Here is a 112,967-nt window from a genome sequence, read left to right on the forward strand (position 1 = left end):
AGCCGAATTACTCCGCCAAGCGATGCTCAACCAGATTGATCAAGGCGGTATGAGTGAGGGCGGGAGTATGAAATACGCCTATGCTCACCCCTTGTTCTGGGCTCCCTTCGTGGTTGTAGGGGATTGATTTGGTAGACAGATCTCAATAAATTAATTCAATCGCCAGAAAATCTATAAATATTAAATATAAAAGTTGTTTTCGATTGTTCTAGGACATTCCGCTAATAAGGAATAGCATTGCGGCATGTCAAAAAATTTGTCAGATTACCTGCATTACGCGCAGTCGGTTCACAAGGTAAATGATCGATACAAGATCGTTGACTGCAAGGAACTGCTAGTTCTAGAGGCGGTATTAGGCGCCTACATAAACCAGGAAGAGTTTGCCGTCCTGGATTTAATTTTGCAAAAGAAAATTGCCTCTCAAGCAACCTTGCATTCTGTAATGAAAGGCTTAATTGCTAAAAAGCTGATCAAAACTGAGACCAGCAAAACAGATGGTCGCCGTAAGCATGTACTGCCGACGAAGCTCGGTCTTAATTGGCTTGGTGATCACGCTGATTTATTAACCAATATACGTAAAAAGTAATGCCAAAGCAGTTTTATGTTGGCATGCTGTTGATTTTGGTAGGGTTCTTCACCCAATCCTTTTCCTATGCTCAATCCGCCAAAGGCGAAGGTGTAACTTGCTACAAAGAGGCCATCAAAGAACCCTCTGTGTTTTATGGCAATGCGGGGGATGTCTTTACGCTCTTTGATAACACGACGTGGAAAGTTATTTCAGGCGGTCAGTACGAATACGTACCATCACGCTACAAAGACGTTTTGATTTGCCCAACGGTTGAAAAGTTAATCATCGGCAATCGCGCACTGGCGATTTCTAAATCAAGCACGCATTAATTCTTGTAAGTGCTGTACGGCTGTCTTAGGATCTTTTGCTTGAGTAATGGCCCTAACGACAGCTACAGAACCAACGCCACTTTTTGCTACTGCATGAATGCTATCTTGATCAATGCCACCTATGGCAACCAAGGGGTAGTGACTCATGAGCTTGGCGTATTGATAGAGTCTTCCTAGGCCCTGAGGGGCTGTAGGCATCTTCTTTAAATTGGTTGGAAAAACCGCCCCCATTGCAATATAGCTTGGGCAAAAACGATCGGCGTAGGCTAATTCAGCATAACCATGGGTGCTCAGCCCCAATCTAAGGCCCGCTTCACGGATGCGATCCATATCGGCAGTGGCAATATCTTCTTGGCCCAAATGAACGCCATAGGCCTCTGCATCGATAGCCTCCTCCCAGTAATCATTAATAAAGAGGAGGGTCTTGCTACCTTCCGTTGCTTTGACAGACTCTTTAATTTGTTTACGGATTTTGTAGCGATCTTCCGATTTGAAGCGTAGTTGCACGGTCGGAATTTCTGCTTCGACCATACGCTTTACCCAGTCTGCGTCAGGCATTACGCCATAGAGGCCCAAACGCTTTGGACATTCTTTAAACGCTTTGGGATTCATATTGCGCGTCCACGGCAGTAAATCAAAATGCTCTGGTCGGCTAGGCCATTTAAAAGGATTAAAGCCGCCATCTTGCAAGGCCATCCGTGACCAAGCTTTCCCTAATGTTTTGGCATCCGCTTCAATAAAGCCCATTTCAATCGCAGCCAATGCACCCGCCAATTCATAATGATCAGCAGCTGCCTCGTTATCAATCCGAGGAGGCGGTGAACTCATTGAGAATGTCGGCAAGGGAATGCACAAGTCATCATTGCGGTGGGCTGCAATAATTTGATCGGCAAGGTCGCGAATCAGACTCATTTAATTGGTTTCATATTTTTTGATCTAGACATAGCTTAGTGCAACTTAAGCTTGATGCCAAAAAGGGGTGCCCACTAATGGGGTGCTTGCCTGCGCAGATTCCTGAGGTTTCATGGCGCCAGAGAGATAAGCAGTACGGCCAGCGTCGACCGCCATTGCAAAAGATCGTGCCATGGCAATGGGGTCGTTTGCTAAAGCTACAGCAGTATTAAGTAGGACTCCATCAAAGCCCCATTCCATTACGCTGCAAGCATGAGAAGGTAAACCCAGGCCGGCATCCACAATGAGAGGCACTTTTATGCGATCACGCAATAATTTCATGGCGTAGGGATTGAGCGGACCTTGGCCTGTGCCAATGGGGGCGGCCCAGGGCATGATGGCTTGGCAACCTACATCTACTAGACGCTGACACAAAATCAGATCCTCTGTGCAATATGGGAGAACTTTAAATCCATCTCGAATGAGCGTTTGCGCAGTCTCTACTAGGCGTAGCGTATCTGGTTGTAATGTGTAGTCATCGCCAATGAGTTCTAACTTAATCCAATCGCTTTCAAAAACCTCGCGCGCCATTTGAGCTGTGGTGATGACTTCTTGGGGGCTATGACATCCCGCTGTATTGGGCAGGACGGGTACTGCCATCTTCTTTAAAAGATCCCAAAAACCGCTATGTGCTTCAGTGGTGCTTGTGCCCTGGCGCCGCAAACTTACGGTGATCATGGCGGGTTTAGCCAGTTCCACTGCATTCTCAAGAACTTGTGGCGATGGGTAGCGTGAGGTACCCAAAAGTAAGCGGCTCGGAAAGCTCTCGCCATACAAGATTAATGGGTCAGCGTTATTCAAGTTGCTTGGTAAAGGAGCAGTCATAGATTTTGGATGCAGGATTAACCGCCAGTAACGGGAGCGATTACTTCAATCTGATCATTCTCTTTTAAAGGATGTTGAGCGTATTTTGTCTTTGGAACAAAATGCAAGTTCACAGCAACTGCGTATGGAGGCTTCGCATCAATTGCCATGAGCGCATCAGAAACCATGCTCTGGTTTGGTAGCTCATATTCAATTTGATTAACGATTACGCGCATAGACTTGTTTCGAAGCTATTGTTATTCATACTGGAGATCGTTAAACCCAATTCCAGTGCGGTATTACTTTGCCCTTGCTCTAAAAGCTCTAGCGCAGAATCTAATACTGCTGGAGAAATCATAAAGCCGTGGCGATAGAGGCCATTGATTAAGATCAAATCGGCCAACCCTTTGTCTTTATTCACCCGAATTTCAGGAAGATTATTTTTCAGGGTGGGGCGGCATTGTGTAGCCATTTCTAAAATACGGGCTTCTGCAAAGCCACTATGTACGGTATAGACGGCGCTCAAGAGCTCCATAGCGGAGCGCACACTCATCTCAGAGGTATCGTCTGATTCAATTTCCGTCGCGCCAACAACATAGACATCATTTTCTTTGGGTGCAATGTAGATTGGGTAACGCGGGTGAATCAAGCGCGTTGGTCTACGCAATTTGACTTCTGGTGCATATAGGCGAATTACTTCACCACGGACGCCGCGCAAAGTATTGGGGTGATCATTCCAATGCGCTTTGGCACCATTACCGCGACAATCAATCACCGCATCATATCCACTGGTGTGACGCAACTGCTCCGGATCGACTGCGTGATCCCAATGACACAGCACTTTTAAGTGGCGACACTCATTTAGTAAGGCAGCGAGTAATTGGCGATTATCCAATTGCCCCTCATGCGGTAAAAACAAGCCCTGCATAAAGCGATCAGCAACACCGGGTTCTAGATGGCGAAGTTCTTGGTCGGAGAGTTTTTGCGGCAGTGTCAGCAAAGAGTTGTGCAGGCAATTTTTTTCAAGGTGCTTTGTAAATCGCTCAGCTTCGCTTGCATCCTGGCGGTGCCACAAGATTAAAGTGCCATCCTGTTGAAAAAATACAGGAGTAGAGAGTTTGCCAAGCAATTCTTTCCAGCGCGGCAAACTGTGGATACCCATACGCACTACCGAATCTTCGGTGATTGTGGATTCTGCTAAGGGCGCAAGCATAGCAGCGGCGATGCGAGCGGCCGAACCGCTGGCATCTGCTGGCCCACGATCAAAAAGGTCGACCCGTGCTCCACGCTGCGCGAGTGCCACTGCCAGTAACCGACCCATTAGGCCGGCACCGACAATGGCGTACTTGCGTTGCGAGAAGAAGGATTGACCCATTGCGCTTTCTCTAAAAATTACTGATAAATCTCACTACCGCGCTTACGGAACTCTGCTGACATTTCTTCCATGCCTTTAGTAGCGTCAGTTACCTGAGCAATCGGAATGACTTTAGAGCCTTCTTTAGGGTTACCATCAGCATCCAAAGTAGCTGCGTAATCACGTACTTCCTGAGTGATCTTCATAGAGCAGAACTTTGGTCCGCACATAGAACAGAAATGGGCAATCTTCGCCCCTTCAGCTGGCAAAGTGGCATCGTGGTATTCGCGTGCACGCTCAGGATCTAAGCCCAGGTTAAATTGATCTTCCCAGCGGAATTCAAAACGCGCTTTTGATAGGGCGTTGTCACGTACTTGAGCACCAGGTAAGCCTTTTGCAAGGTCGGCACCATGGGCGGCAATCTTGTAGGTAATGATGCCTTCGCGCACATCCTCTTTATCAGGAAGGCCTAAATGTTCTTTAGGGGTGACATAGCAAAGCATGGCCGTGCCATACCATCCGATTTGTGCTGCACCGATACCGCTAGTGATGTGGTCATAGCCAGGCGCAATGTCGGTGATGAGTGGTCCGAGTGTGTAGAAGGGGGCTTCTAAGCAATGCTTGAGCTCTTCAGTCATGTTTTCTTCAATGCGTTGCATTGGAACGTGACCAGGACCTTCAATCATCACTTGAACGTCATGCTTCCAGGCTTTCGCAGTCAATTCACCTAAAGTATGGAGTTCGCCAAACTGGGCGGCGTCATTGGAGTCTGCAATACAACCAGGACGTAAGCCATCACCCAAGCTAAACGAGACATCATAGGCCTTCATGATTTCGCAAATCTCATCAAACTTGGTGTACAGGAAGTTTTCCTTATGATGGGCTAAGCACCATTTGGCCATGATGGAGCCACCACGTGACACGATGCCGGTGATGCGATCAGCCGTCAGTGGTACATAACGCAGCAGTACGCCTGCATGAATAGTGAAGTAATCAACGCCTTGCTCTGCTTGTTCAATCAAGGTGTCACGGAACATTTCCCAGGTGAGGTCTTCTGCAATGCCACCAGTTTTATCCAGCGCCTGATAAATCGGTACGGTACCAATCGGTACTGGTGAGTTACGAATAATCCACTCACGAGTTTCGTGAATATGTTTACCGGTGGATAGATCCATGATGGTGTCTGCACCCCAACGAATAGACCAAACCATTTTTTCAACTTCTTCGTTGATGGAGGAGGTCACGGCTGAGTTACCTAAATTGCCGTTAATCTTCACGCGGAAGTTGCGACCAATAATCATTGGTTCTAGTTCGGGGTGATTGATATTGGCTGGAATAATGGCGCGACCAGCAGCAATTTCAGAGCGAACAAACTCACCAGTGACGATCTCAGGCAGATTGGCGCCGTAGCCTTTGCCAGGATGTTGTTTCAATAGTTGCTTGTATGCTGGGTCCTTGCGAAGCTGCTCTAGACCCATGGACTCGCGCAGGGCAACGTATTCCATTTCGGGGGTGACGATGCCTTTGCGTGCGTAATACATTTGACTGACGTTCTGCCCAGCCTTGGCTACGCGTGGCGCGCTAATGTGGGCAAAGCGTAAATTTTGTGTAGCCTCATCTTTGGAGCGAGCAACGCCATATTCGGAACTTGGTCCAGCTAACTGCTCTGTGTCATTACGTTCTTTAATCCAATTTTCTCGTAAACGTGGCAAACCTTTTTCGAGGTTAATGACAATTTCTGGGTCGCTGTAAGGGCCAGAGGTGTCGTAGACCGGAACCGGTGGATTGGCGACCAATTCTTCACCAACACGCGTTGGTAATTGTTCGATCATGCGGATCGGCGCCTTAATGTCTGCGCGCGAACCCTGTAAATAGGTTTTGGTTGATGCGGGGTAGGCGAACTTTTGTCCGAAGTCGCGTTCTAAGCTTTTAAGACTTGGGATTTCGTGTTTAGTGGTCTTGGGGTTGCCTGTACTCATGTCCATCTCCTAACTGTTTTAGATGGACGAAACCGGGTGTCGGTCTGATGTAACTCCCCACGCCAGCATTACCTGGATCGGGTTCTAGGGTCTTTCTCAGCGCCTCTATGCAAATTCTGCATTCGAGGGCACCCCTGTTTCATCCTTAGGACAGATTTAACCACGAATCGGTGGTTTGGCACATGATGCCGATCAAGACCGCTTAAAGGGCTAGCTCAGCGGTCAGTAAGCCTACTTATTGCGTCGCAATATGAAGTCGGCTGTCACAAAGGCAGCATCGCTCGTAAATTCATCTGCCAGGATGCGGGCTGCAGCTTCGGCATAGGAAACCTCGATAAAACCGCTCACTTCACCATCATGGTTGGTGGGAATGAAGTTGTGAGGCAGCTCTAAATCGTAAATAAATAATTGCTCATCATGAAAGCCGCGACCGGGAACGGGTCGACGCATATGAATGCGTCCAACAGGTTCGATTTCACTCGCAATTTGCTCTGGCACCCCAGCTTCTTCCCAGAGTTCACGTCGTGCACATACCCACGGCGTTTCATCAGCTCCAATACCGCCGGCTGCAATGTTGTCAAGCTTGCCAGGATCGGTTGATTTAGATTCGCTGCGTCTTCCTAACCAAATGCGCTGCTCATGGCTATAGCCATTGATGTGCGTTGCCATGCTGCGAAAACCAAAGGTACGAAATGCGGCGCGTTCTAGGCGAAAGTATTGATGACCATTTTGATCTACCCAAGCAAAGTCTTCGTTGCGCCAACCGGGAATGAATCCTCCAATACGTATGCGATCTGCCAACTGGTGCAAGCTTGCCGAGAGTGCACGGGGTTTTGCGTTCGCAATATGGAGTTGATCATGCGTTAAGGAAATCAGCGGGATGGATTCCTTTTTTAAGGAGTCTTGTAAGAAGGGAATGAAGTCTGGACTGAGATAGCCAATGATTTGCGCATCAGAGCCTCCCTTGGAGAAATAAATCGGCAGGTAATCGGCAGGTGCGGGCCTAGCCGCGTTTTGAAGCATTTCCTCTAGGGCTGCAATCGTGCTGGTCGATAAAGATGTCATTGCTGCAAGTGTAAGGGAACTTACCGCCATTGGTGATAGTTAAAAGGGCCCCAATACCACAAATTATTCAAAAACTTAGTAAGAAAATGCAGATGGATATATCGGATTTCTTGCACAGAAATTAAGCACGCCAGGTCAGTCTATACAAATCCACGACTTACGAAAACTTTTGCCGATTTATCCACATAGCCTGTGGATAAGTTCGCCAATCAAAGTGGTCCCGCCGACAGGAATCGAACCTGTATCCCACGCTTAGGAGGCATGTGCACTATCCATTGTGCTACGGCGAGTATCAATAGTTAAATGTGTTAGGAAACTATGTGACAAGCATTTATTGCCAACCACACAGCGCCCAAACTTGATTGGTAATAGCCACCATCATATCGGGTGCGTAATACGCTGAAAAAATCAACAGCAAAGCAAATGCAGCAAAGCCATAAGCAATGAGTTTCCAGAATGAGATATTGCGTGACTTAGTCTTGGACATTTTTAAGCATTGGCAACACGATGAATGGCGCGCTCTTTTACAGGAAGATTGACCAAGCAGGCAAATACACCTAATGCAATCGCAATTTGCCAAACAATTAAATAGGACCCAGTGTGATCATACAAGTAGCCACCCAAAAAAGCGCCACAGAAACTGCCCAGTTGATGCGAGAAGAAGATGAGGCCGGACAACATGGTTAGGTATTTGACGCCAAAGATTTGCGCCACGATGCCGTTAGTCAATGGAATCGTAGAGAGCCATAAAAAGCCCATGATTGCTGCAAAGATGTAAGTGCTAGTTGGACTTAGCGGCAGCAAAACAAAGGCGGTAATCGCAACCGAGCGTCCTAGGTAGATCGCAGAGAGCAGGTAGCGTTTCGGTAAGCGTTGCCCTAGCATGCCTGCACTATAGGTGCCAAAAATATTAAATAAGCCAATTAAGGCTAGGGCGGTTGTAGCAACGGCTGGCGCTCCCACAGCGGGATAGATTGCGGAGAGATCTTTGAGATAGGGTGCTAAATGCACCGCGATAAATACCACCTGAAAGCCGCACACAAAATATCCCAGCGTCAAAAAGCGAAAGCTAGGATTGCTGATTGCTTCCTTGAGGGCTTCTTTAATTGTTTGATCGCCTAAGGTGTGATTGTATACAAAATTTTTCTCCCGCAACATAAACGCAGTCGGGATCATCAAGCTCGCCATCAGGCCTAAGAGTAGTAATGCATCTTGTGCGCCAAAGCTACTAAGTAATCCCTGTTCAGTAGGGATCATTAAAAATTGACCAAAGGATCCTGCCGCCGCCGCAATTCCCATTGCCCATACTCGTTTATCAGCCGGCACATTGCGCCCTAGGATTCCGTACACCACGCTATAGGTGGTAGCGGTTTGCGCTAAGCCGATGAGTAAACCGCCGGCTAAGGTGAAATTGAGGGCATCTGTAGAAACTGCCATGCCGGCCAATCCCAGCGCATAGAGTGCGCCACCGGCAACCATGATTTTGAATGCACCATAGCGATCCGCTAATGCGCCAGTGATCGGTTGCACTGCACCCCAAATCAGATTTTGCAAGGCAATGGTGAGGGCAAAGGTTTCTCGTCCCCAGCCATTTGCCATTGTGATTGGCAGGTTAAATAAGCCAAAACCATGTCGAATACCCATGGAGAGGGTTACCATTAGTCCGCCAAAAATCAGCACTTGCTGCATAGAGAGTGAAGCCTTTGGGGCGGCGGAGTTCATTAGACAATTCCTTTCTGACGCAGGCTTGCGATCGCAGCAGGATCGAGTTTGAGTTGCTCTTGCAAAATTTCATCTGTGTGTTGACCCAACATCGGAGGGGGCATCCGAATTTCGGTTGGGGTTTTAGATAACTTCATCGGGCTGGCAACGAGTTTCATGCTGCCAGTGCCGGGATGAGCAATATCTTGTTCAATCTTTCTTGAAATTACTTGTTCGTTCTCAAACACTTCTTTGAAGTTATTGATCGGACCGCAGGGTACCTTGGCTTGCTCTAATAAAGAGATCCATTTGGCCTTGGTTTTCTTGCGCGTCATGGCTTCTAGTAGTGGAACTAACTCATGGCGATGCTGAACACGCAGGGGGTTGCTGCTGTAGCGAGGATTATCTGCAAGATGCTCTTCACCCCCAGCGCTGACAAAATGGCGAAATTGACCGTCATTGCCTGCCGCAACAATGATCCAGCCATCAGATGTAGGAAAGGTTTGATAGGGAACGATGGTGGAGGACGCGTTACCCAAGCGACGGGGTACCTCTCCGGAGCTGAGGTAGGCGCTAGCAACATTGGCCATCACCGCAATTTGTGTATCGAGCAAGGACATATCAATATATTGACCTTCGCCAGTCTGATCTCGGTGGACGACTGCTGCCAAGATCGCGGTTGAGGCATACATGCCAGTAAAAATATCGGCAATGGCGACACCTGCTTTTTGCGGGCTGCTGCCATCCACCCCATCGGCTTCGCCGGTCACACTCATAAAGCCACCCATTCCTTGAACGATGAAGTCATATCCTGGGCGGTGAGCATAAGGACCTGTTTGACCGAATCCGGTGATGGAGCAATAAATTAAATCAGGCTTGAATTGAGCCAGGCTAGCGTAATCGAGACCATATTTGGCCAGGTCACCCACCTTATAGTTTTCTAGAACAATGTCGGATTCGGCTGCCAGCTGGCGAATGATGTCTTGACCCTCTGGCTTGCTGATATCGACAGTAATTGAGCGTTTATTGCGGTTGATGCAAATAAAATAGGCAGATTCAGCGGTTTCTTGACCCTGGGCATCTTTTACAAAGGGAGGGCCCCAATGGCGGGTATCGTCCCCAGCGCCCGGGCGCTCCACTTTAATCACGTCTGCGCCTAAATCCGCCAGATTTTGCGCACACCAAGGACCCGCAAGCACACGGCTGAGGTCTAAAACACGAATATGACTTAAGGCTCCCATGACCTAATTTTGGCATGGATGGCAGGGGATTTCAGGAAAAGTTCGGTCTTGCGTCCAGACATGACTACAATTTGCGCGCATGGCTACCCGTAAAACTTCCGAATACAGCGAATCATCGATTCAGGTCCTCAAAGGGCTAGAACCAGTCCGTCAACGGCCTGGAATGTACACCCGCACCGATAACCCCTTACACATCATTCAAGAGGTTCTGGATAACGCCTCTGATGAAGCGCTAGGCGGTTTTGGCAAGCAAATTATTGTGACTTTGCACACAGACGGCAGTGTGAGTGTGGAAGATGATGGCCGCGGCATTCCGGTTGGCATGCACCCCACTGAAAAATTACCCGTTGTAGAAATCGTCTTTACACAGTTGCACGCTGGGGGCAAGTTTGAAAAAGGTACTGGCGGTGCGTACGCCTTCTCGGGCGGTTTGCATGGTGTTGGTGTTTCGGTTACCAATGCGTTGTCTAAGCGTTTGGAAGTCACGGTATGGCGTGATGGGCAAGTATCTACGCTGACATTTGCTGACGGTAAGGTAATTGAAAAACTCAAATCAAAACCTTCCTCTAAAGACGATAAATCTCATGGTACGCGTGTGCGTGCTTGGCCGGATGCAAAGTATTTTGATAGTTCTGCAATCCCCATGGCAGACCTCATTCGCCTCTTGAGATCAAAAGCAGTTCTTCTGCCTGGCGTTAAAGTCACGCTCATACAAGAAAAATCGGGCGACAGCCAAACTTGGCAATACGCACAAGGCTTACGCGGTTACCTCAATGAGGCGATTGCCCAAGCTGGACATGGCCCAGAAGTAATACCTCCGTTTGAGGGCGAGCAATACGCAACCGGTACGGGGGAGGATGATTCCTTCGCCGAGGGTGAGGGTGCAGCCTGGGTAGTGTGCTGGACTGAAGATGGTGCGCCTGTCCGCGAGAGTTATGTGAACTTGATTCCAACACCTGCTGGCGGTACGCATGAAAGCGGTCTTCGTGAAGGCCTATTTAATGCAGTCAAAGGCTTTATTGAGATGCACGCTTTGCAACCCAAGGGTGTGAAGTTGATGCCGGAAGACGTCTTTGCGCGCGCCTCATTTATTTTGTCAGCCAAAGTATTAGATCCGCAATTCCAGGGCCAGATTAAAGAGCGTTTGAATTCACGTGATGCAGTGCGCTTGGTATCAGGCTATGCAAAATCTGCATTAGAGCTCTGGCTGAATCAGCACGTGGACTACGGTCGTAAGTTGGCGGACTTGGTCATTAAACAAGCGCAAGCAAGAACCCGTGCCGGCCAAAAAGTTGAAAAGAAAAAGTCTTCTGGCGTTGCTGTATTACCGGGCAAGCTAACCGATTGTGAAAGTGAAGATATCGCACAAAACGAGATTTTCTTAGTGGAGGGTGATTCTGCAGGCGGATCAGCCAAGATGGGTCGGAATAAGGAATATCAAGCGATCTTGCCCTTACGCGGTAAGGTGCTGAACACTTGGGAAGCAGAGCGGGATCGCCTCTTTGCCAACAATGAAGTGCACGACATTGCAGTAGCCATTGGAGTCGATCCACATGGCCCCAATGACAATCCTGATTTATCGAATCTACGCTATGGCAAGGTTTGCATCTTGTCCGATGCGGACGTCGATGGCGCGCATATTCAGGTATTGCTGCTGACTTTGTTCTATAAGCATTTCCCGAAATTGATTGAGCTTGGGCATGTTCATATTTCTCGCCCACCACTCTTTAGGGTTGATGCTCCTGCACGAGGCAAGAAGCCAGCGCAAAAAATCTATGCACTAGACGCTAGCGAACTACAAGCGATCGAAGACAAGTTGCGTAAAGATGGAGTCAAAGACTCTGCATGGCAGATTTCCCGCTTTAAGGGCTTGGGCGAGATGAGTGCAGAGCAATTATGGGATACCACCCTCAATCCAGATACCCGCCGCTTATTGCCAGTAACGTTGGGTTCCTGGACTGAGGATGAAACCTTTAAAACCATGGATATGTTGATGGGTAAATCAGAGTCAGGTGCGCGTCGTGATTGGCTGGAAGAACGCGGTAACGAAGTAGAGGCAGATATCTAATGGCTACGAAAAAAACTCCTGAAAAAAATACTGCAGCAGAGCAGGCTGATTTATTTTCAAACGCTGTTCAAGAGATGGACATTGTGGAAGTGGCAGAGGCGCCTGTAAAACCAGCTGTTGGCTCCAGTGGCAATGGTCCGAAAGATCCCCATGATCCCAAGACGATGGATCTAAACGAGGACAATAAAGACAGCTTAACGCTCGCGGTATACGCTGAACGCGCCTATTTGGACTACGCGATTAGCGTAGTGAAGGGGCGTGCGTTACCTGAAGTAGCTGATGGTCAAAAGCCAGTACAGCGTCGCATCCTCTTCTCGATGAACGAAATGGGCTTACGCGCAGATGCTAAGCCCGTAAAGAGCGCTCGCGTTGTTGGTGATGTTCTTGGTAAGTTCCATCCGCATGGCGATCAATCGGCCTACGATGCACTGGTGCGCTTGGCACAAAGCTTCTCCCTGCGCTACCCATTAATTGATGGTCAAGGTAACTTTGGTTCTCGCGACGGTGATGGCGCAGCAGCGATGCGTTATACCGAGGCCCGTTTAACCAAGATTGCTGGCTTGCTCTTAAGTGAAATTGATGAGGGTACAGTTGATTTTGCGCCGAACTATGACGGTTCATTTCAAGAGCCTAAATTATTACCAGCGCGCTTACCATTCGTTTTATTGAATGGCGCCTCTGGCATTGCTGTCGGTATGGCTACCGAAATCCCTTCGCATAATTTACGTGAAGTAGCTTCAGCTGCCATTGCGTTAATGAAGTCTCCCAAGCTTTCTACAGCAGAATTACTGGAGATCATGCCGGGCCCTGACTATCCTGGTGGTGGCCAGATTATTTCTTCTACAGCAGAAATTGCCCAGATTTATGAAACGGGTCGCGGCAGTTTAAAAGTCCGTGCTCGCTGGTCAGTAGAGGAGTTGGCGCGTGGACAGTGGCAGGTTGTGGTCAACGAATTGCCACCCTCAGCTTCCTCACAGCGCGTATTGCAAGAGATTGAAGAGATTACTAATCCTAAGGTGAAGGTTGGCAAGAAGACCTTAACGCCAGAACAAAATAATCTTAAATCCACTATCTTGAATGTCTTAGATGGCGTGCGCGACGAATCGAGTAAAGATGCAGCAGTACGTTTAGTCTTTGAGCCCAAGAGTAAGAATATTGATGTCAATGAGTTCGTTAACTTACTGTTAGCGCATACCTCATTGGAGTCCAATGCGCCAATGAATTTGGTGATGATTGGCAATGATGGTCGCCCGCGTCAAAAGGGTCTGAAAGAGATTATTTCTGAATGGATTGAGTTCAGAGTCAATACTGTGACTCGCCGTACACAATTCCGTTTAGGTAAAGTGAAAGACCGGATGCATATATTAGAAGGGCGCCTAACAGTCCTTCTCAATATTGATAAGGTGATTAAGATCATTCGCAATAGCGATGAGCCTAAAGCAGACTTAATTAAAGAATTTAAGCTGACCGACCGTCAAGCCGAGGACATTCTGGACATACGTTTGCGTCAGTTAGCCCGTCTTGAAGGTATTAAGATTGAGCAAGAGCTCAAGAACCTGAAGACTGAACGCGATGATCTAGAAGGCCTCTTGCAAAGCGATGCAGTCTTGCGTAAGCGCATCGTTAAAGAAATCGAAGCGGATATTAAAGACTTTGGTGATGATCGTCGTACCCTCATTCAGGAAGACAAGCGCGCCATTGCTGAAACAAAAGTGATTGATGAACCTGTAACCGTGATTGTTTCGCAAAAGGGTTGGGTCCGTGTCCGTCAAGGTCACGAGCATGATGCAACCCAATTTAGCTTTAAGGCGGGCGATGCACTCTATGCCACCTTTGAGGTAAGGACGGTGGACGTGATACAGGGCTTTGGTAGCGATGGCCGTGTCTACACCGTGCCAGTGAGCGAGTTGCCCGGTGCTCGCGGTGATGGCTCGCCCTTAACCAGTTTTGTGAATCTGGCAGCTGGCTCGCAAATGGTCGCTTACTACGCTGGTCAACCGGATGATTTGGTCTTACTCTCCACTAAAGCGGGTTTCGGCTTCTTAGCAAATGTCTCGGATATGAGTACGCGCAACAAGGCTGGTAAATCCTTCATCAGTGTTGATGCAAAACATTCTGGTGATGCACCATTAGGTGCGGCAAAAGTGCAGACAGGAATGAAACAAGTGGCTTGCTTGTCTGAAGCCTCTAAGTTATTGGTCTTCCCATTAGATGAGCTCAAGCGCCTGCCTACAGGAGGCAAAGGCGTGATTTTGATGGGCTTAGACGATAAAGAATCCTTAGCATCGGCTATTGCGGTTGGTCCTAATGGCGCTACTTATTCAGGCGCAGGTCGTGCCGGTAAGCCTACAGAATTGAGCTTAGATGCCAAAACCCTGAAGTCATTTGCAGGTAATCGTGCGCGCAAAGGACACTTTGTTGAGCCGCGGCTCAAAGACGGCAAGCTCAAGGCAAACTCGTAAGATTGCGAACTAAGTCTTCTTCGGTACGGTAATTCCGTACTTCACGGCAATCACCTCCGCCAGAATCGAAATTGCGATCTCTGGTGGGGTGAGTGCCCCAATCGCAAGGCCCACTGGGCCGTGCAATCGCTCAACCTCTTCTTGGGTAACATCAAACTCGAGTAAGCGTTCTTTGCGAGCTTGAGTATTTTTTCTGCTGCCTAAGGCGCCCACATAGAACGCTGAAGACTTTAAGGCTTCCATCAGAGCCATATCATCCAACTTTGGGTCATGGGTAAGGGCAACAATAGCGGTGTGAGGATCAACACCAAGTTCTAGAAGCGCATCATCAGGCATGCCTTTGATGAAAGTTACATCATCGCGATGTAAGCCTTCAGCATATTCCTCTCGTGGGTCAATCACAATCACTTCAAAATCAGAAGCCAACGCAAAATCGGCTGTGTAGAGCGATAGCTGACCAGCACCAATGATGATCATGCGCCAGCGTGGGCCATAGGTTGTGCACATCTGTTGATCATTACAAGCAAATTCATCATTGCGATTGCCCGGAGTTAGGGTGGATTTACCGTCAGCAATATTGACGGTACGTCTGGTAATTTGGTGAGAGGAGATTGCCGTCAGCAGCGATTCCAAAATAGCTAGCTCAGGCCTAGGTTCAACCAGTAAACGTAGGGTGCCACCACAGGGGAGACCAAAGCGCGCCGCCTCTTCCTGACTAACACCATAGACCACCATTTCAGGGGTATTGCGAGTCAGAATTTCTGTTTGTACACGACTAATTAAATCGTCTTCAACGCAACCACCCGATACCGAGCCGGCTACCTGGCCATCTTGACGAATGGCGAGCCAAGAACCAACAGGGCGGGGCGCTGATCCCCAGGTTTGAGCTACAGTAGCAATCGCAACAGGATGTCCAGCTTTAAGCCAGCTCACTGCCGATTGAAGAACGCTTAGATCGGTGCTATTCATGCGGTGTCTTTATCTATTATTTCAATTCTTATTTATTATCACTCTAATGACATTAGCAAGTGCATCCGCCCAACCCGTGAGTACCGAAATCCTCCGTTTAGCCGTGTTGTTATTGGCTGCCGGCGAAGGCAGCCGCATGGGAGGTTTTCCTAAGGCCTTGCTAATGAAAGATGGCAAAAGCCTCTTAGAGCACTTTTGCCTGACCATGAAGACGCTTGAACCAGTGGAATTGGTGATTGTGACGGGGTATCACCATCAAGCCATTGAAGCCGAGGTGATGGGGCAAAGCGGGGCAATAGGATTGCCAGTGAAGATCGTGCGCAATACAAACCCGGAACGAGGTCAAGCCTCTTCAGTGCGTTTGGGTTTGGAGTCTTTACAAAGTGATTTCAATGTGTTGGCGGTGGCATTGTGTGATCAACCCAATATGGCAATGGCGGAGTGGACAGCATTGCTATCGCAATTTGCGCAATGCAAATTCAAGGAGGCGATTGTGCTTCCTCAAGTCCAGGGACAACGCGGTAACCCAGTTTTGTTTTCGAAGGCCGTAATAGATGCGATTAGGGCAATACCGGCAATGGTGTGCCGACCTTATATGGACCAGCATCCCGAGTTGGTTCGATTATTTGAGACAGTTAATACAGCATATGTAATGGATGCCGATACTGAGGCCGACATCCAAAAGCTCGGGGTCACCAAATCTCGCTGATTTAAATCTCGGCGATCAATTCGATTTCAACGCAAGCACCCAAGGGAATCTGCGCAACGCCAAAAGCGCTACGAGCATGCTTACCGGCATCGCCAAACACCTCAAACAGCAGTTCAGAGCAGCCATTGATTACGAGATGTTGCTCTGTAAATTCGTTTGTAGAGTTCACAAGACCCATGACTTTGACGATACGCTTCACTTTATCAAGGGATCCTAAGTGATTTTGCAATGTTGCCAGCAAATCAATGGCAATTGAGCGTGCAGCTGCTTTGCCTGTATCGGTATCCATATTTAAACCCAACTTACCTGCCCAAGGTTTGCCATCACGCTTTGCAATATGACCCGATAAAAAAACGGTATTCCCCGTCGTGGCTGCCATGACATAGGCTGCAGCAGGAGGACCTGCAGGAGGCAAGTCAATTCCAAGGGTTTTTAAACGGTCGTTGATAGAGCTCATAGGGTGCTTTGATGAATGGTTAAATGAATCAGTAATCTTACCTAATTTACTTAGATAGTTGCCGCATAGCACTTTCCAGGCCGTTCAGAGTAACGGGATACATGCGATCTTTCATGAGATTTTTCATAATGTCGATCGATTGGCGATATTCCCAAATCGATTCAGGTTCGGGATTGAGCCAAGCAAAGTGGGGGAAGTGATCAATCAGTCGATTGATCCAGACTGCGCCAGCCTCTTTATTGTTGTATTCGACAGATCCATTAGGACTTAAGATTTCGTAGGGCGACATAGTGGCATCACCAACAAAAATCAACTTGTAATCAGGGCCATACTTGTTGATGATGTCTTGAGTCGCAGTCACTTGGTCGCGTCTTCGACGATTGCTTTGCCACAAATGTTCATAGACACAGTTATGAAAATAATAGTGCTCTAAATGTTTGAATTCTGCTTTGGCAGCCGAAAATAATTCAGCAATACGCTGAATATGATCATCCATAGAACCGCCTACATCCATGAGGAGCAAAACCTTGACTTGATTATGACGCTCAGGCCGCATTTTGATATCGAGCATGCCCGCATTAGCAGCTGTAGAGTGGATGGTCTTATCGAGATCTAATTCGAGCACAGATCCCTCGCGGGCAAAGCGGCGCAAACGCCTCAGTGCCACTTTGATGTTGCGAGTGCCAAGCGCTAGGTCGCTGTCATAGTCTTTAAATTCTCGCGCCTCCCAAACTTTAATTGCGGTTCGATTACCGGCGCTTTCACCGCCAATGCGGATGCCTTCGGGGTGGTAGCCGCTATGACCAAATGGGGATGAGCCACCAGCGCCAATCCATTTGTTGCCGCCACCATGCCATTCTTTTTGTTCTTTGAGGAGCTCTTCAAGGCGTTTTTGGAGGGCCTCAAGACCACCTAATTTTTGTAGGGCTGCTTTCTCTTCGTCGGTTAATACTCGCTGTAACTTTTTCTCCAGCCAGTCCATGGGGATATCTGGGGAGAGAGCAATGATTTGCTCTACTCCTTTAAAGTAGGCGCCAAATACTTGATCAAAGCGATCAAAGTGCTGCTCATCTTTTACCAAAGTCATGCGCGAGAGTTGATAAAACTGATCAATCGATGGATTGATGACGCCTGATTTAAGTGCTTCCAATAAAGTTAAAAATTCCCTCACAGAAACAGGCACCTTAGCCTCTTTCAGGTTGAGAAAGAATTGAATGAGCATAAATTGTTTAGCGGTACTTAACGATGGTTGCGATTCATCATCACCAAACGTTCAAACAAGTGAATATCTTGTTCGTTTTTGAGTAGGGCACCATGTAATGGCGGCACCACAATCTTGTCGTCTTGGCTATACAGCGCCTCAGGAGGGATGTCCTCAGCTAACAAGAGTTTGAGCCAGTCAATGAGCTCGGAAGTGGAGGGCTTCTTCTTTAAGCCTGGAAGCGAACGGATTTGATAGAAGGCCTTGAGGGCGGCCTCGAGAAGATCTTGTTTGATGTTGGGGTGATGTACATCGACAATGCTTTGCATCGTTTGCGCATCTGGGAAGGTGATGTAATGAAAGAAGCAACGACGCAAAAAGGCATCCGGTAATTCTTTTTCATTATTCGACGTAATGATAACCAAGGGGCGATGCTTGGCTTTAATCAGTTCACGTGTTTCATATACATAGAATTCCATGCGATCAATTTCACGCAAAAGATCATTGGGAAATTCAATATCCGCTTTATCAATTTCATCAATTAATAAGACTGTCGGTTCATCAGCTTGGAATGCTTGCCATAGAACCCCTTTAACAATGTAGTTGCGAATATCTTTGACTTTTTCATCGCCCAACTGGGAATCGCGCAATCGACTGACTGCGTCATACTCATACAAACCTTGCTGGGCTTTTGTGGTGGATTTAATGTGCCACTGTAAGAGGGGTCGACCAAGTGCTGCAGCCACTTCTTCGGCCAACATGGTTTTTCCAGTGCCCGGTTCGCCTTTAATTAGCAGTGGTCGCTCTAAGGCGAGCGCAGCATTAACCGCCAATTTAAGGTCATCTGTGGCTACGTAGCTTTGACTGCCGTCAAAGCGTTTTTGGGACTGTTGGGATGGCTTGGTCATTATTGGCATTCAAAAGGGCTTTTAGGGGACGTTTAAGTATAGGTAAATAGCGCCAATTTTTCAGTATTTATACTGATTTTGCCCCTCAGAATGGTGAAGCAGGCTGCTCTCCGCTATACTCTTGCAAATTGATCTAAATCAAACTCATTAATAGCGATTTTTATGAAAAAACTCTCAATTCTTCCTCGATTGCTTATCTGTGCTGGTTTGGCATTTGCGGGCTTTGCAGCTCAGGCTGATGAAGTTAAAGGCAACGCTGCTGCAGGTAATGGCAAAGTTTGGCTTTGCACCGGCTGCCATTCCATTCCCGACTACCGTGCAGACTATCCATTGGTATATCGAGTGCCTATGTTGGGCGGTCAAAATGCTGCCTATATCGCTACTGCTTTGTCTGAATATAAGAAGGGCGAAAGAAAGCATCCAACAATGCGTTCAATTGCTGCCAGCTTGTCTGACCAAGATATGGCTGATATTGGCGAATACTATGCTGCGCAAACTGCCAGCTCACCTAACAACCCATTGAAGTGATAAAGGCACGTTTATGAAATTTGCACTAATTACAGCAGCTTTGTTATCTACGATTGGCCTAGTCAATGTAGCCAATGCCGCTAGCGTTGATAAAGGTCAGGCTTTGGTAGAGAAGGCTAACTGCGCCTCTTGCCATGGCGCTGGTTTGAATGCCCCCATCATGCCTGCTTACCCTAAATTGGCTGGCCAATATCCTGATTATCTCTACTACGCATTGAAGGCCTACAAGGTCGGCAATGGCAATGCTCAGTATGGCCGCAACAATGCCGTTATGGGCTCGCAAGTTCAAGCTTTCTCCGATGCAGACTTGCATGACATTGCTGCTTATGTTTCTTCATTGCCTGGAAACTTCGTTATCAAGAAGTAATCGCCAGTTACCCGGTAGTACAAAATAAAAAGGCTTAGAAGATTCTTCTAAGCCTTTATTTTTATTAGTTTTTTGACTTAACGTACCGCTTCTAAACCCCGCGCCAAGTGTTTTTTCATGGAAGCCTCTGCTGCTGTGGCATCCCGCTTTAGCAGAGCATTGAGTATTTCGCGATGCTCCACCAGGGAAGCTTGAAGTCGACCAGTGCTGGTGAGAGAGTCACGGCGGTGTAGTTTTAACACTTTACGCAGATCGGCAATGACGCCATTCATCCAGCGATTTCCAGCAATTTCCTGAATTAATTCATGAAATTTGCCATTAGTTTCAAAAAATTGCTCTAAATCTCGATCTGCAGCAGCCTTTTCTAGTCGGTGGTGCAGGTGATCCAAGAGGTTGAGTTCATCTTCCGTTGCTTTAATGGCAGTTTCTCTTGCTGCTTCACCTTCGAGCAAAGAAAGGATGGTAAAGATCTGCTCTAGATCTTTTCTGGCGACTTCGGTGACGTAGGCGCCACGCCGCATCTTCATCGTTATCAGGCCCTCAGAGGCCAAAACCTTGATTGCTTCACGCATGGGGGTGCGACTAATGCCAAATTGCTCAGCTAGTCTTTGCTCGTCCAGCCAGCTTCCTGGGGCTAGCTGCTTGCTAAAGATCTGCTCCCGCAAGCGATCCGCTACGTCTTCGTATAAAGGGCGATTATTCAGTTTTGTATTCATAATTATGAATACATGATATCTAGACAAAAGACAAATAGTCAAGCAGAATTAGCAAATATTGATGCAACGCGGTAAGCCTAACCAGGGAGTGTTTTGTGAGTTCAGAAAAGAAAAGTTCATCCACAGATTGGCCAACGTTTCCAGAGGTAAATGTTGATGCCTGGAAAAAGTCAGCTCAAAAGTCTGCCCCTAATGGCGACGTGGATAAGTTGGGTTGGAATACCCCCGACGGAATTCAACTCAAAGCGTTGTATACATCCTCAGATACTGAAGGTCTGAAATACACCGATACATTGCCGGGATTCGAGCCATTTGTACGTGGACCTCAGGCCACCATGTATTCCGTTCGCCCTTGGACGATTCGCCAATACGCTGGTTTCTCTACCGCAGAAGAATCGAATGCGTTTTATCGCAAGGCCTTAGATGCGGGTGGTCAAGGTGTATCCGTGGCATTCGATTTGGCAACACATCGTGGTTATGACTCTGATCATCCACGCGTAACTGGCGACGTTGGTAAAGCAGGTGTTGCGATTGACTCAGTCGAAGATATGAAGATTTTGTTCGACGGCATCCCTCTAGACAAGGTATCCGTTTCAATGACGATGAACGGTGCAGTACTACCGGTATTGGCTGGCTATATTGTGGCCGGTGAAGAGCAGGGGGTGAAGCAGGAGCTTTTATCAGGAACTATTCAGAACGATATTCTGAAAGAGTTCATGGTGAGAAATACCTACATTTATCCGCCAGAGCCATCCATGCGCATTATTGGTGACATTATTGAGTACACCGCTAAGCACATGCCTAAATTTAACTCGATCTCGATCTCGGGTTACCACATGCAAGAAGCTGGTGCTAACCAGGTTTTGGAATTGGCTTTTACTTTGGCTGATGGTAAAGAGTATGTAAAAACTGCTCTTGCTAAGGGCTTGGATGTGGATGGTTTTGCTGGTCGCCTGTCATTCTTCTTTGCAATTGGCATGAACTTTTATTTAGAGGTCGCAAAGCTGCGTGCCGCGCGATTATTGTGGTGGCGCATTATGAAGTCCTTCGAACCAAAAAATCCGAAGTCTTTAATGTTGCGCACGCACTGCCAGACTTCAGGTTGGTCTTTGACTGAGCAAGATCCCTACAACAACGTTGTTCGAACCACTGTAGAAGCAATGGCCGCTGTTTTTGGTGGCACTCAATCACTTCATACCAACTCTTTGGATGAGGCAATTGCATTGCCGTCGGAGTTCTCTAGCCGCATTGCACGTAATACCCAGTTAATTCTTCAAGAGGAGACTCATATCACTAGCGTGATTGATCCTTGGGCTGGTTCCTACATGATGGAAAACCTGACGCAAGAGATGGCTGATAAAGCTTGGGAAATTATTCAGGAAGTGGATGCCATGGGTGGCATGACGAAGGCGGTTGAGAGTGGTTGGGCAAAACTCAAAATCGAAGCCGCTGCTGCTGAAAAGCAAGCCAAGATTGACTCAGGTTCAGACGTCATTGTTGGTGTTAATAAATACAAGCTTGGCAAAGAGGATTTGGTCGATGTCTTGATGATTGATAACGACAAAGTGCGTGAGGGCCAAGTTGCGCGCTTAAAAGACATTAAAGCAAAGCGTGATGGTAAAAAAGTAGAGGCTGCATTAGAGGCTTTGACTAAGGCTGCAGAAGATCACTCCGGAAATTTATTGGAGTTGGCAGTAAATGCAATTCGTTTGCGCGCCACAGTTGGTGAAGTATCTGATGCATTGGAAAAAGTTTACGGGCGCCATCGCGCCGATACGCAAAAGGTGACCGGAGTGTACGCAGCTGCTTATGACTCAGCCGAAGGCTGGGCAAAACTACAAACAGAAATTGCCGACTTTGCTAAAGACTTTGGACGTCGCCCACGTGTGATGATTGCCAAGCTTGGTCAAGACGGCCATGATCGTGGAGCCAAGGTGGTTGCCACAGCATATGCTGACTTAGGTTTTGACGTGGACATTGGACCGCTATTTCAAACTCCCGAAGAGTGCGCTCGTCAAGCAATTGAGAACGACGTACATGCCTTAGGTATTTCTACGTTGGCGGCAGGTCACAAAACATTAGTGCCAGCCATCATCGCTGAATTGAAGAAACAGGGCTCAGACGACATCATTGTGTTCGTTGGTGGCGTGATTCCAAGACAAGACTATGAATTCCTTTATGAAGCAGGGGTCAAGGGTATTTATGGACCGGGTACGCCAATCCCAGCTTCGGCTAAGGATGTGCTCGAGCAAATTCGTAAGTCCGTTAAACCAATTTAAACCGAGTCATTGATGATGCTCGAAGCAGCAGATCAGGCTTTGGTGAGCGATCTCACCGATGCACCATCGCTCAAGCAGCGACGTGCATTGGCAAAGGTCATCACCTTGCTGGAATCTACGCGTCTTGATCATCGTAAACGCGCTGACGATGTACTGAATACTTTGCTTCCTAAGACCGGGAAGTCCTTTCGTTTGGGTATCTCTGGGGTGCCTGGTGTTGGTAAGTCCACTCTGATTGAAACCCTGGGTCTCTATTTAATTGAAAAAGGCCATCGTGTTGCTGTTTTAGCGATTGATCCTTCTTCTAGTTTGTCGGGTGGCTCCATTCTTGGGGATAAAACCCGTATGGAGCGCTTATCTGTTTTGGAAAATGCATTTATCCGCCCAAGCCCCTCATCGCTGACTTTAGGTGGTGTAGCTGAAAAAACCCGTGAAGCCATGTTGGTGGCTGAGGCCGCTGGATTTGACATCATCATTGTTGAGACCGTCGGTGTTGGTCAGAGCGAAATCGCTGTAGCTGGTATGACCGATATGTTTTTGCTCTTGCAATTGCCCAATGCAGGCGATGATCTACAAGCAATCAAAAAAGGCGTAATGGAAATTGCGGATCTGATTGTCATCAATAAAGTGGATCTGGATCCGGATGCGGCAATGCGTGCTCAGCTATTCATTACCAGCTCATTACGACTTTTGGGCTTTCAAGGCAATCCTGACCATGCTTCTCATGATGTTGATTTTTGGCACCCCACAGTACTCACACTAAGCGCATTAGAAGGTAGAGGCGTGCCTGAGTTATGGGAAAAAATAACCCATTTCGAAAAGCTGCAAAGGGCAAATGGCAAGTTTGATGCGCGTCGCAAGCAGCAGTCTGGCGCGTGGATGTGGGACCGTATTGATGCAGGATTAAAGAATGCGTTTCGCAGTAATGAAGCTGTGCAAGCGCTTCTACCAAGTTTAGTGGCACAAGTAAATCAAGGAACCGTGGCGCCTTCAGTAGCAGCAAGACGTCTATTGGAGTCCATGGGACATGAATTTTTCTAAGGAGTAGGTAATGAAGGAAATCATTCAACAACTGGAAGCAAAGCGCGAGCTAGCCCGTTTGGGTGGCGGCCAAAAGCGTATTCAAGCGCAACATGCAAAGGGTAAATTGACTGCCCGCGAGCGTATAGAACTACTGCTTGATGCTGGCACTTTTGAAGAGTGGGATATGTTTGTCGAGCACCGTTGTCATGACTTTGGCATGGGCGACCAAACCGTTCCTGGCGATGGCGTGGTCACTGGATACGGAATGATTAATGGCCGCTTGGTATTTGTTTTCTCACAAGACTTCACAGTTCTGGGTGGCTCCTTATCTGAAGCGCATGCAGAAAAGATTTGCAAGATCATGGATCAAGCGCTCAAAGTCGGTGCGCCAGTGATTGGTTTGAATGACTCCGGTGGTGCACGTATTCAAGAAGGCGTTGCTTCCTTGGGTGGTTATGCAGAGATATTCCAGCGTAACGTCACGGCTTCTGGCGTGATTCCACAAATTTCCCTAATCATGGGCCCATCCGCAGGTGGCGCGGTGTATTCCCCAGCCTTAACGGATTTCATCTTCATGGTGAAAGACAGTTCTTACATGTTCGTTACTGGTCCTGAAGTCGTTAAAACAGTGACTCATGAGGATGTCACCTCTGAAGAGTTGGGTGGTGCGGTCACGCACTCCACCGTTTCGGGCGTTTGTGATTTAGCGTTTGAAAACGATGTAGATGCCATTATGATGTTGCGTCGTTTTTTCAATTACTTGCCACTCTCTAATCGCGAAAAGCCGCCTTTGATTAAGGGCGCCAACCGCACAGAAGAACCCGATTTTTCTTTGGATACTTTGGTTCCATCTAATCCAAATCAACCATATGACATGAAAGAGTTGATTGAGAAGATTGTCGATGATGGTGAATTCTTTGAGTTGCAGCCAGACTATGCCAAAAATATTGTGATTGGCTTTGCCCGGATGGAAGGTCGCTCTATTGGCATCGTAGCTAATCAGCCACTGGTTTTGGCGGGCTGTTTGGATATTAAGGCCTCCATTAAAGCTGCGCGTTTTGTTCGCTTCTGCGATGCCTTCAATATTCCGGTAGTCACTCTCGTTGACGTTCCAGGCTTTATGCCTGGTACTGCGCAGGAATACGGCGGCATCATTAAACATGGTGCCAAATTGCTATACGCCTATGCAGACTGCACAGTACCTAAGGTAACCCTAATTACCCGCAAAGCGTATGGTGGTGCTTATGACGTGATGGCGTCTAAGCATTTGCGTGGCGACGTGAATTTTGCTTGGCCTTCTGCTGAAATTGCGGTGATGGGTCCTAAAGGGGCGGTTGAAATTATCTTCCGTGAAGAAAAGTCGGATCCAGAAAAAATTACCGCTCGTGAAGCTGAATACAAGTCTAAATTTGCAAACCCCTTTGTTGCAGGCCGTCGTGGCTATATTGATGACGTGATTCTCCCGCACGAAACCCGCAAGCGTATTGCGCGTTCATTGGCAATGCTCAAAGATAAAGATTTAAAAAATCCTGCGCGTAAACACGGCAATATTCCTCTGTAAAGGCGCTGACACATTATGACTACGAAAATGTTTAAGAAAATTTTGATTGCTAACCGCGGCGAGATTGCTTGCCGTGTAATGAAAACTGCCCAGAAGATGGGTATTAAGACAGTCGCCGTTTATTCAGAGGCGGATAAAGAAGCGCGTCATGTGCAAATGGCTGACGAGGCGATTTGTATTGGACCTGCACCTTCTCGTGAATCCTACCTGGTAATGGATCGCATTATTCAGGCCTGCAAAGATACCGGCGCCCAAGCAGTGCATCCTGGTTACGGATTCTTGTCTGAGAATGAGCAATTCGCTAAGCGTTGCGAAGAGGAAGGAATTGTCTTTATTGGCCCTAAGCATCAATCTATTGCTGCGATGGGTGACAAAATTGCTTCTAAGAAGTTGGCTTTAGAGGCTAAGGTCAACACTATTCCGGGATATAACGAAGCGATTGACACCAATGAAGAGGCGGTGAAAATTGCTCAGGGTATTGGTTACCCAGTCATGATCAAGGCATCTGCCGGCGGTGGCGGCAAAGGCTTGCGCGTCGCATTTAATGATAAAGAAGCTGCTGAAGGTTTTGCTGCATGTAAGACCGAGGCAATGAATAGCTTTGGCGATGACCGCATCTTCATTGAGAAGTTTGTCGAAGGCCCTCGCCATATTGAAATTCAGGTCTTGGGTGATTCCCATGGCAATGTGGTCTACCTAAATGAGCGTGATTGCTCCATTCAGCGTCGTCACCAAAAAGTGATTGAAGAAGCTCCATCTCCTTTTATTGATCCTGCGACCCGAAAAGCGATGGGCGAACAGGCTGTTGCACTTGCCAAAGCGGTGAATTATCAGTCTGCTGGTACTGTTGAATTTGTGGTGGGTAAAGACAAGTCTTTCTACTTCTTGGAAATGAATACCCGCCTACAAGTTGAGCATCCTGTCACTGAGAGCATTACTGGCTTGGATTTAGTTGAGCAAATGATTCGGATTGCTGCTGGTGAAAAGCTGGCATTTAAGCAAGAAGATGTGAAGTTGGATGGCTGGTCTATGGAGTGCCGTATCAATGCGGATGACCCGTTCCGCAACTTCCTGCCTTCAACTGGACGTTTGGTGAAATACCGTCCTCCAGAGTCTGTGAATGGGGTGCGTGTAGATACGGGCGTATACGAGGGCGGAGAAATCCCTATGTATTACGACTCGATGATTGCGAAGTTGATTGTGCATGGTAAAGATCGCAGCGAAGCGATCGACAAGATGCGCGCCGCTTTGAATGACTTTGTCATTCGTGGCATTCATTCCAATATTCCTTTCCAGGCCGCATTGTTACAGCATCCGCGCTTTGTGAACGGTGATTTCACTACTGGGTTTATTGCAGAAGAGTATCCAGAGGGCTTCAAGAAAGATTCTGTACAGCCTGCTGATTCAAAGCGTCTGGCTGCGTTAGCTGCATTTATGCGCTATCGCTACCTTGAGCATATCAAGATGATTGATGGTCAATTGGCCGGCCATGAGATGGTGATTGCAAAGAAATTTGTTGTAGTCACTGGTAAGAAATGCGGCTCCATGGCAGACCCATGCGAAGAGCCAGTGCGTATCGAGTTGAAGGATGGAATTTATTCCGTCTATATTGATGATGCAGATGGCGTAAGTCGTTACGATATCGTCAGCAACTGGCGTCCGGGTCAGCTGACATTGCACGCTACGATTAATGGCACTAGCAAAATCACCGCCCAGGTCGAAAGAAAAGGCGTGAAATTTTACCTAGTCCTTGATGGCGCGCACTATGAGTGCATGGTGCTAAGTCCTTTAGGTGCGGAGATGCAACGGCGTATGCCAGTGAAGTTGCCGCCAGATACCTCTAAGTTAGTCATGTCACCGATGCCAGGTTTGTTAACCAAGATTGCCGTCAAAGTCGGTGAAGCGGTAACAGCCGGTCAGAAATTGGCCTCTATTGAGGCAATGAAAATGGAGAATACTATTTCTGCCGCCCAAGATGGTGTTGTTGCTGAAATCTGCGCCAAAGAGGGTGATAGCTTGGCAGTTGATCAGTTGATTATTCGTTTTGAATAGGAAGGTGATTCAGTACATGACAGCTAAGCCATTCAAAATTCTCGGCATACAGCAAATTGCTATTGGCGGGGAAAATAAGGATCGCCTCAAGAAGCTTTGGGTTGATATGTTGGGTTTCGAATACAAGAGCACTTTTGTTTCTGAGCGTGAAAACGTAGATGAAGATATTTGCGCGATTGGCTCTGGTGCGCATGAGATTGAGGTTGATCTCATGCAGCCTTTTGATATCGAAAAAAAGCCTGCAGTTCATCAAACCCCCTTGAACCATATCGGTTTGTGGGTGGATGATCTGCCTAAAGCGGTGGAATGGCTATCCGCAAATGGCTTGCGTTTTGCCCCTGGGGGTATTCGTAAGGGGGCTGCTGGCTATGACATTACCTTTGTGCATCCTAAGGGTAATGATGAGTTCCCGATCAGCGGGGAGGGCGTTCTCATTGAGCTCGTTCAAGCGCCTCCTGAGGTCATTGCGGAATTGCGTTCATAATTTAGTTTTTACTAAATTAAAGAGCTTGAATTGACGCGTCTATTAGCCATCGACACTTCTTCTGCGTGGTGTTCGGTGGCTTTATCTTTGGGTGAGGAAGCCCCCCGGATTCGACATGAGTCAGTGTCGGCTGGCGCTAGCCAACTATTGCTCCCGTGGATCAATGATTTGCTCACACAAGCAAACTTGCGCTTAGAAAACCTGGATGCTATCGCCGTCGGTATTGGGCCAGGTGCCTTTACTGGCGTGCGCTTGGGTATTGCGGCCGCGCAAGGGTTAGCAATTGCTTCCAAGCTGCCAGTTTTGCCAGTAGCAAGTCTAGATGCAATTGCTGCCCAAGTGATCCATTCGCCAAGATTCTTGCAGCTACAAGCAAAGCACTTTGTGATTGCTATTGATGCTCGCATGGATGAGGTTTACTGGGCTAAATATGCCTATGATGCTAACAATCCTTCTAGTGCAACACGGCTAGGTCAGATTTATCTGTGTAAACCTGAGCAAATAGACCTCTCTGGCGCTCAATATATAGCCGGAAGCGCAATCAAAGCCTATGGCACACGTTTATTTGCCCAAGAGGATATTTCGATTGATGCTCAAGATGCCGATTTGGGAATATCTGCTTCGGGAATTTTGTCTTGTGCCAAACAGATGTTCAAACATCATTTGGCAGTAGATGTTCACCGCCTTGAACCGTTATACGTCCGGGATAAAGTAGCGTTAACCACAGACGAGCGAAATGCGCTGTTTAATAAAGGCGCCACATCATGAATGCCTCTGAAGGTAGGGCTGAACTCTCTTTCATGCCAATGCAGGTTGCCGACCTAGATGCGGTTCTAGCGATTGAGTCCATCTCTCACCTTCACCCTTGGACTAGGGGTAATTTTTCAGATTCATTGTCAGCAGGCCATTGGGCATATTGCATTCGACCTCAAGCAGATCAAGGCGCCCTTCAACCAGGTTCTTATTTGGACCCGCAGGTACTCTGGGCATACTGCATCTTGTTTCCAGCGGTGGATGAGTTGCACCTCCTCAACATTACGGTTTCACCCAAATTGCGCCAATTCGGATTGGGTTCACGCATGATGGCGGCCATCGAAGGGGTGGCAGCACAACAGCAAATGCCCCGCATTATTTTGGAGGTAAGACCCTCTAATACCCCTGCAATCGCTTTATATCAAAAGCTGGGTTACGAGCAAATTGGCTTACGGAAAAACTACTATCCTGTTAACCCTCAATCGGGCATTCGCGAAGATGCCATCGTGATGGCCAAATCGATTAAGCTAGAGGCATGAGCAATACACATTCAAGCTTCTTGAAAGAGATGGGGATCACCGAGTGGACGTCTCGCGATGCGGTGCCCACATCAAGCGTGACCGTGATAGAGGCTTCTCCTGTCAATACAGAGCCTTCAGAACCTCGGGAGCCCATCTCGCGAGGGCAATGGTGGTTCTTTGGATCGCAGCCCCAGGGTGAGGCGCAAATTCTGTTCCAAAATATCATCCGTGTTCTAGGTCTCTCTAGCCATGACTGGTCTTGGAAAAGTGCTAATGAGGATTTATCCAAACTTTCACTTCCGGATAGCGGGCTGCCAGTTGTAGCTTTTGCTTTTGGTGGGTCGGTAGCTCAAAAAATTACCGGTGAGCGTGATCCTCTTCCTCAGCTACGCGAAACCATTCTTGCCTTAAATACCAATGGCGATGAAGAAATTCCGGTTGTCGCTACGTTTGATTTGGCTGCATTAGCAAGCAGGACCAAAGATAAAGCCTTGCTTTGGCAAGATCTCCTGCTGGCAAAATCTGTACTGCAAAACAGTTAATTGTTTGATTGTCTGATAGGCCCTAAAGCCCTGTTTTAATGGGCTAAACAGCTTTCAATGCTTGTGCTCACCAATCAAGTGCATGGAGTCATATTCAGCTTGATTGCGCTCATGTCGTTTAATCACAAGCCACATGATGATGCTAACTGCCACACCAAAGCCAATGATTACCGCTTGAATGGGTGCATCTAACCAGATCAATAATGAATAGACCATGAGCATGACTAATACAGAAATATTCTCATTGAAGTTTTGTACTGCAATCGAGTGACCAGCAGACATTAGAACGTGACCGCGATGTTGCAGCAATGCATTCATCGGAACAACAAAATAGCCAGCTAGCCAACCCACCAAAACCAATAAGAAATAGGCTGGCAATAGATTGAGTGAAATCTGAAACTTGCCAATCGATAGGATAGAAGTATCAGGCAGCATGTCAGAGTTATAGACTGCCATCACACACACCACTAAGCCCATGGCAATGCCATAAGGCAGGACATTGAGCGACTTTCGCAAGGGTACGCGCCAAGCAGCCCAGACGGCGCCACCGGCCACACCTACTGCAGAGATGGCTTGCAAAATAGCACCTTGAGACAGATTCATATGTAAGGCAACCTGAGCCCACTTAATCACAATAAATTGCAAAGTGGCTCCCGCTCCCCAGAACAACGTGGTTACCGCTAAAGAGATCTGACCTAAGCGGTCATCCCACAGGGTTTTAAAGCAAATCGCAAAGTCTTTTATGAGTGCAATCGGGTTTGTTTTTTGGGAAACGTAGCGCGCGCCCGTATCTGGAATCTTCAGGTTGATCAGCGCGGCAACAACATAAATCATCATGATGATGAGAATGGCTGATTCTGCGGGTGTATCAATCCCGGTAGTGATGTTAGGAACGTCCAAAGCAAGCAAGGTTTGAGAAACCGTTGTACTAATGAGTACACCACCTAAAACCGTTCCCAAAATAATGGAGCTGACGGTTAAACCCTCAATCCAGCCATTGGCAGCTACCAATTTCTCGGGCGGGAGTAATTCAGTAAGAATGCCGTATTTAGCAGGTGAATACGCAGCCGCACCCAGTCCAACAATGGCATAAGACAGGAGAGGGTGGCCGCCCACAAGCATAGCCACACAGCCTACAAATTTAATCGTATTGGTAATAAACATGACATTGCCCTTGGGGCGGGAATCTGCGAAAGCACCGACAAAGGCAGCCAGCAGAACATAGGACAATACGAAGAATAATTTGAGTAAAGGAGTCATCCAGGCCGGAGCATTGAGCTGGACCAGGAGGGCAATTGCTGCTATGAGCAGGGCGTTATCAGCAAGCGACGAAAAAAATTGCGCCGCCATAATGATGTAAAAACTACGGTTCATTCGTACAATCTAGTCATTACTGCAATTAAAACATGAAAGGAGGGGTGGATATGGGTGCTTCAGCTAGTGGCTTGATTAATAGACCAATTTTGGCATCTATTCATACACAGGCCTTTCAGCATAACTTAAACCGGGTGCGGGAGCTCGCTCCAGAGTCCAAAATCTGGGCTGTCATTAAGGCACGCGCCTACGGCCATTGTTTTGATGCTGCCCTAAAAGGCCTTACTGCCACCGATGGTTTTGCCTTATTGGACATTCAAGATGCCGTTTGGCTCAGGGAGCATGGATGGCAGGGTCGCATTTTGCTCTTAGAGGGGTTTTTTCATGAGAATGAGCTCGATCTTGCCCAAGAACTGCATTGTGATTTAGTGGTGCATTGTGACGCTCAGCTCGAATGGCTGGAGCACTATGCAGAAAAAGGGCATTCTCCCTTTAACCTATTTTTAAAAATGAATACCGGCATGAATCGATTAGGATTCAAGCCATCCGCCTATCGCACTGCATTTCATCGCTTGCATGCTTGCGGCTATCGGATGCACCACATGACCCATTTTGCAAATGCAGATCAGATTGGTCAACAGCCAACGGTAGATAGTCAGGTCGAGTTATTTAATCAAACGATTGATGGTCTAGAGGGGCCAACTTCCTTGGCCAATTCAGCAGCCATTCTTTGGCATCGCAATACGTTAGGTGATTGGGTTCGCCCTGGCATCATGCTTTATGGCGCCTCTCCAACGGGTTTATTTTCTGATATTGAACATGCACATTTGCAGGCAGTGATGCAGCTGCATAGCGAAATTATTGATATTCAAGAGCTCGAGAAGGGTGATCGTATTGGTTATGGTGGGCGCTATGAAGCGGCTGAGCCGATGCGGGTGGGTATTGTGGCTTGCGGTTATGCCGATGGATATCCACGTCATGCTAAGGATGGCACGCCGGTATGGGTGGGTGATGCGATTGGCAATGGCGGCGCCATTTGCCCCATCGTCGGAAGAGTTTCGATGGATATGTTGACGGTGGATTTGCGCAATGTTCCGGGAGCAAAAATTGGTAGTGTTGTTGAGCTCTGGGGCGATCGGGTGCCAGTAGATGTAGTTGCGCAAAGTAGTGACACGATTGGCTACGAATTACTTTGTGCGGTTGCGCCGCGTGTGCCAGTTGCTATTAAGTAGGGTACTCACTTGCAAAAAGATGCGATCACCACTTTGGTGATGTCCAAATAAAAAATCCTCTAGCAGTAGAGGATTTTTTATTGGTAAAACAATCTTCAGTAAGGTATTACTTATTCCAGATCTGCCACCATCTACGCTCTTTTTGCACACGCTGTCCAGTTTCCAGCATTGGGCTATCCGGGAAGTTCAGTTTAAATACCCGTGCAGTGTCATTACTCAATTGAGTCATGCCCAATTTTTCATAAGACTTCGTCAGAATGTAGAGCGCTTCTTCTACGGCAGGGGCACGGTCGTAGTCCCGAATCACGAGCTGAGCACGATTGGCTGCAGCCAGGTAAGCGCCGCGTTGATAGTAGAAGCGCGCCACAATTACATCCGCTTCAGCCAGCGAGTTCACGATATAGCGCATCCGATCCAAAGAATCAGGGGCGTATTTACTGTCGGGGAAACGTTCAACAACAACCTTAAATGATTCGAACGCCTCTTTTGCAGCCTTAGGGTCACGCTCACTCAGGTCTTGACCGGTAAATTTACCCAGCCAACCCAAATCGTCATTAAAGGTAATTAGGCCTTTGAGGTAATAGGCGTAATCTAAAGTAGGACTGCCTTGATGTAACTTAATAAAGCGGTCGATAGCCACCAATGCTTGTGCTTGTTCTTGTGCTTTCCAATAACAGTAAGCCGCATTAATTTGCGCCTGCTGTGAATAAGGTCCAAAAGGAAAGCGGGCCTCGAGTTTGTCAAAGTATTTGCCGCACTTGGCATAGTCGGCATCATTGAGTTTGTCAGTCGCTTCAGAGTACAGCTTCGATTCTGACCAAATATCGGTGTCGTCTTTTTGACCATCACTACCCGCGCAGCCGGATAACAGTAGGGCGCTCACAAAGGCAATGATTAGCGCAGATGTACCCAAGCTAAAGAGGGAAAATCGCCTTTGGGCCGCAGATGACCCAGTAAGCCTTAAACTGGCGTCTGATATTACGTCGGACATAACTGAAAGGCTCTTTAAGCGTGGCATTGCCGCAAACTCCTGATTCGAATCCCATTGATTATATCGATGAAGAGGATTTCATCTCCCTGGATATACCCATGGAGATGGCCGGCGAACGTCTGGACAAGGTGCTGGCTGGGTCTTTGCCGGATTATTCCCGAAATAGGCTCAAAACCTGGGTTGAAGCTGGTGCTGTCATGGTGGATGGCAAGGTGACCAAGGCGCGCTATCTATTAAGGGGTGGTGAGAGTATTAAGGTATTTCCTCAGGAAATGCCGGAGCAATTTGCTTTTAGTCCTGAAAACATCCCTTTGGATGTGGTTTATGAGGACGATTCGATCATTGTGATCAATAAGCCCCCTGGATTGGTGGTGCATCCAGCTGCCGGCAATTGGTCTGGCACCTTACTAAATGGACTGCTATTTCGTTACCCAGAGCTCAAATCACTGCCGCGCGCTGGCATAGTGCATCGCCTTGATAAAGATACTTCTGGGTTGATGGTAGTTGCTCGAACTGCACAAGCTCAGACTGCCTTAGTGCGACAACTTCAAGAAAGAACAGTCGGTAGACGTTATTTAGCTTGGGTATGGGGAAATGCGCCAAGCCAGGGAAAAGTGCTGGCATCTGTGGGACGTGATCAACGCGATCGACTCAAAATGGCAGCTGGCTCGCCTCAGGGAAAGCCGGCTGCTACGGTCTTTCGACGTTTGGCTAAGGGTGAGTTTTTAGAGTCACCCGTTGCCTTACTGGAGTGTCGACTGGAGACAGGTCGCACGCATCAGATTCGCGTCCATCTCGAATCCCTCGGATTTCCTTTGTTGGGTGATCCGGTGTATCGCAAAAAAACCCCTGGTGCTGCCAAGACCTTGCCGTTTGAGCGCCAAGCTTTACATGCCTTTGCATTAAGTTTGCAGCACCCAGTGCATCATGAGCTAGTGAGCTGGTTTCGCTTGCCACCCACAGATTTAATGACGCTAATTCCCCAGCTAGGGATGACGGAATCTGACCTTCCGCAAGAGGCTGCCACATTGGCCTCAATTCATCACGAGATTCCCGCATCTTCATGAGTGATATAGAGCAGGGGTTTATCGTGCCCCAGTGGCCCGTAGTTACTGCAGTGCAATCGCTGGTGAGCACTCGTCTTGGTGGTGTCAGCCCAAGTCCCTATGCATCCTTGAATTTGGGCGATCATGTGGGTGATGACCCTCGCAATGTCAAAATCAATCGTGCGCATATTCGCAGTCAACTACCTGCTGAGCCGATTTGGTTGCAGCAAGTTCACGGCACCAAAGTCAGCACACCTCAAATGCGAATTGCGGAGGCTGACGCTAGCGTTAGTAATATTCCCCATGATGTATTGGTCATCATGACCGCTGATTGCTTACCCGTTCTTTTTGCGAATCGTTTTGGCACTGTGATTGGGGCAGCCCATGCTGGCTGGAGGGGTTTATGTGCTGGCGTATTAGAAAACACGATTGCCGAAATGAGAAAGCTAACGTCGCAGTCTCCCGCAGATGAAATTCTCGCGTGGCTGGGTCCAGCTATAGGCCCAACTGCATTTGAGGTTGGTCAGGATGTTGTTGATGCTTTTCATGCTCATCCAGTAGCAGTAAAACCAAACGCATTTATTGCGATCGATCAAAAGCCAGGAAAGTATTTGGCCAACATCTATTTGCTTGCCAGATCACGACTTGAGGCCAGTGGTGTGACAGCAATTTATGGCGGTGACTTTTGTACTGTGTCTCAGTCTGAACAATTTTTCTCTTATCGTCGTGATGGCGTAACTGGTAGATTTGCTAGCTTCATTTGGATTGACTGACCCAACAGTTAGATTTATTCATCTAATTAGTGAGGGTTACTACTAGCTTATTCCTCAGGCTAGGGTTATTGCGTATAACTCTATGGGTCTTATGGATGGAGAATGTCTTTACTTAATTCAAGAGACTACTATGTTTGCAGGCATGAATCCCGGTGCAACGCCTTCTTTGGCGCCACACCATATGGCATTAATTCCGCAGGAACGCTTGGCAGAAATTCAGAAAGAATATTTTACCGAGCTCGCGCACATTGCCACTAATCCAGAAGCGATTGAAGTGAAAGATCGTCGCTTTGCAGGTAAGGCCTGGCATTCCTCTTGGAGCAAAGTGATTGCGGCCACCTATTTACTCAATTCAAAGCATCTGATGTCGCTTGCAAAAGCGGTTGAAACTGACGAAAAATCACGTCAAAAGATTTTGTTCACAACAGAGCAAATGATTGATGCTTTGTCCCCATCTAATTTTATTGCTACCAATCCAGAAGTATTAGAAAACATTATTAGTACCCAAGGTCAATCCATTCAAAAAGGGATTGTGAATTTATTGGGGGATATGAAAAAAGGGAAAGTCTCGATAACCGATGAGAGCGCCTTTGAAGTAGGTAAGAACATCGCCACCACTGAAGGTCATGTCGTTTTTCGGAATGAATTGTTTGAGTTGATTCAATACACGCCATTAACTGAAACGGTATTTGAGCGTCCATATCTGATGGTGCCACCATGTATCAACAAGTATTACATCCTCGATTTGCAGCCGGATAATTCCGTGGTGCGTCATATGGTTGCTCAAGGACACACCGTATTTTTGGTGTCCTGGAAAAATCCCGATGCTGCGATGGCGCAAGTCAGCTGGGAAGATTACGTCGGTAAAGGTGTGATTAAAGCCATTGAGGTAGTTAAAGATATTAGCGAGTCTAAGAAGATTAATATTCTGGGCTTTTGCGTAGGCGGAACCCTCACCACATCGGCATTAGCTGTATTAGCCGCAAGGGATGAACATCCTGCTGCAAGCCTTACGCTCTTTACCACTTTGCTGGACTTCTCCAATACCGGTGTCTTAGATGTCTTTATTGATGAGGGCATGGTCGAGATGCGCGAGAACACCATCGGCGGTAAGGGTGGCTCTTACGGCATGATGTCCGGCCTGGACTTGGGCAATACGTTTTCATTCTTACGCCCCAATGATTTAGTTTGGAACTATGTTGTAGAGAATTACCTCAAAGGAAATTCTCCGCCGCCATTTGATTTGCTGTATTGGAATGGGGATTCAACCAACTTGCCGGGCAATATGTATTGCTGGTATTTGCGTCATACCTATTTGCAAAATGACTTGGTCAAGCCGGGCAAGCTCACTATTTGTGGCGAGAAAATTGATCTGGGAAAAATTAAATGCCCTGCCTATTTATATGCTTCGCATGAGGATCATATTGTTCCTTGGCAGTCTGCTTACGAATCGACACACATCCTCAAGGGTAAGAATCGCTTTGTATTAGGCGCTTCGGGTCATATTGCTGGTGTAATTAATCCACCCGCTAAAAATAAACGCTATTACTTTGAAAATAATGCCATCGCCCCAACAGCAGAAGAGTGGCTAGAGGGTGCGAAACAAATTCCAGGTAGTTGGTGGCCCAACTACACCAAATGGCTTGAGCAATTTGGCGGTGAACAAAAGCCAGCGAGCAAGACTTTTGGTAACGCTAAATACAAACAGCTGGAGGCTGCTCCAGGCGTGTACGTCAAAGAAAAAGCAGCATAAACAGATCAACAATTAACGCAGCTCATTAACAAGGGGAAAGTGATGTCTCAAAAAGTCGCATACGTAACTGGTGGTATGGGTGGTATCGGTACCGCTATTTGCCAACGCTTGGCAAAAGATGGATTTAAGGTGATTGCCGGCTGTGGTCCAAATTCACCACGTAAAGATCGCTGGATTGCAGAGCAAAAAGCCCTTGGTTATGACTTCATTGCCTCCGAAGGCAACGTTTCTGACTGGGACAGCACTGTCGCTGCCTTTGAAAAGGTAAAAGCGGAAGTCGGCCGTGTCGACGTCTTGGTAAACAATGCTGGTATTACGCGTGACAGCGTATTCCGCAAGATGACCCCTGATGCTTGGAAGGCTGTGATCGACACCAACCTAAATTCTTTGTTCAACGTTACCAAACAAGTGATTGATGGCATGGTTGACAACAACTGGGGCCGCATCATCAATATCTCCTCTGTAAATGGACAAAAAGGCCAGTTTGGTCAGGCTAATTACTCCACCGCTAAAGCGGGTTTACATGGCTTCACTATGGCCTTGGCTCAAGAAGTAGCTACTAAGGGTGTTACTGTCAATACGGTTTCTCCTGGCTACATCGGCACCGATATGGTTAAGGCTATTCGTGAAGATGTTTTGGAGAAGATTGTTGCTGGTATTCCAGTCAAACGTTTGGGTACTCCAGATGAAATCGCTTCGATTTGCTGCTGGATTGCATCCGAGGATGGTGGATACGCTACCGGGGCAGACTTCTCCCTCAATGGCGGTATTCACACTGGCTAATTTGGCCAAAAATGCAGTATTGATGGGGCGCAACTCGGCTTATTTACCTTTTGGTCAAACTAGGGATAAACTATGCCGATGTTGCGTTGCAGTAAATAGTAAGGAAAACCATGGCTACCCGTACCAAAAAAGCTGGTGAAGATCGGCTCATTAAGAAGTATCCCAATCGCCGTCTCTACGACACTCAGACAAGCACTTATGTGACTTTGTCCGACATCAAAAATTTAGTGATGAACAACGAGAGTTTTAAAGTTGTTGACGCCAAAACTGATGAAGATTTAACGCGCAATATTTTGTTGCAAATTATTTTGGAAGAAGAGGCTGGTGGTGCACCAGTATTTTCTACTCAGATGCTTTCCCAAATTATTCGCTTTTATGGAAATTCCATGCAAGGTTTGATGGGAAATTACCTTGAAAAGACCATGCAGTCTTTTGTGGATATTCACAATAAACTCGGTGATCAAACTAAAGGTCTTGGTGCTGGCAGCACTCCAGAAGCTTGGTCACAGATGCTCAACCTCCAAAACCCACTGATGCAAAATCTGATGGGTAACTATATGGATCAGAGCAAAGACTTGTTTGTCAAAATGCAAGAGCAGATGCAGGGCTCACACAATATGTTTGGTGGTTTTCCATTTACACCACAGCCTAACAAAACTGAAAAAGAATAGTTGTGGCTGGAAAAATTGGTTTTGTATCCTTGGGTTGCCCTAAGGCGCTGGTAGATTCTGAACTTATCCTCACGCAACTGAGTGCAGAGGGCTATGAGACCGCTAAGGATTATTCTGGCGCCGATCTTGTAGTCGTCAATACCTGTGGTTTTATTGACTCTGCAGTAGAAGAGAGTCTTTCGGCTATTGGTGAGGCCTTAGCCGAAAACGGTAAAGTCATTGTGACTGGCTGTTTGGGGGCTCGAAAGAATGCCGATGGAAGCGATTTAATTCAAAGCATTCACCCGAAAGTCTTGGCTGTTACAGGGCCACATGCTACTGATGAGGTCATGCAGGCCATTCATTTGCACTTACCAAAACCTCATGATCCGTTTACAGATTTAGTGCCGCCCACTGGTGTGAAGTTAACGCCAAAGCATTATGCTTATCTCAAAATTTCGGAAGGGTGCAACCATCGTTGTACTTTCTGCATCATCCCCAATCTAAGGGGTGACTTAGTCTCGCGTCCTATTGGTGAAGTGTTGCTAGAGGCAAAGCGCTTATTCGAGTCTGGCGTCAAAGAATTATTAGTGGTTTCGCAAGATACCAGTGCTTATGGTGTTGACATTCAATACCGCACCGGATTTTGGGATGGTAAGCCCGTGAAGACGCGAATGTTTGATCTCGTAAATGCCCTCAATCAAATTGCTCGCGAACATCAGGCCTGGGTGAGGCTGCATTACGTCTATCCCTATCCCCATGTTGACGATATCTTGCCCTTGATGGCTGAATTTTCAGAACATGGTTATGGCGTATTACCGTACTTGGATATTCCGCTGCAACACGCTCATCCCGATGTGCTTAAAAGAATGAAGCGACCCGCCAGTGGTGAGAAAAATTTAGAGCGTATTTTGGCTTGGCGTACAGCTTGTCCTGATCTGGTCATTCGCAGCACATTTATTGCCGGCTTTCCCGGCGAGACCGAAGAAGAATTTGAGTATTTATTGAATTTCTTGGATGAGGCGCAAATTGACCGCGCCGGTTGTTTTGCCTATTCCCCAGTTGAGGGGGCTTTAGCCAATGCGTTACCCAGCCCAGTACCCGATGTAATCCGTGAAGAACGTCGGGCCCGTTTTATGGAAAAAGCGGAAGAAATTTCCATCAATCGCCTTGCTAAAAAGGTCGGTAAGCGTATTCAGGTATTAATTGACCGGGTAGATGAATCCGGTGGAATTGGTCGAACCATAGGTGATGCCCCTGAAATTGATGGTTTGGTAAGGGTTTTGCCACCTAGCAAACCCTCTAAACGCTATCGAACCGGTGAAATCATTCGGGTTAGCGTTATTGGCTCCCAAGGGCATGACCTAATAGCCGAAACTTGACGATTGTTATAAAAAGATAGTCTGAATTACTGATTTAGTACAAATTAAGCCTAATTTTTAGGCCAAGCTAAGGGGATTGATATGAGTCGTGATGTCGTTGTCTTAAGTGCAGTACGTTCCGCAATTGGCGCCTTCAATGGCTCGCTCAGCAGCTTTGAGCCTTCCGAATTGGGTGGCATTGTCATGAAAGAGGCGGTAACACGCTCCGGTGTTGATCCTGCGCTCATTAATTATGTAACTGTTGGAAACACTATTCCAACAGATAGCCGTTATGCCTACGTTGCTCGTGTTGCTGCTATTCAGGCAGGTTTGCCAATGGAGTCTGTGGCAATGGCATTAAATCGCTTATGCAGCTCCGGCTTGCAAGCTATCGTGACAACTGCTCAGCAAATTATGTTGGGTGATTGTGACTACGGTGTTGGTGGTGGTGTAGAGGTTATGTCACGCGGTATGTATGGTTCACCCGCAATGCGTAGTGGTGCTCGTATGGGCGATACGAAGATGCTTGATTTGATGGTGGCGGTCTTAACGGATCCATTTGGCGTAGGCCATATGGGTGTTACTGCAGAAAACCTCGTTGAAAAGTGGAAATTAACTCGTGATGAGCAGGACGCTTTAGCGGTTGAGTCACATCGCCGTGCTACAAATGCAATCAAAGAAGGTCGCTTTAAGTCACAGATCGTGCCAATTACGATTAAGACTCGCAAAGGCGACATCGTGTTTGATACTGATGAGCATGTGAAGCCAGACACCACTATGGAAACATTGGCCAAGATGAAGGCGGTGTTTAAGAAAGAGGGCGGTTCTGTTACTGCCGGTAATGCATCTGGCATTAATGATGGCGCGGCATTCTTTGTTTTGGCTGATGCTGAAACAGCCAAGAAAGCAGGGCATAAACCGATTGCGCGTTTAGTGTCTTACGCTGTTGCTGGTGTACCAAACCACATCATGGGTGAGGGTCCTATTCCTGCAACTAAACTTGCGCTTGAGCGTGCTGGTTTGAAGTTGGATCAAATGGACGTGATCGAATCCAATGAAGCCTTTGCGGCACAAGCCTTGGCGGTTACTAAAGGCCTGGGTTTAGATCCGGCTAAGACTAACGTTAACGGCGGTGCTATCGCTTTAGGGCATCCAATTGGTTGCTCAGGTGCGGCGATTGCTACTAAAGCCATTCATGAGTTGCAACGTGTGCAAGGTAAATACGCCTTGGTCACCATGTGTATCGGTGGCGGACAGGGTATTGCTACGATTTTCGAGCGCCTGTAATCGAGTTACCTGCTAATCGCGCAAGTGAAAAACTTAAGCGATTAGTAGTAAAGCAGCATCTAAGCCGACGTGGTCAAAAGCCGCATCGGCTTTTTCTTTGACTACCGGTTTAGCGCGATAGGCAACAGAGATGCCTGATCCATTCATCATGATGAGATCATTAGCGCCATCACCCATGGTGATGGCGTTTTCTTTGGAGCAAGCGAGTAGGCGACAAGCTTCATCTAGGTGAGCTGCTTTTGCAGACCCATCCACAATATCTCCCAAAACTTTGCCAGTAAGCTTGCCATTAATAATTTCTAGAGTATTGGCCTGGGTTTGTTTAAAGCCTAATTGTGCGCGTAATTTCTCGGTAAAGAACGTAAAACCACCAGACACCAGCAGCGTATAAAGGCCGCGTTGATTTGCGCCTGCAAGCAGTTCTATCGCACCAGGATTAGGGCGTAAACGCTCGCGATACACCGCCTCAAGAGCATCGGCATGAACTCCCTCTAGGAGCGCTACTCGTCTACGCAAGCTCTCTTTGAAATCTTGAATCTCACCCCGCATTGTTGCCTCGGTAATTTGGGCTACTGCAGATTTTTTACCAGTAAAGTCAGCAATCTCATCAATGCACTCAATATTAATCAGGGTGGAGTCCATATCCATTGCCAATACTCGGATGTCGCCTGGCATCAGATTGGGCTTGATGAAGCACAAATCGGTTTGGTATTGACCGGCAATGGCGCGTAGCGATTCTCTTTGTGCAACAGGTATGGGCTGTTTAGTCTCCCAGCGCTCAGAAAAGTAGCTGCCATTAGATTGCTGTAAACCCAGTGTATGTAGGGCGAGATCAAAGCCAAGCGCATGGTTTTTAAGCTCGAATACGAGCTTTTCAGAAATTGGCTGACGCGAAATGGCGACAAGTGTTGGATGATCAGACATGGCTAAATGATAGTGGATGCTTAGCCTGCTTTGGCGCTACTGAGTACGGCAGACTCATTCAGACGTCGTAAAACTTGGCGAATAGCGTCTAAGCGCTGCTCTAGTTTCTCGAATTCACGGTCTTTTTGGGGCAATACCTTTAGCTTATCCTGGCCATTGAGTTGAATGTATTTTGAAGACTGAATCAATTGAATGATCTTCATAGGGTCAATCGGGGGGTTAGGGATAAACTGAATCTGGATTGAGCTCGGAGTAGCGTCAATTTTCTTAATTCCAAAACCTGTCATTTCCAGTCGCAGACGGTGGGTTTCATAAAATGATTTTGCTTGATCGGGAAGATCGCCAAATCGGTCAACTAGTTCCTCACGCAAACCCATTAATTCTGAAAAGTCGTTACAGCCAGCAAAGCGTTTGTAAAGAGAGAGGCGCTCATGCACGTCTGGGCAATAGTCCTCCGGTAGTAAGGCTGGCACTCCCAAATTGACATCTGTTGTCGCTTGCAGGGGTGATAGTAGGTCGGGCTCTTTACCACTACGTAATGATTTGACGGCGCGATTTAACATTTCGGTATAGAGCTGAAAACCAATCTCATGAATTTCACCGGATTGTTTATCGCCCAATACCTCGCCGGCACCACGAATTTCCAAGTCATGCATGGCAAGATAGAAGCCAGAGCCCAATTCTTCCATAGCTTGGATAGCATTTAATCGAAGTTGTGCTTGCTTACTCAATGCCTCTGGATCAGGTACTAACAAATACGCATAAGCCTGGTGATGCGATCTTCCTACGCGACCACGCAGCTGATGTAATTGCGCCAAGCCGAACTTATCAGCACGATGCATGATGATGGTGTTTGCAGTAGGTACGTCGATACCAGTTTCAATAATGGTTGTACACAAGAGGATATTCGTGCGCTGCGTAACGAATTCACGCATGACTGATTCCAGTTCGCGCTCATGCATCTGGCCATGCGCAACACTAATGCGCGCCTCTGGAATAAGTTCTTGGAGCGCATGCTTGCGGTTCTCAATGGTCTCAACTTCATTGTGCAAGAAGTAAACCTGACCACCGCGCTTGATTTCGCGTAAAACTGCCTCACGAATAACGCCATCGCCTTCGCGGCGCACAAAGGTTTTAATCGCCAGACGCTTCTGAGGTGCAGTGGCAATAATCGAGAACTCACGTAGTCCCTCCATAGCCATGCCTAAGGTACGCGGTATCGGCGTGGCGGTTAGCGTCAAAATATCTACCTCAGCACGCAAGGCCTTGAGCGCATCCTTTTGGCGCACCCCGAAACGATGTTCTTCATCAACAATGACCAAGCCTAAATTAGCGAATTGGGTTTCTTTTGAGAGTAACTTATGAGTGCCAATGATGATGTCTGCATCGCCTTTAGCAATTGCTTCAAGCGCTGCATTAATTTCTTTGGTGGTTTTAAAGCGCGATAACTCAACAATCCGGACGGGCCAATCAGCAAAGCGATCTTTCCAGGTAGCTACGTGTTGCTCTGCCAGGAGGGTGGTTGGCGCCAAGATGGCAACTTGCTTGCCGCCCATAACCGCTACAAAGCTAGCGCGTAGAGCGACTTCTGTTTTTCCAAAACCGACATCACCACATACAAGGCGATCCATAGGTGTGCCACTTGTCATGTCACCTATAACAGCCGCAATAGCATTGGCTTGATCAGGTGTCTCCTCAAATCCAAAGCTTTCGGCAAACGCGGCATAGTCATGGGCAGAAAATTCAAAGGCATGACCCTTGCGGATGGCTCTGGCTGCGTAAAGACCCAATAACTCGGCAGCAGTATCGCGAATTTGTTGAGCCGCTTTTCGTTTGGCTTTATCCCATTGTCCGGAGCCCAATTGATGCAAAGGGGCTGAATCTGGGTCTGAGCCGGCATAACGGGTCACCATTTGTAACTGCTGGACGGGTACGTATAAAGTTGCTTGACCGGCGTATTGCAGATGCAAAAATTCCTCAAAGATGGGTGCCTCTTTGGGGGGTGCAAGGTTTAGCAATACGAGACCCTGATAACGACCAATACCATGTTCTGCGTGCACAACTGGGTCACCAATTTTCAGCTCCGATAGATCCTTGAACAACATGTCCGGATCTGCATTTTCAGAACCTTTACTCTTGCGTCGTTGACGCGCAGTCGAGGTAAATAATTCGGCCTCAGTCAGTACCAGTAGATTTTCGGCTTGCCATAAAAAGCCATTAAAAAGTGGCGCAGTGACTAGGCCAAATAATTCGCCGCCCTTAATAAAGTCTGCGATGCTCTCAAAGCCTTCGGGCTTCAGTGGGTAGAGTGGTTTGCCATCCTGACCAGCTACTGCATTGCTTTCATCGAGCAGTTGGCGAATAGATTCTTTACGACCCGCGCTGTCACTGCATATTAAAACGCGTAAATTTTCTTGTGCAACTACTTTCCGTAAGCGAGCCAGCGGATCATGATCTCGTCTATGTACGGCAATATCGGGAACCTGTGCAAACTGTTTTGCTTCATCCGGTTCATTTTCTAAGACGAGTCTTGCATAAGGCTTGGCCGTAGAAAAAAATTCATCTACGTCTAGGAACAATTCCTTTGGCGGAAGAATGGGTCTATCTAAATCATGCTTTAAGAATTCATAACGGGAGAGGGTGTCTTTCCAAAATCCACGAATCGATTCCTCAACATTACCAATGCTAACTAGCCAAACTGGATCGCCTGATCTTGGAAAGTAATCAAATACATTGGATTGCTCTGCAAAGAAGAGTGGGAGATACGACTCTATGCCCGCGCTGGGTATAGCTAGGTTCGCATCCTTGTAAATAGAACAGCGAGTAGGGTCTCCTTCAAATACCTCGCGCCAGCGACCTCTAAAGGCGGTACGGGCTTCATCATTAAATGGAAATTCATGACCCGGTAGCAAGCGGACTTCTTTGACAGGGTACAGACTGCGTTGAGTATCGGGATCAAAAGCCCGAATTTGTTCAATTTCATCGCCGAATAAATCTAAGCGATAGGGCAAATTAGAGCCCATAGGGAATAAGTCAATCAAGCCGCCTCGAATGCTGTATTCACCCGGACGCATCACTGCACTTACCGGGTCATAACCCGCTTGTTGCAATTGCAGACGCAGTGCTGCCTCATTGAGTTTATCGCCCTGTCGAAAGAAAAAGGTGTGGCCTGATAAAAACTGCGGGGGCCCAAGTCTTTGTAAAGCTGTAGTGACGGGGACCAAGACAATATCGCAGCTACCATTTAATAGCTCGTATAGAGTAGCTAAACGTTCCGAGACAAGATCTTGGTGCGGTGAAAAATGGTCGTACGGCAGGATTTCCCAATCCGGCAAGAGGCGTACCTTGAGTTTGGGTGCAAAGGCAGGGATTTCTTCTGCCAACCTCTGGGCTTCTTGTGCTTGTGCACAAAAGACCACCATGACTGAGAAATCATTGCGAAAGCGTAAGGCGGATTGCGCTAATAAGGCGGCATCTGCTGATCCGACTAGCCCCGAGAAGGTAAAGCGCTGCCCAGCCCGCGGCGCGGGTATAGGGGGTGCTAGATTTAATGCATCAGACATCTGGGCTCATTATAGAATCAGGCATGAACTCTGGAAACCAAGTGCCGCTTCAGTGCCATGCCTTATTACCCACTGCAGGTACAGGATCCCGTCTGGGTGGGGATCTGCCTAAGCAGTTTCAGCAACTGGCAGGCAAACCGATGCTGGCTTATGCGCTCGAAGCCTTCATTCAATCCCCGCAGATTGCCTCTATTTGGATTGGCGTTTCTCCGGGGTTTATTGATAACCCCATTTTGAACAGCTTATGTAGGGCTGATAAGCCGATTCATTTCTTGCCTACTGGCGGTCCCACTCGCCAAGAAACCGTGCGAAATACCCTTGATGCCATGATTAAGGCGGGCATTGCTATTGATGATTGGGTCTTGGTGCACGATGCTGCAAGACCGGGCATTACGCCGTCATTAATTAGTAAGTTGATAGCAGCAGTGCAGGGTTCAAGTGCTGGCGGCTTATTGGCAATGCCATTAGCTGATACCCTCAAGCAAGCAGATTTAGATTCTGCGATTGCAGGCAATTTGCCGCATGCAGAAAAAACGATTCCTCGTGAGCATCTGTGGCAGGCACAAACCCCACAGATGTTTGGATTGAAAAAATTACACAGCGCTTTAGAGGAGGCTATTAGGCAAGAAGCGGATGTGACAGATGAGGCCAGTGCAATGGAGTTGACTGGGGTTAAGCCATTGTTAATCGAAGGCGCCACTCGCAACTTCAAAGTCACTCATCCGGCTGACTGGGAGTTGATGCAATTGCTCCTGCAACCTCGTAATTGATAGTAAAGACAGAATATGACTCAAAGCAATCCCCACATTCCGCAATTTCGAATAGGCCAAGGCTATGATGTGCATGCCTTAGTGGCTGATAGAAAATTGATTCTGGGGGGTGTTCATATAGCCTCTGATAAGGGCTTGTTAGGACACTCCGATGCCGATGCTTTGTTGCATGCTTTAACTGATGCCTTGCTTGGTGCAGCAGGCTTAAATGATATTGGCCAGTTATTTCCAGATACCGATCCTCAATTTAAAGATATGGATAGCAGAATATTGCTCCGAGCGGCTTTGCAGAAAGTCCAGGCCGCTGGATTCCATATTGGCAATGTAGACGCAACGATCATTTGCCAAAAGCCAAAATTGGCACCTTTTTTACCGGAGATGGTTCGTAATATTGCAGCAGATTTAGCGGTTACTCCGAGTCATGTCAATTTGAAGGCTAAAACCAATGAAGCGCTCGGTCATTTGGGGCGGGGTGAAGGTATTGCTGTGCATGCAGTTGCACTAATCTATAAAGCTTAAATTATCCAGGAGTCAAAATGAGTCAGGCACTTAGTCAAGAAGTCTTAAAGCAATTATTTATTGATGCTCGCACACATAATGCATGGCAAGACAAATCGGTGAGCGATGAACAGCTTAAACAGATTTACGATCTTTTTAAATATGCACCCACCTCTGTTAACTGCAATCCCGCGCGGATTGTTTTTGTCAAAAGTTCGACAGAAAAAGAGCGTTTAGTGGCTTGCGTGAGTCCTGGCAACGCAGATAAAACAAGAAGTGCTCCGGTAACGGCGATCGTGGGGATGGATTTGGATTTTTATGAGCAGCTCCCCAAGTTATTCCCCCATGTCGATGCAAGAAGTTGGTTTGTGGGCAAGGAGGACTTTATCCAATCCACGGCCTTTAGGAACTCTAGCTTGCAAGGAGCCTATTTAATCTTGGCGGTGAGGGCGCTTGGCCTCGATTGTGGCGCTATGAGCGGTTTTGATGCCGACAAGGTAAATGAGGAGTTTTTCCCAAATGGACGGGTAAAAGCCAACTTTTTGATCAATATTGGCTATGGTGATAGCTCCAGCCTATTGCCACGTCAACCCCGCCCATCCTTTGATGAGGCTTGCACGATCCTCTAGAGCCCTAAGCATTGTAGAATTATGGTCTTTAGAGTGAAGTCTTAGCTTGGCAGTGTTTGCGGATATTCGCGAGGATGGCGAAATTGGTAGACGCACCAGGTTTAGGTCCTGACGCCAGAAATGGTGTGGGGGTTCGAGTCCCCCTCCTCGCACCACAAGATTGCTACTTGGCTTGGACTTCACATTTCCAGATCTTCAATTAAGAGACGAGAATGGCTGTGCAGATAGAAAATTTAGGTTCGTTAGACCGCAAAATGACTTTGGAATTCGCTCGTGCCGATTTGGCAAAAGCGCGTGAAACGCGTTTGGCTCAAGTTGGTAAGACCATGAAAGTAGCAGGCTTTCGTCCAGGAAAAGTTCCAAAGAGCATGGTTGAAAAGCAATACGGCATGCAAGTGGATTACGAACTGCAATTTGATAAAGCTTCTGAACTCTTTTATGAGCTGAGCCAAAAAGAGGGCGTCAAATTAGCTGGGCAGCCACGTCTCGAGCCAAAGAGTGAGCTCGATGCCGACAAAATCGTATTCGATGCTTTTTTTGAAGTATTGCCAGAAGTCAAAATTGGTGACTTTAGTAAAGCTGAAGTAACAAAGTACACAACTGAGATTGGTGAAGCAGAAATTGACCGTGCAATTGATGTATTGCGCAAGCAGCAAGTGCATTACCATCCACGTGGCCAGGCTGGCGCGCATGGTGACGGCGGCTCTAATCTTGCTGCCCAAACGGGTGACCAGGTGGTAATCGATTTCGTGGGCAAGTTAGATGGCGTTGAATTTGCTGGCGGTAAGGCTGATAACTTTGAATTCGTATTGGGCGAGGGCCGTATGTTGCCTGAGTTTGAAGCAGCTACCTTAGGCCTCAAAGCGGGTGAAAGCAAGACTTTCCCATTGTCATTCCCGGCTGATTACCATGGCAAAGATGTTGCTGGTAAGACAGCAGAATTTACGGTTACCGTGAAGTCTGTTAACTGGGCGCATTTACCTGCAGTAGATGATGCCTTCGCATTATCTTTAGGCGTTACTGAAGGTGGCGTTGCCAAGATGCGTGAAGAAGTGAAGCAGAATTTAGATCGCGAAGTGAAGCGTCGTATTACTTCCTTGTTGAAAAATGAAGTGATGGATAAGTTAAATGCATTGTGCGAACTTGAAGTACCAAAATCTTTGGTGGCTTCTGAGCAAGAGCGTTTAGTAGAGGGTGCGCGTCAAGATTTAATGCAACGTGGTGTGCCTAACGCAAAGGACGCGCCAATTCCTCCAGAGATTTTTGCTGAACAGGCTCTCAAGCGCGTTCGCCTTGGTTTGATCTTGGGTGATCTCGTTAAGAAAAACAATTTGGCTGCTACCGCCGACCAAATTAAAGCTGAGATTGATGAGCAGGCTGCTACTTACGAAGATCCAAAAGAGGTAGTGCGCTGGTATTACAGCAACCCAGGCCGATTGAAAGATATTGAGAATTTGGTCTTGGAAGACAATGTGATCAAGCATTTCACTTCCTTAGCCAAGGTGAGTGATAAGCCGATCAGCTTTGAAGAGTTAAGCAAGCTAAACTAAGACGTCCATTCATTATTTATAAAAGGTCTTGATATGAACCACTACCAATTTCAATCCGAAGATTTAGAACCTAAAGGTTTGGGTTTGGTTCCTATGGTGATTGAGACCTCAGGACGTGGTGAGCGCGCCTATGATATTTACTCGCGCTTATTAAGGGAGCGCGTTGTATTTCTCGTGGGCGAAGTCAATGACCAAACGGCTAATCTGGTGATTGCCCAGCTCTTGTTCCTAGAGAGCGAAAACCCAGATAAAGATATTTCTTTGTATATCAACTCTCCAGGTGGCTCTGTTTCAGCTGGTTTGGCGATCTACGACACTATGCAGTTCATCAAACCCCATGTCAGCACATTGTGCATGGGTATGGCTGCTAGCATGGGTGCCTTCCTCTTGTGCGCAGGTGAAAAGGGTAAGCGTTATGCGTTGCCGAATTCCCGTGTCATGATTCATCAACCCCTTGGTGGTGCTCGTGGCCAGGCGTCTGACATTGAAATACAAGCACGTGAAATTCTTTACTTGCGTGAACGTCTGAATAAGATTTTGGCTGATCGTACTGGCCAGTCTATTGAGACGATTGCGAAAGATACTGACCGTGATAACTTTATGTCTGCAGAGCAGGCTAAAGAGTACGGCTTAATTGACAAGGTTATTGAAAAGCGTCCTTAATGCTTTTTTCCAATAGATAGATATCGAGCGAATACTTTGACCGACACTACCAGCACCAATTCCACAGATAAAGTTTTGCATTGTTCTTTTTGTGGAAAAAGTCAGCATGAAGTCAAAAAGCTGATAGCTGGACCATCCGTCTTTATTTGCGATGAGTGTATTGATCTCTGTACCGACATTATTCAAGAAGAAATCGCCAAGCTTCCTAAGGAAGAGGGCGACGATTCTTTGCCTACACCTCACCAGATTCGTGAAAATCTCGATCAATATGTGATTGGTCAGGATCACGCCAAGAAAACCTTGGCAGTTGCGGTTTATAACCACTATAAGCGTTTGCAGTATTTGCCAAAACCCAAAAAAGAGAAGTTGGATAAGGATGGCAAGCCTGTAGAGGCGGCTGATAAGAAAGATTCTAAGACCCCTGCTAAGGCCATTGTGGATGGTGTGGAGTTGGCTAAAAGTAATATCTTGCTCATTGGCCCAACTGGTTCAGGCAAAACACTGTTAGCGCAAACGCTAGCTCGCATGCTTGACGTTCCATTTGTCATGGCTGATGCGACGACTTTGACAGAAGCTGGCTATGTTGGTGAAGACGTTGAAAATATTATTCAAAAGCTTTTGCAGGCTTGTGATTACAACGTTGAAAAAGCGCAGCGTGGCATTGTTTATATCGATGAGATTGATAAGATCTCTCGCAAATCAGATAACCCATCTATTACGCGTGATGTTTCTGGCGAAGGTGTTCAGCAGGCTTTGCTGAAACTAGTTGAAGGCACTATGGCGTCGGTGCCACCACAGGGTGGACGCAAGCATCCAAACCAAGACTTCTTACAAGTTGATACCACGAATATTTTGTTTATTTGTGGTGGTGCATTTGATGGTCTTGAAAAAGTGATACAACAACGCACCGCTAAAACAGGTATTGGTTTTAATGCATCTGTTCCTGGTAAAGATGATCGTGGCGTAAGTGATTTGTTGATTGAGGTTGAACCCGAGGATTTGATTAAGTTTGGTTTAATTCCGGAGTTAATTGGTCGCTTACCTGTTGTTGCTACTTTGGCGCAACTTGATGAAGAGGCTTTGATTCAAATTTTGACTGAGCCTAAGAATGCTTTAGTAAAGCAATACCAGGCTTTACTGACCATGGAAGGCTCAGAGCTTGAAGTGCGCCGTGAAGCCCTCTCAGCGATTGCCAAGAAGGCGATTGCTCGTAAAACGGGTGCGCGTGGTCTTCGATCCATTCTTGAGGGCTCGTTGATGGACGTAATGTATGACCTTCCATCTCTCAAAAACGTGCAAAAGGTCGTTATTGACGAGGCGAGCATTGCGGAGGGTGGTAAGCCCTTATTGGTCTACAAACAAGATCTAGATCAGTCCGATTTGAGCAAAAAAGCCTAATTTCTTAGGGTTTTTGCTATTTTTGGGGCATTTTTGCCCCTTTTTTACCCTTTTTCCCCTTGAATTTCACAAAGTGCTACCCATATAGGTAGTATGCTACTCAAGAATAAGGTCGCTATTTAGTGGTTATGCATTTGCAGGTCACTAGATAAGACGCTTGAGAATTGATTACTTTGGAGGATTTGCCCTATGCCTGGCCACTTATTACTACCCTCTGAGCCGATTCAACTACCGTTACTTCCCCTGCGGGATGTCGTTGTATTTCCCCACATGGTGATCCCATTGTTTGTGGGACGTCCTAAATCGATTAAAGCGCTCGAAGCTGCCATGGAAACTGGCAAGAATGTTCTTTTGGTCGCTCAAAAGACGGCGGCTAAAGATGAGCCTGGAATTGAAGACCTGTATGAGGTAGGTTGCATTGCAAATATCTTGCAAATGCTCAAACTTCCTGATGGCACTGTGAAGGTGCTTGTTGAAGGTGTGCAACGTGCAGAGGTGAGTCAAATTGAAGATGCGCTCGGTTACTTCAATTGTGAAGCAACGCCGACAGCAATGAATGCAATCGATGCACATGAAACAGAAGCCTTACGTCGCGCCATCATGGCACAGTTTGATCAATACGTAAAACTGAATAAAAAAGTACCCCAAGAAATTCTGTCTTCCTTAGGCGGCATTGATGACCCGAGCCGTTTGGCGGACACCATCTGCGCACATCTGCCAGTTAAGCTGGAGCAAAAGCAACGCTTGTTAGAGATGACGGATGTTGTCCAACGCTTAGAAAGCCTCTTGGCTGATCTCGAGAGTGAGATCGATATTTTGCAAGTTGAGAAAAGAATCCGCGGCCGTGTTAAACGCCAAATGGAAAAGAGCCAACGCGAGTACTACCTCAATGAGCAAGTAAAAGCCATTCAGAAGGAATTGGGCGAAGGAGAAGAGGGCGCTGACCTGGAGGAATTGGAAAAGCGTATCAAAGCTGCCCGTATGCCAAAAGAGGCTTTAAAAAAGGCCGAGTCTGAGCTCAAAAAACTGAAGCTGATGTCACCCATGTCTGCTGAGGCAACCGTGATTCGTAACTTTATTGATACCTTGGTCAATCTTCCCTGGAAGAAAAAGACCAAAATCAATAACGATCTTACCAACGCTGAAAAGGTGTTGGATGAAGATCACTATGGTTTAGATAAGGTTAAAGAACGTATTTTGGAGTACCTCGCTGTGCAACAGCGAGTAGATCGCGTCAAGGCGCCCATTTTGTGTTTAGTGGGTCCTCCTGGAGTTGGTAAGACTTCCTTGGGTCAATCGATTGCTCGCGCAACTAATCGTAAATTTGTGCGTATGGCCTTAGGAGGCGTACGTGATGAATCCGAAATTCGCGGTCATCGCCGTACTTATATTGGGTCTATGCCTGGCAAGATCCTGACTAGCTTAACTAAAGTTGGTGTCCGTAATCCATTATTCCTGTTGGATGAGGTAGATAAGATGGGCATGGATTTCCGGGGCGATCCTGCTAGTGCATTACTGGAGGTTTTGGACCCAGAGCAAAACCATACTTTCCAAGATCACTATGTAGAAGTGGACTTCGATCTCTCTGATGTGATGTTCGTTGCCACCTCAAATTCGTTGAATATTCCTGGCCCGCTATTGGACCGCCTCGAAATTATTCGCTTGGCTGGCTACACCGAAGATGAGAAGACTAGCATCGCGGTAAATTATTTGATTCCCAAACAAATCAAGAACAATGGTTTGAAGAAGGACGAGCTCAAGATTGAGGATAGCGCCGTTCGAAATATGATTCGCTACTACACCCGAGAAGCTGGCGTGCGCTCTCTCGAACGAGAAATCAGCAAGATCTGCCGCAAAGTAGTCAAGCTTTTGCTCTTGAAAAAAGAGGCTGCCCCTGTAGTTGTCAATGCAGACAATTTAGAGAAGTTCCTATCTGTTCGCATGTACGACTTTGGTTTGGCTGGCAAAGAAAATCAAGTTGGTCAGGTGACTGGTTTGGCTTGGACTGAAGTGGGTGGAGATTTGCTCACGATTGAAGCGGCTGTTATGCCTGGTAAGGGTGTGATTACTCGTACCGGTTCGATTGGCGACGTGATGAAAGAATCCGTTGAAGCCGCTCGCACCGTGGTTCGATCCAGGGCAAAGCGCCTAGGGATTGCTGATGAGTCTTTTGAGAAGAAAGATATTCATATTCACTTCCCGGATGGTGCAACTCCAAAGGATGGTCCCTCAGCAGGTATTGCAATCACTACTGCATTGGTTTCCGTATTCACTGGTATTCCAATTCGTTCCGATGTTGCTATGACTGGTGAGATTACCTTGCGTGGTGAAGTGCTTCCGATCGGCGGTTTAAAAGAAAAGCTCTTGGCAGCGCATCGTGGCGGCATTAAGTTAGCTTTGATACCAGAGGAAAATGTGAAGGATTTGATTGATATTCCTGACAACGTCAAGAATGCCATTGAGATTATTCCGGTTCGCTGGATTGATAAGGTGCTTGAACTTGCTCTTGAACGTATGCCTGAAGCCTTGCCTGAGCCTACGCCTGAGGAGTTGGCCAAAAAGGCTGCTGAAGCAAGCAAAGCCACGGGCAGCGCCCCTTCTGGGGACGTGCTAAAGCACTAATTCCTCAGGGTAAAAGTTGTCATTCCGTTGAATTTGCCTAGCAAAATAGGGCAGATTTAACGGAATTGATGCCCGATTTCCATGCTTAGGTTACAATCTCAGCTGTAATATTTTGGGGCGCTTAGCTCAGTTGGTAGAGCGTCTGCCTTACACGCAGAATGTCGGGAGTTCGAGCCTCTCAGCGCCCACCAAAATGTTTACATCTTCTAGCCTTTTCTTGGCTTTCCATTCCCAAAGTCTTTGTGCCTAGTAAACTAGCGTCATTCCACGCAATTTTATTTTTAATTACTAGCGAACCTATTCATGTTTGATACCGTACGTAAGCATCAAAAAATACTTCAGCTTGTACTGATGTTATTCATTGTTCCATCCTTTGTGATGTTTGGTATTTCAAGCTATTCCGGTTTTCTGGATAAAGAAACTGACCTGATCAAAGTGAACGGCAAGCCAATTACCGCTCAAGAAGTTGATACGGCAGCCAAGCGCCAGGCCGAACGTGTGGGCGGTAGTCTGCAAATCGCCCAAAGCTTGCAATTTCGTCAAGCGATTCTGAATGAGTTACTGCAGCAGCGTATTTTAGGTTTTGCTGTAGTTAATCTACGCCTTCAAGTGGGTAAAGAAGCTCTCATTAAAAGTTTGCAGAATATTCCACAGATTCGCGCGATGTATCGTCAAGATGGAAGTTTTGATGACGCACGCTTTAAACAATTGCTAGCCAACAATGGCATCAATGAAGAGCAGTTTTATGCCAGTCAGGCTTTTGATTTAAAAATTGGCCAGCTAGTAAACTCAGTAGCGCGCACTGAAATCGGTACGCCAAAGCTTGCTGAGATCGTGTCAACCCTGTATGAAACAGAACGTCAGGTACAAGCAATGTCCTTTGATGCCAAAGACTTCCTTGGCAAGGTGAATCCAAGCCAGGAAGAGCTACAGGCTTTTTACAATGCAAATACCAAACTCTTTGAGAGTCCGGAATATGTTGATGTCGAATATATTGTGTTGAAAGCAGATCCCAAAGAAGATGCCAAGTCTTTTAGCGATAAAGCAGATCAATTTGCTAATTTGACCTATGACCAGTCTGACAGCCTCAAGCCTGCGGCTGACAAATTAAAGCTTAATGTACAAACCCAAAAGGGTTTGACTCGCTCTGGCCCAATGGGTGTCTCTAAAGATCACCCTTTAGCAAGCCCTAAAGTAGTTCAGTCACTTTTTGGTGATGAGGCGCTAAAGAACAAGCGAAATATTGAAGCAGTGCAAACCGCTCCTGGTGTTTTTGTATCGGCTCGGGTTATTACCTTTCACCCCGCGCAAATCATGCCTTACAAAGAGGTTGCCTCGGAAGTGAAACGTCAAGTTAGTCAACGCGCAGCAGAAAAGCTAGCGGTAGCTGCAGCAGCAGAGCGATTTGCTGTTTTACAGAAGGACCCTAAAGTTTCCAGCGGATTTGCTGCCCCTATCTGGGTGTCTCGCAACAAGCCCGCTAATTTAATTGGCCCAGCCCTTGATGATGTGATGTCTATTAATTCAGATCAGTTGCCGGCAGTCGTTTCAGTGAGCAATCCTGGAGTTGGTACTACCTTGTATCGCGTGGATCAAGTGCGTCAGCCTGCTGGTGTGGATACAAAGATTCATAAAGCACAAGCGCAGCAAATCCAAGCCTTAAATGCTCAAGCTGAATTTGCCAGCTTTATGGGTTACTGGCGTGATGCTGCCGCAGTCAAAGTCATCAACCCATTAAAGCCACTCTCAAGTGGGGTCGGCAGTTAATTCACTTGCTGCGAACGTTGCAGGAGCGATTGATATGGGGCCATTGAGCCCCATACGTTTTTAAAGAGAATAATTTGTGCCGCTTCATTCGGGTGAATGTTGTCTGCCTGAAAAAGCGATTTGTTATTAACTATTCCGGCCATAAAAAAGGGTAGCAGAGTAACACCTTCTTGTTTTGCAAGCATTGGATAAAGATCTTTAAATTGGCTTGTGTAGCTCTGTCCATAGTTTGGCGGGATTTGCATTCCGAAGAGTAGTACCTTTGATCCTGATTGTTTACACATCAAAATCATTTTGCGTAAATTTTGCTGTGTTTGTTCTATGGAAAGCCCGCGCAAGGCATCATTGGCGCCCAGCTCTAGTAAGACAATTCCAGGCCTTTTGCTCTCTAAAAGAGCAGGCAGTCGGGTTGCCCCTCCAGCGGTAGTTTCACCGCTGATGCTAGCGTTAAATATGGTCCAGGGGCTTGATTGTTTTTTAAGCTGGTCCTCCAGTAGCTTTACCCAGCCTGTACCGCGAGTGATGCCGTATTCAGCTGACAAGCTGTCGCCCATGACCAATATGACCGGATTTGCATGCGCTGCTGTGATAAAGGAAATTAACAGGCAAAATAAGCCTGCTATTAGGGTATTTTTAATCATGTAAGGCATGTAAGCACTTTGATTCATCTATGAGTATTCCAGCAACCGTTCTCAGCGCAAACCATCTTAGTAAAAACGTTCAGACTAACGATGGCACTTTATCCATTTTGCACGACATTCATTTTGAATTGGCGCGGGGAGAGAGTGTGGCTATTACAGGAGCCTCTGGATCTGGTAAAAGCACTTTACTGAGCCTTTTAGCCGGTTTAGATGTTCCCAGCTCTGGTTATGTCTGTTTGATGGATCAGAACCTCAGTGATTTAAATGAAGATGGGCGGGCTCAATTACGCGGTTCCCATGTTGGGTTTGTCTTTCAATCTTTCCAGTTGCTGCCGCATTTAACTGCTCTTGAAAATGTGATGCTCCCGGCCGAAATGCGAGGATTACCCAAGGTTAAAGAGCAGGCTCAAGTTTGGCTGGAAAAAGTGGGCCTTCAGGGGCGTCTAAACCACTTCCCAAAGACCCTTTCTGGCGGAGAGCAGCAGCGTGTCGCTCTGGCAAGGGCCTTTATTACCCAGCCCGACATCCTGTTTGCGGATGAGCCTACGGGCAGCCTAGATGAGTCAAGTGGGGATAGGGTGATTGAGCTACTTTTTGAGCTCAATCTAGCCAGCAAATCGACCCTAGTCTTGGTCACCCATGACCCAGCCTTGGCTAGCCGGTGCCAGCGCCAGATACGGCTGCAAGGTGGACGCTTGCTGTAGGCAAAACCTTATAATCTAGGGATGTCTTTCTTCCACTTTTTGCCTGGCGCTGACGCGCTTTCCCTGTTCCGTCAACAGCGACTTTTAGCATCCTTATCGGCCCAAGGAATTGAGCTGGAGTCGATTGAGGCGCAATATCTTCATTTTATTTGGTCGGAGTCTGAGCTCAGTGCTGACGATCAAACGGTCCTGGCCAGCCTGCTGACCTATGGCCAACCATTCCAGTCCAAAATCAGCCAGGGAAAATCTTGGTTTGCTATTGGCAAGAGTGGCTCAAGCGAAGTGCAGGGCGCTGTCGTCATTCCACGTCTAGGCACAGTATCGCCTTGGGCAAGTAAGGCAACAGACATTGCTAAACAATGCGGCCTGAATGTGCTGCGTATAGAGCGTGGTGTGCAGTTTGCATGGAAGTCTAACAAAACCTTAAATGCAGATCAGGTTCAATTGGTTCTGGCGGCAGTGCATGATCGCATGACTGAAGCGGTGATTGAATCTGTTGAGGCGGCAAATGCGCTCTATCAAACTTTGGACGATCGTCCTCTAAAGCGCATTCCCGTTCTTACCGAAGGTAAGGCTGCCTTAGATAAAGCCAACCAAGAGCTTGGTTTAGCGCTGTCAGATGACGAAGTGACTTATCTTGCAGAAAACTTCATTCGCTTAGGGCGTAATCCTAGCGACGTGGAGCTCATTATGTTCGCGCAAGCAAATAGTGAGCATTGTCGCCATAAGATTTTTAATTCCAGCTGGACAATTGATGGTGATGATCAAGAGCGCTCATTATTTGCCATGATCCGCAATACCCATCAGTTGCAACCAGAAGGAACCATCGTTGCTTACTCTGATAACTCTGCAGTGATGGTTGGCTGCGAGTCTGAAACTTGGGTGCCTCGGGGTGCTGAGCATCAATATCAAAAAGATACCCGTTTGGTTCACACCTTAATGAAGGTAGAGACCCATAATCACCCCACGGCAATCGCTCCTTTTCCTGGTGCCTCTACTGGCGCTGGTGGCGAGATTCGTGATGAAGGCGCAACAGGTATTGGTGGTAAGCCAAAGGCGGGCTTGACTGGTTTCTCTGTTTCAAATCTGAATATCCCTGGAACTAATCTTCCGTGGGAAAGTGAGCAGTATGGCAAGCCGGAGCGTATTGCGACGCCACTGCAAATTATGATTGATGGCCCCTTAGGCGGTGCAGCATTTAATAATGAATTTGGACGTCCTATTCTCGGTGGCTACTTCCGAGTCTTTGAGCAAACTTTAGACGGTACGCGTCGCGGTTATCACAAGCCGATCATGATTGCGGGTGGCATTGGAAGTATTGATTCAATTCACACTGAGAAAAAACAAATTCAATCCGGACATCTTCTGATTCAGCTTGGTGGTCCAGGTATGCGTATTGGTATGGGCGGCGCTACAGGTAGCTCCGTAGCAACTGGTACCAATACAGCCGATTTAGATTTTGACTCTGTTCAGCGTGGCAACCCAGAGATGGAGCGTCGCGCGCAGGAAGTGATTAATGCTTGCCGTGCATTAGGTGAAAACAATCCTATCGTTTCGATTCATGATGTAGGCGCGGGCGGTTTATCGAATGCATTCCCTGAATTGGCAGATGGCGCTGGTCTTGGGGCTAGCTTTAAGCTCCGCAATGTTCCGCTTGAAGAAAGCGGTATGAGTCCTGCAGAAATTTGGTGTAATGAGTCACAAGAGCGTTATGTACTGGCAATTGAAGCGAAGGATCTCGATTTATTCAAATCCTTCTGCGAGCGTGAGCGTTGTCCTTTTGCTGTAGTTGGTGAGGCTACTGCTGAACGTCAATTGCAGCTATTGGATTCTAAGCAAGCTCCTGGATCAGATCCGGCGCTGCCGATCGACATGCCGATGGAAGTATTGCTAGGCAAACCACCACGCATGCACCGAGACGTTAAAAGGGTTACTCAATCTTTTACTGAATTAGATGTAACGGATGCAGATCTTGCTCAATCGATTGCTTGGGTATTGCAACAACCAACGGTTGCTAGCAAATCCTTCCTCATTACGATTGGTGATAGAACTGTTGGCGGACTGAATGCCCGAGATCAATTTGTGGGGCCTTGGCAAGTTTCTGTAGCGGACTGCGCGGTTACTCTGATGGACTACAAGGGTTACCGTGGCGAAGTCATGACCATGGGTGAACGAACTCCATTGGCCGTGATTGATGCGCCTGCAGCAGCGCGAATGGCTGTTGGTGAGGCTATTACCAATTTGTTGGCAGCAGATATTCGTCAACTGCAAGACGTCAAACTTTCGGCGAACTGGATGGCGGCCTGCGGTGCTCCGGGTGAAGATGCCAAGTTATATGATTCTGTCAAAGCAGTTGGCATGGAGCTATGTCCAGCTCTAGGCATCTCTATCCCGGTTGGCAAAGATTCCTTGTCCATGGCTACTGAGTGGAAGGATGGAGATCAGGCGAAAAAGGTTGTCGCTCCCGTGTCGCTCATTATTTCTGCCTTTGCTGCTGTCCAAGACGTACGCAAAACCAATACCCCTTTGCTCCAACTCAAAAATACAGACGGCTCCTCTCTAGAGACTGAGCTCATCCTGATTGATTTAGGTCGCGGCAAGAATCGTATGGCCGGCAGTATCTTGGCACAGGTACTCAGCCAATCTGGCAAAGCTGCTCCCGATTTAGATCATCCGGATGATCTCAAGGCCTTAGCATCGGTAATGATTCAGTTGCGACAAGAGGGCAAGGTGCTTGCTTATCATGACCGCTCAGATGGCGGCTTGTTGGCTTGTGTAGCTGAAATGGCCTTTGCCTCGCATACTGGGATATCGATTAATGTCGACATGATTGCAGTGGATGTTGGTCAAGAACCAGATCATGGGGATGCCAAGAACTGGGCTCAACAAGTTTCAGGTCGTCGCCACGAGCAAACTATGCGCGCGTTATTTAATGAAGAGCTGGGTGCTGTCATTCAGATTCGTCGCTCTGAACGTGATGCCGTATTTGCGTTATTGCGTCAATTTGGATTGAGTGCTTATAGTCATGTAATTGGTAAGCCTAACACTAATGGTCGCATCGAGATTTGGCGCGACGCTAAAAATATCTTTGCAGAGCCACGTGAGGTGCTGCAGAAGATGTGGACCAATACAAGCTATCAAATTGCCCGTTTACGCGACAACCCGGTATGCGCTGATTCGGAGTTTGCCTTATTAGATGTCTTGTCCGATCCCGGCATGACACCAAAGCTAAGCTTTAATCCAGCCGAAGATATTGCTGCTCCATTCATTAACAAAAACGTAAGACCCAAAGTTGCAATCTTGCGCGAACAGGGTGTGAACTCCCATGTAGAAATGGCTTATGCGATAAATTGGGCTGGGTTTGATAGTTATGACGTGCATATGTCTGACTTATTAAACGGCAAAGCGAAATTGGCAGACTTCCGTGGTTTGATTGCTTGTGGCGGATTTAGCTACGGCGACGTCCTCGGGGCAGGTGAGGGCTGGGCGAAGACGATTCTGTTTAATCAACAGTTGCGTGATCAATTCTCCAGCTACTTTGCCCGACAAGATAGCTTTGCGCTGGGTGTATGTAATGGTTGTCAAATGATGAGTAACTTATCAACTATTATTCCTGGTGCAGAAGCTTGGCCAAAATTTACACGCAATCAATCAGAGCAATATGAAGCCCGTTTAGTCATGGCCGAAGTTTTGGCCTCACCTTCGATCTTCACTCAAGGCATGGAAGGAAGTCAATTGCCGATTGCGATTGCTCATGGCGAAGGATTTGCTAATTTCAGTCAGCAGGGTGACCTGTTGAAGATTGATCAGCAGGGCTTAGCCGCATTGCGTTTTGTAGATCACCAAGGCAATCCAACAGAAGTTTATCCAATGAATCCAAATGGATCTCCGGGTGGGTTGACTGGTGTCACTACGCCTGACGGTCGCTTTACGGTGATGATGCCGCATCCAGAGCGCGTATTCCGTGCCGCGCAAATGAGCTGGTGCCCACCTGAGTGGTTGAATACGCCGGATGGCGCAAGTCCGTGGATGCGATTATTCCGTAATGCTCGTGTGTGGGCTAAATAATCCGTGTTTGCAATGGAGCCGGTAACGTTTTCTGAGAGTGGTGGCATTCGCTATCTTCATTTTGGTAGCGAGCTTATCCAAGGCGCAATGCGTATTCGCGATCCAGATGAGATATACCTAGAGTACAACCAGCAAATGATGGCCTGGCTACTATTTTTAGAAACCAAGCCAGGTATGAAAATTGCACAATTGGGCTTGGGTACTGGCGCATTGGCTAAATTTCATCATCGCTATTGCCCAGCAGTCAAAACGACTGTTGTAGAACTTAATCCAGCAGTGATTGTTGCTGCCAGATCCATGTTCTTTATGCCAGATGACGACCGTAGATTGGAAACCTTGCAGGCTGATGCCAAGGCCTTTGTTCGGGATCGTAAAAACAAAGCGCAATTCGATGCAGTCCAAGTAGATTTATATGATGCGATATGTGATGGGCCAGTTGCTAGCTCATTAGACTTCTACAAAGGTTGTTACGACATCTTGAAAGGCCCTGGTGTCATGACGGTGAACTTATTTTCACGTCACAAAAGTTTTGATGTGAACTTAATGAACATCTGCGAAGCCTTTGATAATCGCGTGCTGTTATTTCCCGAATCTCACGATTGCAATGTAGTTGCTATTGCCTTTAAAGGCCCAAAGCTGGAAGCCGAATGGAAAGATGTATCCAAGCGTGCAAAACTTATACTCGAAAAAACAGGCCTACCTACAAACAAATGGGTCTCTGGTATCAGCCGAGAAAATGCCAGACAAGAAGATAAGCTGTCGATTTAATAATGGGCAGCAAAAGAAAAAGGCGATCATTTGATCGCCTTTTTTATTTCCCCAGAGTAATTCTGGGAAGTGCCTCGATTACACAGTTACGGTATCGGCTACGTCGCTAAATGACTTGAGCTTATCAAAACTCATGTATTTGTAAACCTCACCAGATTTGGCTTCAAGGGCTTTCACTTGCTCCAAGTATTCGCTAGGAGTTGGTAAACGTCCGAGAAGTGCTGCTACAGAGGCTAATTCAGCTGAGGCTAAATAGACTCGTGTATCAATACCAAGACGGTTAGGGAAGTTACGTGTAGATGTCGACACCGCTGTGGAACCTTTGCGGATCTGCGCTTGGTTGCCCATGCACAGTGAGCAACCAGGACTTTCCATGCGCGCACCAGCTGCACCCAACATACCGTAGTAGCCTTCTTCCATCAAAATCATGGCATCCATCTTCGTTGGAGGGGCTACCCATAAACGGGTTGGCATGTCTTTCTTGCCTTGCAATACCTGACCTGCAGCGCGGAAGTGGCCAATATTAGTCATGCATGAACCAATAAAGACTTCATCAATCTTGTCGCCAGCAACTTCAGACAAAACTTTGACGTCATCTGGATCGTTCGGGCATGCCAGAATCGGCTCTTTGATTTCATCGATATTGATTTCAATGATCTCTGCATAGTCTGCATTCGCATCCGCTTTCAACAGCTGAGGATTTGCAATCCATGCTTCCATAGCCTTGATACGGCGACCTAAAGTGCGCTTATCTTCATAGCCATTAGCAATCATCCACTTCATCAAAGTGATATTCGATTGCATGTACTCAATGATTGGCTCTTTGTTGAGGTGAACTGTACAGCCGCCAGCGGAGCGTTCTGCAGATGCATCAGACAATTCAAATGCCTGCTCAACCTTCAGATCAGGCAGACCTTCAATTTCCAAAATACGGCCAGAGAAAATATTTTTCTTGCCTTGCTTCTCAACAGTAAGCAACCCTTTTTTAATTGCGTACAAAGGAATGGCGTTTACTAAGTCACGCAAAGTGATGCCAGGCTGCATCTTGCCCTTAAAGCGAACCAATACAGACTCAGGCATATCTAAAGGCATTACACCAGTCGCTGCCGCAAAAGCAACCAAGCCTGAACCAGCGGGAAATGAGATGCCGATTGGGAAGCGAGTATGACTATCGCCCCCAGTGCCGCATGTATCAGGCAATAGCAAGCGGTTTAACCAGCTATGGATAACGCCATCACCTGGACGCAGGGCTACACCGCCACGATTGGTCATAAACGGTGGTAATTCGTGCTGTGTACGGATATCAACTGGTTTTGGATATGCAGAGGTGTGGCAGAAAGATTGCATTACCAAATCAGCAGAGAAGCCCAAGCATGCTAAGTCTTTCAACTCGTCACGTGTCATTGGACCAGTAGTATCTTGTGAGCCAACTGTTGTCATGCGAGGCTCGCAGTAGGTGCCTGGGCGAACGCCTTGGCCCTCTGGCAAACCACAGGCGCGACCAACAATTTTTTGGGCCAAGCTAAAGCCTTTTTTGTTGTCAGGTGGGCTCACTGGCAGACGGAATTCAGTAGAAGCTGGTAAACCTAAGGCAGCACGCGCTTTGGCTGTAAGGCCACGACCAACGATCAATGGAATACGGCCACCGGCACGTACTTCGTCCAGGATTACTGGAGATTTCAGTGAGAAGCTGGCAATCTCTGTGCCGTTCTTAAATACTTTACCTTCATATGGGCGCAGCTCAATTTCATCGCCCATATTCATCTGGGAAACATCTAACTCAATTGGCAATGCACCGGAGTCTTCCATGGTGTTAAAGAAAATCGGAGCGATATTGCCACCAAGGCAGACCCCACCAAAACGTTTGTTAGGAACAAACGGAATATCTTGACCAGTCCACCAGAGAACAGAGTTTGTAGCAGATTTACGTGATGAGCCGGTACCAACAACGTCACCAACGTAAGCAATCTGATTGCCTTTTTTCTGCAGGGCGGCAATTTGTTTCATTGGGCCGCGCACACCAGATTCATCTGGCTCAATCCCTGGGCGTGGGTTCTTGAGCATGATCGTTGCATGCAAAGGGATATCGGGACGGCTCCAAGCGTCTGGGGCTGGAGATAGATCATCCGTATTGGTTTCGCCAGTCACTTTAAAAACTGTTAACTTCATGCTTTCTGGGACGGCAGGGCGGCTAGTGAACCACTCGGCATCAGCCCAGCTTTGCATTACTGCCTTGGCATTGGCATTACCTTTTTCTGCAAGCTCTTGAACATCATTGAAGTAGTCAAACATCAAGAGTGTTTTCTTTAATGCTGCTGCTGCTGCAGCGCCACACTCGGCATCAGCTAAAAGCTCAACCAAGGGTTTGATGTTGTAGCCACCAAGCATGGTGCCTAATAATTCGGTTGCCTTAATGCGGGAGATCAAAGGTGATTTTTCTGTACCCTTGGCAATAGCATCTAAAAATTCTGCTTTTACCTTAGCAGCATCATCCACTCCGGCTGGTACGCGATGAGTAATTAACTCTAATAGTTCCGCCTCTTTACCTGCTGGTGGGCTTTTGAGCAACTTCACCAGTTCTGCGGTTTGATCCTTGGTTAAGGGGAGGGCTGGAATACCGAGAGCTGCACGTTCAGCAACTTGCGCGTTATAGGCTTCTAACATTGTGTTTCCTATGAGGTAAAAGTGATCAATAGAAAGGCCAAATTGGGATTTTCACCCGATTTCGCTCATTATAGTTACTTAATTAAGTCTTATATAAGAGTTTAAACCCTAAGAAATTCATCGGGTAAATATATGCCTATTTTTTAGGCAAATGCCTGAATAGAGAACTTAAACGACCTGCTCCTCTTTTAGAGCCCAAACTAAAGCCACCACCCAGCCAATGAGGGACCAGCCCAAAAAGAGGTTTAGGGCAAAAATGGCACCGGTATTAGCCCGTTTCTTATTGAATGCAATGGCAAATGGCAAAAAGTAAAAAAGGGACAGAATGGTAATGATTACAGCAAATAGAAGTCTCATAGTCCTTGCTTTTCTCTAATCCAGGTTTGGGTTCGTCCCAGCAGGGGGATGCCAATATAGGCCCGCAGGTCCAATTTAGAGCCCTGATCTTTAAGTTTCATCTCGGCACGGTAGATTTCTCCATCATCTGGATCTAGGATCAGGCCGCCGGAATAGGAGTCACCAGCCTTTTTCAGGCCAGTCAAAATTTCCATCCCAGTAATTGGCTTGCCTTTGCGATTATCAGTACATTTATCGCAAACTAATGGGGCGCTTGGGTCCAGAATCTTCAAAATAACCCCGGAATAAACACCATTTTTTTCAGAAATCTGGACAATCGCTGCCGGTTGCTGGGTGTCATCATCAAAGGTCTTCCAGATCCCGGTGATGGAGTCTGGCGTCTGGGCCAGTATCTTCCATGCCCATAGACTGAGCAGCAGGGCAATTGAAGGAATAAAAGGGCGTTTTTTCATAGCTTGTAGCGATCTTACCCTTTTTGTTTTTGCAAAATCCACCATTGCTATCGTTATAATTACTTTTTCCAACAGAGCTTAAGCGATGACCAAATACGTTTTTGTCACTGGTGGTGTGGTTTCTTCTTTAGGGAAAGGAATCGCAGCTGCCTCGCTTGCCGCGATTCTCGAATCCCGCGGCCTGAAAGTCACCCTCCTAAAATTAGACCCTTATATCAACGTTGACCCGGGCACTATGAGTCCACTCCAGCACGGAGAGGTTTTTGTTACCGAAGACGGCGCCGAGACCGATTTAGATTTAGGTCACTATGAGCGCTTTGTTTCAGCAAAGATGCGTAAGAGTAATAACTTCACTACTGGTCAGATTTACGAGTCCGTCATCAGCAAAGAACGTCGCGGCGAATACCTGGGTAAAACGGTACAAGTCATTCCGCACATTACTAATGAGATTCAGGCATTTGTAGAGCGTGGTGCCAAAGCAAGTCATGATGGCAAAGCAGATGTTGCTATTTGCGAGATCGGTGGAACCGTTGGTGATATTGAATCACTTCCATTTCTTGAGGCTGCAAGACAAATGAGTCTGCGCCTGCCATTGCATAGCTGTGCCTTTGTTCATTTAACCCTTGTGCCTTTTATCTCTAGTGCGGGCGAACTGAAAACCAAGCCAACCCAGCACTCAGTTCAAAAATTACGTGAGATCGGTATCATGCCAACCGTCTTGCTTTGTCGCGCTGATCGCCCGATTCCGGATGACGAGCGCGCCAAGATTTCTTTATTCTCGAATGTACGAGAAGAGGCTGTGATTTCTGTTTGGGATGTGGATACGATTTATAAAATCCCGGAAATGCTTCATGCCCAAGGAATGGACGATTTAATTTGTCGTGAATTGGAGTTGAATGCCAAGCCAGCCGATCTATCAGTTTGGGCTAACTTAGTTTATGAGTTAGCAAACCCAAAACACGAAGTGACGATTGGTATGGTTGGTAAGTATGTAGAGCTCACTGAATCTTATAAGTCCTTGATTGAAGCATTACGACATGCAGGCATTCACACTCATACAAAAGTCAATATTAATTACATTGACTCTGAAGTAATCGAAAAAGATGGAACTGAGTGCCTTAAAAAACTCGATGCCATATTAGTGCCGGGTGGTTTTGGTAAACGTGGTACTGAAGGCAAGATTGCCGCCATTCGTTATGCACGTGAAAACCAGGTTCCTTATTTAGGTATTTGTTTGGGTATGCAGTTAGCGGTGATTGAGTTTGCTCGCCATGTTGCTCAAATTGGACAGGCAAATAGTACTGAGTTTGATGCTGAAACAGAGAGCCCGGTTGTTGCTCTCATTACTGAATGGCTAGATAGAGAAGGGCGAGTTGAAACACGCACTAACGACTCCGATCTGGGCGGCACTATGCGCTTGGGTTCGCAACGTTGTCCTGTAAAAGCCGGTACCTTGGCGCATCGTATCTATGGTGCCGAGGTAAATGAGCGTCATCGCCATCGCTATGAAGTAAATAATGTCTATGTACCTAAGCTTGAGCAATCCGGTTTGATCATTTCTGCTAGAACGCCTAATGAGTCGCTCCCTGAGATGATGGAGCTTCCGGATTCAATGCACCCTTGGTTCTTTGGTGTGCAATTTCATCCTGAATTTACGTCTACTCCGCGTGATGGTCACCCACTATTTTCAGCCTTTATTAATGCAGCATTAGTGCATCAACATGCTGCATTAAAAGAGCCAGCTTAAGGAGCGCTATGAGCACATTTAAGCTTTGTGGTTTTGACGTTGGCCTTGATCACCGATTCTTTCTCATCGCAGGGCCTTGTGTTATCGAGTCAGAGCAGTCTGCTATTGATATTGCAGGCGAGCTTAAAGAAATTACTGGTGCTCTAAAAATCCCTTTTATCTACAAGTCTTCTTTTGATAAGGCTAACCGCTCCTCCGGAAACTCTTTCCGTGGTCTGGGCATGGAGAAGGGTCTTGAGATTTTGGCTAGGGTCAAGAAGGAAGTGGGAGTCCCCGTTCTAACGGATGTGCATGACATTAGTGAAATTGGACCCGTTTCCCAAGTCGTAGACGTTTTGCAAACCCCAGCATTTCTCTGTAGGCAAACTGACTTTATACGCGCTTGCGCCCAAAGCGGTAAGCCGGTGAATTTTAAAAAAGGGCAATTTCTATCCCCTCAAGAAATGCTGAATGTTGTGGAGAAGGCTCGTTCTGCTGCAGCTGAGAAAAATCTTGCGGATCAATTTATGGTTTGCGAGCGCGGCGCATCGTTCGGATACAACAATCTGGTTTCAGATATGCGCAGCTTGGCGATTTTGCGTGAGTCTGGTGCCCCTGTAGTATTTGACGCTACTCACTCAGTGCAGTTGCCTGGTGGCCAAGGAAGTTCTAGTGGCGGACAACGTGAGTTTGTGCCTGTTTTAGCCCGCGCTGCTGTTGCTGTCGGTATTAGCGGACTTTTCATGGAGACGCATCCAGATCCTGCTAAAGCACTGTCGGATGGCCCTAATGCTGTTCCACTGCATCGTATGAAGGAATTATTGGAATCACTCGTGGCAATTGATTCAGTAGTTAAATCCAGCGGTTCTTTTTTAGAAGATAGTCTTAAGTAATTAGCTAACCCCATTTCATATTGTTTTAAGGAGAAGGTGCATGAGCGCCATTGTTGACATCATTGGTAGAGAAGTTTTAGATTCACGCGGCAACCCAACAGTAGAGTGCGATGTACTACTGGAATCAGGAGTGATGGGGCGTGCAGCTGTGCCATCGGGCGCTTCTACAGGCTCTCGCGAGGCGATTGAATTGCGTGATGGTGACAAGTCTCGTTACTTAGGTAAAGGTGTCTTAAAGGCGGTACAGAACATCAATGTAGAGATTGCTGAAACCATTCTCGGTTTAGATGCTAGCGAGCAGGCGTTCTTGGATCACACCTTAATTGAGCTTGATGGTACGCACAATAAAGCACGCCTTGGTGCCAATGCTACTTTGGCCGTATCGATGGCTGTTGCCAGAGCAGCTGCAGAAGAGGCTGGCTTACCTTTATATCGTTACTTTGGTGGATCTGGTGGCATGCAGTTGCCGGTGCCTATGATGAATATTGTGAACGGCGGTGCACACGCCAATAACAGTCTCGATATTCAAGAATTTATGGTGATGCCAGTTGGTGCCCAAAATTTCCGTGATGCATTGCGTTGTGGGGCTGAAATTTTCCATGAGCTCAAAAAAATTATTGGCGCTCAGGGAATGCCCACTACGGTTGGGGATGAGGGTGGTTTTGCTCCTAACTTTAAAAGCAACCAAGAGTGTCTACAAACAATCATGAAGGCCATTGAAGGCGCTGGTTATCAGGCTGGTGAAGATGTTCTCTTGGCCTTGGATTGCGCAGCTAGTGAGTTTTACAAAGATGGTAAGTACCACTTATCAGGCGAAGGCTTGCAACTGACTTCTAGCGAGTTTTCTGACTACCTAGGTAATTTGGCAGATCAGTTTCCAATCGTATCGATTGAGGATGGCATGCATGAGAGCGATTGGGATGGCTGGGCTGACATTACCCAAAAACTCGGAAAAAAAATCCAATTGGTTGGTGATGATTTGTTTGTGACCAATACACGAATTTTGAAAGAAGGTATCGAAAAGGGCATTGCCAATTCGATTCTGATCAAAATCAACCAAATCGGCACGCTGACAGAAACCTTTGCTGCAATCGAAATGGCAAAGCGCGCTAATTACACTGCAGTCATTTCACATCGCTCTGGTGAAACTGAAGACAGCACCATTGCTGATATCGCAGTAGGTACCAATGCAGGACAAATCAAGACGGGTTCTTTATCTCGCTCTGATCGCATCGCCAAATACAATCAACTGTTGCGTATTGAAGAAGATTTGGGTGATGTAGCGACTTATCCTGGTAAGTCAGTGTTCTACAACCTCAAGCGCTAAAGCCCGATGCGGATTGTCATCTATTCAATGCTGGTATTGTTGATCGCAATCCAGTACCCCTTATGGCTGGGTAAGGGTGGGTGGCTAAAGGTCTATGAGATGGAGAAGCAGGTTGAGCTTCAAGAGGCTAAAAATAGTCTCTTGGCTCTCCGCAATGCAAAGCTCGCTGGTGACGTTAAAGATCTGAAAGATGGTACTCGAGCAATCGAAGAGCGCGCCCGTGTTGAGCATGGATTAATCAAAGAAGGCGAGTTCTTTGTGCAAATACTACCGACTGAAAAATCTGCAGCTGTTACTCCAACCAAGCAATAAATCAAGATGCGTTAATGATGCGTCGTTAGTGACCGCTGGATGGTGGACGTGTTGCGTCACTTAAAAGATCTGTTTTAAAAACTTGCAAACAGTCTACTGCGTCAAAACGGTATGGCTTGGCGCAAAAATCGCAAATCGTTTCAACAGTGCCTTGTTCAGCGAGGATGCTTTGTACCTCTTCCTCACCGAGCATCCTCAAAACGTCGGCTACCTTAGTGCGCGAACAGCGGCATGCAAAGCGAATGGGCCGCGGCGGAAAGCTTCTAACACCATTGTGTTCAGACTCCTCTAGAAACAGGCGACGTAATATAGTTTCTGGCGTAAGGGTTAAAAGCTCTTCGCTTGTAATGGTCTCACCCAGGGTTTGTATGCGTGACCAACCCTCAGCTGCAACTTGAGGATCTAAATGGGCATGGCCGCCAGAGTCTGGCAGGCGTTGCAATAATAGGCCGCCGACCATGTTGTCGTTCGAGGCGAGCCAAATTCTAGTTTCGAGTTGCTCTGAGTTCTGCATATACAGCGCAATTGCTTCCGCAGCACATGAGACAGGCTGCACTCGATTGCCGCGATGTTCTTGTAGAGCAACTATGCCTTGGTAAGGGGGCTGACCAGGCTCTCGCTTGGCGGGATCTAAAGTGATGACTAGTCGACCAGTATTGCTGGCGTCCAATAACTCTCCCAAACTTGCGTTATCAGCGATTTCTTCAGGTTCTACCGATAGTTTTACGGTGGCGCGCATAGAAAGATCGGATTTGCATTCGACGACAAGCAATTGAATTGGGCCCTTACTTTGGGCCTGAATGATGAGTGTGCCGTCAAACTTCAGGCTAGCACTTAGCAGGGTGGCTGCACCCACAAAATCCCCTAAGATACGACGCACTGCGGGCGGATCATTCCGGCGCTCCAAAACGGCCTGCCAGGCTGATCCAATCGATACTATTTCCCCGCGGACTGGGGCGCCATCGCACATAAATACCAGTAGTTCATTCATAACGTAAAGTATCCACGTTTTTTGAAATTGGCGTCATTTTTGCCTGACCTGAGATAATGTCAACTATGCATATTCGTACACGTTTCGCCCCTAGTCCCACGGGCTTTATACATCTGGGAAACCTGCGTAGCGCTCTTTATCCGTGGGCTTTTGCTCGACACAATCAGGGCGATTTCATTTTGCGCATTGAAGATACTGATTTAGAGCGCTCTACACAAGAAGCTGTCGACGTCATTATCGAAGGCATGGCATGGCTAGGTATGGATATTGATGAAGGTCCAATCTATCAAATGCAGCGTATTGATCGCTACCGTGAAGTCATTAAACAAATGCTTGATGCTGGTTTGGCCTATCCGTGCTACATGAGTGAGGCTGAGCTAAATGCATTACGAGATGCTCAAATGGCCAATAAAGAAAAGCCGCGCTATAACGGCTTATGGAGGCCCGAACCGGGTAAGGTGTTGCCACCGATTCCGGCTGATGTAAATCCGGTGATTCGTTTTAAAAATCCTATTGGCGGCTCAGTCGTTTGGGATGATGCCGTTAAAGGTCAAATCGAAATTTCTAACGATGAGCTCGATGATCTTGTTATTGCTCGTCCTGATGGTACGCCGACTTATAACTTTTGCGTAGTCGTAGATGATCTGGATATGAAAATCACCCATGTAATCCGTGGCGATGACCACGTGAACAACACCCCCCGTCAGATCAATATCATGAAGGCTTTAGGGGGTACACCCCCCATTTATGCTCATCTCCCGACCGTCTTAAATGATGCAGGCGAAAAGATGAGTAAGCGCAATGGTGCGATGAGCGTGCGCGATTATCAGAAGGCCGGCTATCTTCCCGAAGCCATCTTGAATTATCTTGCAAGATTGGGTTGGTCTCATGGTGATGCGGAAGTATTTAGCAAAGAGCAGTTTGTTGCTTGGTTTGATTTAGACAGTCTTGGCCGCTCTCCAGCGCAACACAATCCCGAGAAACTACTTTGGTTAAATCATCAGTACATTCAGCAAGCCGATCCTGCAACATTAGCTGAGGCTACAAAACCTTTTGCCCACGAATTGGGAATGGATACAGAGCAGGGGCCAGACTTTGTACAAGTGGTCAATCTCTTAAAAGATCGCGCTAATACTTTGATCGAAATTGCTGAAGGTGCGAAGTTGTTTTATCTTCCTGCACCACAGTTCAGTGCTGAGCAAATCGCTCAAAACATTCCGGAGGCCATTATTCCTGCGCTTAAGGACTTGATTGCGGCAATTGCCCAGGCTGAACCCAAAAAGGAGGCTTATAGCGCCGCTTTTAAACAGGTTTTAGCCCAGCACCAGATCAAAATGCCAGCCCTGGCCATGCCGGTTCGTTACGCACTTTTTGCAACAACTCAGACCCCAGCCATTGATTCTGTATTGGTAGTTCTGGGTAAAGACGAGGCTATAAATAGGCTCTCCAGGGTCGTCTCTTAAGCAATTTGCGCACTTGCACAAAAATAGGCTAAAATCTTGGATTGTTTTGAGTGTCTTGTAGTTTTATCGCGAGATTTCGGGGGTATAGCTCAGCTGGGAGAGCGCTTGCATGGCATGCAAGAGGTCAGCGGTTCGATCCCGCTTATCTCCACCAAGTATTCAAGGCATTAGTAGTTGCAGTAGTCCAGGTCCCCATCGTCTAGAGGCCTAGGACATCACCCTTTCACGGTGAGTACGGGGGTTCGAATCCCCCTGGGGACGCCAGTCTTTCTGGTAGCAGTAAATAGTATGAAGCGACGCAATTTGGAGCGGTAGTTCAGTTGGTTAGAATATCTGCCTGTCACGCAGAGGGTCGCGGGTTCGAGTCCCGTCCGTTCCGCCAAATTCAAATAAAAAAGCCTCCGTTAGGGGGCTTTTTTATTACCTATTCGTATCCCACTCTTAGCTTTAAGACCTTGCGGTTGTCGTGGTGACCTATATCGACAATGTGTCTTTCAACTGCGCTGGTCTGGGAGATGAAATGAAGTACTTCGTTTAGAACGATCTCGCGTTCATTATCAATTGTCACAATGTGATAGCTGTTACCTAGCCAAATAACGCGGCGCATTTCTGCTCTGCATCGGCTTAATATTTCTTCTGCAGACCAAATAGAGCAAGTGTCATCTTCCACAGATTGAATAACCAGTAGTCGCGCAGTGAGTTGATGCAGCCCATCATGAGCGGCAGACATTAAGCCCTTAGCTTGATGAAGGTGTTTGGCAGAAATTGAAGATGCTCCGACTTCAGATACCTTTGAGGTTTTAAATTTGTCCGCAATTCTGCGTCGTAAATCAATATTTTTGACTCCGAAAGGTTCTCGCTCTGAGTACTCCCAGTTTCTGAGTCCGCACAGATACAAAAGATCCAGCATAGGGCGATACCAAGGAACAGACCAGCCATCATATTTCAGAACAGGGGACATCAACACTAGTGAGGCAATATCGGTTCTTTGTGAGGCAACTACCGTTGCTAGGGTTGCTCCCATGCTGATGCCAGCAATGTTGATAATTTCATACTCATGCCGTTTTTCATCAATAATTTGGTGAAGACGGCTAATCCAGGTTTTAAAGTGGCTTGCAGGCTCACCAAATAAAAATCCAGGGACCTCTGGGATTAGAATGTCGTGGCCAGCCGCCTCTAAGAAGCGTGGAAGCTGACCGAGCTCCATGCCGCTGCCATTTAAGCCGGGAAGGAGGATGGTTAAATCGTGTTTTTCAGGTATTTTGTTGTCTTCTAACATACTAGATTTAGCTTTATTCTAATTATTGAGTTAGCATACACTGAAGAACACTAAATCATGAAACAAAACCTTAATTCCAAACGCTGGTGTAGTAATAAAGCCGCAGGCTATGGCGTAACTGTCTTCGGTGTGTTGGTGGCTTTTGCGCTTCGTTATGTGCTGCATCCTTATCTTGGTGGTTCATTGCCGCTATTTTTCTTCCAAATTAATACGATTGTGATCGCCTTCCTTTTTGGAATTGGGCCTGCACTTTTTAGTATGGCTTTGAGCATGCCGTTTCTGATGTTCTTCTTTATGGAGCCCTTTGGCCAATTTACGGTGATTGATAGCCGCGATATCACCACACTCTTTGTCTACTTATCCTATACGCTACTGACAGGTGTATTGGTCGAGCTCTTGCGACGCGAGCAGTACAACGCTAAATTAGCGGTATTGGTCAGCGAAACTCGTTTTAAATTGATGGTTGAAGGCGATCAAAAAATGCGCAACTTGCTAAAAAAGGCTGCGTCAAAGTCACCCACGCTGGAATAAGTAGGGTTCTCGCTACCCCTGACCTGATGGTTATTCAGGTCAAGAGTAGGGTGGAAAAGCTTATTTCTTTGGCGATGTAATTGAAGCTGCCATTGCATCGTAGTAAATCACTTTAACTTGCTCACCAACGTTAACGTCCGTTAATAGGGCCGGATTTTTTACGGTTACAGTGGTAATTTTTCCACTTGGGCCTTTTACGGAAACCAATTTCTTGTCGCGATTCACCTCGACGATGTCAGCGATGATGGTGGTCTTGTTCGCGATCTTTTCGGAAGGCTTTTCGTTTGCCTTGGATTTGGTAACTGTATTGGTTTCTACTTTGCTACGAATACCGTCACTCTTTGTCTTGATTAACTCAATGGCAACAGCCATTTGATAGGTCACGCTTAAATGATCACCTTTTTTAATTTGATCAAAGTTGGTGATCTCTGGACCAGCGACAAACTTGGACTCACCTTCTTTATTTTTAAAAGTAATAGTGCGCTTCTTTTTATCTACCTTGGTTACATCACCTTCATACAGAAGGTAGCTGTTATCAACAGCTGCGGCATCAATCACAACAGGTTTATCTGGAGAGCCATTTGCGGGTGCCGTCTGGGCGAAAACGGGTGCAGCACAAGCAAAAACGGTGGCAATCGCTAAAGAGATCTGTGTAATTTTCATTTTTAATATTTTCCTTATAGATAAAAGTATCTTATTTCAATATTAGCCTATTTTTGGCAGATATTAGCCTTCGAATAGGTGTGATTGACCTGAGAGCGGAATCAACTTCTTTGTTAAGATCCTTTCTAACCAATTTTTACTGCTTAAATGCTTCCAGGTGCCCTTATTGGCAGTCGATGGGAGAAAAAGACTAAAACATAGAACGGAGATCAATGATGAGCAATCAATTGAAAGTGGGCTTTATTGGGCTAGGAATTATGGGGGCGCCGATGGCGGCCCATCTAGTTAAAGCTGGCCATCAGGTGTTTGTTCATACCCGCTCTAAGGTACCTACTGATATTGCCCAATCTACCGCCATTCCATGTTCTAGCCCACAAGAAGTTGGCGAAAAAGCAGACATGATTTTTACAATGGTTCCAGATACACCGGATGTTGAAAAAGTTTTATTTGGTGATAAGGGGCTTGCGCATGGATTGTCCAAGGGCAAGATTGTGATTGACATGAGCTCTATTTCACCCATTGCCACGAAGGAATTTGCAAAGAAGATTAATGCGTTAGGCTGCGACTATCTTGATGCACCGGTTTCTGGTGGCGAGGTTGGGGCAAAGAATGCCACGCTTTCCATCATGGTAGGAGGTGATGAGTCTGTATTCCATAAGGTAAAACCGGTCTTAGATTTGATGGGCAAGAATATTAATTTAGTCGGCGCAAATGGCGATGGTCAAACTGCCAAGGTTGCTAATCAGATTATTGTTGCACTCAATATCGAAGCGGTTGCTGAAGCGCTGCTATTTGCATCCAAAGCAGGTGCGGATCCTGCCAAGGTACGTCAGGCCCTAATGGGCGGCTTTGCGGGATCGAAGATTCTTGAGGTACATGGCGAGCGCATGGTCAAACGTACGTTTGATCCGGGATTCCGTATAGAACTTCACCAAAAGGATTTGAGCTTAGCTCTCAACAGCGCACGCGCCTTAGGCATCTCTTTACCAAATACTGCTACTGCACAAGAGCTGTTTAATTCTTGCGCAGCTCATGGAGGAAAAGCTTGGGACCACTCGGCAATGGTCAAGGCCCTAGAGACACTCGCTAATTTTGAAATTGGACAAAAGGCTTCATAGAAATGGCCTCAACATTATTGGTGTATCTGCACGGCTTTCGTTCTTCGCCTCGCTCCAGCAAGGCTGTTATGACTCAAGAGGCTGTTACTGCGTTATCTAGCAAGGAAAATCCGATTGAATGGTATTGCCCTCAATTGCTTGCGTCTCCTAAAGCTAGTATGGAGATGGTGGAATCGCATATCCAAAAATCTACTGCTGATCGTATTGTTGTCATTGGATCCTCATTGGGTGGCTTCTATGCGAATTACTTGGCTGAGAAATATAAATGTAAGGCGGTGGTCTTGAATCCGGCTGTGTACGCGCCCAAAGAATTGGCCCCACATGTTGGCATGATGACTGCTTACGATAGTGATGAACCTTTTGATTTTCGCCCTGAATACATCGAGGAGCTGAATTCGCTTCAAGTGAATCAGATTCACAATCCGAAAGCCTATTTTTTGATTGCTGCCAAGGGTGACGAATTGCTAGATTGGCGTGAAATGGTCCAGTTTTATTCTGGAGCCCATCAACTGGTATTGGATGGTAGCGATCATGGCATCGCCGATTATTCAGATCACCTGCCAAAGGTACTCAACTTCATCACAGGACAGCCTGCCTAACAATTGCTAGCGGCACACTTCTTCTGTAAGATGTTTTCAAGATCAAGCCGCCTGATTTGATCTTGAAAGGAGAGATTGTGCTGAGCATCTTGAAATTGGACGCCGGCGGCATTCCTCAGGGTTGGGTTAATGCCGAGGAAGCCACCAAACATTACGCTGAAAAAAGTGTCTTGTGGACTCTGGGCGAGCCAATCATACAAATGCGCGGTGGAATCTCACGCGCTAGCGGCTTTCAGTCCTTAATTGAGTTGCACTCTATTATTGCCATCAGAGGCACTGCCAAAATTAATTTGTTTGATGTAGTGCCCGTGATCACGAAGCACAAGCTTTTTAAACGTGACCGTGGATTATGCGCATACTGTGGTGATGCTATTCATGAAAATCAAGCGGAAGCTGAACACATTATTCCTAATAGCCGTGGCGGAAAATACTCTTGGATGAATCTGGTCATCTCTTGTAGACCCTGCAATCAGCACAAAGGTAACCGCACACCAGAACAAGCTGGAATGGATCTTTTGTATACCCCATACATGCCTAGCTTATATGAGGATATGATTTTGAAGGGTCGAAATATATTGGCCGATCAAATGGATTTTTTGGCCGCCAATCTTCCCAAAAATAGCCGCCTACTTGATGCTTATATCCGAGAAGTGAATTAGTGATTTTCAATGTTGATCCCCATATCCGCATCAAGTCATGGCGGATAGTAATACTCGCATTGGTTTTGTCCTTATTTGGGCACTTCATCTTATTCTTTGGCATCCCTTTTATTTCATATAGCCCCCCAATAGATATTCCCGATGATTTAATTATTCGGACGGAACTAAAGGTTGAGCCTCCTAAAAAAATTCAGATGGCCCAACGGCCAAAGAAAAAGCCGTTTGAATCTAAATCACTTACCAATACGCAGAGCAATGTTGATGCACAAAGCGAGCAGGGTGGTGCCTTCAATCAATCTGGTGTGGCCTTTAAGCTTCCAGAATCTGGCACTCTTTACTACGACTCCTATGTAGATGGACAAAAATACCAAACGGGTGAGATTGATTGGATTAATGAGGGGAATTCATATCATCTCTATGTAAATATTCCTTATGCGTTTGTGGGTCCCTTTGTCTTTGAGTCGCGAGGTACAGTTGATCCTTATGGGATTGCACCGGCAATTTATTGGTCACAACGCGGCACTAAGCCGCCACGGTATTCACGCTTTGATCGAGATGAAAAAGGAGCAGGGCAGATGTTTTTCTCCGATAAGCCGGACTTTACCCCACCCATACTGCCAGGCACTCAAGATCGTTTTAGTTTGATGTTTCAGCTTGCATCATTACTCAATGGCGATCCCAAGACCGATGAGGCTGGCAGTATTCGCGCAATACCGGTAGTTGACTACAACACGCTAGAGATGTGGCAATTTAAAAGCTATGGTGAGGCGGTATCAGAGGACATTCCTAGTCTTGGGAAGTCTGTAAATCGACATTACGCCTTAATGCAGCGTGAAAATGACCCGTATAAACGTCAAGTAGACATTTGGTTGGCTAAGGACCTGGAATGGCTTCCTGGGCGTATACGCTCTCAAGAATCCAATGGTCGGATCCTAGAGCTCGTATTTAAGCAAAAGAACCCCATTGCATTAAAACCCCAATCTATCGCCAATTAATGGCGCTTGTAGTCATCCTTAGGATCGCTGCTATTGCTATTGTTGTGTCCAAGTAAGGCGCCCATCATCGTATACAAAGCAGCGCCTGACATTGAGACTGCAAAAATTCCAGAAAACGAGATGATTATCGGCAATATCCGCCATTGCTCGGATAGTTTGTAGTCACCATAACCAACGGTGGTGTACATTTCGCCAGCAAAGTAAAAGGTTTGAGGGTTGGTTGGAAAGACTTTGAGTGCAACGCAAATGTATGCCCAAATCACGATTTCGCCCAAATGAATGGCTATTACCAGCAGGATGGCGATGAAGTACGACAAAAAGCTGGCGCCAAATATCCGTCTCCGGGTCATGACGTTATCAATGGCATGAAAAGCACCCGCAATTGCCAATACAGCCACTGCATGCAACGCCAGCATTAAGCAGGCGGAAACGACCATAAACCAGATCTGGCCATTACCCATATCAGTGTTAATTTCATTAAATAGCGTACCAAAGCTGGGTAGGTCAGCGTTATGAATGATATCGATGAGGAACATATTGAATGGCTTAATTAAGGATAGTGGCTAGATGAATATCTTGTTTGACATAATAATGATTATACGCAGATAGCAATTATGAGGCTTTGGTAGGAAGTCCCTTAATCGGCCCTACATAAGGCTCCTTATATAGCTTAAGCCAACGTGACTTTAGGCCATTGGCTATCCATGGCTTTTCATAAATTTCAGCAATATCAATGGCTGAATAACCCTGCGTATTGCGCAATCGAATATCAGCGCCTTTATCTAGCAATAGTTTTACGAGGTCTTCATTGCCAGACTGAACTGCCATCATTAACGGCGTGCTGCCATTGATGCTGATGGAATCCACATTGGCTCCATTAGCAATTAAAAATTGAGCGACCTCTAGTTGGCCACGTGTACAGGCGTAATGCAATGGCGTCCAACCAATATGGTCAACCATGGCCTTATTCGTTAGTACAAGCGTCTTGACCGTAGGTAAATCACCCTCAATCGCAGCAATCATGAGTGGTGTTTCGCCATACTTATTAGACAAATCAACATCGATATTTTTGTTTTTCAAGAGGAATTCAGTGACCTTGGTCGACTTTTCCTGAATTGCTAAAACCAGCATTGGATTGCCTTTGGGGTCGACGGTATTGGGACTAACACCTTTAGAAATAAGAAGTTTGACCTCTGAAATGTCGTCAAACTTGGCGGCTTTTGTGAAATCGGTAATTTGATCTACTGTTTGCCCAAAAACAGGCAAACTGATGCATGTGACTAGAACAAGTATCGACTTTTTAAACTTAAATAAGTTTTTCATCAATGATCTCTATCTATATGAAAACATTGATAAAAATTTCTTGAAGTTTGTAATGCAAGCTCTTCAAGCGGTATCTGCTTTAATTCCGCAATAAATTCACCAACCTTAGAAACCCAGGCGGGTTCATTCGTTTTTCCACGGTATGGAATTGGCGCCAAATATGGTGAATCAGTCTCAATCAGCATTCTCTCCAGAGGAATTTGCTTGCAGGTTTCCTGAAGTTCTTTGGCGCTTTTAAAAGTAACAATCCCAGAAAAGGAGATGAAAAACCCCATTTCCATCGCCTTTTGAGCTACATCGAGACTCTCGGTAAAGCAATGCATTACCCCACCAATCTTGTGTGCACCCTCCTCTTTTAGGATCCGAATAGTATCTTCCGAGGATGAGCGGGTGTGGATGATCAATGGCTTTTTGGTAGCAAGCGATGCTCTGATGTGGGTTCTGAAGCGCTCACGTTGCCATTCCATCGATTCATAGCTGCGATCGCCCATGCGGTAGTAGTCCAGACCCGTCTCCCCAATAGCAATAATTTTGGAGTGCTGGTTGGCGGTGCTGATCAAGAATTCAAGGCTTGGTTCGGGTGTATCTTCATAGTCCGGATGAACCCCTACAGAGGCGTATAGATGTGGGTGGTCTTGCGCCAGCCTTAGTACGTTTGGAAAATCAGGCAGGTCTACGGAGACGCAAAGTGCATGACTGACTCTCGCGGCATGCATATTGGCCAGCACCTCTGGGAGGCGGCTCTGAAATTCCGGGAAATCGAGGTGGCAGTGTGAGTCGATGAACATGACTCTGCATTTTAATCTGCAATACGATAAAGCAAGGCTTACTCAGTCATTTGGCTACGCTTCAAACACCTGTTGATATTGAGAAAGTAGTGCCTCTAGTTGAATGCGATTCGCCAGGGGGTGATTTTCAGAGCGACGAGCCTGGACCAGGGATTTCCAAAACTGCAGTAATTTAGGCTGCCTAGCCTGCTGCGCCAACCCCTTCAAGGTTGAAATGTGCTTTGGATAGTAACGCGGATTTCCACCTTGCGATACAAGCTGTAGATCAGATATCCAGCGTTGCATCGTAGCCAATAAAAATGAATACTGCACCTTATGGATCTTTTCAGCTGACTCTAGCCATGCGATGCGGCCCCCTTGAGCCATGGATTGCAGCAAGAAGCGAGACGCCGCAATTGCCATCGTTAGCTCGTCTTTATCGTCCTTGTTATGTCTGGCAATGAGCGACTCTAGAACAGCATATGGGGCCCCTCCCTGCTCGTCATAAATGCTTTCAACATCAGCCTCATTCATTTTGATGCCTGGTATTTTGCCCAGTGTTGCTTTTACCCACCCCAATCCTTGTTGACGATCTGGTCTTGGAGCGTTAAGCAAACGGCATCGAGAGCGAATCGTGGGTAATACGCGATCTACTCGATCAGCCAGTAAGATAAAGATCGTATTAGCAGGAGGCTCTTCGAGGGACTTTAATAAAGTATTGGCGGAGTCTGAGCGCAGCATTTCAAGCGGGTAAATCAAGATCACACGATTGCCGCCACGATGAGAACCTATAGAAAGGCTTTCAATAGCGCTGCGGGTTTCTTCAATAGAAATATTTTTTTTCTCTTTTTTTTCTGTTGCATCAGAATCAGAGTCATCGCGAGTGGACTTGCCTCTTTTAGGCGCGTCATCCCCCTCATAGTCGGCATGGGGCAAAAGCTTGCGATGCGTTTCTGGGACTAAGGCTATAAAGTCTGGGTGATTGGCAGTGCGAAACCAGTGGCAGGCTTCACAATGGTTACAGGGCTTACTCTCAGCCGGGGGTGCTTCGCACAAAAGCGCCTGAGCAAGTTCTACAGCAAAAGCAAACTTACCAATACCTGATTGACCATGCAACAAGATTGCATTGGGGAATCTAGAAAAATCTAAGCTAGACCATAAGGCCTGCAACCAAGGTGCAACTTGATGGTTGGTTTGGGTGGGAATGCTCAGATCACTCATTTATAAATCAAGTTTTAGCGACTGCAGTTCACCCCAAATCACTTCAGGAGTTTTAGTAGCATCCACAATATGAAAACGCGCCGAATCCACTTTAGCTCGACGTAAATATTCTTGGCGAACCTTCTCAAAAAAAGACAGGTCCATCTTTTCAAATTTATCAGGCGCCCTAACCTTGGATCGTCGAGCTTCAGCCACCTCGCCGGGCAAGTCAAACAAGATTGTTAAGTTGGGTTGAAGTAATGAGCCGTCTGGTCGTCCCTGGACCCACTGCTCAAGGGCGTTTAATTTTTCGAGTGAAAGTCCTCGGCCCCCGCCCTGGTAAGCAAAGCTAGCATCAGTAAAACGATCAGAGACCACAACTTTTCCGGCCAGTAATGCAGGTTCAATAATTTGTGCAATATGTTCACGACGCGCTGCAAACATCAAGAGCGCTTCGGTCTCTAAGTTCATCGGAAGATCCAATAGCAACCCGCGCAATTGCTCACCTAGGGATGTCCCTCCGGGTTCTCGTGTGACTACAACTTCACGATCAGGATGGCGTTGTTGCAACAATTTACAAAACGATTCGATGTGGGTACTTTTACCCGCACCATCGATGCCTTCAAAGCTGATAAAAAATCCAGGATATATAGAGGTCATATTAATTAGTCTTTGGGGCTAATTTACGTTGATATCGATCAACAGCAGATTCATGTTCATTTAAGGTCTGAGAAAAATGACTGCTTCCGTCCCCTTTGGCTACAAAATAAAGCGCATTGCTTTGGGTGGGATGAGTAGCCGCCAATAAGGACTCTTTGCTGGGCATTGAGATCGGGGTAGGAGGTAAACCTTTATGCATATACGTATTGTAGGGAGTATCTTTCCGAAGATCTGCTTTACGAAGATTTCCATCAAACCGGGGGCCGATGCCATAAATCACAGTGGGGTCTGTTTGTAGCATCATCCCCTGATTTAGGCGATTTAGGAAGACTGCAGCAATTAAGCCTCGATCACTCGGCCTCCCAGTTTCTTTTTCAATAATAGAGGCGAGCACAAGGAGCTCATAAGGACTTTTCAGGGGTGAATTTGTCTCTTTTTGCCCCCAGCTCTCCGCCAGTTGCTTTTGCATTGCCTGCGAGGCGCGTCGATAGATGTTGATATCAATTTCATCCGGGTCAAATACATAGGTGTCAGGATAAAAAATTCCCTCATCACTTGGGTAATTGAGATTTAAGCTTTGCAATAGAGCCTTGGAGTTCAGGCCTTTTGTTTGATGTATTAATGCCGGGTGTGCATCTATCAACTCTCTTAGTTGCCAGATATTCATACCGGGAATAATGGCAATACTCTCTCTAACCCGATCTCCTCGAGCAACTTGTAGCAATAATTTCCCAAGGCTAGCTCCAGTGGGGAATAAATAAGTACCGGGCTTGAGTTTGCTGCCAACAAAAAGTGCGCGAGCACTGATTTGAAAGACTGCCGTAGGAATCGATACGCCTTGGTTGCGAAGTTGTTGTGCGATGCTTGATAAACTCGACTGCGGCACAATTTTTACTCTGTAAACAGCGGGGTCGCTAGTATTGCTAGACAATGGAACAATCGGGAGCAAGAAGATTGCTGCATAAAAGAGCCCAAGGAGAAACAGAAGGCTTGCGGTATAAAAGCCCAGCCCGCGTCCTTTTGCCTTCTTTCTGATGAAAAGGGACCTCCCCTGATTTTTTTTGCGCATCAGGCTATGATAAAAGGGACATGACAACTACTAGCCAAAATACGACTATTCAAGGGCAAATACCCTCCTCTGGCCTCAGCCTTTTACCGCAATGGGGCATCATTTTTGTTGAAGGCCCAGACGCCGCAAGCTTTTTGCAAAACCAACTGAGTAATTCCGTTCTGGGTTTAGATCGCATATTTCCACCCAAGATTGCAGCTGGACACTCTTGCACCAGACTTGTGGGCTATTGCAATCCAAAAGGTAGATTACTTGCCAGCGCATGGCTCGCATTGGCACCAAACAATCCAGATGGGGAAGATCGTTTTGTACTCTTTATTTCCAAAGATATCGCTGAAAGTACTGCAAAACGTCTCTCAATGTATGTTCTGCGTTCAAAGGTAAAAGTTTGCAACGCCTCCTCTCAATGGTCAATTTCTGGCCAGTTTGATTTGAGTCAAAAAATAGATCCAATTGCCGTAGCGGATGGGCAAATTGCACTTCGGCTGCCCGATGTCTTGGCAAATGGCCAATCCATTGGCCGGCTGTTGCTAGCACAAGAAAACACAGGGCAAGTCCCAGCTGAAGATGTGCTCAGTCTCAAGGTCTTTAATAATCTAGAGGTATTGAGTGCAATTCCTCGCATTGTTCTGCAGACACAAGAACAGTTTGTACCGCAGATGATTAATTTTGAGTCCGTAGCCGGCGTCGACTTTAAAAAAGGTTGCTATCCAGGGCAAGAAATTGTGGCACGCAGTCAATATCGTGGCGCGATTAAGCGTCGACTTTTCCTGGCTCATTATGTACATGAAAATCAGGATTCTTCGCCGATTGTCCCTGGCACCGAACTATTTCATGATCTAGATCCTAGTCAGCCAGCCGGCATGGTGGTGTTGTCAGCCCCCTGCCCTCATTTGTTAGGGAGGATTAATTTGCAGATAGAGTGCAAATTAGAAGCTCTAGAGGCTGGAAACATTCATCTGGGTAGTAGTCAGGGGCCTGTGTTACAAATGGATGCATTGCCTTACCCTTTGATTGAAATTTGAGATTAGATCGTTTTTATGTGCCTCATCCTTTTCGCATGGAATTCACACCCAGACTACTCCTTAGTGGTTGCGGCTAATCGGGATGAATTTTATGAGCGTGATACCGAGGCGATTTCCTATTGGCCAGAACATCCTCACGTACTGGCTGGAAGAGATCGAGCAGATGTTTTAGGAAGCCCTGGCACCTGGCTGGGATTTACAAAAGCTGGCAAATTTGCAGCGCTAACGAATGTGCGCGCACCCAGCGAAAAAAATCCCGACTCTCGCACTCGCGGTGAACTATCCATGATGTATTTAACAAGCGTCGATCGGCCAGCTGAGTTTGTTCGGCAGCACGCGAAACGTTTTCACCAATACAACGGTTTCAATTTATTAATGGCTGATTTAAGTGATCCAGCAAATGCGGAAATGCATTGGGTCAGCAATCGGATGTTCATGGGTCAAAATCTACGTCCCCGAAAAGTGTTTCCCCATCAACCTTTAAGCCCAGGTGTTTATGGTCTATCAAATGCCCAGCTAGATACCCCATGGCCCAAAGTAAATCATCGAGTAGCTGCATTTGCACAAGTATTGGCAATGGATCATGGTCAGCTTAAAAGTGCGGATCATTACTTAAAGGTATTGGCAGATACTCATCACGCTAGTGATCATGAGTTACCCAGCACTGGGGTGAGTAAAGAATGGGAAAAGGCTTTATCTCCTGCGTTTATAAAAACACCTTCCTATGGAACTCGCTCGAGCACCGTCCTAAGGGTGCGAAAAGATGGTCAGTTTGAGATGGTGGAGCGTCGCTTCGATGCAAGCGGCACTATCGGGCACGATGTCATTACAGGCGCATTAAGTACGGCGCCTGGATCCAATCTATCCGTTTGAACAGGATATCGAGATAGATTTACTTTGAACGCAGGTCTTCGTTGATTACGCGCTCACCATTAGCATTCTTGCTAGGCAGTCTTTTGATGAACTGAAACGTACCTGTAGCCATGCAACAGATTTCACCCTGATCGTTATAGAGTTTTGCTTCACAAAATGCCATGGTGGCAGTTCTGCGGACGGTATCGGCTTTTACGCGCAAAATACCGTTGGCCGCTTGCATAAAATTATTCTTTAATTCGATTGTCACCACACTCCGATCAGAGGGGTCGCCTGAGCGTGCAGCGACTGCCATGGCAACATCCATCAGCGTCAATAAAACTCCACCATGCGCAACCGCCCAAGTATTGGTATGTTCAGGCTTGAGCGCCAGGAGAATTTCTCCCTTACCCATTTCTGCACTTAGGAATCGAACACCTAAAAGCTTTAAAAAAGGAACGTTTAACTCTTCGCCCAGGTTGGCTAGTTGAGTTTGGGGATTAATTTGGACTTGTTTGCTCATCGTTTTATTTTAGGGGCTAATACGCCAATTTGGAAATACACCTAGAATAGCTCTATGGCCTTTACCCTGAGCGGCGATGATGCCCGTCAAATCACCCACCCTACCCCGATTCCACACCCTTACTGGGTTGCCTTTTCTTCCTCTGCGGCTAAGCTAATTGATTTACCCCTATCCCCAGACGGTTATCCAGAAGATCCCGCTTGGCTCGATCTTTTAGCCGGCAATACACTGAATACCAACGGCCATCAGTTTTCAGAACCCATGGCCACCGTCTATAGCGGTCATCAGTTTGGCGTATGGGCTGGCCAACTGGGCGATGGACGCGCGATATTGCTTGGCCAAATCCATGGTCAGGAGCTGCAGTTAAAGGGCGCCGGTAAAACCATGTACTCCCGTATGGGCGATGGCCGTGCGGTATTGCGCTCTTCTATTAGAGAGTTTCTTTGCAGTGAAGCGATGCATGCCCTAGGTATCCCCACCACACGTGCGCTGTCGATTGTGGGATCAGACTTGCCGGTACGTCGTGAAAGCATGGAAACGGCTGCTGTCTGTGCACGTTTGGCGCCAAGCTTTATTCGTGTTGGACATTTTGAGCACTTTGCTTCATTGCAAAACAGTGCTAGGTTAAAAGAACTCGCAGACGCTTTAATTGCCGAGCACTTTGTAGATTGCGAGAGCGATGATCAGCCTTATTTCAAGCTTTTTGGTGAAATCTGTCGACGTAACGCCACCTTGGTCGCACAGTGGCAGGCGGTAGGATTTTGTCATGGCGTTATGAATAGTGACAATATCAGCGCTTTGGGTCTAACAATGGATTACGGCCCATTTGGATTTTTAGACCGATTTGAAATTGAACATATTTGCAACCATAGTGATCAGGCAGGTCGATATGCCTATCATCGTCAACCCCAAATCATGCACTGGAATATGGCCTGCCTTGCTAGTGCTTTCTTGCCATTGTTAGAGCTCAACCACACTGCCGAAGAATCACAAACCCTTTTGCGAAATGCTTTGGAGCAGTTTCCAATTGAATACGCCCAAACCTGGCAGGACTTGTTCCGCAAGAAGTTAGGCTTACACTCCTCGGAAGATGGGGATATTCGCTTAATTGAGCGCTTATTGCAGGCTATGCACGATTCTAAAGTCGACTTCACCAACTTTTTCCGCAACTTAAGCAAAATCAAAAAAGATCAACACGTTACTCAGATTGCCTTGAGAGATCAATTTATTGATCGGAATGCCATAGATCAGTGGTTTGGTGAATATCTGCAGCGCCTGCAAAGAGAGGTATTGGGTGATGAGGCAAGATCTGCTGCAATGAACTTGATTAATCCAAAATATATTTTGCGAAATCACTTAGCGCAAGCCGCAATTGAAAAAGCGCAAGCAAAAAACTTTGCAGAGACTCATCGACTTTTAAAAATTTTGAGTCGCCCCTTTGATGAGCAACCTGAGCATGAAGACTATGCCCTCACTCCCCCGCTTGATATGAGCAAGATTGAAGTGAGTTGCTCATCATAATCAATGCTGATTTACAGATTAATTACTGAGGCTAAAGATGAAAAAGTCCGACCAAGAATATAAGAAAACATTAAGTGATATTGAATTTAGGGTGACGCGTGAATCGGCAACGGAGCACCCCTTTTCAGGAAAATACTGGGACCATTGGGACCAGGGAAAATATTCCTGTATCTGTTGTGGCACACCGCTTTTTCAATCCAGCACAAAATTTGATGCGGGTTGTGGATGGCCAAGCTATAGCGCGCCGGAAGAATCAGAGGCTATTAAGGAAGTGCGTGACACCACGCATGGGATGATTCGCACTGAAGTACGTTGTGCCAATTGCGATGCCCACTTAGGCCATGTTTTTGATGATGGCCCAATGCCGACCGGCTTACGTTATTGCATCAACTCGGCGTCACTGCATTTTGAACCAAGCGATAACGCTCAGCTCACCAAATAGGGCTGAAGAATTCCGGGGCATCTACAAAATAGCTGGATAATTCATTTATGAAATTCTTATTCGACCTTTTCCCTATCATTCTCTTCTTTATCGCCTTTAAATTTGGCGATATTTACACCGCGACGATTGTGGCGATGGTTGCTACGATTATTCAAATTCTTTGGGTTTACTACCGCCATCGCAAAATCGACGCGATGCAATGGGTTAGCCTTGTCATGATTCTCGTATTTGGTAGCTTAACCATCTTCTTACATGACAAGACCTTTATTCAGCTAAAGCCAACTGCGCTTTATTGGTTATTTTCAGGAGTCTTATTTATCAGCGCACAGTTTTTTAATAAAAACTGGATTGAAGTAATGATGGGTAAGCAGGTTACGCTAAAAGCAGCGAGCGCGCATTCTGTTTGGCGCCGTCTTAACCTCGCTTGGGCACTATTCTTTTTTCTCATGGGTGCCCTTAATCTCTATATCGCCTTCCAATATTCAGAAGAAACCTGGGTTAATTTCAAACTCTTTGGAAGCACTGGTTTACTCATTGTCTTTGTCATCTTCCAGGGTGTGTGGTTAGCGCGTCATATGGAGCATCCTACGCAATGAACATCAATCAACAACGCATTAGCTTATTTAGACAAGATCTGCAGCGTGCATTTACTATCTTGCATCTTGAAATCGAGGATGAGAGTCATCTTCACGCAGGTCATGCAGGCGCAGCCAGTGGTGGCGGCCATTTCAAGGTCACCATTGTTGCCCCAGAATTTAAGGGTTTAAATTTGGTTTCAAGACATCGCGCTATTTACGAAGCCTTGAAAACACATATTCCCTCTGAAATACATGCCCTAACTATTTCAGCCCTAAGCGCCGATGAGCTTGCCTCTTAAGCTGTTTTACACTTCTTATTATTAAACCTTCCAATGATCCCCATGACCATGAATCGCAAAATCGTTACCCTGTGTATTGTTACAAGCCTCTTTTCAACTTTGGCCTTTGGACAAAATGCTGTCATCGTGAATGGCAAGCCGATCCCCAAAGCGCAGCTGGATAAATTAGTACAGAAATCTGGTCAACCTGATAACCCACAAGTGCGTGATCAGGCGCGCGAGATGTTAGTTACCAAGGAACTCATTCTTCAGGAGGCTGATAAACGCGGCGTCACCCAAAAAGAATCTGTGCGCGATCAACTTGAGCAATCCCGGGTTGGCATTTTGGTGGCCGCCGTATTTGAGGACTATGTTGAAAAGGAAGGCGTAACGGATGCCGAATTAAAGGCTGCCTATGATGCGGTAAAAGTCCAGTATACCGGCAAGGAATATCATGTTGAACACATTCTGGTTGATAAAGAATCTGATGCAAAAGCAATCATTGCTCAAGTAAAAGCCGGCGGTAACTTTGAAGAGATTGCGCGGGCAAAATCTAAAGATCCAGGTTCTGCAGCCAATGGCGGTGATCTTGGATGGGTTACAGATAAATCATTGGTTCCTGAATTCTCCAAAGCGATGGTGCAGCTAAAAAATGGTCAAGTGAGTGATAAGCCTGTGAAGACCCAGTATGGCTGGCATGTCATTAAGATGGTGGACTCGCGAAGCATGCAGGCGCCAAGCTTTGAAGAGCTTAAGCCTCAGTTAAAGCAAATGATTGCCTCGGATCAGAATTGGCAAAAAGCGAAGTTTTCTGAAATGATGCAAAAGCTACGCACTAAGGCGAGGATTCAGTAAATACGAGCCTCAATCTTTTCTGGGCGGGTAGCGGCGAGGTCTCATTTTTTGGATCGCCATTCCCGCCAGTCCACAGGCAAATGCGGACATCACAAAAACATCCCGAGGCTGCGATAAATCCCAGATCCAGCCAGCACATAAACCGCCTAGGGTCCCTCCCAATCCATAGGAAATGGTTGCCATAATCGCTTGACCTCTTGCCTGCAATGGACCTGTAAACCAGCGTTGTAGAAGCTTTGTAGCAGCGCTATGGTGTGCCGCAAATGTGCCTGCGTGTAGCAATTGAGCAAAAATCAATACTGAGGTGATCGGTAAAAACGCAATCAATATAAAGCGAATAACCCCAATCCCAAATGCGCCTTGCAAAATAACTTCTGCATCCAAGCGACTAAGCACCTTGTTTTGAAAATAGAAGAAAGCAACTTCGGCGGCAACTCCAAGAGCCCAAAATAGGCCAATTTGAAATTTGTCATAGCCAAGATTGGCTAGATAGAGGGAATAAAAGACATACAAGGATGCGTGGGCAAAAATCATGAAGAACCCTGAAACCAAGAACCAACGCACATCAGGATCGAGTATTACATTGAGCAACTCCCCCTTCACCATTTTTCGGCGTTCCATCTTGGGCTCATGAAGACAGAAAGTAATCAGCGCCAATGCAAATAGGACAATGGCCCCAACTACGGGATAGAGCTCTATACCGCGGCGCTGGAATAGTTCTCCTGCAACCAGAACCATAGCGATAAATCCGATGGAGCCCCAAAGACGTAATCGTCCATAACGTTTATCAAAAGAATTGTCTTTGTATAAAGCATGAATTGTTGCGGTTTCACCGAGGGGCATTTGACTACTGAGGATGGTGTGGAGGACAAACATCCATATAAAGAAACTGAAGTAGCTATGCAAGAAAAAGATACATAGAAAAACTAGCGCTGCTAGGCAAGCACAAACCCGAATGATGCCGATACGGTTAGAAAGGTAGTCTGAAAGCCAACCCCAGCTAAATGGGCCGACAATACGGGTAATCTGCAGCATCGACATCAAGACCGCAATTTCGATGACGTTAAAACCCCTGTCTAAAAAGAATAGGCTTGCATATGGTGACACCAGGCCAACATAAGCAAAATATAAAAAGAAAAAGGACCCGAAGGCCCAGCGAAGAACTGGCGTCATTGGAGACCTAGGTTAATCGCGCTCGCTACCAGGGCGAGCAGCTGGAATGGGTGCAACATCCAACCGTACATCTGCACATTGCGCGCGATGGCGCAAAGCATGATCCATAATTACCAAAGCAAGCATCGCTTCCGCAATGGGCGTAGCGCGAATGCCAACACAAGGATCATGACGACCTTTGGTTTGGACGCTTATCGGCTTACCATCTACATCAATAGATTGCTTTGGGCTCATGATGCTAGAAGTGGGCTTGATTGCAATGGACACGCGTAAATCTTGTCCGGTGCTAATACCGCCCAGAGTGCCACCAGCATTATTGGAAGCAAATCCATCTGGATGCAATTCATCGCCATGCACACTGCCCCGTTGTGCAACAGACTTAAAGCCAGCGCCAATTTCAACGCCTTTAACCGCATTAATGCCCATCATTGCGTGTGCAATATCAGCATCCAATTTATCGAACAAGGGCTCTCCAAGGCCGATCGGTACATTCCGAGCGCGGACTTCGATGCGTGCACCACAAGAGTCCCCTGCTTTGCGTAATTCATCCATATAACCTTCTAGCTGAGGGATGATTTGTGCATTAGCAGCGAAGAACGGATTTTGCTCTACCTGACCTAAGGCTTGAAACGGAATCTCGATTTCCCCAAGCTGACTCATGTAGCCATAGAACTCAGTGCCATATTGTTCATGCAGCCATTTTTTGGCGATAGCTGCTGCAGCAACAACAGGTGCCGTCAGTCGCGCTGATGAGCGACCGCCACCGCGAGGATCGCGTAAGCCATATTTATGGTGATAAGCATAATCCGCATGACCTGGGCGGAAAGTTTGCAAAATGTCGCCATAGTCTTGGCTGCGTTGATCGGTATTGCGAATCAACAAGCCTATTGGAGCGCCTGTAGTTTTTCCTTCAAACACACCAGACAGAATCTCAACCCGATCTTCTTCTTTGCGCTGAGTCACATGGCGTGAGGTTCCAGGCTTACGGCGATCGAGGTCTTTTTGCAAATCGGATTCTGTAAGAGGCATTCCCGGCGGGCAGCCATCCACAACAGCCCCAATGGCGGGACCATGAGATTCACCAAAAGTGGTAACAGTAAAAAGAAGGCCTAAAGTATTTCCTGACATAACGACATTATGTCATTTGTCGGGATTATTGGGGCTAAAACAGCCTAGTTGGCTGCCTTTTCAGCATCTTCTGGCCAATCTCGAATATAGGCCTTCAACATGGTGTTTTCAAAATCTTGGGCTTCTACGACAGATTTTGCAACGTCGTAAAAGGAAATCACGCCCATCAACATTTTTTGGTCAATAACGGGCAAATAACGCGCATGGTCAACCAACATCATGCGGCGAACTTCGTCAATTTCAGTTTCCATATTGCAAGTAAGTGGCTTTTCATTCATCACTGAACGTACCTGCAAGCCATCTAACTTGCCATGGTGTTTGGCTAAGGCGGCGATAACTTCTCGGAAAGTCAGGATGCCAACTAGCTTTTCATAGTCCATCACCACTAGTGAGCCAATGTCATGTTCGCTCATGACCAATACTGCAGTTTGCAAAGCAGTGTCAGGTGCAACAGTAAATAAGGTGCTGCCCTTTACGCGCAAAATGTCACGAACTTTCATGTGGTCTCCAAATGCAATGAATTTATAGCTTCAATATAGACCCAAGAAACCATTGAATCAAGGGTCTAGGTATCTGTTTTAGTAACGAATAACCCTAATGACGCCACTCCGAATGCCAGGGAGATTGGCAACCAATACGGCCCCGGCCAAGGTAATCCACCAAGTCAGGTAGATCCAAAGTAACGCTAGCGGCAGAATGGCAAAGGCGCCATAGACGGTCTTGTAGAAGGCGGTATGGGTGAGAAATATGGCATACCCCAACTTCATTAACTCAAAACTCACCGCCGCAAAGAATGCCCCAAAAATAGCATCCGCCCAGGTAATTTTGGCGTACGGCAGAATCTTATAGACCACGCTGTATACCATCACAGCAAGAATGATTGGGGCAATGGTTGCAATCAATCTAAAGCCCACTGAAATAGCTTCAGTCCATCCCTCCGACGCACTAAACAAGACCCCGCTTAAATAGATTCCCAGGCCCAAAAGAATGGGACCCAAAATCGTTGCGGCCGCATAAATGGCTATTTTTTTATGTAGCGGACGATTCTCTTGGACCTTAAAGATTTGATTAAATGCGCCCTCAATCACCGATAGCGTCATGATGGCGGTGACAAATAATCCAGCTAAGCCGATTAAGGTCAGACCTCTAGCTTGTGCTGAAAATTGATCAAGGTAAATGAAAACTTGCTGGTTGATACCGCCTGGCATATAGGTGTCGAGGAGCCAATTTTTAAAGGCATTCTTGATTTGGATCACCCTAGGCAGGTAACCAATCAAGATGGTGGCAATTGTCAGCATTGGGACCAAGGACAAAATGGTGGTGTAAGCCAAACTAGCAGCGATCTGGTTCAGTTTTAGGTCGCGATTGCCCTCCCAGATCTCTTTAGCCAGAGAGAGCCATAATTGGGGATTACGAAATAGGCGCATCGCCGTATCATAAGAGAAGAATATGAGCCAACACGATATTTTAGTTTTGTACTACTCCCGCCATGGCGCCACCAGGGAGTTGGCACGCCTCATTGCTGAGGGTGTTGAAAGCGTTCCAGGCGTTAATGCTCGCCTCAGAACCGTGCCCCCTGTCTCCACAGTGTGCGAAGCTAGTCAACCCGGCGTACCCTCCGAAGGTGCTCCATACGTTGAGTATGCGGACCTCCAGCAATGTATTGGCCTAGCCTTGGGTTCACCCACTCGTTTTGGCAATATGGCAGCGCCGATGAAGTATTTCTGGGATGGCAGCTCATCAGAGTGGCTTGGCGGTGCACTGATCGGCAAGCCGGCCTGCGTCTTTACGAGTACCGGGAGCATGCATGGTGGCCAAGAAAGCACTCTGCTGACGATGATGCTTCCCTTGCTCCATCACGGCATGATGATCCTTGGGTTGCCCTATAGCGAGCCAGACCTCATGTCTACCCCCACCGGCGGTAGCCCCTATGGCGTGACGCATTTAGCACATGCTGATGGAAGTGCCCCCATCAGCCCTGAAGAGCAACGCCTAGCAAAAGCCCAAGGTAAACGCCTTGCACAAAAGGCACTAAAGCTCATGCGGCCTTAAGAGCACCACCTTTATGTATAAAAAGATTCTTTCAAAAAATCCCTACCAACTGCTCGCAACAGCGGCGTTTATTGACCTCTTCATATTATGTGTCGCTTGGGAATGGTTGATTTCTCCACTGCGCCCTGGTGGATCTTGGCTCATACTCAAAGGCATACCGTTGCTATTTGCTATCCCCGGAATTTGGAAGGGCAAGGTTTACACCATGCAGTGGGCCTCCATGTTGATCCTGCTATACATCACAGAGGGGTTGGTACGGATATTAGAGAAAGGCGCTAATTTTTGGCTGGCGCTTTTTGAGACGATTTTGGCAACAGTAGGTTTTGTATGTTTGTTGATCTATCTCAAACCCATCAAAAAAGAAGCCAAGAGTCTTGCCAAGAAAAATGAGAAGTGAACACGTGAACACTACCTTCATTGAGCAATTAGGCAGCATCTTGGAGCCGCAATTTATTCTGACCGCTGATCAGGATAAAACGCCCTACCTGACCGACTGGCGTAAACGCTTCACAGGCAAAGCGCTTGCGGTAGTTTTTCCCAAAACCTCGGATGAGGTTGCGAAGATTGTGCGTCTTTGTTCCGACAGCAACATTTCTATTGTTCCGCAAGGCGGGCATACAGGATTTTGTGGCGGCGCCACCCCCGACGCTAGCGGCAAACAAATTATTCTCAATCTTAAGCGCATGAATGCCATCCGCGAGATTGATCGAGCCAACCAAACCATTACCTTAGAGGCTGGCTGCATTTTACAAACTGTTCAAGAAAAAGCCGCTCAGGAGGATTTTTTATTTCCACTGAGTTTGGGTGCAGAAGGTAGCTGCATGATTGGTGGCAACCTCGCCACCAATGCAGGTGGAACGAATGTATTGCGCTATGGGAATACGAGAGATTTATGCCTAGGTCTCGAGGTGGTTACTGCCAAGGGCGAAATATGGAATGGTCTCAAAGGCTTACGTAAAGACAATACGGGATATGATCTACGCGATCTTTTTATTGGGTCTGAGGGCACTCTTGGAATCATCACTGCAGCAGTCATGAAGCTGTACCCCCTACCCGTTTCACAATGGACAACTTTGGTGGCGGTGGACAATATTGCTTCTTCGATTGCGCTCCTCAATTTGTTTCAAAAGCGTGCCACTTCATTGCTCACAGGCTTTGAAATGATGACTGAAGAATCCTTGGATTTAAATGAAAAACATTTTCCGCAGATGGCCAACCCCCTAAAAGGTAAGCCTCCGTATACAGTCTTGATTGAGTTGTCTGATTATGAAAGCGAAGAGCATGTTCGCCAACTCTTGGAGAGTGTTCTTGAAGAAGCATTTGACGGTAGTTTGATTACCGATGCAGTCATAGCCAGTAACTTGACTCAAGCCAATGCGTTTTGGCATATGCGTGAACACATCACGCTAGCTCAGGCTGAAGAAGGCGCTAACCTGAAGCATGACATTACTATTCCACTATCTTCCTTAGAGCGCTTCATTTCTCAAACAGACGCCCTCATGAAGGCTCAATATCCCGGTATCAGAATTATTAATTTTGGCCATTTGGGCGACGGAAACCTGCATTACAACATCGCACCGCCCCTAGGCTTAGATTCCCAGGAATTTAATCGCCAATATGAAAAACCCATTCATGATTTGATTTATGCCCAAGTGGAGGCTTGTCATGGCTCTATTTCTGCAGAACATGGTGTTGGGCAGCTTAAATTGGATGGTCTGAGGGCTCATAAGGGGTCGGTAGCACACGACCTCATGAAAGCCCTTAAAACAGCCTTAGATCCCCAAAATATCCTCAACCCCCATAAAGTGGTCTCAATTTAAAAAAAGTAGCGTTTTTTAGCTTTTTTGTGAAATTTTTTGTATTTCCTGTCATCTTGCCCTCTTTCTAAGGCGTTGTATGGCCATGGAGGTGACAAATATGTCAACAAGACTCAAACGTTGGGCTCGTGCAATTCAAGAAATCGACCTATCCAAAAGGACCCCCGAGGTCGCTATTGGCTACCTGGATAGCAAATATCGCGATATCGCTTGGCGCTACATCCGCATCTTAGGTTTCGAGCGCACCATTAGCTTTATGGCTAGCAATAATTTTCACCCTGAGTAATCGAATAGCTACTAAATTTAACCTAAATAATTGATTTTATTTAGGTTTTTTCATTTCCACCCCCTCACAATTGGTACGCACCTGAGCTTGTATCCCTGGATACCCAGGGATACTTCTTGTTTTTCACTACTCCACACTGATTGGCTTGCGAAATAAAGCGCAATCGCTTGCCTGTAATCATCATCCATCGTAGGATGAACTTGCACACAAAATAGATCAGAAGCGTAGATAACCCATAGGAAGCATATGAGCCAGAAGAAGTTAATAAAGCAGTTAATCAAAAAACTAGATCGCCTTGAAGCGGATCGTGAAAAACTGATTGATAAATTGGCTAAGGCGCTTGATAAGCTAGATCAAAAACAAGCAGAGAAAGCGGCGTCAAAAAAGACAGCCATAAGAAAAACTGCGAAGACAGCAACTACAAAGAATCCAGCCTCTAAAAAAGCACCGGTTAAAAAAGCTACACGCAAGAGACCAGCGAGTAAGAAGGCCTCCATCGCCAATTCGCCTAAAACAGATAACGCTAATTAAAGATGGGCAAACTCCAAAAAATTGAAGGCCCAAGCGCCGACTATGATTCAGAACTACGCCTCTTACAAATTGAGCTTGTAAAAGCACAGCGTCAGATTATTTCTAGTGGCGCAAAACTACTCGTGATTTTTGAGGGCCGCGATACTGCTGGCAAGGATGGAACTATCAAGGCGGTGACTGAGCACTTGAGTCCCCGTGAAGCGCATGTGATTGCCCTGGGGATTCCAACTGCCCATGAATCAGGGGAATGGTATTTTCAGAGATATGTAGCCGAACTACCCTCTTCTGGTGAAATTATTTTATTTAATCGCAGCTGGTACAACCGTGCTGGGGTTGAAAAGGTGATGGGATTTTGTACCAAACCCCAATACGACCAATTTATGGCCACGGTAAATGAATTTGAAAGTCTTCTGGTTGGATCCGGTATTCAACTGATTAAATATTACTTGGACATCGATAAGCAGGAACAAGTGCGTCGTATGGAAAGCAGAAAAACAGATCCCCTAAAGCAATGGAAAGTCAGCCCTATTGATCAGCAGGCCCAAAAGAAATGGAAGGCATATAGCGAAGCTCGCGACCTAATGCTGAAAAAAACCAGTACTGCAGATGCCCCTTGGACTGTTGTGGATGCCAATAACAAAAAACTCACGCATCTCAACCTGATTAGAGACTTGCTTTCGCGAGTAAATTACCCTGATAAAAACCAAAAGATCCTCAAATTGGATTCAGGCATTGTGATGCCCTGTCCGCCACTGAGAAAAAAATCCCCAAAGGTAGCTCCATAATTCTGTTTAGGTAAAGAACTGCCGAGCTTCTTCAATTAGGCCTTCAGGCAGCTCTTCGGGAATGTAATGACCGCTAGGGACGGCCTTACCGCTTACGGGCATTGCTGCAACCTGATTCCAGTCTTCTGCTGGTTTAAAGCATTTGTTGACGAGCCCATGTTCACCCCACAGTACTCTTACTGGCATTTGTAGTTTTTTTCCATTTCGACGATCTTCGCGATCATGTTCTAAGTCAATCGTAGCGGCTGCACGGTAATCTTCACACATTGCATGCATGCTTTCAGGATTGCTAGCACCAGCAAGATACTCTGCCCAGCGCTCAGGACTGAAGATGCCAGTGCCCGCATGACGACCCATATGATTTTTGAGCCAGTACTCGGGATTTGCACCAATCAGCGTTTCCGGCACGGGTTCGGGTTGTATTAAGAAAAACCAATGCCAGTAACCTTTAGCAAATTCCATTGTAGTGTTGTCATACATCGTGAGTGTTGGAGAAATATCCAACATCAGGAGTTTTAAAACACTCTCTGGATAATCCATTGCTAGACGATGCGAGACACGTGCTCCACGATCATGACCTAAAAGAAAGAATTGCGGATAACCCAAAGCCTTCATTAGGGCATGCTGGTCCGCCGCCATGGAGCGCTTGGAATAGGTTGAGTGATCTGGCTTGCCGTGCGGCTTAGATGACGCTCCGTAGCCACGTAAATCAGCAGCGATGACTGTGAAATGTTTTGCTAACTCTGGGGCTACATGCTCCCAAATGGCCTTCGTCTGTGGAAAGCCATGTAGTAGTAATAAGGCGGGCCCCTCCCCTCCAACTTGGCAAGCAATCTCAATAGGGCCATCATCAGATGCAATGGTGATGAGTTTATTTTCAAACTGAGGAAACGTAATTGCCATAGTAACTCCAAAAAAAGAGCCTCAGATGAGGCTCTTTAATCAAATAAATCAATTCTGTATTAACGGTTTGCTACTGCTTCAATTTGGGCCACAGTTAAATAGCCGCGGTTATCGGAATCAAGATAACTGAAATGATCGTATATGCGAGGCATGCAACCCTTAGCTTCATCACGCGTCAATTTACCATCATGATTCTTATCGCACTGAGCAAATCGTGCTGCAATTTCCTGGTCCTTGGTTGCGGTATCTGCATTGCCAATCGCTGGCAACAATAAAACACAGCCCAAACAAGCCGCATAGAAAATATTGATTCGCATGATGGGGATTATTATCTGCTAGTAGGAGTTGGATTGGCCGAAGTCTCCATGGCAACACGGACAACCTTTTTAGCCATTTCAATAAAAGAGCTGACTGATCCAGATGCCGTTCTAAACGACTCACCCTGAATAGTCACCAAGCCTTCGCCAAGTAATTCTTTGGACATACTATCGGTAATTTTGCTCTCTACTAGCAAGGCAGGCGTCTTGGAGTTCACGCCACCAGCATAGGCAGCTGCATTCATGGCTAAGCCGATTGGTGTGAAATTCCAAGGTTGCAGGCTATCTACTGAACTTTCTGCTCCAGTGATGCCAACCGTGATTCGCGCGACACCAGGACCCGGCTGGTTAACAATGCGAATATTGCCACGAGCATTGACTGCGGCAACCATAGAATCTTGTAATGTCACTTGTGCCTGAGAGATTGCTTCTGGACTAACTTGCTGGGTGGCGGTTTGATTTAAATAAATGGGATCCAAAATAACTGCGGTATAGCTTGCTGGATTTACGCCAGATACACGGTATCTCCAGATGCGTGTATCTGCCTGGCTAGTGGCCATAGGAACCAGTACGGAGTAGTTTGGCAAAAACCCAGATCTTGGCATTGGCTCTGACGCTAACCTTGGTGTGTTGCTACAGGCAATGAGACCAACAACCATCACCGTTGCTGCTAAGGCTATTTGATAGATACGCATATTGTTCCTAAAAGGTAAATTCATTAATCCGGAGCTGGACATGGCAACATGCCGCCTGTTTTCTTATGGATTTGAGGTTTGCAATCTGGGACAGGCGAAGCTGTTGCCACGGGCGTTGGGGTTGCTGTGACAGAGCCAGCATTAGAAACGCTAGGGGCAACGCCCTGAGAAGGGCTTGAATTGGTCGCTGCTGGAGCTGCGATTGCAGCAGCACTTACCGGCGTTGGTTTAGGTGGCTCTAGGCCAACTGAGCGATAAAAGGACTTGTCACTACCAGGGCAAGGCATAACAGCACCTGTCTTTGGGTTAATGACGTCTTTGCATTGAGGATTTGCCTCTAACCGAGCCTCAAGCTTGGCGACCGTGCATGAAGCCAATAAAACAACGCCAAGAGAAGTCAGAAGGAAATGCTTGGCTTGTGTATATCTCATGTGTGCCGGAATTAGTGCGCCAGAATTTTTGATAAGAAATCTTTTGCACGATGTGATCTTGCATCTGGATTTCCAAAGAACTCATCTTTGCTGCAATCTTCAATGATGCGACCTTGATCCATAAAAATAACGCGGTTACTTACCTTGCGCGCAAATCCCATTTCATGGGTAACGCAGCACATCGTCATGCCTTCATGGGCAAGCTTCACCATGACATCCAAAACTTCACCAACCATCTCTGGATCAAGTGCAGATGTAGGTTCATCGAACAACATCACAATGGGATCCATACTCAAAGCACGAGCAATAGCAACCCGTTGTTGTTGTCCTCCTGATAGTTGACCGGGAAACTTGTCTTTTTGTGCGATCAGACCAACGCGCTCAAGATATCGCAGTCCATGTGCTTTAGCCTCATCTACCGAACGCCCTAGTACTTTCATTTGGGCTAAGGTTAAATTTTCAGTAATGCTCAAATGGGGGAACAGCTCAAAATGCTGAAACACCATACCTACCCTGGCTCTTAATTTGGGCAAGTTGGTTTTGGGATCATGAAGACGTATGCCATCAACCGTGATCTCACCAGCTTGAAATGGCTCCAAAGCATTAATGGTTTTAATCAAGGTGGATTTACCAGACCCAGATGGGCCGCAAATCACAACAACCTCGCCTTTTTGGATAGAGGTGCTGCAATCAGTCAGAACCTGAAAGTCGCCATACCACTTAGAAACGTTTTGAAGTTCAATCATGATGGTCTAGAAGAATAGTGAGCAATAGATAAATGGGTTAGCGAATAATCGCCACTTTGGCCTGCACGGCTCTCACAATTTTGGAAAGTGAGAAGCAAATAATGAAATACGTAAAGGCAGCAAGGATGTAGGTTTCGATGGGACGCCCAAAATTCTTGCCAGCAATTTCAAAGCCTTTTAACAAGTCGTACGCACCAATGGCATATACCAAAGACGTATCTTGAAACAAGATGATGGTTTGCGTCATAAAGACAGGGATCATATTTCTAAATGCTTGAGGCAGAACAATGAAGCGCATGTTCTGACCATACGTCATCCCTAAAGCTTGTGCAGCATATCCCTGCCCCTTGGGCACCGACTGAATGCCGGCGCGCACAATCTCCGAGAAGAATGCGCCTTCAAACGCAATAAAGGTAATCGTGGCAGATAGATCGGCTCCAATTGGCCTGCCGATCAGCATCGGAATTAATAGGAAAAACCAAAGAATTACCATTACCAAGGGTATGGAGCGCATGGTATTAACGTAAATCGTTGCTGGATAAGCTAAGCTTGGCTTACCTGACAAGCGCATGAGCGCCAAAAAGGTGCCCAGAACAATTCCACCAACAGTTGCAATCACTGTAAGCTGAACGCTAAACAGCATGCCCTTAAGAATGTAGTTGGTAAATAAATCCCAATTATAAAAACTGAGGTCTAGGCTTAGCATCGTGTCACCATCATTTTCAACTTAGCATTCATTAATGGGCCGCCACTTCTGAATTGGCAACAATAAAGCCCGGAATGCGGGACCGTTTCTCGATATGAGCCATCACACGATTCACGGCGAATGCTGATAATGCATATAAAAGCGTTACCGCTAAATAAATCTCGACACCATGAGAAGTCTCTTCTTGAGCCTGCATTGCAAAGAGCGTGAGCTCCGGTACTGAAACCGCAAAAGCAACTGATGAGTTCTTAATCAGATTCATGCTCTCTGAGGTTAAGGGTGGAATAACGATTCTTAATGCCATTGGCAGAATGATGTAGCGATAACTTTGATAGGTCGTTAAGCCTAAGGCAGTAGCGGCAGCACGTTGGCCGGAAGGGAGAGATTGAATGCCCGCCCTAACCTGCTCAGCAATTCGAGCCGATGTAAAAAAACCTAATGCAATGCTGACTAATAAATAGGATGGGAACGCCTTTAAAGGCGGAATAAATGCTGGAATAACGTGATACCAAAGAAATACTTGAACCAAGATGGGGATATTTCTAAATAACTCTACCCATGTAGTCGCCAGACGAACAAGCCAACGACTCAAGGTGGAATCGACTGGTAAGGTACGCAATGTTCCCATTACCGCACCCAATACCAAGGCAATCAATAGACCAAGGCCTGCTACTGCCAAAGTCCATCCCCATGCCTTCATTAACCAATCTAAATAGCTGGGGTCTGCATTTTGACCAATACCCAATAGAGAGGAGAAGCAGTGATCAACTAACTCTCCATCTAGAGTGCTTTTACAAAATATACCTAAATCCATGTATTCGATCGCTTAATGAAAGGTTTGATCAATAGTAACGATGCGAATTACTTCTTGTTGTAATCTTCAGCTGGTTTGTCATTCAAATTAGCCCATGCATTTTTAGTTGCTGGGGATAACTCAAGGCCAACCACAATATTCTTAGGTGGGATTGGGGATAAGAACCACTTATTCCAAAGCTTTGGCATATTGCCGTTAGCAACAATCTTAGCGATAGCTGCATTCACCGCTGCTTTAAATTCCGGATCATCCTTGCGGACCATGATTGCAATCGGTTCAGTGCTCAACACCTCGCCAACAATCTTGTAGTCTTTTGGATTTTTAGAGTTTGCAATATTGCCTGCCAAAATCGAACCATCCATCACAAAGGCATCTGCACGGCCGGACTCAAGTAATAAGAAGCTATCAGCATGGTCTTTGCCAAATACCTCATCAAAGTTCACGCCAGTAGCCTTTTCATGCTTGCGCAATAACTGTACTGAGGTTGTACCTGTTGTAGTGGCCACTTTTTTTCCATTCAAATCTGCAATAGACTTGATGCCAGAATTGGCTTTCACCGCAATACGTACTTCTTCAACATATAAGGTATTGGCAAATCCAACGTCCTTAGCGCGGTTCACATTATTGGTGGTGGTGCCACACTCAATATCAACAGTGCCGTTTTGCACCAAAGGCACGCGGTTTTGAGAAGTGACGGGCTGATAGTTAATACGAAGCGTATTGACACCAAGCTTGTCCTTAATGTCCGCAAGAATCATGCGGCAAATTTCAACGTGATAGCCATCAAAGCGACTATCGCCAGTGGTGTAAGACATGGGAATGGATGACTCACGGACTCCCATAGTCACGGCGCCTGTTGATTTAATTTTATCTAGCGTTGCGCTAGCTGCCTGTGCATTTATTGCGCCAAGCAATACACCTGTTGCTAAAAGCCCTGCTTTGATCAATGAGCTACTCATCATTCTGTTTCTCCTGTAATCAGTTTTTTTACTTATCAATAGATACACTTGCATTTATAGCAAATTATTCGGCCAACTTGCGTATTTAGGCCCTATTTTGAAGCTTTTGCCTCAAAAGAAGATCGGTAAAGTGAAAACCTAGGGTATTGGAGAATGCTTGGCCTGCCCAGCACGATTCGAACGTGCGACCTACGCCTTAGAAGGGCGTTGCTCTATCCAGCTGAGCTATAGGCAGTATGCGTGTACTGGGACTGATTTAAAGCAAATAGGAAAGTGGTCGGAGTACAAGGATTCGAACCTTGGACCCCCTGCTCCCAAAGCAGGTGCGCTACCAGGCTGCGCTACACTCCGACGGAATCGATATTCTACACTGAGAGCGCTATTTCAGGCAAATCCTGTAAGATTCGTTCCATGGTTGCCTATTTTTCCAGCAGATTACATCTACGAGCAAGCGCGCTGATTGCGCTAGTTTTGCTCGCGATCTGCCTACAGGGAACCCACTGGGCGGGCTTTGCCCACAGCATTTCTCATGCCAATACCCTGCAGCAATCATTGAGCCAAGATTCCACTCCTGATCAAGCATCAAGCCTATGTCATAGCTCAGATAGTTGTCATTTATATGATGCTCTGAGCTTGGCTGGATTTGCACCAGGCACAGTGATTGGCATCATAAATCACCCAATAGCTGGTCTCAATATTATTAGCAGGCCATTTGCGGCGCCTTTTCTGACGCCTGTCTATACCTACCTCGCGCAGGCACCACCAAACTTCATTCTTTAAAGCGCACTGCCAAGCATTTGCTTGGTGCAAATTTTTAAGAATCACCAATTCAATGGTGGGTTTGGGTAAAGATGAATTTCTGGCGGCACGTGACGGATCAATCGATTGGCATTTTTCTAGGGCTACTATGCGCCAACTCCTTGGCCTGTGCGCAAACCGAACCTGAGACTTCTCTGCAAGTCAATGTGACAGGTGCACGCGATGATGGTCAAGGATTTTTATCTGCAAGTAAAGTCCTTACGGGCGATGAGTTACAAAATAAGTTGGGTGGCACATTGGGCGCAACTCTTGCCAATGAGCTGGGCGTATCTGCCACTGGTTATGGGGCTGGTGCATCCAGGCCTGTTATTCGTGGACTAGAAGGTGCGCGTGTACAGATCCTGCAGAATGGTTTGTCGGTAGGCGATGTTTCTAGTATTTCAGCGGATCATGCTGTAGCTAGCCCGATGCAGAATACGCATCAAATTGAGATATTGCGCGGAGCATCAGCATTGTTATACGGCTCGGGTTCAAGCGGCGGCTTAGTGAATGTAGTGAATGACCGCATTGTGACTTCCCTTCCCGATGCCCTGTCTGGAGCCGTGAATACCAGTTATGAAACAGCAAACCAAGGCAAGACTGGTAATTTAGAGCTCGATGCTCCCGCAGGACCATTGGCTTTACATCTGGACACTAGTATCAGTAATTCGAATAACTATCAAATTCCCGGTTATGCCGAACAGGGCGGTCCGAATGCCAATTGGGCCATCAATCCCGGCAATCCCGTCAACATCCCCTACAGCGGAAAACTACCCTTCTCTTATAGCAATCAAAATAGTCTAGGGCTGGGAGCCTCCTATATCCGCGCCGATGGTTACACGGGTGTGTCTCTTGAGCGAATGAATCATAACTACGGGATCCCAACCGCTGAAGGTGGCTTCATTCAGCAATCGCAGAATCGTTATGATTTTGCGCATCAGTCGAATGATCCTTTTGATGGTTTCTCCTCAGTCAAAATCAGCGCTGCAAACACGAACTATCAACATACGGAATTTACGAACAACGGTATAGCCTCCACCTTATGGAATAACACCGCAACTGAAGCGAGACTAGAGCTTGCTCACAAGGAGCTGCTGGGATTAAAAGGGATTATTGGCGCCCAGGTTACTGGTGCCACTTTGAATGCAAGCGACTTAACCACAAATAGCTATGCCATTGTTCCGCAAACCAAATCCAATGCTTCCGCCCTTTTTTGGGTTGAGGAAGGCCGTTATGGCGCTCTTAAAACTAGTCTTGGCGCACGTTATAGCTATACAGCACAAAACCCCAATACCGCCACGCAATTTCCAGCTCAAAGCACGCAAGGATTTACCCCCAATACATACGGGCCCCCCGCTATTCAGAATCGACAATTTAATCTGATGTCTTATTCCGCTGGCGGCATGCTTGATGTTGCCAAGGACTATGGATTGGGCTTGACCTATACCGTTTCGCAAAGAGCGCCAACACCTCAAGAACTGTATTCATATGGCCCGCATGATTCAACAGCCACATTTGATATTGGCAATTCCAATCTTGGTACAGAGACCTCGCAGAACATTGAGTTGAGTTTTCAGAAAACCCTTGGCCTGGTTCGTAGCAAGGTGAGTTTGTATCGTAACCAATTTTCAAATTACATCTATGGCTTTTACACAGGCTCATATAGTCAGGCTAATGAAAACTTTTCAGTAGTCCAAGCCTCCCAAGCCAACGCCAATATTCGCGGTGCTGAGGGTGAGATAAGTTATAACTGGAATCAAACTGGCATTGGCGGACGTCTCTTTGGAGATGTCTCCCAAGGCAGCTTTAACGCCGGCGGCAACCTGCCACTGCAACCAGCCCCAAGATTGGGTACAGAGCTCGCTTATCAACAGGGAGGCTGGCTTACAAGCGCCACTTACATCTATAGCTACCAACAAAATAGATTGGCGACCTGGGAAGTAGGTCCTACCCCCAGTTACAACCTGCTCAATGCGAACCTATCCTACACAGAACGCATTGGAAAGATTAATTGGACTGGCTATCTTGCGCTAAAGAACCTACTCAATGAAGATATCCGATATGCAACCTCACCAATGGCAGTGCGTCTTTACGCTCCACAGCCTGGTAGAAGTTTGATGCTAGGTGTTCGCGCTGCTTTTTAGGGTTGTCTAAAAATAGCGTAAGGCCACAAAACCTACTAAGCCCGCTGCCAAAATCACAAACACTGGATTGATCTTAGTGCGCAAAATCAAATAGAGAGTACATAAGGAGAGTGCCAAGGTGATTGGACTCACAATTGAAGCCTTTGCTACCGCATAAACGCCAGAGACCATGAGCCCAATAGAAATGGGCTCCAAGGAATCTTGAATGCAACGCCTCCATGGGCTTTCGCCAAAATGACTCCAGAGACGCCCAGCATAAAAGCACAGCACGCTAGAAGGCAAAAAGAAAGCAATTAATACAATGCCCGCGCCGATGAGACCAGCAATCTTAAAGCCGATGATAAGAACCATCAACATATTGGGGCCAGGTGCAACCTGGCCAATACTATACATATGGATAAATTGAGTATGGGTGATGCCAAACTGATGCAATAAGAGCGTTTGCATTTCGGGCAATACAGCAGTCCCACCGCCTACGGCCAAAAGGGAAAGGAGACCAAACGTGAGACTTAACTGTAGTAATGCGTTCATTTGGAAAGCTTAGGCCGATAGGTATAGATTGATATCGGAGCCATGATGAGCAGTACGAGTGGCAAAGAGAGCTTTGCAATACTCATTAAGCCAAATGTGCAGGCGATGATTAGGATGGACTTTAAATGCTTCCAGTGTTGATCCCCTATACGATAGGTAATCGCGGCCAATAAGCCACAGGCACCTGCTGCAATCCCTGTGAGCAGGAGATTAGTTAAGGGATGGTCGGTATTGTTGGTATAGGCAATGCCAATTAATAGAACAAAAGCGGAACCCGGAATGATCAGGCCCAGCGTTGCTGCAATTGCGCCCCAGATGCCACGCAAATGATCTCCCGCTAAAACAGCCAGGTTGACAGAGTTAAGTCCCGGCATAGTTTGGCTGATCGCTAGATAAGCCATAAATTCATCGGCGCTTAGCCACTTCTTTTTTTCAATTAAAAGAATGCGTTCGTAGGCAATAATTCCGCCACCAAAACTGACTGCTCCAATAATCAAAAACTGCCAAAACAGGTCACGTAATGTGACTGGCGTTACCGACGTCTTACCGCCGTTGGTCTGCAGTGTACTCATTCAGGCTTGCCGTATACCAAGGCGGTTTTGGTACTCCCTATTTGGAGCCAATCTGAAAGCTCTATTTGCAGCTTTTTGAAGAATTTATCTGCCCGTTTATGAGCCTTGTCTTGCTTGCGGTTTTCATCATTCACGCGATAGGAGAAGGCAAGTTCCCCCACCATCGGGTCGCCAACGCTTTTCATCCAAATAGCGATCTCGCAATGGGCCTGCACTCCATCGCCAAACACCAGGTTGCCCAAAGGCAAACAAGCCTCGAGAATCTTATTGGTATTACCGCCAACAATACGCAGCGGCAATTTTTTGTCGATAGCCAAGGAGTCTAGACCTGGAAAGAACTTGCAAACACTACTCAAGGTTCTTTCAAATAGATCATCAATCGGTACGGCGTCTAAGATGGCATTGTTAGAGTAAATTTGACGGCGAGAACCCAATTCATCACCACGCAAGATTTCTTCCTTAAAACGAATGCGAGACTTGATCTTCTTTTGCGGCGTGGGATTAAATTTGGACGCCAAATCTAAGTCATGCGCCCTGCACTTCAGAGTGACTTCGGCGTAGTCATCAATCCAGACATTTTGTCTTGACTCTCTTACCCGCAAAATAATATTGTTGAGTCGAAAGTCCTGTCCAGGCGTGTCATAGAAGTAAATGCTTCGCAAGCCGGTAGAGGCGTTATCGAGATGGAAAAAATCAACTTTGTTCTTTTTGCAGAAATTGAGAATTTGATTGCTAAGCTCTTCAATTTTGCTGCGACGATCAAGGCCTTGAGGCTTAATAAGGAGCTTAAATTCCCGATTGGTAATAGAAGGATGAATCTTTTTCACAATAACCTCTACTGTTTTTAGAGATTATGACCTAAATCTACAGATTAGTAGACTTCTGGGACGTACATCTCCGGCGGCACGGGTCCGCGCAAGTAGTCTGGATTATGAACTCGAGCAGGCAGCGTAATAACTGGATGATCAATTTCTTTATAAGGAATTTGATTGAGCAAATGGGTGATGCAATTTAAACGAGCCTTTTTCTTATCATTTGCGGCTACCACCCACCAAGGTGCTTCCGGTATGTGGGTGCGCTCCAACATAGTCTCTTTGGCTTTTGTATATTGCTCCCAAAGACGGCGGGCCTCTAAGTCCATTGGGCTAAGTTTCCACTGTTTTAAGGGATCATGAATACGCATCATGAATCGGTTGTACTGTTCGTCGTCAGAAATAGAGAACCAATACTTAATGAGAATGACCCCCGAGCGAATCATCATGCGCTCTAAATCCGGGACAGTTCTTAAGAACTCCTCGTATTCATCATCCGTACAAAAGCCCATGACTTTTTCAACGCCAGCGCGGTTATACCAACTGCGATCAAACAGAACAATTTCTCCTCCAGCAGGTAGATGAGAAATATAGCGCTGGAAATACCATTGGGTTTTTTCACGTTCATTCGGAGCGGGCAAAGCAACCACCTTGCATACACGCGGATTTAGACGCTGAGTGATGCGCTTGATAGCACCACCCTTACCAGCAGAGTCGCGACCTTCAAAAAGAACTGCCACTTTTACATTGTTGGCAACAACCCAATCTTGCAATTTGACAAGCTCGCCCTGAAGTCTAAATAGCTCTCTAAAGTACACATTACGGGGGACCTGCGACCCACTATCACCATCTTGAGAAAGGCGATCATCATCGAGCTCCATTTCAAGCTCTTCATCCATGCTATCAAGAATCTCTTCTTGAGCCCGCTGGTACCACTCTGCCATCTCTTTGTGCTTGGAAGTCATTCTAAATCTCTAGTATTTCTAATAGTTTACGCTCTAAGTTATGACAAATTTATTACAGGCGTCTAGCGGGGTTTTCCAGCTAGGTATTGGGCAATAAGCTCATGGCTATGCAGGGCTAGCCATTTGCGGTCCGAGAGTGGATTAGGGGCGGATCCTGCGGGGCCAAAGAAATTCAGCTCTACTACCAGGTCACGAGCCCGCAGAATATTTGCCATAGACTCCAATAAGCCCATATCCCCAATAAAAGCAGCCGCATCTGATCGCTCGCCGGTAGTTTTAGAAATATAGCGAATAGCTAAGGTATACACGGGTACGCGGGCGATCAGTGCAGATTCAAAAAGATTGGGCTTAAAGGGGCGAACCGTCTCACCATTGGTTGAGGTGCCCTCGGGAAAAATGCAAATAGAATCTGATTCGAGTGCTTTACTCATCGCACCCACCACAACATGTGCATGTCGCGTGCTATCTCGTTTAATAAACACGGTACCCAACTGCTTGGCCATCCAGCCAAAGATTGGCCATTGCTCTACCTCAGACTTTGCTACAAATCGAATGGGCCTAAAGGCGTTAATCGCATGAATATCCATCCAAGAGATGTGATTGGAGGCTAATAGATAAGAATCGTTCGGCAGCACTTCAGGATGAAGAATGCGTAACTCAATACCAAAAATTGTCAGTAACTTTTTCGACCACTCTTGTATGTGGTGATTTTTAATATCTCTAGAAGATCTTGGAAAAATAAATACCAAGGTTAATACCCCAGCAATTACATGGCTCCAAATGGATATCCAGCGGATCATTTTGCTGTTGTGCATGCTACCGGCATTTGAAGAATGGTGGCTCATAAATTAACAATATAAAGCATGTTTATCACCCGCTTCGTCATGAAACTGACTTAAAAGTGTCATGACCCTTACATACTGCTTGTGCTTAATACGGTTTCATGATGCATTACAGAGCCATCTGGATTTCGGACGTACACCTCGGCACATCAGGGTGTCAGGCAAACTACCTTCTCGATTTTTTAAAACACAATGAAGCTGATCAGTTTTATCTGGTCGGCGACATCATTGATGGTTGGCGGCTCAAAAAATCCTTCTATTGGCCTCAGGCCCATAACGATGTAGTCCAAAAATTATTGCGCAAGGCCCGTAAAGGTGCTGAGGTGATCTATGTACCCGGCAACCATGATGAAAGCGCTCGCCAATTCTTTGGACTTTCTTTTGGCGATGTCAAAGTTGTTGAGGAAGTGATTCATACGACCTTAGATGGTCGAAAATTATGGGTAACGCACGGTGACCTTTTTGACGGTGTTATGCAGTATGCCAAGTGGCTGGCCTATGTAGGTGACACACTGTATTCATGCATTTTGTACATCAATCGCTATTTCAATATGTTGCGGGTCAAGATGGGACTGCAGTACTGGTCCCTCTCCCAATACTTAAAGCACCAGGTCAAAAATGCGGTGAGCTATATCGCTGATTTTGAACACATCATGGCCAGGGAAGCCCGGTTGCGTGGCTGCGATGGCGTAGTGTGCGGTCATATCCATAAGGCAGAGATCCGTGAAATTGATGGCCTGCTCTATTGCAACGATGGCGATTGGGTTGAAAGCTTAACCGCTCTTGTAGAAACCCATGAAGGTGAATTGAAAATCGTGCATTGGCCGTTTATTAAAGGCGAGCCTGCTGAACATCTTGAAATTACTTTCCAACCTGCTGTTGAGTCCACTTTAAAAGAGGCTGTGCTATGAAAATTATGATCATCACTGATGCATGGGATCCACAAGTTAATGGTGTAGTACGCACATTAAAACAAACTCGCGCTGAATTAATATCCATGGGCCATGAAGTCGAAATGATTACTCCAACAGGCTTTAAATCCATTCCCTGCCCTACCTATCCCGATATTGCTCTATCCCTTTTCCCCGGTAAGGAAGTGGCCCGTCGCATTAAAGAATTTGCCCCTGATGCCATGCATATTGCTACAGAAGGTCCTTTGGGGCTATCTGCTAGAGCCTATGCAGTTAAAAACAATCTCCCCTTTTCTACGGCCTATCACACGCGCTTTCCAGAATACGTCAAAGCACGTACAGGTATTCCGCTTGCGATTACTTACGCATTTATACAGTGGTTTCATGGCCCCTCTATGGCAGTCATGGCTCCCACCATTGTGGTGAAAAATGATCTGGAGCAATATGGACTTCAAAATGTGGTGCTTTGGTCACGCGGTGTGGACTTAGATATTTTTAAGGTCCAAGAGTCTAAAGCTTTAAATACAGCGCATCCAATTTTTCTATATGTTGGACGTGTTGCGGTTGAAAAGAATATCAACGCATTTTTAGAGTTAGATTTACCAGGATCAAAATGGGTTGTTGGTGATGGGCCGGCGATGGCAGGCATTAAAGAGAAGTACCCAGAAATCAATTATTTGGGTGTTTTGCAGCAGCACGAGCTTGCAAAAGTGTATGCCGCTGCAGATGTCTTTGTATTCCCAAGTAAAACAGATACTTTTGGTCTAGTTTTACTGGAAGCAATGGCTTGCGGAACGCCTGTAGCCGCCTATCCAGTGACAGGACCGATTGATGTCTTGGGCAACTCTAAGGCTGGCGCCATGAATGAGGATCTACGTGAAGCATGTATCGAAGCATTGAAGATACCGCGCGAGCTTGCACGCGCGCATGCCGAAAAATTCTCTTGGAGGGCCGCATCGGAAGAGTTTGCGAAGCACTTAAAGCCTGTGCCGACTCCTGAAGTTCATATTACCGCTATAGCTTAAGGAATGACATTGAGCGCCCCCTATCATATTGACCAAAATCCTCATAAAGGGAATCGAGGTCTAGCGCGCGCTTGGCATGCCGCTAAGAATTCCTGGTGTGGGCTTGTATATGCTTTTCAGGAAGAAAGTGCTTTTAGACAAGAACTGACATTACTTGTATTGCTAGCTCCTCTTGCCTGCTTCTTACCAGTCACCCATTTAGAAAAAGCGCTATTGATCGCTTCATTAATTATGGTCTTAGTAGTTGAGCTGCTCAATTCTAGCGTTGAGGCGGCTATTGACCGAATTTCATTTGATCACCATGACCTATCGAAGCGGGCCAAAGACTTTGGTTCGGCAGCGGTGATGTTGGCGCTATTGATCGCTGTACTCATGTGGTCAGCGGTTTGTCTTCCAATTGTCTTCAAATCGTCATGATCACAAACTACGATAAATAAAACTTCCTACAAGGCTAACTATGTCTGATATCCCCAACCCAATCGCTGCTTTTGAGATTTTCTCGCCTAGAAAGAAAAAAGAAGCTAGCCGCTCCAAGTTCAATCCACTCAAAAAGCTTTCGAAAAAGCTGGCCAAAAAACTCTTTGGTAAAAAGTTTGCAACAAAAGCTCGCGCTCAATTAAGTGTTGTTGAAGAAATTGCAGCAGTTCCTCTAGTTGCTAAGGCCAAAAAACCAGCATTTCAAATTGAATGGGCTAGTAGCTCAAGTGAAATAAAAGAGGCTCAAAGACTTCGCTATAAAGTGTTTGCAGAGGAAATGGGTGCAAATCTTTCTCAGAACGCTGAAGGATTGGATATTGATGAGTTTGATGCCTATTGCGATCACCTCCTAATCCGCGATCAAGATTCTTTAAAGGTGGTTGGAACCTATCGTGTGCTTCCACCGCATAAGGCCTTAGAGATTGGACGCTTGTACTCTGACTCTGAGTTTGATCTTTCTAGGTTAGATCATTTGCGTCCAAAGTTAGTGGAATTAGGCAGATCTTGCGTTCACCAAGACTATCGCTCAGGCGCAGTCATCATGGCCCTCTGGAGCGGCCTTGCGCAATACATGCTTAAAAATGATTATGAAATCATGCTCGGTTGCGCCAGCATTCCGATGGCCGACGGTGGGCACTTTGCAGCTAGCCTGTACAACTCACTGGGCAATGAACAAATGGCGCCAACAGAGTTTCACGCCTTTCCTCGTTTGCCACTCCCCTTAGACAAGCTGAATGGGGGCTTGGATGTTGAGGCCCCCCCACTCATTAAAGGCTACCTGAAATTAGGCGCGAAGATTTGCAGCTCACCCGCATGGGATCCAGACTTCAATACTGCTGACTTGCTCACGATGCTTCGCTTGTCCGACATTAATCCACGTTATGCCAAGCATTTCTTAGGTCTGTAATAGCGGAATGCTGGTGTAACTTAGTAAAAAAGCCGTTTCACTGAAACGGCTTTTTATTGCTTTAGATTACTTTATTTAAGATTGACTTGATAGGAGCGGCCAACCCTCTCCCATTCGGTTGCTTCTTTCAATAAGCTAAATTCTGTCAGGGGATGCTCAGCAGCCCATTCTTGAGGGAGGCTGACCAAATAAGATCCATCGCGCTCCGAAACCTTAACCTTTGGGAAGTTGGTATCACTACGACCACGGCAGAGTACTTGCGCTAAACGTAGACAGAACAGCATACGCCAGTCCTGGAAGTTCGGATTATTGGCAAGTTTTCCTAACTTACCCGCATGACCAATTAATAGCGCAGCTAGGCGTGCTTGATCGTTTTTAGAAAACCCTGGCATATCTGCATTACCCGCAATGTAGGCCGAATGCTTGTGATAACCATTATGGGAAATGGATAGTCCAATTTCATGAAGATTGGCCGCCCACTGCAATAAGGCGACATTATCATCACGACTTTCAGTCTCAGGCTTTGGAAGTTGAAGCAAGAAATCTGCAGCAAGCTTGCCCACACGATTCGCTTGATCGCGATCGACCGCATAACGTTGCATGAACTGCTCAACGGTGACATAGCGCATATCATGATGCTGCGATCGTCCCAACAGGTCATATAAGACACCGCTCCGCAGTGCGGCATCGGTTACTTCCATACTTTCGATCCCAAGCTCATCAAAAACGGCGATCATGATGGCCAGGCCGCCAGGCCAAACTGAGCGTCTATCGTCTTTGAGTCCGACCAACTCTACTTGATTGACATTCTCATACCTCAATAAATGCTTTTTAAGGGCTTTCAGACCCTCACGTGTAATTAAGCCGCTACCAGCAATTACACGGCCCATGGTGAGTCCGTCACCATGGCCATTAAAGTCATTAGCAGCAATTAAATCCGCTAGAGCCCTTGCAGTACCAGAGGATCCGATGGCCTGCTTCCAGCCGCTTTTAAGGTAAGCGCCTGAGATCACCTGAATTTCTCTACGAGCGGCTAACTCAGCCTCTTTGAATGCGTGTGCATCAATATCGCCCTTAGGAAAGAAACGCATGCTGTGCGATACGCAGCCGATATACAAACTTTCCATTAATTTAGGCTCATAGCCATTGCCGATAATAAATTCAGTTGAGC

At 46.7% G+C, this 112,967-nt stretch carries 113 protein-coding genes, 8 tRNA genes and 1 riboswitch (1 of these 122 running past the window's edge); of the genes, 68 read left to right on the forward strand and 53 right to left on the reverse strand.

The window, feature by feature from the left end:
• The first annotated feature begins 244 nt into the window (after positions 1-244).
• Together ICN24_RS07760 and ICN24_RS07765 are read left to right on the forward strand one after the other, a co-directional pair.
• Positions 245-586 (forward strand): hypothetical protein, encoded by a 342-nt coding sequence (locus ICN24_RS07760; protein ID WP_216222719.1) that lies wholly within the window; start codon positions 245-247, stop codon positions 584-586.
• Positions 586-897, forward strand: a complete 312-nt coding sequence (locus tag ICN24_RS07765; RefSeq protein ID WP_216222720.1) for a hypothetical protein — start codon at positions 586-588, stop codon at positions 895-897. Before ICN24_RS07760 ends, ICN24_RS07765 begins: the two co-directional genes overlap by 1 nt.
• Here the strand turns inward: ICN24_RS07765 and thiE are convergent.
• From thiE to ICN24_RS07815, 10 genes are all read right to left on the reverse strand, one after another.
• Positions 883-1,809, reverse strand: a complete 927-nt coding sequence (gene thiE, locus ICN24_RS07770; protein ID WP_216222722.1) for a thiamine phosphate synthase — start codon at positions 1,807-1,809, stop codon at positions 883-885. The genes ICN24_RS07765 and thiE overlap by 15 nt on opposite strands.
• 45 nt (positions 1,810-1,854) lie before the next feature.
• A complete protein-coding gene (locus ICN24_RS07775; RefSeq protein ID WP_216222724.1) occupies positions 1,855-2,673 on the reverse strand; it encodes a thiazole synthase in 819 nt (272 codons plus the stop codon).
• A gap of 17 nt (positions 2,674-2,690) precedes the next feature.
• Entirely contained in the window at positions 2,691-2,888 is a 198-nt protein-coding gene (gene thiS, locus ICN24_RS07780; RefSeq protein WP_216222726.1) for a sulfur carrier protein ThiS, read from the reverse strand.
• On the reverse strand, positions 2,879-4,027 hold the full coding sequence (locus ICN24_RS07785) for an FAD-dependent oxidoreductase (protein ID WP_216222729.1): 1,149 nt from the start codon (positions 4,025-4,027) through the stop codon (positions 2,879-2,881). Before ICN24_RS07785 ends, thiS begins: the two co-directional genes overlap by 10 nt.
• Positions 4,028-4,044: 17 nt before the next feature.
• Entirely contained in the window at positions 4,045-5,985 is a 1,941-nt protein-coding gene (thiC, locus tag ICN24_RS07790; RefSeq protein WP_216859922.1) for a phosphomethylpyrimidine synthase ThiC, read from the reverse strand.
• 37 nt (positions 5,986-6,022) lie between these two features.
• Positions 6,023-6,131: riboswitch (TPP riboswitch) on the reverse strand.
• Positions 6,132-6,216: 85 nt separating this feature from the next.
• A complete protein-coding gene (locus ICN24_RS07795; RefSeq protein ID WP_255532613.1) occupies positions 6,217-7,080 on the reverse strand; it encodes an NUDIX hydrolase family protein in 864 nt (287 codons plus the stop codon).
• Between the two features lie 185 nt (positions 7,081-7,265).
• A tRNA-Arg gene (locus ICN24_RS07800) sits at positions 7,266-7,340 on the reverse strand.
• 41 nt (positions 7,341-7,381) lie between these two features.
• Positions 7,382-7,537 carry a hypothetical protein gene (locus ICN24_RS07805; RefSeq protein ID WP_216222730.1) on the reverse strand — a complete coding sequence of 52 codons (156 nt, stop codon included), beginning with the start codon at positions 7,535-7,537 and terminating at the stop codon, positions 7,382-7,384.
• Positions 7,538-7,539: 2 nt separating this feature from the next.
• The gene (locus ICN24_RS07810) at positions 7,540-8,772 is read right to left on the reverse strand and encodes an MFS transporter (protein ID WP_216222732.1); all 1,233 of its coding nucleotides are present in this window, start codon (positions 8,770-8,772) and stop codon (positions 7,540-7,542) included.
• Positions 8,772-9,992, reverse strand: a complete 1,221-nt coding sequence (locus tag ICN24_RS07815) for a CaiB/BaiF CoA-transferase family protein (RefSeq protein WP_216222733.1) — start codon at positions 9,990-9,992, stop codon at positions 8,772-8,774. Before ICN24_RS07815 ends, ICN24_RS07810 begins: the two co-directional genes overlap by 1 nt.
• Positions 9,993-10,071: 79 nt before the next feature.
• On the opposite strand from ICN24_RS07815, the gene ICN24_RS07820 reads away from it, so the two are divergent.
• Both ICN24_RS07820 and parC read left to right on the forward strand, forming a co-directional pair.
• Complete coding sequence (locus tag ICN24_RS07820; protein WP_216222734.1) at positions 10,072-12,060, forward strand: DNA topoisomerase IV subunit B; 1,989 nt, start codon at positions 10,072-10,074, stop codon at positions 12,058-12,060.
• Positions 12,061-12,224: 164 nt separating this feature from the next.
• The gene (gene parC / locus ICN24_RS07825) at positions 12,225-14,522 is read left to right on the forward strand and encodes a DNA topoisomerase IV subunit A (protein ID WP_216223068.1); all 2,298 of its coding nucleotides are present in this window, start codon (positions 12,225-12,227) and stop codon (positions 14,520-14,522) included.
• Positions 14,523-14,531: 9 nt separating this feature from the next.
• Here the strand turns inward: parC and ICN24_RS07830 are convergent, their stop codons facing one another.
• The gene (locus ICN24_RS07830) at positions 14,532-15,491 is read right to left on the reverse strand and encodes an XdhC family protein (RefSeq protein WP_216222735.1); all 960 of its coding nucleotides are present in this window, start codon (positions 15,489-15,491) and stop codon (positions 14,532-14,534) included.
• A gap of 46 nt (positions 15,492-15,537) precedes the next feature.
• Between ICN24_RS07830 and ICN24_RS07835 the strand changes: the two genes are divergently transcribed.
• A complete protein-coding gene (locus ICN24_RS07835; RefSeq protein ID WP_216222736.1) occupies positions 15,538-16,200 on the forward strand; it encodes an NTP transferase domain-containing protein in 663 nt (220 codons plus the stop codon).
• Position 16,201: 1 nt separating this feature from the next.
• Here ICN24_RS07835 and ICN24_RS07840 read toward each other — a convergent pair whose 3' ends face one another.
• From ICN24_RS07840 to ICN24_RS07850, 3 genes are read right to left on the reverse strand one after another with little or no spacing between them, the layout of a single operon-like run.
• Positions 16,202-16,657: a RidA family protein gene (locus tag ICN24_RS07840; protein WP_216222737.1), complete on the reverse strand. Its 456-nt coding sequence runs from the start codon at positions 16,655-16,657 to the stop codon at positions 16,202-16,204.
• 46 nt (positions 16,658-16,703) lie between these two features.
• Positions 16,704-17,879 (reverse strand): VWA domain-containing protein, encoded by a 1,176-nt coding sequence (locus ICN24_RS07845; protein WP_216222738.1) that lies wholly within the window; start codon positions 17,877-17,879, stop codon positions 16,704-16,706.
• 17 nt (positions 17,880-17,896) lie between these two features.
• The gene (locus ICN24_RS07850; protein ID WP_370623122.1) at positions 17,897-18,775 is read right to left on the reverse strand and encodes an AAA family ATPase; all 879 of its coding nucleotides are present in this window, start codon (positions 18,773-18,775) and stop codon (positions 17,897-17,899) included.
• Positions 18,776-18,928: 153 nt separating this feature from the next.
• Here ICN24_RS07850 and ICN24_RS07855 point away from each other — a divergent pair, with 153 nt between their 5' ends.
• Complete coding sequence (locus tag ICN24_RS07855) at positions 18,929-19,294, forward strand: cytochrome c (RefSeq protein ID WP_255532614.1); 366 nt, start codon at positions 18,929-18,931, stop codon at positions 19,292-19,294.
• Positions 19,295-19,307: 13 nt separating this feature from the next.
• On the forward strand, positions 19,308-19,661 hold the full coding sequence (locus ICN24_RS07860) for a cytochrome c (RefSeq protein WP_216222741.1): 354 nt from the start codon (positions 19,308-19,310) through the stop codon (positions 19,659-19,661).
• 77 nt (positions 19,662-19,738) lie between these two features.
• Here ICN24_RS07860 and ICN24_RS07865 read toward each other — a convergent pair whose 3' ends face one another.
• Positions 19,739-20,377 (reverse strand): GntR family transcriptional regulator, encoded by a 639-nt coding sequence (locus ICN24_RS07865; protein WP_216222743.1) that lies wholly within the window; start codon positions 20,375-20,377, stop codon positions 19,739-19,741.
• A gap of 95 nt (positions 20,378-20,472) precedes the next feature.
• Between ICN24_RS07865 and scpA the strand changes: the two genes are divergently transcribed.
• Genes scpA through ICN24_RS07905 form a run of 8 tightly spaced genes read left to right on the forward strand, consistent with a single transcriptional unit; the run spans position 20,473 to position 29,592 of the window.
• Positions 20,473-22,656 (forward strand): methylmalonyl-CoA mutase, encoded by a 2,184-nt coding sequence (gene scpA / locus ICN24_RS07870; protein ID WP_216222745.1) that lies wholly within the window; start codon positions 20,473-20,475, stop codon positions 22,654-22,656.
• Between the two features lie 15 nt (positions 22,657-22,671).
• Positions 22,672-23,697, forward strand: coding sequence for a methylmalonyl Co-A mutase-associated GTPase MeaB (meaB, locus tag ICN24_RS07875; protein WP_216223079.1), 1,026 nt, complete (start codon positions 22,672-22,674; stop codon positions 23,695-23,697).
• Between the two features lie 10 nt (positions 23,698-23,707).
• On the forward strand, positions 23,708-25,240 hold the full coding sequence (locus tag ICN24_RS07880) for an acyl-CoA carboxylase subunit beta (protein ID WP_216222747.1): 1,533 nt from the start codon (positions 23,708-23,710) through the stop codon (positions 25,238-25,240).
• Positions 25,241-25,267: 27 nt separating this feature from the next.
• A complete protein-coding gene (accC, locus tag ICN24_RS07885; protein ID WP_216223081.1) occupies positions 25,268-27,292 on the forward strand; it encodes an acetyl-CoA carboxylase biotin carboxylase subunit in 2,025 nt (674 codons plus the stop codon).
• 16 nt (positions 27,293-27,308) lie between these two features.
• Complete coding sequence (locus ICN24_RS07890) at positions 27,309-27,776, forward strand: VOC family protein (RefSeq protein ID WP_216222749.1); 468 nt, start codon at positions 27,309-27,311, stop codon at positions 27,774-27,776.
• 30 nt (positions 27,777-27,806) lie between these two features.
• A complete protein-coding gene (tsaB, locus tag ICN24_RS07895; protein WP_216859923.1) occupies positions 27,807-28,544 on the forward strand; it encodes a tRNA (adenosine(37)-N6)-threonylcarbamoyltransferase complex dimerization subunit type 1 TsaB in 738 nt (245 codons plus the stop codon).
• Positions 28,541-29,068 (forward strand): ribosomal protein S18-alanine N-acetyltransferase, encoded by a 528-nt coding sequence (rimI, locus tag ICN24_RS07900; protein WP_216222751.1) that lies wholly within the window; start codon positions 28,541-28,543, stop codon positions 29,066-29,068. Before tsaB ends, rimI begins: the two co-directional genes overlap by 4 nt.
• Complete coding sequence (locus ICN24_RS07905) at positions 29,065-29,592, forward strand: DNA polymerase III subunit psi (protein ID WP_216222752.1); 528 nt, start codon at positions 29,065-29,067, stop codon at positions 29,590-29,592. Before rimI ends, ICN24_RS07905 begins: the two co-directional genes overlap by 4 nt.
• Positions 29,593-29,646: 54 nt before the next feature.
• Here the strand turns inward: ICN24_RS07905 and lplT are convergent, their stop codons facing one another.
• Positions 29,647-30,966, reverse strand: a complete 1,320-nt coding sequence (gene lplT / locus ICN24_RS07910; RefSeq protein WP_216222755.1) for a lysophospholipid transporter LplT — start codon at positions 30,964-30,966, stop codon at positions 29,647-29,649.
• Positions 30,967-31,016: 50 nt separating this feature from the next.
• Here lplT and alr point away from each other — a divergent pair, with 50 nt between their 5' ends.
• Positions 31,017-32,138 (forward strand): alanine racemase, encoded by a 1,122-nt coding sequence (alr, locus tag ICN24_RS07915; protein ID WP_216859924.1) that lies wholly within the window; start codon positions 31,017-31,019, stop codon positions 32,136-32,138.
• A gap of 106 nt (positions 32,139-32,244) precedes the next feature.
• Here alr and ICN24_RS07920 read toward each other — a convergent pair whose 3' ends face one another.
• Positions 32,245-33,129 carry an outer membrane protein assembly factor BamD gene (locus tag ICN24_RS07920; protein WP_216222757.1) on the reverse strand — a complete coding sequence of 295 codons (885 nt, stop codon included), beginning with the start codon at positions 33,127-33,129 and terminating at the stop codon, positions 32,245-32,247.
• Between the two features lie 20 nt (positions 33,130-33,149).
• Between ICN24_RS07920 and ICN24_RS07925 the strand changes: the two genes are divergently transcribed.
• From ICN24_RS07925 to ICN24_RS07955, 7 genes are all read left to right on the forward strand, one after another.
• A complete protein-coding gene (locus ICN24_RS07925; protein ID WP_370623123.1) occupies positions 33,150-34,196 on the forward strand; it encodes an RluA family pseudouridine synthase in 1,047 nt (348 codons plus the stop codon).
• Positions 34,193-34,948, forward strand: coding sequence for a peptidoglycan editing factor PgeF (pgeF, locus tag ICN24_RS07930; protein WP_216222759.1), 756 nt, complete (start codon positions 34,193-34,195; stop codon positions 34,946-34,948). The genes ICN24_RS07925 and pgeF overlap by 4 nt, the downstream gene beginning before the upstream one ends.
• Before the next feature lie 130 nt (positions 34,949-35,078).
• On the forward strand, positions 35,079-36,701 hold the full coding sequence (phaC, locus tag ICN24_RS07935; protein ID WP_216222761.1) for a class I poly(R)-hydroxyalkanoic acid synthase: 1,623 nt from the start codon (positions 35,079-35,081) through the stop codon (positions 36,699-36,701).
• 42 nt (positions 36,702-36,743) lie between these two features.
• On the forward strand, positions 36,744-37,484 hold the full coding sequence (locus ICN24_RS07940; protein WP_216222763.1) for a 3-ketoacyl-ACP reductase: 741 nt from the start codon (positions 36,744-36,746) through the stop codon (positions 37,482-37,484).
• 110 nt (positions 37,485-37,594) lie between these two features.
• Positions 37,595-38,155, forward strand: a complete 561-nt coding sequence (gene phaR / locus ICN24_RS07945; protein WP_216222765.1) for a polyhydroxyalkanoate synthesis repressor PhaR — start codon at positions 37,595-37,597, stop codon at positions 38,153-38,155.
• Between the two features lie 2 nt (positions 38,156-38,157).
• Positions 38,158-39,516: a 30S ribosomal protein S12 methylthiotransferase RimO gene (gene rimO, locus ICN24_RS07950; RefSeq protein ID WP_216222769.1), complete on the forward strand. Its 1,359-nt coding sequence runs from the start codon at positions 38,158-38,160 to the stop codon at positions 39,514-39,516.
• A gap of 81 nt (positions 39,517-39,597) precedes the next feature.
• On the forward strand, positions 39,598-40,782 hold the full coding sequence (locus ICN24_RS07955) for an acetyl-CoA C-acyltransferase family protein (RefSeq protein WP_216222771.1): 1,185 nt from the start codon (positions 39,598-39,600) through the stop codon (positions 40,780-40,782).
• Between the two features lie 33 nt (positions 40,783-40,815).
• Here ICN24_RS07955 and serB read toward each other — a convergent pair whose 3' ends face one another.
• Together serB and mfd are read right to left on the reverse strand one after the other, a co-directional pair.
• The gene (gene serB / locus ICN24_RS07960; protein WP_216222773.1) at positions 40,816-41,706 is read right to left on the reverse strand and encodes a phosphoserine phosphatase SerB; all 891 of its coding nucleotides are present in this window, start codon (positions 41,704-41,706) and stop codon (positions 40,816-40,818) included.
• Between the two features lie 20 nt (positions 41,707-41,726).
• Positions 41,727-45,269, reverse strand: a complete 3,543-nt coding sequence (gene mfd / locus ICN24_RS07965) for a transcription-repair coupling factor (RefSeq protein WP_216222775.1) — start codon at positions 45,267-45,269, stop codon at positions 41,727-41,729.
• Between the two features lie 23 nt (positions 45,270-45,292).
• Here mfd and ispD point away from each other — a divergent pair, with 23 nt between their 5' ends.
• The 10 genes from ispD (at position 45,293) to ICN24_RS08015 (ending at position 55,166) form a co-directional block, all read left to right on the forward strand.
• The gene (ispD, locus tag ICN24_RS07970; protein WP_216222777.1) at positions 45,293-46,039 is read left to right on the forward strand and encodes a 2-C-methyl-D-erythritol 4-phosphate cytidylyltransferase; all 747 of its coding nucleotides are present in this window, start codon (positions 45,293-45,295) and stop codon (positions 46,037-46,039) included.
• Positions 46,040-46,054: 15 nt separating this feature from the next.
• Complete coding sequence (ispF, locus tag ICN24_RS07975) at positions 46,055-46,558, forward strand: 2-C-methyl-D-erythritol 2,4-cyclodiphosphate synthase (RefSeq protein WP_216222780.1); 504 nt, start codon at positions 46,055-46,057, stop codon at positions 46,556-46,558.
• Positions 46,559-46,575: 17 nt separating this feature from the next.
• Entirely contained in the window at positions 46,576-47,166 is a 591-nt protein-coding gene (locus tag ICN24_RS07980) for a malonic semialdehyde reductase (RefSeq protein ID WP_216222782.1), read from the forward strand.
• 68 nt (positions 47,167-47,234) lie between these two features.
• Positions 47,235-47,321: transfer RNA gene (locus tag ICN24_RS07985), tRNA-Leu, on the forward strand.
• 57 nt (positions 47,322-47,378) lie between these two features.
• The gene (gene tig, locus ICN24_RS07990; protein ID WP_216222784.1) at positions 47,379-48,716 is read left to right on the forward strand and encodes a trigger factor; all 1,338 of its coding nucleotides are present in this window, start codon (positions 47,379-47,381) and stop codon (positions 48,714-48,716) included.
• A gap of 33 nt (positions 48,717-48,749) precedes the next feature.
• A complete protein-coding gene (clpP, locus tag ICN24_RS07995) occupies positions 48,750-49,379 on the forward strand; it encodes an ATP-dependent Clp endopeptidase proteolytic subunit ClpP (protein WP_216222790.1) in 630 nt (209 codons plus the stop codon).
• A gap of 36 nt (positions 49,380-49,415) precedes the next feature.
• Positions 49,416-50,777, forward strand: a complete 1,362-nt coding sequence (gene clpX / locus ICN24_RS08000; protein WP_216222791.1) for an ATP-dependent Clp protease ATP-binding subunit ClpX — start codon at positions 49,416-49,418, stop codon at positions 50,775-50,777.
• 189 nt (positions 50,778-50,966) lie between these two features.
• Positions 50,967-53,399, forward strand: a complete 2,433-nt coding sequence (lon, locus tag ICN24_RS08005) for an endopeptidase La (protein ID WP_216222794.1) — start codon at positions 50,967-50,969, stop codon at positions 53,397-53,399.
• Between the two features lie 115 nt (positions 53,400-53,514).
• Positions 53,515-53,590 (forward strand) — tRNA-Val (locus ICN24_RS08010).
• A 112-nt stretch (positions 53,591-53,702) separates the two neighbouring features.
• Entirely contained in the window at positions 53,703-55,166 is a 1,464-nt protein-coding gene (locus tag ICN24_RS08015; protein WP_216222800.1) for a peptidylprolyl isomerase, read from the forward strand.
• Here the strand turns inward: ICN24_RS08015 and ICN24_RS08020 are convergent.
• Positions 55,163-55,834: an arylesterase gene (locus ICN24_RS08020; protein ID WP_216222801.1), complete on the reverse strand. Its 672-nt coding sequence runs from the start codon at positions 55,832-55,834 to the stop codon at positions 55,163-55,165. The genes ICN24_RS08015 and ICN24_RS08020 overlap by 4 nt on opposite strands.
• A gap of 2 nt (positions 55,835-55,836) precedes the next feature.
• Between ICN24_RS08020 and ICN24_RS08025 the strand changes: the two genes are divergently transcribed.
• Genes ICN24_RS08025 through ICN24_RS08035 form a run of 3 tightly spaced genes read left to right on the forward strand, consistent with a single transcriptional unit; the run spans position 55,837 to position 61,347 of the window.
• A complete protein-coding gene (locus ICN24_RS08025) occupies positions 55,837-56,511 on the forward strand; it encodes an ABC transporter ATP-binding protein (protein WP_216222802.1) in 675 nt (224 codons plus the stop codon).
• A gap of 21 nt (positions 56,512-56,532) precedes the next feature.
• Positions 56,533-60,579 (forward strand): phosphoribosylformylglycinamidine synthase, encoded by a 4,047-nt coding sequence (purL, locus tag ICN24_RS08030; RefSeq protein ID WP_216222803.1) that lies wholly within the window; start codon positions 56,533-56,535, stop codon positions 60,577-60,579.
• Between the two features lie 12 nt (positions 60,580-60,591).
• Positions 60,592-61,347: a spermidine synthase gene (locus ICN24_RS08035; protein ID WP_216222804.1), complete on the forward strand. Its 756-nt coding sequence runs from the start codon at positions 60,592-60,594 to the stop codon at positions 61,345-61,347.
• Positions 61,348-61,425: 78 nt separating this feature from the next.
• Here the strand turns inward: ICN24_RS08035 and ICN24_RS08040 are convergent, their stop codons facing one another.
• The 3 genes from ICN24_RS08040 to ICN24_RS08050 form a co-directional block, all read right to left on the reverse strand.
• Complete coding sequence (locus ICN24_RS08040) at positions 61,426-64,011, reverse strand: bifunctional aconitate hydratase 2/2-methylisocitrate dehydratase (RefSeq protein ID WP_216222805.1); 2,586 nt, start codon at positions 64,009-64,011, stop codon at positions 61,426-61,428.
• 168 nt (positions 64,012-64,179) lie between these two features.
• Positions 64,180-64,368: a superinfection immunity protein gene (locus ICN24_RS08045; RefSeq protein WP_216222807.1), complete on the reverse strand. Its 189-nt coding sequence runs from the start codon at positions 64,366-64,368 to the stop codon at positions 64,180-64,182.
• Positions 64,365-64,892 carry a DUF2147 domain-containing protein gene (locus ICN24_RS08050; protein ID WP_255532617.1) on the reverse strand — a complete coding sequence of 176 codons (528 nt, stop codon included), beginning with the start codon at positions 64,890-64,892 and terminating at the stop codon, positions 64,365-64,367. The genes ICN24_RS08045 and ICN24_RS08050 overlap by 4 nt, the downstream gene beginning before the upstream one ends.
• A gap of 13 nt (positions 64,893-64,905) precedes the next feature.
• Here ICN24_RS08050 and ICN24_RS08055 point away from each other — a divergent pair, with 13 nt between their 5' ends.
• The 4 genes from ICN24_RS08055 to ftsB are packed head-to-tail and all read left to right on the forward strand — an operon-like array spanning position 64,906 to position 69,078.
• The gene (locus tag ICN24_RS08055) at positions 64,906-66,567 is read left to right on the forward strand and encodes a CTP synthase (RefSeq protein ID WP_216222815.1); all 1,662 of its coding nucleotides are present in this window, start codon (positions 64,906-64,908) and stop codon (positions 66,565-66,567) included.
• Positions 66,568-66,575: 8 nt separating this feature from the next.
• A complete protein-coding gene (gene kdsA, locus ICN24_RS08060) occupies positions 66,576-67,439 on the forward strand; it encodes a 3-deoxy-8-phosphooctulonate synthase (RefSeq protein WP_216222818.1) in 864 nt (287 codons plus the stop codon).
• Positions 67,440-67,479: 40 nt separating this feature from the next.
• The gene (gene eno, locus ICN24_RS08065; RefSeq protein ID WP_216222819.1) at positions 67,480-68,766 is read left to right on the forward strand and encodes a phosphopyruvate hydratase; all 1,287 of its coding nucleotides are present in this window, start codon (positions 67,480-67,482) and stop codon (positions 68,764-68,766) included.
• 6 nt (positions 68,767-68,772) lie between these two features.
• Positions 68,773-69,078 (forward strand): cell division protein FtsB, encoded by a 306-nt coding sequence (gene ftsB, locus ICN24_RS08070; RefSeq protein WP_216222820.1) that lies wholly within the window; start codon positions 68,773-68,775, stop codon positions 69,076-69,078.
• A gap of 25 nt (positions 69,079-69,103) precedes the next feature.
• Here ftsB and ICN24_RS08075 read toward each other — a convergent pair whose 3' ends face one another.
• Positions 69,104-70,069: an Hsp33 family molecular chaperone HslO gene (locus ICN24_RS08075; RefSeq protein ID WP_216222821.1), complete on the reverse strand. Its 966-nt coding sequence runs from the start codon at positions 70,067-70,069 to the stop codon at positions 69,104-69,106.
• Between the two features lie 56 nt (positions 70,070-70,125).
• Here ICN24_RS08075 and gltX point away from each other — a divergent pair, with 56 nt between their 5' ends.
• The 4 genes from gltX to ICN24_RS08095 all read left to right on the forward strand — a co-directional run bounded on the left by gltX (position 70,126) and on the right by ICN24_RS08095 (position 71,914).
• Positions 70,126-71,532 (forward strand): glutamate--tRNA ligase, encoded by a 1,407-nt coding sequence (gene gltX, locus ICN24_RS08080; protein WP_216222822.1) that lies wholly within the window; start codon positions 70,126-70,128, stop codon positions 71,530-71,532.
• 78 nt (positions 71,533-71,610) lie between these two features.
• Positions 71,611-71,686: transfer RNA gene (locus tag ICN24_RS08085), tRNA-Ala, on the forward strand.
• 34 nt (positions 71,687-71,720) lie between these two features.
• Positions 71,721-71,796 (forward strand) — tRNA-Glu (locus ICN24_RS08090).
• Positions 71,797-71,837: 41 nt separating this feature from the next.
• A tRNA-Asp gene (locus tag ICN24_RS08095) sits at positions 71,838-71,914 on the forward strand.
• Positions 71,915-71,956: 42 nt separating this feature from the next.
• On the opposite strand, the gene ICN24_RS08100 is transcribed toward ICN24_RS08095, so the two are convergent.
• Complete coding sequence (locus ICN24_RS08100; protein WP_216222823.1) at positions 71,957-72,811, reverse strand: carboxylesterase; 855 nt, start codon at positions 72,809-72,811, stop codon at positions 71,957-71,959.
• A 57-nt stretch (positions 72,812-72,868) separates the two neighbouring features.
• On the opposite strand from ICN24_RS08100, the gene ICN24_RS08105 reads away from it, so the two are divergent.
• The gene (locus tag ICN24_RS08105) at positions 72,869-73,342 is read left to right on the forward strand and encodes a DUF4118 domain-containing protein (RefSeq protein WP_216222824.1); all 474 of its coding nucleotides are present in this window, start codon (positions 72,869-72,871) and stop codon (positions 73,340-73,342) included.
• A gap of 60 nt (positions 73,343-73,402) precedes the next feature.
• Here ICN24_RS08105 and ICN24_RS08110 read toward each other — a convergent pair whose 3' ends face one another.
• On the reverse strand, positions 73,403-74,005 hold the full coding sequence (locus tag ICN24_RS08110) for a hypothetical protein (RefSeq protein ID WP_216222829.1): 603 nt from the start codon (positions 74,003-74,005) through the stop codon (positions 73,403-73,405).
• 212 nt (positions 74,006-74,217) lie between these two features.
• Here ICN24_RS08110 and glxR point away from each other — a divergent pair, with 212 nt between their 5' ends.
• The 4 genes from glxR (at position 74,218) to ICN24_RS08130 (ending at position 77,376) form a co-directional block, all read left to right on the forward strand.
• Positions 74,218-75,123 carry a 2-hydroxy-3-oxopropionate reductase gene (glxR, locus tag ICN24_RS08115; RefSeq protein WP_216222831.1) on the forward strand — a complete coding sequence of 302 codons (906 nt, stop codon included), beginning with the start codon at positions 74,218-74,220 and terminating at the stop codon, positions 75,121-75,123.
• A 2-nt stretch (positions 75,124-75,125) separates the two neighbouring features.
• The gene (locus ICN24_RS08120; RefSeq protein WP_216222832.1) at positions 75,126-75,722 is read left to right on the forward strand and encodes a YqiA/YcfP family alpha/beta fold hydrolase; all 597 of its coding nucleotides are present in this window, start codon (positions 75,126-75,128) and stop codon (positions 75,720-75,722) included.
• A gap of 56 nt (positions 75,723-75,778) precedes the next feature.
• Complete coding sequence (locus ICN24_RS08125; RefSeq protein WP_255532618.1) at positions 75,779-76,381, forward strand: HNH endonuclease; 603 nt, start codon at positions 75,779-75,781, stop codon at positions 76,379-76,381.
• A gap of 194 nt (positions 76,382-76,575) precedes the next feature.
• Positions 76,576-77,376, forward strand: a complete 801-nt coding sequence (locus ICN24_RS08130; RefSeq protein WP_255532619.1) for a DUF3108 domain-containing protein — start codon at positions 76,576-76,578, stop codon at positions 77,374-77,376.
• On the opposite strand, the gene ICN24_RS08135 is transcribed toward ICN24_RS08130, so the two are convergent.
• The 6 genes from ICN24_RS08135 to mltG all read right to left on the reverse strand — a co-directional run bounded on the left by ICN24_RS08135 (position 77,373) and on the right by mltG (position 82,395).
• Complete coding sequence (locus ICN24_RS08135) at positions 77,373-77,912, reverse strand: ion channel (protein ID WP_216222834.1); 540 nt, start codon at positions 77,910-77,912, stop codon at positions 77,373-77,375. The two genes, ICN24_RS08130 and ICN24_RS08135, sit on opposite strands and share 4 nt — an antisense overlap.
• A gap of 76 nt (positions 77,913-77,988) precedes the next feature.
• Positions 77,989-78,699, reverse strand: coding sequence for an ankyrin repeat domain-containing protein (locus ICN24_RS08140; RefSeq protein WP_216222835.1), 711 nt, complete (start codon positions 78,697-78,699; stop codon positions 77,989-77,991).
• Positions 78,699-79,487, reverse strand: coding sequence for a TatD family hydrolase (locus ICN24_RS08145; protein WP_216222836.1), 789 nt, complete (start codon positions 79,485-79,487; stop codon positions 78,699-78,701). The genes ICN24_RS08140 and ICN24_RS08145 overlap by 1 nt, the downstream gene beginning before the upstream one ends.
• A gap of 54 nt (positions 79,488-79,541) precedes the next feature.
• The gene (locus ICN24_RS08150; RefSeq protein ID WP_255532620.1) at positions 79,542-80,687 is read right to left on the reverse strand and encodes a DNA polymerase III subunit delta'; all 1,146 of its coding nucleotides are present in this window, start codon (positions 80,685-80,687) and stop codon (positions 79,542-79,544) included.
• Positions 80,688-81,326 (reverse strand): dTMP kinase, encoded by a 639-nt coding sequence (gene tmk, locus ICN24_RS08155; RefSeq protein ID WP_216859925.1) that lies wholly within the window; start codon positions 81,324-81,326, stop codon positions 80,688-80,690.
• Position 81,327: 1 nt separating this feature from the next.
• Entirely contained in the window at positions 81,328-82,395 is a 1,068-nt protein-coding gene (gene mltG, locus ICN24_RS08160; RefSeq protein WP_216222837.1) for an endolytic transglycosylase MltG, read from the reverse strand.
• 20 nt (positions 82,396-82,415) lie between these two features.
• Between mltG and ICN24_RS08165 the strand changes: the two genes are divergently transcribed.
• Entirely contained in the window at positions 82,416-83,420 is a 1,005-nt protein-coding gene (locus ICN24_RS08165) for a folate-binding protein YgfZ (protein ID WP_216222839.1), read from the forward strand.
• 15 nt (positions 83,421-83,435) lie between these two features.
• Positions 83,436-84,293 carry an NRDE family protein gene (locus tag ICN24_RS08170; RefSeq protein ID WP_216222840.1) on the forward strand — a complete coding sequence of 286 codons (858 nt, stop codon included), beginning with the start codon at positions 83,436-83,438 and terminating at the stop codon, positions 84,291-84,293.
• Positions 84,294-84,312: 19 nt separating this feature from the next.
• Here the strand turns inward: ICN24_RS08170 and ICN24_RS08175 are convergent, their stop codons facing one another.
• Positions 84,313-84,795 (reverse strand): PaaI family thioesterase, encoded by a 483-nt coding sequence (locus tag ICN24_RS08175; RefSeq protein ID WP_216222842.1) that lies wholly within the window; start codon positions 84,793-84,795, stop codon positions 84,313-84,315.
• Positions 84,796-84,849: 54 nt separating this feature from the next.
• Between ICN24_RS08175 and ICN24_RS08180 the strand changes: the two genes are divergently transcribed.
• Genes ICN24_RS08180 through ICN24_RS08200 form a run of 5 tightly spaced genes read left to right on the forward strand, consistent with a single transcriptional unit; the run spans position 84,850 to position 88,469 of the window.
• Positions 84,850-86,316 (forward strand): YdiU family protein, encoded by a 1,467-nt coding sequence (locus ICN24_RS08180; protein ID WP_216222844.1) that lies wholly within the window; start codon positions 84,850-84,852, stop codon positions 86,314-86,316.
• Positions 86,317-86,353: 37 nt separating this feature from the next.
• Positions 86,354-86,758 carry a peptide-methionine (R)-S-oxide reductase MsrB gene (gene msrB / locus ICN24_RS08185; RefSeq protein ID WP_216222846.1) on the forward strand — a complete coding sequence of 135 codons (405 nt, stop codon included), beginning with the start codon at positions 86,354-86,356 and terminating at the stop codon, positions 86,756-86,758.
• Between the two features lie 47 nt (positions 86,759-86,805).
• A complete protein-coding gene (locus ICN24_RS08190; RefSeq protein WP_216222848.1) occupies positions 86,806-87,354 on the forward strand; it encodes a septation protein A in 549 nt (182 codons plus the stop codon).
• A complete protein-coding gene (locus tag ICN24_RS08195) occupies positions 87,351-87,635 on the forward strand; it encodes a BolA family transcriptional regulator (protein ID WP_216222850.1) in 285 nt (94 codons plus the stop codon). Before ICN24_RS08190 ends, ICN24_RS08195 begins: the two co-directional genes overlap by 4 nt.
• 48 nt (positions 87,636-87,683) lie before the next feature.
• Positions 87,684-88,469 carry a peptidylprolyl isomerase gene (locus ICN24_RS08200; protein WP_216223099.1) on the forward strand — a complete coding sequence of 262 codons (786 nt, stop codon included), beginning with the start codon at positions 87,684-87,686 and terminating at the stop codon, positions 88,467-88,469.
• Positions 88,470-88,478: 9 nt separating this feature from the next.
• On the opposite strand, the gene ICN24_RS08205 is transcribed toward ICN24_RS08200, so the two are convergent.
• The 4 genes from ICN24_RS08205 to ICN24_RS08220 all read right to left on the reverse strand — a co-directional run bounded on the left by ICN24_RS08205 (position 88,479) and on the right by ICN24_RS08220 (position 92,197).
• Positions 88,479-89,642: an MFS transporter gene (locus ICN24_RS08205; protein ID WP_216222860.1), complete on the reverse strand. Its 1,164-nt coding sequence runs from the start codon at positions 89,640-89,642 to the stop codon at positions 88,479-88,481.
• Between the two features lie 12 nt (positions 89,643-89,654).
• Positions 89,655-90,770 carry a chorismate synthase gene (gene aroC / locus ICN24_RS08210; RefSeq protein WP_216222861.1) on the reverse strand — a complete coding sequence of 372 codons (1,116 nt, stop codon included), beginning with the start codon at positions 90,768-90,770 and terminating at the stop codon, positions 89,655-89,657.
• A gap of 44 nt (positions 90,771-90,814) precedes the next feature.
• Positions 90,815-91,270, reverse strand: coding sequence for a CBS domain-containing protein (locus tag ICN24_RS08215; RefSeq protein WP_216222862.1), 456 nt, complete (start codon positions 91,268-91,270; stop codon positions 90,815-90,817).
• Positions 91,271-91,348: 78 nt separating this feature from the next.
• Positions 91,349-92,197 carry a YhjD/YihY/BrkB family envelope integrity protein gene (locus ICN24_RS08220; RefSeq protein ID WP_216222863.1) on the reverse strand — a complete coding sequence of 283 codons (849 nt, stop codon included), beginning with the start codon at positions 92,195-92,197 and terminating at the stop codon, positions 91,349-91,351.
• A gap of 22 nt (positions 92,198-92,219) precedes the next feature.
• Between ICN24_RS08220 and wrbA the strand changes: the two genes are divergently transcribed.
• From wrbA to ppk2 (ICN24_RS08250), 6 genes are all read left to right on the forward strand, one after another.
• On the forward strand, positions 92,220-92,822 hold the full coding sequence (gene wrbA, locus ICN24_RS08225) for an NAD(P)H:quinone oxidoreductase (RefSeq protein WP_216222864.1): 603 nt from the start codon (positions 92,220-92,222) through the stop codon (positions 92,820-92,822).
• A gap of 13 nt (positions 92,823-92,835) precedes the next feature.
• On the forward strand, positions 92,836-93,219 hold the full coding sequence (locus tag ICN24_RS08230) for a DUF2069 domain-containing protein (RefSeq protein WP_216222865.1): 384 nt from the start codon (positions 92,836-92,838) through the stop codon (positions 93,217-93,219).
• A complete protein-coding gene (locus tag ICN24_RS08235) occupies positions 93,209-94,642 on the forward strand; it encodes an FAD-binding oxidoreductase (RefSeq protein WP_216222867.1) in 1,434 nt (477 codons plus the stop codon). Before ICN24_RS08230 ends, ICN24_RS08235 begins: the two co-directional genes overlap by 11 nt.
• Before the next feature lie 97 nt (positions 94,643-94,739).
• Entirely contained in the window at positions 94,740-94,925 is a 186-nt protein-coding gene (locus tag ICN24_RS08240; RefSeq protein ID WP_087909997.1) for a hypothetical protein, read from the forward strand.
• A gap of 246 nt (positions 94,926-95,171) precedes the next feature.
• Positions 95,172-95,456, forward strand: coding sequence for a serine/threonine protein kinase (locus ICN24_RS08245; protein ID WP_216222869.1), 285 nt, complete (start codon positions 95,172-95,174; stop codon positions 95,454-95,456).
• Between the two features lie 2 nt (positions 95,457-95,458).
• Positions 95,459-96,241 (forward strand): polyphosphate kinase 2, encoded by a 783-nt coding sequence (gene ppk2, locus ICN24_RS08250; RefSeq protein WP_216222875.1) that lies wholly within the window; start codon positions 95,459-95,461, stop codon positions 96,239-96,241.
• 6 nt (positions 96,242-96,247) lie between these two features.
• Here ppk2 (ICN24_RS08250) and ICN24_RS08255 read toward each other — a convergent pair whose 3' ends face one another.
• From ICN24_RS08255 to ICN24_RS08300, 10 genes are all read right to left on the reverse strand, one after another.
• Positions 96,248-97,144, reverse strand: coding sequence for an alpha/beta fold hydrolase (locus ICN24_RS08255; RefSeq protein WP_216222876.1), 897 nt, complete (start codon positions 97,142-97,144; stop codon positions 96,248-96,250).
• Positions 97,145-97,203: 59 nt separating this feature from the next.
• Positions 97,204-97,461 carry an EF-hand domain-containing protein gene (locus tag ICN24_RS08260; RefSeq protein ID WP_255532622.1) on the reverse strand — a complete coding sequence of 86 codons (258 nt, stop codon included), beginning with the start codon at positions 97,459-97,461 and terminating at the stop codon, positions 97,204-97,206.
• 11 nt (positions 97,462-97,472) lie between these two features.
• Entirely contained in the window at positions 97,473-98,156 is a 684-nt protein-coding gene (locus ICN24_RS08265) for a DUF3313 domain-containing protein (protein ID WP_216222877.1), read from the reverse strand.
• Between the two features lie 23 nt (positions 98,157-98,179).
• Complete coding sequence (locus ICN24_RS08270) at positions 98,180-98,587, reverse strand: hypothetical protein (RefSeq protein ID WP_216222878.1); 408 nt, start codon at positions 98,585-98,587, stop codon at positions 98,180-98,182.
• Between the two features lie 11 nt (positions 98,588-98,598).
• Positions 98,599-99,333 carry an amino acid ABC transporter ATP-binding protein gene (locus ICN24_RS08275; RefSeq protein WP_216222879.1) on the reverse strand — a complete coding sequence of 245 codons (735 nt, stop codon included), beginning with the start codon at positions 99,331-99,333 and terminating at the stop codon, positions 98,599-98,601.
• Between the two features lie 37 nt (positions 99,334-99,370).
• Positions 99,371-100,039 carry an amino acid ABC transporter permease gene (locus ICN24_RS08280; protein ID WP_216222882.1) on the reverse strand — a complete coding sequence of 223 codons (669 nt, stop codon included), beginning with the start codon at positions 100,037-100,039 and terminating at the stop codon, positions 99,371-99,373.
• A gap of 31 nt (positions 100,040-100,070) precedes the next feature.
• A complete protein-coding gene (locus tag ICN24_RS08285) occupies positions 100,071-100,853 on the reverse strand; it encodes an amino acid ABC transporter permease (RefSeq protein WP_216222888.1) in 783 nt (260 codons plus the stop codon).
• A 47-nt stretch (positions 100,854-100,900) separates the two neighbouring features.
• A complete protein-coding gene (locus ICN24_RS08290; protein WP_370623127.1) occupies positions 100,901-101,797 on the reverse strand; it encodes an amino acid ABC transporter substrate-binding protein in 897 nt (298 codons plus the stop codon).
• Positions 101,798-101,970: 173 nt separating this feature from the next.
• Positions 101,971-102,047: transfer RNA gene (locus tag ICN24_RS08295), tRNA-Arg, on the reverse strand.
• A gap of 39 nt (positions 102,048-102,086) precedes the next feature.
• Positions 102,087-102,163: transfer RNA gene (locus ICN24_RS08300), tRNA-Pro, on the reverse strand.
• A 60-nt stretch (positions 102,164-102,223) separates the two neighbouring features.
• Here ICN24_RS08300 and ICN24_RS08305 point away from each other — a divergent pair.
• Both ICN24_RS08305 and ICN24_RS08310 read left to right on the forward strand, forming a co-directional pair.
• The gene (locus tag ICN24_RS08305) at positions 102,224-102,592 is read left to right on the forward strand and encodes a hypothetical protein (protein ID WP_216222890.1); all 369 of its coding nucleotides are present in this window, start codon (positions 102,224-102,226) and stop codon (positions 102,590-102,592) included.
• A 71-nt stretch (positions 102,593-102,663) separates the two neighbouring features.
• Positions 102,664-104,754 (forward strand): TonB-dependent receptor, encoded by a 2,091-nt coding sequence (locus tag ICN24_RS08310; protein ID WP_216222892.1) that lies wholly within the window; start codon positions 102,664-102,666, stop codon positions 104,752-104,754.
• A 6-nt stretch (positions 104,755-104,760) separates the two neighbouring features.
• Here ICN24_RS08310 and ICN24_RS08315 read toward each other — a convergent pair whose 3' ends face one another.
• From ICN24_RS08315 to ICN24_RS08335, 5 genes are all read right to left on the reverse strand, one after another.
• Positions 104,761-105,285: a chromate transporter gene (locus ICN24_RS08315; protein WP_216222894.1), complete on the reverse strand. Its 525-nt coding sequence runs from the start codon at positions 105,283-105,285 to the stop codon at positions 104,761-104,763.
• The gene (locus ICN24_RS08320) at positions 105,282-105,857 is read right to left on the reverse strand and encodes a chromate transporter (RefSeq protein WP_216222896.1); all 576 of its coding nucleotides are present in this window, start codon (positions 105,855-105,857) and stop codon (positions 105,282-105,284) included. The genes ICN24_RS08315 and ICN24_RS08320 overlap by 4 nt, the downstream gene beginning before the upstream one ends.
• Positions 105,854-106,684 (reverse strand): hypothetical protein, encoded by an 831-nt coding sequence (locus ICN24_RS08325; RefSeq protein ID WP_216222898.1) that lies wholly within the window; start codon positions 106,682-106,684, stop codon positions 105,854-105,856. Before ICN24_RS08325 ends, ICN24_RS08320 begins: the two co-directional genes overlap by 4 nt.
• 44 nt (positions 106,685-106,728) lie before the next feature.
• Complete coding sequence (gene ppk2 / locus ICN24_RS08330) at positions 106,729-107,634, reverse strand: polyphosphate kinase 2 (RefSeq protein WP_216222900.1); 906 nt, start codon at positions 107,632-107,634, stop codon at positions 106,729-106,731.
• 62 nt (positions 107,635-107,696) lie between these two features.
• Complete coding sequence (locus tag ICN24_RS08335) at positions 107,697-108,479, reverse strand: 1-acyl-sn-glycerol-3-phosphate acyltransferase (RefSeq protein ID WP_255532623.1); 783 nt, start codon at positions 108,477-108,479, stop codon at positions 107,697-107,699.
• Between the two features lie 98 nt (positions 108,480-108,577).
• Here ICN24_RS08335 and ICN24_RS08340 point away from each other — a divergent pair, with 98 nt between their 5' ends.
• The 4 genes from ICN24_RS08340 to ICN24_RS08355 are packed head-to-tail and all read left to right on the forward strand — an operon-like array spanning position 108,578 to position 111,796.
• Positions 108,578-109,387: a UDP-2,3-diacylglucosamine diphosphatase gene (locus tag ICN24_RS08340; protein WP_370623124.1), complete on the forward strand. Its 810-nt coding sequence runs from the start codon at positions 108,578-108,580 to the stop codon at positions 109,385-109,387.
• Entirely contained in the window at positions 109,384-110,412 is a 1,029-nt protein-coding gene (locus ICN24_RS08345) for a glycosyltransferase family 1 protein (protein ID WP_216222902.1), read from the forward strand. The genes ICN24_RS08340 and ICN24_RS08345 overlap by 4 nt, the downstream gene beginning before the upstream one ends.
• A 9-nt stretch (positions 110,413-110,421) precedes the next feature.
• On the forward strand, positions 110,422-110,829 hold the full coding sequence (locus ICN24_RS08350) for a diacylglycerol kinase (RefSeq protein ID WP_255532624.1): 408 nt from the start codon (positions 110,422-110,424) through the stop codon (positions 110,827-110,829).
• Between the two features lie 40 nt (positions 110,830-110,869).
• Complete coding sequence (locus tag ICN24_RS08355; RefSeq protein ID WP_255532625.1) at positions 110,870-111,796, forward strand: GNAT family N-acetyltransferase; 927 nt, start codon at positions 110,870-110,872, stop codon at positions 111,794-111,796.
• 71 nt (positions 111,797-111,867) lie between these two features.
• Here the strand turns inward: ICN24_RS08355 and ICN24_RS08360 are convergent, their stop codons facing one another.
• Positions 111,868-112,967, reverse strand: the 3' portion of a protein-coding gene (locus ICN24_RS08360; RefSeq protein WP_216223111.1) for a Ppx/GppA phosphatase family protein. The gene runs 382 nt beyond the window's last position; only the last 1,100 of its 1,482 coding nucleotides appear in the window; its start codon lies beyond the right edge, outside the window; the stop codon is at positions 111,868-111,870.

Source organism: Polynucleobacter sp. UK-Kesae-W10 (assembly GCF_018881575.1).
Lineage (GTDB): Bacteria > Pseudomonadota > Gammaproteobacteria > Burkholderiales > Burkholderiaceae > Polynucleobacter.

What these genes read in the sequence shown, in the direction of transcription:
- ICN24_RS07760 (WP_216222719.1), top strand. Translation starts at nt 245, where the DNA reads ATGTCAAAAAATTTGTCAGATTACCTGCATTACGCGCAGTCGGTTCAC.
- ICN24_RS07765 (WP_216222720.1), top strand. Translation starts at nt 586, where the DNA reads ATGCCAAAGCAGTTTTATGTTGGCATGCTGTTGATTTTGGTAGGGTTC.
- thiE (WP_216222722.1), bottom strand. Translation starts at nt 1,809, where the DNA reads ATGAGTCTGATTCGCGACCTTGCCGATCAAATTATTGCAGCCCACCGC.
- ICN24_RS07775 (WP_216222724.1), bottom strand. Translation starts at nt 2,673, where the DNA reads ATGACTGCTCCTTTACCAAGCAACTTGAATAACGCTGACCCATTAATC.
- thiS (WP_216222726.1), bottom strand. Translation starts at nt 2,888, where the DNA reads ATGCGCGTAATCGTTAATCAAATTGAATATGAGCTACCAAACCAGAGC.
- ICN24_RS07785 (WP_216222729.1), bottom strand. Translation starts at nt 4,027, where the DNA reads ATGGGTCAATCCTTCTTCTCGCAACGCAAGTACGCCATTGTCGGTGCC.
- thiC (WP_216859922.1), bottom strand. Translation starts at nt 5,985, where the DNA reads ATGAGTACAGGCAACCCCAAGACCACTAAACACGAAATCCCAAGTCTT.
- ICN24_RS07795 (WP_255532613.1), bottom strand. Translation starts at nt 7,080, where the DNA reads ATGGCGGTAAGTTCCCTTACACTTGCAGCAATGACATCTTTATCGACC.
- ICN24_RS07805 (WP_216222730.1), bottom strand. Translation starts at nt 7,537, where the DNA reads ATGTCCAAGACTAAGTCACGCAATATCTCATTCTGGAAACTCATTGCT.
- ICN24_RS07810 (WP_216222732.1), bottom strand. Translation starts at nt 8,772, where the DNA reads ATGAACTCCGCCGCCCCAAAGGCTTCACTCTCTATGCAGCAAGTGCTG.
- ICN24_RS07815 (WP_216222733.1), bottom strand. Translation starts at nt 9,992, where the DNA reads ATGGGAGCCTTAAGTCATATTCGTGTTTTAGACCTCAGCCGTGTGCTT.
- ICN24_RS07820 (WP_216222734.1), top strand. Translation starts at nt 10,072, where the DNA reads ATGGCTACCCGTAAAACTTCCGAATACAGCGAATCATCGATTCAGGTC.
- parC (WP_216223068.1), top strand. Translation starts at nt 12,225, where the DNA reads ATGGATCTAAACGAGGACAATAAAGACAGCTTAACGCTCGCGGTATAC.
- ICN24_RS07830 (WP_216222735.1), bottom strand. Translation starts at nt 15,491, where the DNA reads ATGAATAGCACCGATCTAAGCGTTCTTCAATCGGCAGTGAGCTGGCTT.
- ICN24_RS07835 (WP_216222736.1), top strand. Translation starts at nt 15,538, where the DNA reads ATGACATTAGCAAGTGCATCCGCCCAACCCGTGAGTACCGAAATCCTC.
- ICN24_RS07840 (WP_216222737.1), bottom strand. Translation starts at nt 16,657, where the DNA reads ATGAGCTCTATCAACGACCGTTTAAAAACCCTTGGAATTGACTTGCCT.
- ICN24_RS07845 (WP_216222738.1), bottom strand. Translation starts at nt 17,879, where the DNA reads ATGCTCATTCAATTCTTTCTCAACCTGAAAGAGGCTAAGGTGCCTGTT.
- ICN24_RS07850 (WP_370623122.1), bottom strand. Translation starts at nt 18,775, where the DNA reads ATGCCAATAATGACCAAGCCATCCCAACAGTCCCAAAAACGCTTTGAC.
- ICN24_RS07855 (WP_255532614.1), top strand. Translation starts at nt 18,929, where the DNA reads ATGAAAAAACTCTCAATTCTTCCTCGATTGCTTATCTGTGCTGGTTTG.
- ICN24_RS07860 (WP_216222741.1), top strand. Translation starts at nt 19,308, where the DNA reads ATGAAATTTGCACTAATTACAGCAGCTTTGTTATCTACGATTGGCCTA.
- ICN24_RS07865 (WP_216222743.1), bottom strand. Translation starts at nt 20,377, where the DNA reads ATGAATACAAAACTGAATAATCGCCCTTTATACGAAGACGTAGCGGAT.
- meaB (WP_216223079.1), top strand. Translation starts at nt 22,672, where the DNA reads ATGCTCGAAGCAGCAGATCAGGCTTTGGTGAGCGATCTCACCGATGCA.
- ICN24_RS07880 (WP_216222747.1), top strand. Translation starts at nt 23,708, where the DNA reads ATGAAGGAAATCATTCAACAACTGGAAGCAAAGCGCGAGCTAGCCCGT.
- accC (WP_216223081.1), top strand. Translation starts at nt 25,268, where the DNA reads ATGTTTAAGAAAATTTTGATTGCTAACCGCGGCGAGATTGCTTGCCGT.
- ICN24_RS07890 (WP_216222749.1), top strand. Translation starts at nt 27,309, where the DNA reads ATGACAGCTAAGCCATTCAAAATTCTCGGCATACAGCAAATTGCTATT.
- rimI (WP_216222751.1), top strand. Translation starts at nt 28,541, where the DNA reads ATGAATGCCTCTGAAGGTAGGGCTGAACTCTCTTTCATGCCAATGCAG.
- ICN24_RS07905 (WP_216222752.1), top strand. Translation starts at nt 29,065, where the DNA reads ATGAGCAATACACATTCAAGCTTCTTGAAAGAGATGGGGATCACCGAG.
- lplT (WP_216222755.1), bottom strand. Translation starts at nt 30,966, where the DNA reads ATGAACCGTAGTTTTTACATCATTATGGCGGCGCAATTTTTTTCGTCG.
- alr (WP_216859924.1), top strand. Translation starts at nt 31,017, where the DNA reads ATGGGTGCTTCAGCTAGTGGCTTGATTAATAGACCAATTTTGGCATCT.
- ICN24_RS07920 (WP_216222757.1), bottom strand. Translation starts at nt 33,129, where the DNA reads ATGTCCGACGTAATATCAGACGCCAGTTTAAGGCTTACTGGGTCATCT.
- pgeF (WP_216222759.1), top strand. Translation starts at nt 34,193, where the DNA reads ATGAGTGATATAGAGCAGGGGTTTATCGTGCCCCAGTGGCCCGTAGTT.
- phaC (WP_216222761.1), top strand. Translation starts at nt 35,079, where the DNA reads ATGTTTGCAGGCATGAATCCCGGTGCAACGCCTTCTTTGGCGCCACAC.
- ICN24_RS07940 (WP_216222763.1), top strand. Translation starts at nt 36,744, where the DNA reads ATGTCTCAAAAAGTCGCATACGTAACTGGTGGTATGGGTGGTATCGGT.
- phaR (WP_216222765.1), top strand. Translation starts at nt 37,595, where the DNA reads ATGGCTACCCGTACCAAAAAAGCTGGTGAAGATCGGCTCATTAAGAAG.
- ICN24_RS07955 (WP_216222771.1), top strand. Translation starts at nt 39,598, where the DNA reads ATGAGTCGTGATGTCGTTGTCTTAAGTGCAGTACGTTCCGCAATTGGC.
- serB (WP_216222773.1), bottom strand. Translation starts at nt 41,706, where the DNA reads ATGTCTGATCATCCAACACTTGTCGCCATTTCGCGTCAGCCAATTTCT.
- mfd (WP_216222775.1), bottom strand. Translation starts at nt 45,269, where the DNA reads ATGTCTGATGCATTAAATCTAGCACCCCCTATACCCGCGCCGCGGGCT.
- ispD (WP_216222777.1), top strand. Translation starts at nt 45,293, where the DNA reads ATGAACTCTGGAAACCAAGTGCCGCTTCAGTGCCATGCCTTATTACCC.
- ispF (WP_216222780.1), top strand. Translation starts at nt 46,055, where the DNA reads ATGACTCAAAGCAATCCCCACATTCCGCAATTTCGAATAGGCCAAGGC.
- ICN24_RS07980 (WP_216222782.1), top strand. Translation starts at nt 46,576, where the DNA reads ATGAGTCAGGCACTTAGTCAAGAAGTCTTAAAGCAATTATTTATTGAT.
- tig (WP_216222784.1), top strand. Translation starts at nt 47,379, where the DNA reads ATGGCTGTGCAGATAGAAAATTTAGGTTCGTTAGACCGCAAAATGACT.
- clpP (WP_216222790.1), top strand. Translation starts at nt 48,750, where the DNA reads ATGAACCACTACCAATTTCAATCCGAAGATTTAGAACCTAAAGGTTTG.
- lon (WP_216222794.1), top strand. Translation starts at nt 50,967, where the DNA reads ATGCCTGGCCACTTATTACTACCCTCTGAGCCGATTCAACTACCGTTA.
- ICN24_RS08015 (WP_216222800.1), top strand. Translation starts at nt 53,703, where the DNA reads ATGTTTGATACCGTACGTAAGCATCAAAAAATACTTCAGCTTGTACTG.
- ICN24_RS08020 (WP_216222801.1), bottom strand. Translation starts at nt 55,834, where the DNA reads ATGAATCAAAGTGCTTACATGCCTTACATGATTAAAAATACCCTAATA.
- ICN24_RS08025 (WP_216222802.1), top strand. Translation starts at nt 55,837, where the DNA reads ATGAGTATTCCAGCAACCGTTCTCAGCGCAAACCATCTTAGTAAAAAC.
- purL (WP_216222803.1), top strand. Translation starts at nt 56,533, where the DNA reads ATGTCTTTCTTCCACTTTTTGCCTGGCGCTGACGCGCTTTCCCTGTTC.
- ICN24_RS08035 (WP_216222804.1), top strand. Translation starts at nt 60,592, where the DNA reads ATGGAGCCGGTAACGTTTTCTGAGAGTGGTGGCATTCGCTATCTTCAT.
- ICN24_RS08040 (WP_216222805.1), bottom strand. Translation starts at nt 64,011, where the DNA reads ATGTTAGAAGCCTATAACGCGCAAGTTGCTGAACGTGCAGCTCTCGGT.
- ICN24_RS08045 (WP_216222807.1), bottom strand. Translation starts at nt 64,368, where the DNA reads ATGAGACTTCTATTTGCTGTAATCATTACCATTCTGTCCCTTTTTTAC.
- ICN24_RS08055 (WP_216222815.1), top strand. Translation starts at nt 64,906, where the DNA reads ATGACCAAATACGTTTTTGTCACTGGTGGTGTGGTTTCTTCTTTAGGG.
- kdsA (WP_216222818.1), top strand. Translation starts at nt 66,576, where the DNA reads ATGAGCACATTTAAGCTTTGTGGTTTTGACGTTGGCCTTGATCACCGA.
- eno (WP_216222819.1), top strand. Translation starts at nt 67,480, where the DNA reads ATGAGCGCCATTGTTGACATCATTGGTAGAGAAGTTTTAGATTCACGC.
- ftsB (WP_216222820.1), top strand. Translation starts at nt 68,773, where the DNA reads ATGCGGATTGTCATCTATTCAATGCTGGTATTGTTGATCGCAATCCAG.
- ICN24_RS08075 (WP_216222821.1), bottom strand. Translation starts at nt 70,069, where the DNA reads ATGAATGAACTACTGGTATTTATGTGCGATGGCGCCCCAGTCCGCGGG.
- gltX (WP_216222822.1), top strand. Translation starts at nt 70,126, where the DNA reads ATGTCAACTATGCATATTCGTACACGTTTCGCCCCTAGTCCCACGGGC.
- ICN24_RS08100 (WP_216222823.1), bottom strand. Translation starts at nt 72,811, where the DNA reads ATGTTAGAAGACAACAAAATACCTGAAAAACACGATTTAACCATCCTC.
- ICN24_RS08105 (WP_216222824.1), top strand. Translation starts at nt 72,869, where the DNA reads ATGAAACAAAACCTTAATTCCAAACGCTGGTGTAGTAATAAAGCCGCA.
- ICN24_RS08110 (WP_216222829.1), bottom strand. Translation starts at nt 74,005, where the DNA reads ATGAAAATTACACAGATCTCTTTAGCGATTGCCACCGTTTTTGCTTGT.
- glxR (WP_216222831.1), top strand. Translation starts at nt 74,218, where the DNA reads ATGATGAGCAATCAATTGAAAGTGGGCTTTATTGGGCTAGGAATTATG.
- ICN24_RS08120 (WP_216222832.1), top strand. Translation starts at nt 75,126, where the DNA reads ATGGCCTCAACATTATTGGTGTATCTGCACGGCTTTCGTTCTTCGCCT.
- ICN24_RS08130 (WP_255532619.1), top strand. Translation starts at nt 76,576, where the DNA reads ATGGCCCAACGGCCAAAGAAAAAGCCGTTTGAATCTAAATCACTTACC.
- ICN24_RS08135 (WP_216222834.1), bottom strand. Translation starts at nt 77,912, where the DNA reads ATGTTCCTCATCGATATCATTCATAACGCTGACCTACCCAGCTTTGGT.
- ICN24_RS08140 (WP_216222835.1), bottom strand. Translation starts at nt 78,699, where the DNA reads ATGAAAAACTTATTTAAGTTTAAAAAGTCGATACTTGTTCTAGTCACA.
- ICN24_RS08145 (WP_216222836.1), bottom strand. Translation starts at nt 79,487, where the DNA reads ATGTTCATCGACTCACACTGCCACCTCGATTTCCCGGAATTTCAGAGC.
- ICN24_RS08150 (WP_255532620.1), bottom strand. Translation starts at nt 80,687, where the DNA reads ATGAGTGATCTGAGCATTCCCACCCAAACCAACCATCAAGTTGCACCT.
- tmk (WP_216859925.1), bottom strand. Translation starts at nt 81,326, where the DNA reads ATGACCTCTATATATCCTGGATTTTTTATCAGCTTTGAAGGCATCGAT.
- mltG (WP_216222837.1), bottom strand. Translation starts at nt 82,395, where the DNA reads ATGCGCAAAAAAAATCAGGGGAGGTCCCTTTTCATCAGAAAGAAGGCA.
- ICN24_RS08165 (WP_216222839.1), top strand. Translation starts at nt 82,416, where the DNA reads ATGACAACTACTAGCCAAAATACGACTATTCAAGGGCAAATACCCTCC.
- ICN24_RS08170 (WP_216222840.1), top strand. Translation starts at nt 83,436, where the DNA reads ATGTGCCTCATCCTTTTCGCATGGAATTCACACCCAGACTACTCCTTA.
- ICN24_RS08175 (WP_216222842.1), bottom strand. Translation starts at nt 84,795, where the DNA reads ATGAGCAAACAAGTCCAAATTAATCCCCAAACTCAACTAGCCAACCTG.
- ICN24_RS08180 (WP_216222844.1), top strand. Translation starts at nt 84,850, where the DNA reads ATGGCCTTTACCCTGAGCGGCGATGATGCCCGTCAAATCACCCACCCT.
- msrB (WP_216222846.1), top strand. Translation starts at nt 86,354, where the DNA reads ATGAAAAAGTCCGACCAAGAATATAAGAAAACATTAAGTGATATTGAA.
- ICN24_RS08190 (WP_216222848.1), top strand. Translation starts at nt 86,806, where the DNA reads ATGAAATTCTTATTCGACCTTTTCCCTATCATTCTCTTCTTTATCGCC.
- ICN24_RS08195 (WP_216222850.1), top strand. Translation starts at nt 87,351, where the DNA reads ATGAACATCAATCAACAACGCATTAGCTTATTTAGACAAGATCTGCAG.
- ICN24_RS08200 (WP_216223099.1), top strand. Translation starts at nt 87,684, where the DNA reads ATGAATCGCAAAATCGTTACCCTGTGTATTGTTACAAGCCTCTTTTCA.
- ICN24_RS08205 (WP_216222860.1), bottom strand. Translation starts at nt 89,642, where the DNA reads ATGACGCCAGTTCTTCGCTGGGCCTTCGGGTCCTTTTTCTTTTTATAT.
- aroC (WP_216222861.1), bottom strand. Translation starts at nt 90,770, where the DNA reads ATGTCAGGAAATACTTTAGGCCTTCTTTTTACTGTTACCACTTTTGGT.
- ICN24_RS08215 (WP_216222862.1), bottom strand. Translation starts at nt 91,270, where the DNA reads ATGAAAGTTCGTGACATTTTGCGCGTAAAGGGCAGCACCTTATTTACT.
- ICN24_RS08220 (WP_216222863.1), bottom strand. Translation starts at nt 92,197, where the DNA reads ATGCGCCTATTTCGTAATCCCCAATTATGGCTCTCTCTGGCTAAAGAG.
- wrbA (WP_216222864.1), top strand. Translation starts at nt 92,220, where the DNA reads ATGAGCCAACACGATATTTTAGTTTTGTACTACTCCCGCCATGGCGCC.
- ICN24_RS08230 (WP_216222865.1), top strand. Translation starts at nt 92,836, where the DNA reads ATGTATAAAAAGATTCTTTCAAAAAATCCCTACCAACTGCTCGCAACA.
- ICN24_RS08235 (WP_216222867.1), top strand. Translation starts at nt 93,209, where the DNA reads ATGAGAAGTGAACACGTGAACACTACCTTCATTGAGCAATTAGGCAGC.
- ICN24_RS08240 (WP_087909997.1), top strand. Translation starts at nt 94,740, where the DNA reads ATGTCAACAAGACTCAAACGTTGGGCTCGTGCAATTCAAGAAATCGAC.
- ICN24_RS08245 (WP_216222869.1), top strand. Translation starts at nt 95,172, where the DNA reads ATGAGCCAGAAGAAGTTAATAAAGCAGTTAATCAAAAAACTAGATCGC.
- ppk2 (WP_216222875.1), top strand. Translation starts at nt 95,459, where the DNA reads ATGGGCAAACTCCAAAAAATTGAAGGCCCAAGCGCCGACTATGATTCA.
- ICN24_RS08255 (WP_216222876.1), bottom strand. Translation starts at nt 97,144, where the DNA reads ATGGCAATTACGTTTCCTCAGTTTGAAAATAAACTCATCACCATTGCA.
- ICN24_RS08260 (WP_255532622.1), bottom strand. Translation starts at nt 97,461, where the DNA reads ATGCGAATCAATATTTTCTATGCGGCTTGTTTGGGCTGTGTTTTATTG.
- ICN24_RS08265 (WP_216222877.1), bottom strand. Translation starts at nt 98,156, where the DNA reads ATGCGTATCTATCAAATAGCCTTAGCAGCAACGGTGATGGTTGTTGGT.
- ICN24_RS08270 (WP_216222878.1), bottom strand. Translation starts at nt 98,587, where the DNA reads ATGAGATATACACAAGCCAAGCATTTCCTTCTGACTTCTCTTGGCGTT.
- ICN24_RS08275 (WP_216222879.1), bottom strand. Translation starts at nt 99,333, where the DNA reads ATGATTGAACTTCAAAACGTTTCTAAGTGGTATGGCGACTTTCAGGTT.
- ICN24_RS08280 (WP_216222882.1), bottom strand. Translation starts at nt 100,039, where the DNA reads ATGCTAAGCCTAGACCTCAGTTTTTATAATTGGGATTTATTTACCAAC.
- ICN24_RS08285 (WP_216222888.1), bottom strand. Translation starts at nt 100,853, where the DNA reads ATGGATTTAGGTATATTTTGTAAAAGCACTCTAGATGGAGAGTTAGTT.
- ICN24_RS08305 (WP_216222890.1), top strand. Translation starts at nt 102,224, where the DNA reads ATGGTTGCCTATTTTTCCAGCAGATTACATCTACGAGCAAGCGCGCTG.
- ICN24_RS08310 (WP_216222892.1), top strand. Translation starts at nt 102,664, where the DNA reads ATGAATTTCTGGCGGCACGTGACGGATCAATCGATTGGCATTTTTCTA.
- ICN24_RS08315 (WP_216222894.1), bottom strand. Translation starts at nt 105,285, where the DNA reads ATGAACGCATTACTACAGTTAAGTCTCACGTTTGGTCTCCTTTCCCTT.
- ICN24_RS08320 (WP_216222896.1), bottom strand. Translation starts at nt 105,857, where the DNA reads ATGAGTACACTGCAGACCAACGGCGGTAAGACGTCGGTAACGCCAGTC.
- ppk2 (WP_216222900.1), bottom strand. Translation starts at nt 107,634, where the DNA reads ATGACTTCCAAGCACAAAGAGATGGCAGAGTGGTACCAGCGGGCTCAA.
- ICN24_RS08335 (WP_255532623.1), bottom strand. Translation starts at nt 108,479, where the DNA reads ATGAGCCACCATTCTTCAAATGCCGGTAGCATGCACAACAGCAAAATG.
- ICN24_RS08340 (WP_370623124.1), top strand. Translation starts at nt 108,578, where the DNA reads ATGATGCATTACAGAGCCATCTGGATTTCGGACGTACACCTCGGCACA.
- ICN24_RS08345 (WP_216222902.1), top strand. Translation starts at nt 109,384, where the DNA reads ATGAAAATTATGATCATCACTGATGCATGGGATCCACAAGTTAATGGT.
- ICN24_RS08355 (WP_255532625.1), top strand. Translation starts at nt 110,870, where the DNA reads ATGTCTGATATCCCCAACCCAATCGCTGCTTTTGAGATTTTCTCGCCT.